Raw genomic sequence first — 89,346 nt, 5'->3', positions numbered from 1 at the left:
CGAGCCTGCGCCGGGAACCGCCACTGTCGAGGATCTGATCCGATACTCCGCCGAAGACGATCGGTTGTATGAACTCGTTGACGGAACACTGGTGGAGAAGGCGATGGGGTGGCAGGAATCGTTGCTGGGTGGATTGTTGCTGCACTGGCTGCACGACTACCTTGAGAAACATAATCTCGGGGAAGTCGTTGGCGCAGACGCTTTCATGCGGCTGTTCAGCGATACCGTGCGAGCTCCGGATGTCGCATTTGTCTCGTGGGAGCGATTGCCGGGTGGAAGACTGCCGACTCAACCGGTGCCGGATATTGTTCCGGATTTCGTCATCGAAGTGCTGAGCACGGGCAACACCTACGGCGAAATGTCTCGCAAGCGTCGCGAGTACTTTCATGCCGGAGTTCGCCTGGTGTGGATGGTCCATCCGCGGCAGCGAACGATTACGGTGTACACGTCCGCCCAGGAATTCACCGTGGTGAAAGACGACGAACGAATTACCGGAGGCGATGTTCTTCCGGGCTGGAGCTTCCACACTGCGGACTTTTTCTCCCGGCTCGACCGCGAAGCGCCGCCAAAGTCGTAAACAGAGACTCGTTCCAGGGCTCCGCCCGTTGAGGCTCGTACCGGCGCTCCGCCCTGGAACGGGATGCCAGGAGGCTCTGCCTCCGATCTCCGCTGCAGCAGCGGCACGGACCGTGGCGTCGAATGACAGAAGGCGGAGGCTTCCAGGCGGTGCGTTCCAGGGCAGAGCCCCGGATCGAGCGATCACGAAAGCGCTGTGGCGACGCTGGACGCGACTGCGACCGCGACTCAAACTTCGCGCATGACGTCGCCAGTGCTCAACATCGTTCTTCATCAGCCGGAGATTCCTCAGAATTCGGGGAACGTCGGACGCACGTGCGTGGCGATCGGCGCAAAGCTGTGGCTGATCCCGCCGCTGGGCTATTCGCTGGATGATAAGTATCTCAAGCGAGCCGGCATGGATTACTGGCAGCACCTGGACTGGGAAGTCGTGGATTCCTGGAGCGACGTGAAGCAGCGCCTGCCGGAATCCACGGTCTGGTATCTGACGAAAACCGCGACGCGGCTTGTGTGGGACGCGGACTTTTCTCGCGGTGATATCCTGCTGTTTGGCAGCGAATCGCGAGGACTGCCGTCGGCAATTCTGGGCGAACAACCATCGAACAATTTGAAGCTGCCGACGACGGATCTGGTGCGCAGTCTGAATCTTGCCAGCACTGTGAATACCGTGGCGTATGAAGCCGTACGGCAGTTCGGCGGACTGCTTTGAGCCGCAGTTGCTGAAGTGAACGGGCGTCGTTAGACTTGCCCGTTCGCACGATTTTCGCATGTCTTGACATTTTTTGATCGGGGAGAACCGCCGGAGATGGGAACGAAGAGAACAGGTAAGGGACGTCGCAAGATTGGCCGCAAGAAACGTCGCATGCGGTCCAAGATCCGCCACAAGAAATAGGCGAGTCCCCGGTTCCTGAGTTCTTCCGCCGGCGCAGGCATTATCGCGCGGCAGCCAGTCTTCAAAGCCCGATCCGATCCCGGTCGCGTCGGGCTTTCTGTGTGCGCGGGTTTTGACGAAAAGCGGAACTTCCGCGATTCCGACGTCTGCGTAGTCGGGAGAACCAGCGTTTCGTCCGGTTACGAAGTTTTGGGTGAGCTTGACACCGTCAAACTGCCGTTGAATGCTAGTGTTGTGACGGCATGTTGCGTTTTCGCCACATCCCGAATTCTCCCGCCGCACTCTGCCTCCCTGGAGTTGCCAATCGTGACCAGCAAAGCCCGCCGACAGATATTGCTGAACATCGTCGCCCTGTTTTTCGCTTCCGTGACATCACTTTCCGCCCGGGCCGACGAACCGGGTGCCGCCGATGCATTGCAACAGCAGCTTCAATCCCTGCAGGAAAAGCAGCGATCGGCGAGAAAGCAGGTGGAACTGAAGCAGGCCGCCGTCAGCGTCGCTCAGGAGCGCGCAGCGGAGCTTCAGAAGGAACTGCAAACGGCGCAGCAGCGGGTCGAAGGGGAAGTTGCCGGCCTGGCGGAAGCGGAACAGCTCGCGGCATCGGTGGCGAAGGACGTTGAGCGTCTGACGGCGGAGCTGGCCGATCACCGGCGAGCGGATGAACTTCTGAAGATCGCAGCAGCAGCGGCGGACGAACTGAATTCCGTCCGCCAGAAACAGTCGGAAGTCGAATCGCGCCGCGCGGCACTTCAGGCCACGCAGTTCGAACAGCAGCAAATCGAAATCCGGTCCAACGGCGAATTGAAGATTGCTCAGGATCAGCTTCCTGCAAAGACAAAGGAATTGACCGCCGCCCGGGAAGCACTCGATGCGGCAGCGCAGGCTCTGGAAACCGCACATGCCGCGACGCTCGCAGCGAACAGGGATCTGGACACGAAGATCGAAGCGGTCTCAGTCGAACGCCAAAGACTGAACCAGGCACAGCAGACGGCAACGCAGATTGATGCGTCGGTCAATTCGCTGGCTCAGTCACTGGCGATCATGAAGGAAGCTGCGTCGCTGACCGGTAAGAATCCTCAGGAAGCGACCGCAGGACTGGCGGCAACGCTGGACAGCATCAAGCCGCTCCAACAGCAGGCGGCCCGGTTGGTTGCACAGGCTCAGCAGCAAATTGAATCCGCTCAATCGGTCGCTGACGCATCACGAAAACCCGTCGCTGATGCATCGGCCGCCGAACAGGAACTGCGGCAAAAATATGCGGAAGCCGGACGCGCTCATTTCGCGCTGCAACTGGCGACCGCCGACCTTCAGGGCCACGAGAAAGCACTGCAACAGAGAATTGAGTCATCGAAAGCAGAACAGGCTGCGATCGCCGCGAAGCAACAGGAACTTGACGAAGAACTGAAGCAGGCGGCTGCGGAAGTTGCGAAGTATGAAGCCGTTTACGTCGCCAGACGCAGAGAAGCGGAGGCCGCAATGGAACCCATCGGCCGCTTCGTGTCGTTTTCCAAAGACGTCGCGCCGATCTTCGCGAAGCGATGTGTCGCCTGTCACAATACTCGATCGGCGGGCGGGCGACTGAACATGGATTCGTTCGCCGGACTTGCCAAGGGCGGTGAATCCGGAATATCGATTGCTCCACACGACGCTGAGAATTCGCTGCTGTGGACCATGATCAGTTCGGAACTCATGCCGAAAGACGCCGATCCGCTGTCGTCGGATGAAATCGCCACGCTGAAGAAATGGATCGACGTCGGGGCACCGCTGGACGCAGGCATCGAGCCCACGGCCGAGCTGTTCCGAGTCATGCCGGAAGTCGCTCAGCCGCTGCCGCCCACGAACTACCGGGTTCCGATTCCCGTCACCGCCACAGCCTTCAGCCCTGATGGTTCGCTGCTGGCGTCGTCTGGTTACCACGAAGTCCTGCTTTGGAAAACCGACGATGGCTCGCTGGTGCGGCGCATCACGAATGTTGCGGAACGAGTCTATGATCTGCAGTTCAGCAATGACGGCACTCAACTGGCGGTCGCTGCCGGAACACCCGGACAACTCGGTGAAGTGAAGCTGTTTTCCGTCGCGGATGGTTCTCACCTGAAGACGCTGGTTCGCACAAAGGACGCGATCTACGCGGTGCGCTTTAGTCCGGACGGCAAACGCATCGCCGCGGGCGGCGCGGATCGAACGATCTCTGTCGCCGACGCCGCCACGGGAGCAACGATTCACCAGATTGAAGACCACGCCGACTGGGTCATGGACGTGAACTGGTCTCCGGATGGAAGGCAGCTGGTGACGGCCAGTCGCGATAAGACTTCGAAGGTGTTTGACGTCGAGTCCGGCCGGTCAGTCATCACGTTCAGCGGACACGGCGACGCAGTCTATTCAGCCGCGTTCCTGCCGGACGGCACAAGCGTGGTCAGCGGCGGAAGTGACCGTCAGGCCCGAGTGTGGACGGTCGCGGACGCGAAGGAAGTCCGGAAGATCGGGGGATTCGGCAGCGATATTTTCAAGGTCTTCGTCACCCCGGAAGGCCACCTGTTGACAGCCAGCGCAGACCGCAACGCTCGCGAACACAATCTGGCTGACGGCGCAAGTATTCGCGATTTCTCCGGCCACAAAGACTGGGTCTACACGCTGGCTTGGAATGCAGCCCGCAACCTGATCGCCACAGGCAGCTACGACGGCGAAATCCGCGTCTGGAATTCCCAGGACGGCAGCGTGGCCACGTCATTCATCGCCATTCCGAAAGGCAGCGGCGGGAGTACGGTGGCAGACGTCAAGTAATCTGGTTCGTTGTCAGCCGATTCGCAGTCCCGTCACGTTGACACCGCTGCCGATGAGCAGGTTGTGGTTGTAGGTCCAGTCGTAGAAGCGACCGGATTTTTCGGGCGGCAGCACTCGCAACTCGGTGAAGCCTGCCGCTTCGAACCAGCTCATGAGTTCCGTTGCGGTGTGGTGATGCTGAAATTCAGGGGCCCACCAGTCGAACGTATCGCAAACGCGGTTTTCGTAATCTGGGTGAGCACTGAAGTTGACGACCTTGTTCAGCGTGCGGTTGACGAGCGGGATGCCTCCGAGAATTCCGCCGACATGACAGAACGGACGAAGCACCGCCGTCGGCACGCGAGTTGTCACGGCGCGGAGGCCGCTGTTGATCGCTTCCTGCCACCACTGGTTGCGACGGTACAGCCAGACGGAATATCGCCCGCCGGGTTTGACGAACCGGGACACAGCATCGAACACCGCGCGAGTGTCAGCGTCGTGGTGCATCACGCCGATCGAAAAGACGAAGTCGAATGACGCACGTTCCAGCGGCAATCGTTTCAGGTCGGCCTGCACGAAACGCACGCCGGGAAGGTGACGGCACAACATGGCCGCCTTATCGACGGCGCGCGTGTGGTCTGCGCCGATGACGGTGGCTCCCGCTTCGCCGCAAATCTTCGAATAGCGTCCTCCGCCACAGCCAGCGTCGAGTACTCGCAGGCCGTTCAGGTCATTCAGCGGCACACCGGTCTTTGCGACAAACGTGGCGCGGTCTTCGTCGTCGTGCGCGACGTCGTATCGCGTCCACTGGTCGCCGAAACTTTCCAGGTGTTCGTCGGCGGAAAAACGCGGGATGCCATCGAGTACCTTCCAGCGGTCGTTCGACGTGGTGGCTGTCAGTTCCTGCGCGTTATCGTCGAACGCCAGCGGCGAGCCGTCGATGAGGCTGCGAAGCTCTGACAGCAGAGTTGGATCGATCGCCGAATTCATCAGGTGCGCTTCATCAGGGATTGTTCGAACGCCTTACTTTGCGAACGAGTTGTACAATGGCTCCGCCGCGAACGAACCCGATTTCGTTTCAGGCGAACACCGCAGCTGCCGAGTGACTGGCAAAAGTCCGAACTTCGTCGGCATGATAGTGCGAATCGCATACGATGCATTTCCACTGAGTCAGCCTGGTCCCTCAACAAGAAAGAGTCTACTCATGACGACATCCCGCCGCCTCTTCCTGGCATCGTCGGCCGCTGGAATCGCGGCTACGGCATGCAACATTGCCCCCGTCGCATTCGGTGCCGTGCGAACAGCCACAAAACTGAAACTCGGGCTGGTGACGTACAACTGGGGGAAGGACTGGGACGTGCCGACGGTCATCCGCAACTGCGAAGAGACAGGCTTCGCCGGTGTGGAACTGCGCAGCACTCACAAACACGGGGTAGAAATCACGCTCGACGCAAAACAGCGAGAGGCGGTGCGGAAGCAGTTCGAAGACAGTGCCGTCGAACTGGTGGGACTCGGAAGCGCCTGCGAATACCACTCACCCGATCCAGCCGTCGTGAAGAAGAACATCGAGGAAACGAAGCAGTTCATTCTGCTGTCGCAGGAGGTCGGTGGTTCCGGAGTCAAGGTACGGCCCAATGGCCTGCCGAAAGATGTTCCGGTCGAGAAGACTCTGGAACAGATCGGTCGCTCGTTGAACGTAGTCGGGAAGTTCGCTGCGGAACACGGCCAGCAGATTCGTGTGGAAGTCCACGGGCAGGGAACCAGCGAGATTCCTCACATGAAGACGATCATGGATTTCGCCGATCACCCAGCCGTAGCCGTGTGCTGGAACTGCAACTCCGCTGATCTGAAGGGAGAAGGACTGCAGCACAACTACCAGCTGCTGAAAAACCGCATGGGCACAATTCACATCCACGACCTGACGAACGACGCGTATCCGTGGACGGAACTGTTTCCGCTGCTGAAACAGACGGACGCGGATTCATTCACCGGCTGGACCCTGCTGGAAGACGGCGCCGTTCCACAAGACATCGTCGCCGCGATGAAGGCCAATCGCCAGCGGTGGGACGAACTGGTTGGCTGATTCGCGTTCCTAATAGGATCGGCCTGATGGTGATCTACTCGCTCGTACGAAAAAGGCCTTTTCGGGCTTTTGCGAGCAGAGACAAAATGAGTCAGATCTCGATTCAGTAATTTTCAAGAAAACTGAGGCAGGACTTGCCCCCCAGATTATAGTCATGCTGCATGGTGGAGCGACACTTCCATCGAGATGAAGAAGAACCCTTTGGCAGGAGAACGGTGATGTCTGGACGTTGGCTTACACTGGCATCTCTAATCGCGGCAGCAATCGTGTTTGATGTTCCGACGGGTCTGGTTGTCGGGCGCACTTTGACCGATGCTGAAGCAAGCTCTCTGTATGGCGGTGAAATCCGCCACAAGTGCTACACAGGCACCGCACCGCCTCATGCGAGTCCATGCTACGGTCCGCTGAAAAAGTGCATGGGTGACCCCAGTTGCGTTGGTCCCGGTCGAGAGGAAGAGCTGATCCAGGGGACGTACTATGGGTGCTTTTATCTATTCTTTGAGCACTTTGACTGCACGTTGTTGGATCAGAGCCCATTGCACAGGGGCGAGCCTGCAAGTGGAATGAAATGGCAATGTGTGTGGTCGATCCCAACGCACCGTTCCAGAACATGAAGGCTGGAAACAAAGCCTGCGTCGACTAGTGAGCGGTGTGCTGCGAATGGCTGCCGTCAAGGTGACGGGTAGCCATTCGCTCTGCTATCGAAATTCGTCACGTGGTGGGAATGAGCCGCCAGGAAGTACTTGCATGCGACAAAGTAGAATACTCGTGATTATATTCGCTGCGTCGGCGTCAGCCGCGGCTGACGATGGCAATGATCTGATGCTGGATGTCGTTCGTGCTGCCTATCACCAGCACGTAGCCGCGTAGTAACCAGGAAAATGTCATTTTCTACACTTTGAACATCACGACGAGTAGTGACTTCGTCGAAGTCGAAGGGGAGCTTGAGTGGATGTCGCTGCTACTGCTTTGAAGGTGCCCGGCATGAGAATCTCCGCACGAGGGCGGGCGATTAGTTTATGAGGAACAGGTTCAGATCCTCGTGTCGAAGGGCGATGCTTGCGAATCATCCAGCCTCTCCAGAGAAGCGAACCTATATCCATGTTGTCAGGGAAGACGACGAAGACCGGATGGGAGTTGACACGAATTAAGCCCCTGCCAATGGTGATGCTGGCGTCCTCGATGCAAATGCAGGTAAATTCGACACCATGCCGTTACCTGGCATGCCTGCGTTCGCTGGTTGTGGAGGAACATGGGGCAATACGTCGGACCGTCACAGTGGATGGGTCGCAGATTGTGATTGACATGAGTTCTTAGTGGCATTCGCGACATTCTGGAGGTCTCACTCGACAAAGGTGCCTTTGCCACCATCTGCGCGTGGCACGCCCGAGCAGGGACGAACTATATTGCGAAGATACGACATGGGATTGGACGCAGGCCCGCGACGGCCGCTGGTATCCCGCGAAATGTCGTAGGTCGCATCGCGAAGCGACTGGGGAAAAGATCGTTCGTGGTCTATGAGTGCAAGATGACTCGTTCGAGCCATTGCTGAAGAAGAAGTACCCGGCACGCCTGTGGCAGAGACGTTCGGACCGATTCCGGAAGGTGCCTTCGTCCTTGCGACTGGATGGCAACAATGAAATTGAATTCGAGGAATACCGCCCGCGAAGGAAGGGAGACACGCAGGGAATCCGATTTCCGCGAACTGGCCGAAAATCTCCCGTCAGCGGTTCGCGAACAGTAGGTCGGGAGCACCGTGATGGGGATGTTCGCTGCCGAATCATGCTGTTGTGCCTCACCGGACTCCAGGTTACAGAGGACACACCGTTGTGGCGTCAACTGTCTTTTCGTGGCCGTGCTGTCCCAGGACCCATCGTCTGAAGTCAAGCTGGACGAGCTTCGCAAGATGCTTCGACCTGGTCCGGATGGTAACAGCCTCAAAGAGCTGGAAGTCGCGGCAGGTGCAGCTGGAATGAACACGCAACCTGTCAGGACGACTCTGGATTCACTGGTCGAGCGGAAGCCCCCATTCGCAGCGTTTATCGCTCATTTGAAGCAGGGACACTTTGTCCTGTTCACAGACGTGACGGAGACAACGGTCTCGATTGCTGATCCTCAAAGCTGAGTGATGTGAACCGTGTCAGCATTGCGACTGAATGGGATGGAACCGGACTGTTGATCTCGGCAGGTGACACGGAATCCGAGAAGCCATCACAAATCGGCTTTGGTGGCGACACACGGGCATGAAGAGCCTGATATACGGGACAGGAGTCTCATCCTTGTTGCGTCGCTCGGAATTGCGCAAGATCCCGAGGAATCGCCGGAAGACAAGCTAAGACGAGGTCGCGCCGTGACGCACCATTGGCTCGGAAACGCTCGCAGCGTCGTCGGTGCCTTCACAAGGTTCGGGTGTCGGCATCGCTGCTGGTTTCCGGCTGCGGCGTCCCGCCAACGAGCCGCACGTCGCAGAAGCGGAAGGGCTGGCCATAGTACGGTCGTCAGTTGAAGTGCCGCCGACCGTCGGGGCGTGCTGCGGCTGGTGGAGCTTCAGCCGTCAGTGATCGATCTGGGAACCACATTGATTCCGCTTCCACGGGAGGCCACTTTTCGCCTCGTAAACCACTCGGACAAACCGCTGAAAGTTACCAGCGTAACAACGTCCTGCAGTTGTTTGTTACTCCAGGCCCGGCTGAATGCACTCGCACCAGGACAAACGCAGACTTTCACGTGACCGTGAACCCCAAGGTGCCAGGCCAGACAGCATTTCTGTGGCCATCGTGTTTGACGGTGGAGCAGCTTCTGCGGTAGGTGGTGTAACTGGCGGTGTCAGCCGGAATCACTGCTCAACCGGCCAGCCTGGACTTTGGCACGGTGCCGTGCCGCCTGGTACTGCGTCCAGTGATAACGACAACGAAACCGGTGCGAACATCAGAACTGGTGGATGCCGTTTCGGCCAGGCCTGATCGCGTGCTGAGTGTCAAACGCGAAGACAATGGCAAGGCCTCACGACTAACGGTGACGCTGGTAACTGATAATCACGAATTTCAGGGCACGGTTCAATAGACCTGTCCTGTCGACAACCGAAAGGGGTAATTAGCGTACCAGTCCGCTGGAATGTGGTTGAATCAGTGACTTTGGTCCCAGGAGTGTTTATCTGGGCCGAGTTGAATCCGCCCAGGCAGTGATCATAAAGATTCTGATTCGATCCGTGCGGCAGGACATCGACGAGGTACGTATCAGAATCGCGATTCCCAGAGCCGTGTGGAAGACATGGAGGTAACGACGACTGCTGTGAGTGACAAGGTGTGGCAGTGAACTGAAAGAAACGGCCAATCACGAGCGGACCATTCCGACGGACTGCGGAGCTTGACGTTCTGCTGGAGGATGGAAGTCATTGAGACGTTGTCGCTCGTTGTCACAGGAATCGTCGCTGACACAGCAGCGGCGGACAAAACCAACCATGAGCAGCCACTGACTCCTGAGTCTCATCGGCTGCTTCTGCTGGCCATTCCAGATACTTTTCCGACAGGTGCTTCAGATGCGAGTGCCGGAAGATCGACAGGTCGCAACCTGCAAATGCAGCGCGCGGCGTTTATGGTCGAACTCACGGTCGTCATGGCGATCATCGGAGTATTGATTCGCCATCACGATTCCCGCAGTCATGTCCGCGCGGATGCATCACGGCGGGTTGAATGCTAAATCGCCTCCGGCAGTTCGGCCTTGCACTGCACGAGTACGAAAACACGCACGGGCACCTTCCACTCAGACAACGAACCGTTACCAGGAATGCCTGGCTACGCATTCCGGAGAGCCAGCTCCGGGTCAAGCTTCTGCCATATCTTGAGCAGGCACCGCTGTATCAGTCGATCGTCTCTGAAGGCGATCACGTGGCAATCGACCAGCGGCTTCCCGTATTTCACTGCCCAAGTGATGACGTCGCAGTTGGCATCAATTACCGAACCTGTTCAGGTCGTAATGCCACGTACGGACAGCGACACAGTCCGACCGACAGTGACGCAGGATCCGGACATTCACATTCGCTGACATCGGCACGCCAACACGACTCGCTGAAATCACAGATGGACTTTCGATGACCGCCGCGATGAGTGAACGGGTAATTTGCAGGGGCAGGGCAGGCGTACGACCCAGCCCGCGATATCTGGCTGGGCGACGCTGTTGCACTCGGGTTCGATACGAATGTGCGATCCGCTGATGATGCCGTCACCGCATGCCAGGTAGCCAATGGGAATCGGGACGTTTTACACCAATCGTGCCGGCGAATTTCGCGTTCGAAGGGCTCAGCGATTCGTCCGCAACCACGTGCTGGCTCCCAACTCCAGGCTGGTGGACTGCTCGCTGCATCGGTGCCCCGCCGCAGGATCGAACTTACCGTTTGAATTTCTCATCCATGATGAGTCGTTGGTGCGCGAAGCCAGCACAGGACCGGACTGTCGTATCCTGCTGGATGGTTCGGCGCGGACTGTTCCCCAGAGCGTCGATATCGAACTCTGGCGTGGGCTGGCATCGCGCAGCGACAGTGATCAGGCAGCGCAGTGGTAAATTCTGCCGGGTTCGGATCTGAGCAGGTCCGCTCTCTTTCTCGGGACATTGTGCCAGGCTGGACGAACGGGCGTCCGTTGGGACTGAATTACACGGCATTCCGGCATGTGGCGTTGCGGAATGGACGCGGTCGATGCGTTCGGGCCGAGCGCGATGCGATTCCGGCCAACGGGCCAGCCGCTTCTCCAGCCTGGGGCATCGCCCCAGGAACACAGTCCACAAAACAGAAGGTCTCCAACGGGACGACCGTTCGAAACCATTGACGCATCGCGTTCGCACACGATGTCGTGTTGGAAAAACAACTACCGTCCGTTGGGACTCCGTCGCACGGCAGCAGCCCGTTACAGCACGCTGTGCGGGCTGATTCGACAGCCGTCCGTTGGGACTGAATCGCGTTTGCGGATCGTTTCCTGGGACGTTGTCCAGGCTGGGAGAATGGGCGGCCCGTTGGGACTCTTGCCGTTACGTCCCGTTTCCTGGGACGGTGTCCCAGGCTAGGCGAATGAGCGTCCCGTTGGGACTGAATCGCATGTTGGCTGGGAACCTGGACGCGGTCGTTGCGATTCCGGCCCAACGGGCCAGCCGTTCCTCCAGCCTGGGGCATCGCCCCAGGAATGCGGCCACACGAAATGAAAAGTCCCAACGGGACGACCGTTCGAAAACGATGACATTCATCACACCCGCACGTCATGTGGTGTCGAAGAAAACCAAACGATCGTCCCGTTGGGACTGAATCACTTGTGGGCCGTTTCCTGGGACGTTGTCCCAGGCTGGAAATGTCGTCCCGTTGGGACTGAATCACACGGCATTCCGGCACGATGAGGTTGCGGAACGTGGCGTTGCGGAATCTGGGCGCGGTCGTTGCAATTCCGGCCGAGCGCGATGCGTTTCCGGCCCAACGGGCCAACCGTTCGCCCAGCCTGGGGCATCGCCTTGAGGAGTATGCGGCCCACAAACATAAAGTCCCAACGGGACGACCGTTCAGGCAATGACACGCACCGGGCTCGTACGTCATTCGGTGTCGGAGCCATGTCGCGCGGCGCCGGTTGCGCAGCAATGCGGTGCGATTCCTTCGATCGGGTGCCAGTCGATGACTGGTGTGATGGCGTGGTTTCGGAATCCCAAAACGAACTTTACCGTCCCGTTGGGACTGAATCGCGTTTGCGGATCGTTTCCTGGGACGTTGTCCCAGGCTGGGAAATGGGCGTCCCGTTGGGACTGAATTACACGGCATTCCGGCACGTGGTGTTGCGGAATGTGGCGTTGCGGAATGTGGACGCGGTCGTTGCGTTCGGGCAGAGCGCATGCGATTCCAGCAACGAGCCAGCCGTTCCTCCAGCCTGGGGCATCGCCCCAGGTATGTACGGCAGAACGCCCAGAGTCCCAGCGGGACGACCGTTCGAACCGATGACACCATCGCGTTCGCGTCATTCGGTGTCGGAATTATGCGCGTCCGTCCGCGGTTGCGGCAATGCGATTTGCGATTCAGCTTCGATCAGGTGACGATCCGCGATGACTGGTGTGATGGCGTGGTTTCGGAATCCCAGAACGAACTGCCGTCCCCGTTGGGACTCCGTCGCGTGTGGGCCGGTACCTGGCACGCTGTGCCAGGCTGGATGAACGGCCGTCCCGTTGGGACTGAATCGCGTTTGCGGATCGTTTCCTGGGACGTTGTCCCAGGCTGGGAGAATGGGCGTCCCGTTGGGACTGAATTACACGGCATTCCGGCACGTGGTGTTGCGGAATGTGGCGTTGCGGAATGTGGACGCGGTCGTTGCGTTCGGGCGGAGCGCATTGCGATTCCGGCCCAACGGGCCAGCCGTTCCTCCAGCCTGGGGCATCGCCCCAGGTATGCGGCCGAGAACGCCCAGAGTCCCAACGGGACGGCCGTTCGAACCGATGACACGCATCGCGTTCGCACGTCATTCGGTGTCGGAATTATGCGCGACCCGTCCGCGCGGTTGCGCGGCAATGCGATTGCGATTCCTTCGATCGGGTGACGATCCGCGATGACTGGTGTGATGGCGTGGTTTCGGAATCCCAGAACGAACTGCCGTCCCGTTGGGACTCCGTCGCGTGTGCGGGCCGGTACCTGGCACGGTGTGCCAGGCTGGATGAACGGCCGTCCCGTTGGGACTGAATCGCGATTGTGGGCCGTTTCCTGGGACGTTGTCCCAGGCTGGGAGAATGGACGTCCCGTTGGGACTGAATCGCATGGCGTTCCGGCACGTGGCGTTGCGGAATGTGGCGTTGCGGAATGTGGAGGCGGTCGTTGCGTTCGGGCGGAGCGCATTGCGATTGCGGCCCAACGGGCCAGATGTTCCTCCGGCCTGGGGCAGCGCCCCAGGTATGCTGAACCGGACGTCGAGACGGTTGATCGCCGTCACGTGGCCGCATTGAGCATCCGGACACGGTGGCACTGGCGTCCACGCGAGGCTTCAGTCAAACAGCCCCTGCAGTTCGTCTCGCAACCTGCGCAGAATCTTGTATTTCGCCTGGCGAACGGTTCCGGGATTAAGATTCAGTTCCTCGGCAACCTGAACCGCTGGCTGGTCATCGACTGCGGTCCTCCAGAACGCCTGCCACGTGGTGAATTCGAAATCGTCGCGGATCGCATCGAGTGCCCGACGAACGACAAGTTCCGTGGAGCCGTCACTGACCGAAAATGTGGCCTCGTCATCCAGAAAGTCGCCTTCGCGGCCGAACCAGCCGGCAAGCGTGTTGGGCCCCAGAAGTGCCGGATCCTGAGCACGAAATCTCAGCAGATCGACGATGGCGTTTCGTGTGATGGTTCTCAGCCATCTTCGAAAGCTGTACCCCGGCCTGTCGCGACGGAACTGGGAAATCGAGTGATGGACTCGAATAAACACGTTTTGAAGTACATCGGCGGAATCGTCGGGCGACAGGTTTCGCGACCGGCACCTCGAATAGATCAGTGCACTGTAGATGCCGACAAACTCCTTCCAGGCCTGCTGGTCACCGCGGGCAACCCGACACAGAAGGCTGGTCGACGTCGATTCGGAAATTTCTTGCCCCGGCGGATTCATCAAAAAGTCCGTGTGCAGCAGGATGTCTGTGTCAACGGGAGCGTGACCAGCCGCGAACAGGCAAGCGGCCCTGAATGCGGTCCGCCGTGATTATGCCGAACCGTTTCCGTCGCATCCGGAAAAACACCTCGGCCCGAAATCGGGGTCCTGCGGAAAATATGTGCGACGCATCCGCAGTGGAAGAATTGCAGCCCGGCGTGCGTCGCTTGCCACTGGCAGACGGACGCCGATTTGTACTTGCGGGACCGCGCCGAAATTCGTGACATCACTCGAGACGCTCCAGCAGCCGCGTGAGCCAGTCGCCTTCAGCAGGTGCAGGGCCTGGCGGCACGGCTCCTGCCGCCATCAGACTGACTGACGCCGGGCCGTCCGCCGGACCGGCCACAAGGTCGTTTCGCAGGCGGGCGAAGTTGCGGTCGGTCAAGTCCGTTGAAAGAAACACGGAAGTGCCGTTCGCGGGCAATTCGGTTTCCCCATCACTCATTGGTGCCCCAACGTTGTCCTGACCGAACAGGTAAAGATTGTTTGTGCGTGTCCAGCCGTTGAAAGCCGCGGTGCGGACGGCGAAGTCAGGGGCTCCAAACCACAGGTTCCAGCCGAATAGATTGTCGGCGATGACAACGTCGGGACCTGGAATTCCCTGATCAAAGCCGGCACGGGTACCGAGAATTGTGAAGGTATTATTCGTAATTCTGACGGGAATGTCGGTCTCGGCGAACTGCTGCATCAGGATGTGAACGCCGGTACTGCCGTGGAGCACATTGTGCGTAATGACAACGGACCGAAAGGACTTCGCCGACTTACCAATGGAAATCGATTCCGGCAGCGGACTTCCGGACACCAGAACGTTTCGCGCGACAATGACGGGGCCAGCGGATTCCGCAGCGATGCGAATGCACACGTGCCCGATGTTTTCCCGCACACAAATCGGTCGGCCGGTCCCGGACTCACCATACATTGAAACTCGCGGTGCCGGCGCGGGCGGTCCTTCGCTGATGAATACGCAGTTTTCCAGCACCACGCCGTCGCACCAGTCCAGCAACAGGAAGTCGGCCGAATCCCGGCGTGAGCCTTCAGGCGAAACGATCACAAATCCGCTGAGCCGAAAGGATACCGATCCGGCACCGTGTACGCGCAGCGGCTGGTCTGACTGTGGACTCAGCCGCAGCACGGTTGAACGACGTGTGATGAGCCCTGTCTCCGACGGACCGGCAAGATTGATCGGCAGCGCTTCGTCGTATGGTCCCGTGTCCGTGACCTCGACCACTTGTCCGTCGCGAATGTGTTCGAAAGCCTCCCGAATCGCGTCGTAGTCGCCGCTTCCATCCTTTGCGACCGTGATGATTTCGCGGTCAGTGAGCCAGTCGTCAAGCGTTGGCGGCTCGGCGGTCAACGGGGATACCGGTTCACCTGCATTGTCTGCCACCTGTGTTCGTTGGTCCGGGATCTGAGGATCGGCGGTGGTTTCCGCCGGCAGCGGGGCAAACTGCACTTCGAGAACCTTCCTGCCGCCACGTTCGATTGCCAGGCGGTCGGTTCGGAAGACATGGCCAGTGGACAGTTCGGTAACGACGATCCGATAATCGTCTCCGGAATCAAGCGTATATTTCCGATCCGTGGCGCGGTCACGGATGACGATCGGCCGGGTCTCGTCGCCGCGGAGAATCGTGACTTCGAGGGCACTGGCGTCGGCATCGATCAGCAGCAGGCCTCGGTCGGTCGCGATCCGCAGCAGTTGGCCACCGAACAGGATTGCCAACAATCCGGAAACTCCGGCACAGACAGTAAGAAAGCAAACTCGCATCCGGCGGCGTTGGCGGGCGGAGGTTGAAGTTGAGTCAGCGTTTTCCGCAGCGCATGCGCCGATTTTGCTGACGCCGTCTGATGCGGCAGCAGGGGATTCGGCCCGTGAATGGGCCGGGGCCGCTGTATCGATGACCGTTTGCGCGGAAACGTGAGCGGCGCTGGCCGTGGAGAATTCCATCGGCGCGGGACGGACTTCCTGCGGGGTGGCAGCCAAAATACTCACAAGGTCTGCGCAGTTGTGGCCGGCACAGAATGGAACCAGAGCGGATGCGAGTTCCCGAGGAATCTGGAACCGTTGTTCCGGATCCCGGTGCAGCGCCCTTGCGACGATTTCTGTGAGTTCCGGCGGAATCTCTGATCGAAGCGCGTCGACGCGACTCGCGGCTTCAGTACTGAGTGCGACAACTTTCTTCATCATGGAATCGTATTGAGGCCCGGCAAACGGTGCCCGGCCCGTCAGCAGCGCGAACAGTGTTGCTCCCAGGCTGTAGATGTCGGCGCGGACATCGACGTCGCGTGTGTTGTCGGCCTGTTCGGGCGACATATAGTCGAGTGTCCCCATGAGCTGCCCCGTCAGGGTCAGGCCGGAATGGTGCTCCGGTGGCGTTGTCTGCAGCCGAGCAAGTCCAAGATCAAGAATTTTCACCTGGCCATCGCGCGTCAGCATCAGGTTCGCGGGCTTCAGGTCACGATGGACAAGGCTGTTTTCGTAAGCGTGCTGCAGCCCGACAGCCGCCTGGCGAATCAGTTCGCAGGCGTCTGCGCTGGCGAGAGGACCGAGATGCCGCAGCAGGGCCGCAAGATCGCAGCCGTCGACCAGTTCCATCGCGAGATAATGCAGTCCGTCGGCCTGACCGGCGTCGTAGGCTCGCACGATGTTCGGATGATCCACGCGACCGACCGCCTGCATTTCCCGATTGAAGCGTTCCACCATCTGAGGGATCGTGAGTTCAGCCGGCGACAGCAGCTTGATCGCGACGATGCGTCCCAGCCTCATGTGTCTGGCTCGGAAGACAACACCCATTCCGCCGCGGCCCAGCACGTCCAGGATTTCGTAGTCCCGGATCTGGGCACCGACCTGCACCGGCAACGGGGCCGAATCCGCTGCAGTCCGAGCCGCCGCGTGTTCGATGACACCGGGATGGACGGGAAGGGCCGACACGGCATCGACGGCCGCCGTGAACGCCGCTTCGCCGGTGAACTGTCTGTCCTCGTCTGAAAGTGGCCGCTTGAGTGCTTCGATAAGCCAGTCGGTGGCGGTGTCCAGCCGTTCGACGGCCAGACTGCATTCTGCACAGGATTCCAGGTGAGCGGCCACCTGCTCGGCGTCGTCTGCAGGCAATGCGCCACTCGAGTAGTCCAGCATTTGCTGTTCTGTCAGACAATTGCGGCGAGTCATCGTGCGTCTCGACAGCCAGGTGTTGTGGTTCCCGCTTCACGCCGGGCCGGGAACAAAACTCTGTGAACAAAACGTGGCAGCGTCATTCTTCTGTCCCACACTGCTCCCGGAATTGCGAGCTTAGCGGAAATATGCCTTTCGGACCGTTCCAAAATTCGGCGTGCCTGGTTGCGCGAATCACGGCAGGCGGGACATCCGGGACAGGGACAGCAAGCCGGCTTCGGTTTCCAGGCCCCTGCGTGCAAGAGAAGGCTGACGTCCTGCGGAGGCGATTGTCGTCCGGGGCAAACGGCAGCCGAAATCCCCTGCGGAAAACGCACTCCGTCCCGGCGGAGAAAACGACAGAGAAAAAACGAATGACGGGACCACGTTTTGGTTTGCAGGACCATTCAACATCCGCGCTCGACGGGCGGGGATGCAGCATCAGACACCGGAAAGGCGTCAAGTATGCATTTGACTCGCTGGCTGAACAGCCTTTGCGGCGCCGCGAACGGGCCGGGCAAGAAACGCAGGAATCTGCGGCGAAGTTTGCCGCATTCCGCGATGGCAGAGTCGCTTGAACTGCGCACATTGCTCGCAGCGAACCTTTCATTCGTCAGTGCGAAGCTGGTGGACGGCAATTTCGTCGATGCACCGTCTCCCACCGTCGGGGAACAACTGGGAGTTATGGTGACGTGGCAGACGGAAGATCTGCCCGCCGACACCAACTACCGCATCGACGTGTCAGTCGCAGGAGTTCCCGTCACGCGCACGGTCAACTTTGGTCATGGCCAGCCGGGAACAGGACTGTACTTCGCGACGTTTGTGGGCAACTTTGCCCGCAGCGGTACTCATACGGTCGACATCGCAATCGACGTCGACCACGCGATTGCCGAGACCGATGAAGGCGACAACACGGGATCCTTCACGTTCACGACGAATCCGGTTCCCGATCTGCCACAGCCGTTTGTGTTTCCGCTGGCCGGAACCTCCGGCGTCGACTGGGCGATCGGGAATTACCTGGACCTGGACCCGCGTGCGGGAACAGGCGCGGATTTCCGGGGCGGTCCGTTTCATTATGACGGACACCCTGGTGTCGATATCAGCCCGGCGAATTTCGCGGGCATTGATCGTGGAATCGCCGTGCTGGCGGCTGCGGATGGCGTTGTGACTGCCGTTCAGGACGGCAACCCGGACCGCGAATCCGGTTTCAGTCCGGTCAATCTGCCATCGAACTTTATCACCATCGACCATGGGAACGGCTGGCAGAGCCGCTACTTCCACGTGAGCCGCGACTCGATCACCGTTCAACCGGGCGATGTTGTTTCCCGCGGGCAGACAATTGCGCTGATGGGAAGTTCCGGTGCCAGCGCCGGGCTCGCGGGCGGACCACATCTGCACTTCGACGTATCACATTTCGGGCGGCTGATTGAAACGTTTCTTGCTCCTGTCCAGTACTACGTTGCGTCACTGCCCTACCAGGCGGACGCACCCCCGAGCATCCTGGACATCGCCGTCTCGAACTACAACGCGTTTGCCTCGCCGGATCCGGCGGAACGCATGTCGGCCGTGTCCGAATTTTCGCTGCTGGAAAATGACACGGCGGCACTGACGTACAACCTGTCGCACCTGCGGGACGGCGACACGGTCAGCGTGCGGTGGATCGCGCCGGACGGCAGTATTGCTCAGACGAACGGCTACACGCAGTCCGGCATTCGGCGGAATGGACTCGATCAGTGGGTCCTGGACGACCTTGTCTGGAAGACCAGGACGGGAACCTGGACCGTCGAGGTCGCTCTGGCCGGAGTCGTCAATGCAACAACTACGTTTGATGTCGTCGCTGGCCGCTCAGCACCGGAACTCCGTGTGCGTCAGAACGGTGAATTGATTCTGGACGGCCGCACGAGCGCCATTCCTTTTCCCGATGTGGCGGCCGGTGCAGTCGAACCAACACTGGACTTCGTCCTGGAAAACCACGGAGGCAGCAACCTGACGCTCAGCGGGCTGGAACTTCCGGCGGGGTTCTCGCTTGTCGGCGAGTTCCCGGCTGTTGTCGCTGCGGACGCTGCGGCCACGTTTACGGTGCAACTCGATTCTGCCGAGATCGGATACAAGCTGGGAGATATTCGATTCACGACGAATGATTCCAGCGAAGCGGACTACAACTTTCCCCTGGAAGGTTTCGTCACCGGAACGCGCCCCGCGGGTTCTCCGGACCTGACGTTCACGGGGCCGGCGGCCGTTGACTACGCGGCAGGAGGAACTCCCGTTGCCGTACTGCCAGAGGCGACGCTTGTCGACGCAGGAGCCACCACGTTTGGGGGCTCTCAACTGATTGCGCAACGAGTATCGCTGGCGAATTCACTCGACGGTCTCGCTATTCGCCATGAAGGCACGGGCAGCGGCCAGGTCGGAGTGTCGGGCAGTGACATTTCCTTTTCAGGTACGGTCGTCGGTTCCGTCGCTGCAGATACGGATAGATTGCTGGTGACCTTCAACGCGGTCGCGGATCTCACCGCCATTCAGGCTGTCGCGCGTGCCGTTGTGTACTCATCGGCAGACCTCTTATCGACAGCTCCGCGGACAGTGAGTCTCGAATTTGTGGATACCGACAACCTGTCCAGCGGACGCCTCTACCGCGAAATCGTCCCGGGAACGCCATCACTGTCACTTAGCATCTCAGACGCTTCCATCAGTGAGTCTGGTGGAGCATCCCACGCAACGGTCGTCCGCACCGGCAACACAGATCGGGAATTGGTCGTGACGCTGTCTTCGAACGACCTGTCGGAAGCGACAGTGCCGACCGCGGTCACAATTCCGGCCGGTCAATCGAGTGTCGAATTCACGATCACGGGAGTTGACGACCCGGATCTGGACGGAATTCAGACGGTAACAATTACGGCGTCTGCTGCCGGGTTCGAAGACGTGGCCAGTTCGATCGTCATTACCGACGATGAGATCGCAACTCCCTTTAAGGTCACCAACACAAGCGACTCCGGCCCGGGTTCTCTGCGTCAGGCGATTCTGGACGCGAATACAGCGAACGAACCGGCAATCATCACGTTTGCGATCCCCGATACGGATGGCGGTCTGATCGACATCGACGGCGGCAGCGGACTGGTCGGTGAAGATGCCGACGCAGACACGTTTCGGATCATGCCGACAACTGTGCTGCCGGCGATTAATAATGTGAACGGGCATCCGATCACGATCGACGCCACCAGCCAGCGAGCACTGACAGGCGACACCAACCCTCACGGTCCGGAAATCGAACTGGATGGCTCCGGCGTTGCCGCACCCGGGTCCATCGGAATTCTAATCACGGGCGACAACGTCCTTGTGCAGGGTATCACGGTTCACAGTTTCACGGGAACGGGCATTCTGGCGACCGCGTCAGCCGATGCGGTGCAGATCACCGGAAGCTATATCGGTACGGATTCAACAGGCCGAGCCGCCCGTGCCAACGGCCTGTTCGGAGTGGTCTTTGCGGGCGCGACGAATAGCCGGCTTGGAGGTCCGAATCCGTCTGATCGCAACGTCGTGGCAGGCAACGCAGTGCATGGCGTTGAGATCTCGTCGGGTGCATCCGGCATCACGCTGCAGAACAACTTTATCGGCGTCGACGCCGGGGGCAGCACGGGACTCGGCAACGGAGTGCTGGGAGTGTCCATCATCGACGGCGCGAACATCGCGATCGTCGGCGGCAATGTGATTTCAGGCAATGGAAGCGGCGGAATTCTGGTCACGGGCACGCACGGGGCGTACAGCCGTAATGTTCTGGTCAACGAAAATCACATCGGAACGAACGCGGCTGGCAACCTGGCGGTGCCAAATCTGGGTCCCGGCATCGACGTTGCGTCTGTCGCAGACATCACGATTGGCGGAAGTTCGGTCGTCGCCAATCTGATTTCCGGAAATGCACAGGACGGCGTTCGAATCCGCGGAACGGGAAACCGGAATGTTGAAGTCAGCGGCAACCTGATCGGCACCGATATCACGGGCACTGCAGACCTGGGGAATGGCCATAACGGCGTGCTGGCCCAGGCGACTCGCGAAGTCACAATCGGGGGAGCTCTGCCTGACAAACGGAATGTCATCTCCGGAAACGATTTTCGCGGCGTACTGATTTTCGACAACACCTATTCGTCCATCCTTCAGAACAATCTGATCGGGACAACGATCTCAGGTCACGCCCCGTTGCCCAACAGCTTCGAGGGCGTTCTTGTTGTGGTCGCCACTGATCTCGTTGTTGAGTCCAATACCATTTCAGGTAACGGGTTGCAGGGCATTCTCATTGATGAAGCCGGCTACAACCCGGTCGTTGTTGAATGGCCCGAAGCTCAGGGCGGCAATGGCCACTTTTACGTCGTTTCGCCCAAACGCACGTGGCTGGAAGCGGAGGCGGCTGCCGCGTTGCTCGGCACCCACCTGGCATCCGTGCAGGACGCCGCCGAAAACCAGTTTCTGGTGGATCAAGTTCTGGCAGTTCCGTCGTGGATCGGGTTGAGCGACCACGAGACCGCCGACTTCGAGTGGTCGTCGGGCGAAGCCGTGACATTCACAAACTGGGGTGCGACAGAACCCAACGGCGGGGGACTCGAAAACCACGCCGAGATCACGCTTTCCGGAGAATGGAACGATTTGCCTGAATTCTTCGATCGGCCGGCGATTCTGGAATTCACTGCTGCACCGGACCTGGATGCCCTGCGAGCGGCATTTGGCGACGTGACGATCTCCGATAACCTCATCGGTCTGGGAGCCGACGGAATTTCGGGCGCTGGAAACGGCGGTGCCGGTCTCGGGATTCAAAGAAGCAGCAGGGTACTGGTCCGCGGGAATACGATTGCCCACAACGTCGGTCCGGGCGCGGCCGCGTTCAACTCGGCTGAGCTGTCGTTCACAGGCAACCACATCGGTACAACTGCCGACGAAGCCGGCACCGCGGGAAACGCCAACCATGGTCTTGAGATTCGCAATTCGTCCCGAGTGACGGTCGGTGGCACAACGCAGGCCGAATCGAATCTGATCGCGGCAAACAACGGTGAAGGTATCCTGGTTTGGGACAACTCTTCCGATGTTGTCATCGCCGGCAACCGGCTGGGTTCGAATGGCAGTGCAACACCCGGGCTGGGCAATGCGGCTTCCGGAATTCGAGTCAGTGGCGCGTCGCGGGTCGTAATCGGAGGAAGTGAACTCGGTGCCGGCAATCTCATTTCCGGCAACCCGGTCGCTGGAATTCGCGTGACGGACAACAGTCAGTCGGTCACGGTGCTCGGCAATTCAATCCATGACAACGGTGGCCTGGGCATCGATCTGAACGACGACGGCCCGACGCTGAACGACCCGAGCGATGGCGACAGCGGATCCAACCAGCTTCAGAACTATCCATGGATTGATCCGTTGTTCGGCGGCGAAACATCGATCACCGGGTCACTGAACAGCACCCCCAGCGCGACTTTTCAGATTGAAGTGTTCGCGAATTTCGCCAGCGAGCTGTACGCGCAGGGTGAGTCATCGCTGGGAAAAGTCTCTGTCACCACAGATGCAAACGGAGATGCGACCTTCCAGGTGGCGGCATTGGTGGCCGGCGGCGTCCGCTACACGGCGACAGCGACGGACGCATTCGGAAATACGTCAGAATTCTCCCCGCCGGTAACGGCTGCTGAAGACGGCATTGCTCCAACCAGTCGAGCGCTGCGAACGACCACTGTCTTTCCGACGACCGCTGAGTTTCCGATCAAGATTCTGGGGTCCGACAATGTCGGCGGCAGTGGCATTGCAGAAATCGAGATCTACGTGTCTGTCAACGGCGGAGCCTGGTCGTTGTGGCAAGTCGTTTCGGCGACGGCGGGCGAGACTTCCGGCAGCTTTGAGACAACTGTCAGCTTCACCGGAACAAGCCGGTCGCTGTATCGCTTCTACACCCGAGCCGTCGACAATGCGGGCAACCGCGAACCCGACCCGAGGAGAGCCCAGGCGTTGTTCTATCTGCGGGACGTCGATGCGCCGCAGTCTCAGGTGGACAGCATTGAATTCGATGCCGACAGCGGACTGTTTACGCTCGGCTTCAGCGGCACCGACATCGGCGGCTCCATCGCCTGGTTCGATGTCTATCGGTCCATCGACGGAGCCGCGCCGGTCCGCGTTGCACGTGTCCGCGGACCTGCGTCGGGCACAGTGCAGGTTGCAGGTCTGCCGGGAACCCATACGTATCGCTTTTACACAATCGCCACGGATTCGAGCAACCTGATCGAACCGGATCCCGGTCCACTGGAGGACATCGTCACGACCGCGACCTACACTCCGACACTCGCACCCGAGATCGTCGCCTTCGATGTTCAGAATCAATCGGAGCAGCGTTCATACGTCACCACGCTGCAGCTGACATTCTCAGCGGAAGACGGCCTCGACGAACTTACCACCGCGGCAGGTACACGCATCCGGCTGGTCAGCCAGGGTCTAAACGGAACAGAAACCAGTCCGGTGGACCTGACCTCGGCCACCTTCGTCCGCAACGGCCGCACATTGACCATCCATTTCGGCTCAAGCGGTCTGCAGGTGGACGGTATCTATACGCTGCGACTCAACGTCGACAACGCCGGGACTGGTGCCGATGAATTTGAAGTGTCCCGCCGTTTCCACCGACTGCAGGGCGATGCCGACGGCGATGGTGATGTCGATCTCGACGACGTGCAACTGGTGCGGCGCGCAATGATTGCCCGCACCAACGATCGCGAAGCGGATCTGAATGGCGATGGCATTGTGTCGATTCTCGACTACTTGTTTGCGGCCAGGAACCTCGGCGCTTCACTGGATCCTATCGAACAGCGGTTCGACCTCGACGATTAGGCAACTGTCGCAGGCTCCACGTTCGTCACAGTTGCAACACCTGTCCCCGAATCAGTCCCGGGCCGGGACACTAAGGTAAATTAAGATGATGAAACGATTTCTTTCAGCAATTCTGTTCCTGGTCGTCCAATCCGCCGCGAACTCGACGCAGGCCGACCTGGTGGTGAGCCTGTTTCGGACGGGCGACATCACGAGAAGTTCGTCGTGGTCGGTAACACCCGGCGAAGTTTTTTCGATCGACGCGGAGATTCACAGCACGTCGCCATTGCCGGGCGATCTGTTGAATTCGTACTTCGCGGAATTCACATCGACACCGCTCGATGCATCTGCCGCTCTGTTTACCGATCAGTTTTCCGTCGCGCCGTATCGGAATTCTGCAGCAGACTACGTGTTTGGCGACGCAGAAGTTTTGGGCGGCGTGACTTCATCATCGTTCCTCAGCGTGTTTGACGGAGCATTGCCGGGAATCTCTGACGTGACCATCGGCTCGACGCCGCTGCTTCTTGCCCGGATGGAACTGGTTGCCGACATCACCGGGACGCCGGGGGACCGCGTCGTGATCGAACTCGATACGTCGGCCACCGCACTGACGACGTTTCTGTCCGGCTCGCTGACTCCGGTCAACATCGCGTCGGCAACTCCGGCCACGGTCACGTTTTCAGCCGTGCCGGAACCGTCCACGGTCCTGCTGCTGGTTGCCGGCACCATGTTCGTGGTCGCCGGAAAAGTCGGGCGGCGAGGAATTTTCCGATCCAGGCAGATCGCAGGATCTCAAAGTGTGCCCCCAATCTCCGAGCTGGCCGTCAGCAACCCGGAAGAGGCCGCCAACGACCTGCCAATGCCCGCATGGTCGGCAGCCGCCAGGTGAAGCCGAGGCCCATTGCCTTATCACCATGCTACTGATCTTCACCAGACGCGTCGTCACCAGAATAGGAGCTGCCTGAAGTAGTTCCGGCATCCGGATTGGATTCGGCCTCACTGTCGGCGTCGGATCGCAATTCGGCAGGTGGTGGTGGCGGGCCGGGGTATTGGTAGTACTGGCATTCCAGGCGGCCGTTGTAGAGCTTTCTTCTCCGTGGAGCCCGGCGGCCGAAGTGTTTTTCGAACCAGCGGTTGGACGTCAGCACGTAGATGCTCCAGGTATCCAGCGGTGCGAACACGCGGCCCATTTCGCGGTAGACGGCTTCGACTTCTTCGGCTTCTCCCAGGCGTTCGCCGTACGGTGGATTTGTGATGATGCAGCCGTAGTCGCGCGTCAGCCGCAGTTCGCTGACTTCCTGGCATTCCAGGCGGACATCGGTGCTGACGCCGGCTTCGGTGACGCTGTGTCTGGCGATCCGGATGGCTTTGGGATCGTGATCGCACGCCAGAATCGGAACGGGCAGTTTTGGCAGACGTTTGTCTTTGGCTTCGGCGCGAGCTTCGCGGAAGTGTTTTCGATCGAACCATGGCCAGTCTTCGCAGATGAAGGACCGGCCGAGTCCTGGAGCGATGTTGCGTCCGATCATGGCGGCTTCGATGGGGATTGTTCCGCTGCCGCAGAACGGATCAACCAGCGGACGATCGCGGTTCCAGTAGCTGATCTGGACCAGTCCGGCGGCCATGGTTTCCCGCAGAGGCGCAGCGCCGGCGACTTCGCGGTAGCCGCGTTTGTGCAGCCCGTCGCCTGTGGTGTCGATGGTCAGCGTCGCCGTGTCTTTCAGCAGCGACACTTCGATGGGAAACTCCGCCCCGGTTTCTTCAAAACGAAATCGGTTGTACTTCTTCTTCAGGCTCTCGACGATGGCCTTCTTGGTCGCTCCCTGAACCTTCGGGACGGCTCGCAACTGAGAACGCACACTACGACCGCTGACCGGAAATTTCGCGTCGACGGGCAGCAGATCGGGCCAGGGCAGGGCGATGGTCTGATCGAAGAGCTGCCCGAAGTCGCGGGCCGGGAATTCGCCGACCTGAATCAGCAGCCGATCGGCGCTGCGCAGCCACAGATTGCAGCGGGCGATGTCGATTTCATCGCCGGAAAACAGCACTCGGCCGTCAGAAACCTGAGAATCCTCGTAGCCAAGGTCTTTCAGTTCCCGTGCGACGACATTTTCCAGGCCGAAGGTGCTGGTGGCGATCAATTTGAAACGTGGCATCAGGTTAGCTCTGGCTGCGGACGCAAAGCGACGTACACTGGTGGAACGGCCCGCAGCTTCTCACGGGACCGCAAATCAGCGGTAATTCGCTGATTGATTGCCGATTCCGCGGCAGAATGCGGTCGGGTAAAACCAGCGGGACGGATTGGACGGAGGCAGTTTCCGTCTGTCAACGCACGAGCTCCGCAATACAACCTTCCTCTTTAGACTCAGCCTACCGCGATGCTGAACCGCAAGTTCCTTCAACATAGTTCGTCATTACAACCACTCAAACTGACAGCCGCCACGTTTGAAACCGGCCTGGAACTCCCGGGACTTCTGTCGAATGGGCTGCCGTCGCATGGACTTTTGGCGATTCTCGCGCTGTGCTTCTCAATTGCCGGCTGCGGATCCGGTGCCGATGTTGCCAAGGCTGACGGTGTGGCGGACGCGGCGGCCGGCGGACCACCGCCAGCGCTGGTGCGTGTGGCCGATGTCATCCAGGACCGGGTTTCTCCGCGATTGATGGTGGTCGGCACGGTACGTCCTCGCCATACGAGCATTGTGGCATCGGGTTCGGACGGTGTGGTCGAGGAGTTTTCCGTCGAAGAGGGCGACTTTGTGAAGACCGGGACGGTGCTTTCGCGGCTGAGGATGAAGTCAACCGACCTGGACCTGGACGAACAGCGAGCCATTCTTGCGGAACACGAGGCGATGTATCAGGAGAGCCAGTCTCCGCGTCCCGAAGTTGTGGAGGAGGCCATGGCGCGTCAGAAAGTCGCGGAGGCGACTCTGGCGAACGCTGATCGTCGACTGAACGAACTTCGCGAACTTCAGAAACGCAACGCGGCGATTCCATCGGAAGTGGAGGACGCCGAAGACCGGCTGGATGAAGCAAAGCAGAATCTGGCCGCGGCGAAGGCCGTGCATCAACTGGCCGCGGCGGGTGTTCGCCAGGAAGCCCGGCTGCAGGCGAAGGCTCGGCTGGAAGCGCAGCAGATGCACGTTGCGTTTCTGGAATCCGAAAAGGAAAAGCGGACCACGCTGGCTCCGTTCGACGGTTTCGTCGTGCAGGAACACACGTATGACGGTCAGTGGCTGGCAAAGGGCGCCCCTGTGGTCACGCTGGCGCAACTGGATGAAGTTGACGTACACGTTCAGGTCGACCAGGAATTCATCGGCCAGATTCACCCCGGCGATGACGTCAGTGTCCGAATTCCGGGAACGGCGCCGCGGCAGTGGACGGGCCGCGTCCGTTCGATCGTGCCGCGCACGGAATGGCAGGAAGGGTCTCGAAGTTTTCCGGTGATCGTGCGGATCGCGAACCGGTTTTCCGAAGCCGGCGGGACGCGAATCCCCGAGCTGCGTGAAGGTATGATGGCGGAAACGGAGTTCTTCGGTGACGAAGTCGATGCCGTCCTGGTTCCCAAGGACGCGCTGGTACGGACGTCTCGCGGCACGTTTGTGTTTGTCCTGAATCCCGTGAAGGACAATGAACCGCCCAGCGTCAGCATGATTGTGGTGGAAACCGGTGTCAGCCGCGAGGAACTGATTCAGGCGACGGCAGACGATCTGAAGCCGGGAATGCAGGTTGTCACGGAAGGTGCCGAACGACTGCGGCCGTTCCAGGCGGTCAGGGTGCTGGAGCAGTCCAACGCTGAGGATTCCAGTCCCGCCAAAGCGCCGGAAGGCCGTTGACTGGTTCCTGCGCCGCACAAGCTTCGCCACATCCAACAGCGATCCCCGTACACGAGAACAAATGCCGTGAACTTCATTCGTCTGTCCATTGAGAATCCGGTCAAGGTCACGGTCGGCGTGTTTCTGATCGTCCTGTTCGGCGGGATCGCTTATTTCGGCACACCGGTGCAGTTAACACCGGACGTGATCGAACCACAGATCACCGTTACAACACTGTGGCCCGGAGCCAGCGCTCAGGAGGTGGAGCGGGAGATCATCGACGAGCAGGAAGAGCAGCTGAAAAGCGTTGAAGGACTTGACGAGTTCACCAGTGAAAGCGCCGACAGCAGCGGCACGATCGTGATGAAGTTTCCGGTCGGCACCGAACTCGCCGACGCGCGGGCTCGTGTTGCCGAAAAACTGAACCAGGTGCCTCAGTATCCGCCGGACGCTCGCGAACCCACCATCACCAGTGTCGACGCGAACGCCAATGCGGTGGCATGGTTCATCCTGTCTCCCGTGCCTCCAACGCGGGAAGATCTGCAGAACCTGGCCGATCAGCACCCGGAACTGGCCGGACCGCTGGACGGCATGATTCGCGGGCAGGAGCGGATCAGTCTGGTGAAGCTGAATTCGATGGTCCCGGAATTCCCGGTGCTGGAGACATTTTCGCTGGGCCGCAACAACCCGGCCCTGATGCGGAAATTCGCAGAGGAATTCATCGAATCGGCGTTTGAACGCGTGCCCGGAATCGCAAACGCCAACGTCCTGGGAGGACAGGAACAGGAATGCCGCGTCATCGTCAGCCCGACGCGACTGGCTGCTTTCGGCGTGACATTCGATCAGCTCCGCAGCGCCCTTCAGGGCCAGAACCAAAACACGTCCGCCGGGGACATTCAGGAAGGAAAGCTGCGAAACGTCGTGCGGACGCTGGGTCAGTTCCAATCGCCTGAACAGATCGAAGAAACCATCATCGCCTACCGCGACAGTGCTCCGATCAGAGTCGGCGACGTCGCGACGGTGCGCATCGACTACAAGAAACCTTCCGGAGTCGTCCGGCAGATGGGACTGAGCGCGCTGGCGATCAATGCTCAGCAGGCACCGGGAACGAATCTGAAGGAAATCATGGGACCGCCGCGCGAACAACTGGACCGCGACGGGGATGGCGAAATTACCGCCCTGGAACTGGCTGAGTCGGAACGCATTTTCGGAAACAATCTGCGGATCGCCGCTGAGGAACTGAACCTGGGTGTCCTGAAGCAACACGGACTGCGGCTGGACCAGGTGTACGACCAGACGCTGTATCTCGATTCGGCCACGGAACTCGTGACCAACAATGTCTACCTTGGCGGATCTCTGGCGGTACTGATTCTGCTGCTGTTCCTGCGAAGTGTGCGATCCGTCCTGATTGTCGGGCTGGCCATTCCCATCAGCGTCATCGGTACCTGCCTGTTCGTTCGAATCTTCGACCGCAGCATCAACGTCATCAGTCTTGCGGGAATGGCATTCGCGGTCGGCATGGTGGTCGACAACGCCATCGTCGTGCTGGAGAACATCTACCGCCACTACCAGATGGGAAAGCCGCCGCGGGAAGCGTCGATGAAGGGAGCACAGGAAGTCTGGGGAGCGGTACTGGCCTCAACCCTGACAACGCTGGCCGTGTTTGTGCCGGTGATTTTCGTTGAGGGACAGGCCGGGCAGTTGTTTCGGGACATCGCCATCGCCATCAGTTGCGCCGTTGGACTTTCGCTGCTTGTCAGCGTGACCGTGATTCCCGCCGCGGCATGCCGCGTCCTGCGCAGCCAGCGTACGGAAGCGGAGCGAATCGAAGAAGACAACGCTCAACTGGGCTTCGGCTTAAAGGGCCTGTTCGGACTTGCAAGGTTCTTCAGTTGGGGCACCGACAGGTTCGCGGCACTGACGTACCGGCTTCTGTCACTGAAGGGAAGCTGGCTGGTGCGACTGGCGATCGTGGCAGTGTTCGTCGTCGGATCGCTGGTACTTAGCGAAGTTCTGTTGCCGGACACGGAGTATCTGCCGAACGGGAATCGCAATCTGATCATCGCGATCCTGCTGCCGCCTCCGGGGTACAACGTCGATCAGATGATCAGGCTGGGAGAAAAGATCGAAAACGACGTCGCTCCGTACTGGCTGGGCACCGCCGGCGATGATGCCCCGGCGATCGACAGCTTCTTCTTCGTCGCTCGCGGGCGAATGCTGTTCATGGGTGCCCGCGCCGTGGACGAACTGCAGGCGGAAGCACTGATCCCGATTCTGTCCAAAGCCGCGGCGGCTCAGCCCGGCGTCATTCCGATCGTCAGCCAGGCCAGTCTGTTCGAAAGCGCGATCAGCGGCGGCCGGACAATCGACCTGGAAATCACCGGGCCGGACCTGGAAGTACTGGTTACGGAAGCACAAAAGGCGTTCGGCCTGGCGATGCAGAAATTTCCCATGACGGAAGGCAATCAGATTCGGCCGATCCCGGGACTTGATCTTTCCAGCCCGGAACTGCACGTGGTCCCCAACCCCAAAAAGGCCGCGGAACTGGGTGTCACGGCGGCAAGCCTGGGATATACCGTCAACGCTCTGGTCGACGGTGCCTATGCCGGCGATTATCAGCACAACGGCAGGCGCATCGACCTGTCCATCTACGGGGAAGATGAATATGCAAGCCGAACTCAGGATGTCGCGAACCTGCCGATTCGTACGCCGCTGGGAGAAACCGTCCCGCTGTCGGCAATCGCTGACGTGCATCTGAGCCGTGGTCCGGAACAGATCAATCACACAGAACGGCTGCGATCCATCACGATTCAAATCAAGCCGGGTCCGCACATTCCACTGGAAGGGGCGCTGCGGACGGTGGAAAAGGAGATTCGCCAGACCCTGATGCAGTCGGACGTTTTTCAGTCCGGGCTTTATCAGATTCGGCTCGCGGGCACAGCGGACAAACTGGCTGACACCTGGTTCGAACTCAAATGGAATCTGGTGCTGGCGGTTGTTCTGACGTATCTGCTGATGGCCGCTCTGTTTGAAAGTTTCCTTTATCCGACCGTGATCATGACCAGCGTGGCACTGGCACTTGTCGGCGGTCTGATCGGCCTGGCGCTGCTGAACGTGTTCACGTACCAGGCGCTGGACATGCTGACGATGCTGGGCTTTGTGATCCTGATCGGAACCGTGGTCAACAATGCCATTCTGATTGTTCACCAGGCACTGATTCTGATGCGGGAAGACGGGATGGATTCCGCGGCCGCAGTTTCCGAAAGCGTCAGAACCCGAGTTCGCCCGATTTTCATGAGCACCCTGACAACGGTGCTGGGAATGCTGCCGCTTGTCGTTTCGTTTCCAACGTATGTCAATGGCAAGTGGCTGTGGATCGGTGGTGCCGGCAGCGAACTGTACCGGGGACTGGGAAGCGTCGTTCTGGGCGGATTGATCGTGTCGACGCTGTTTACGCTCGTGCTGGTGCCGATGGGTTTCAGCCTGATGGTGGACGCTCAACTGGCGATTCGAGCCCGGCTGGCGAGAGTTCGCACCCCGGCTCCGGCGGCTTCACCCCGACAGCCCACCGGCGACGCCGTTTAGACCCTGCATTGCCGGAAATTCCGCCGGTTGGCGGCGTCAGGTGTTCGGGAATTCCCTGAGCATTGTGTTTCAGAACGCGATTCCCGGAGGAAGATTCGTTGAGTGCTTTCCTTCGCGGAATCACCTCACTAGAATCGCGCCGCATTTGAACCTGTCGATGGACGCTGGCAGTGCCGGCAAATCGGGAGCGCGGTCCGCGCCGTGACGACTTTCGAAACGGCTGACCCCGCCAGACATCCTGTCTTTGCTCCCGGCGGGGAACCATTGCCCGCGTCACAAGACCTCACCGAGATGATTCCGGAAGGATAACCCAGAATGCAGGTTGCGATTACCTGTCGTCATGGAAGTGTTAAGCAGGATCTGCGTGATTACATTTCCGCCAAATCAGAAAAGCTGGTCCGGTACCTGGACCAGGTCAGCGAAATTGACGTGACGCTCGACTTTGAAGACGGCCGTGTCAACGTGGAAATGCTGGTGGAGATCGAAGGATATCACACGATCGTCGCCCACGTGGAAGGAGACGACGCCAGAGCGGCGTTTGACCGCACGCTGAACAAGATGGAGCACCAGGTTCATCGGTACAAGGAAAAGCTGCGCGACCATCGCCAGAAGAAGCCGCTGAAGGAAGTTGCTTCCGCCGAACCGGCCGAGGCAGATGAAGGTGAAGAAGAATAACACGCGGAACTGATTCTGCGGCACGGGGGTGTCGCACGCTGGTTTTCACATGGTATTGGAGTGAAAGTAACGCAATGAAGTTGACCGATTTCGTCGTCAAAGAGGCGATTGTTCCCGATCTCAAAGCCACTTCGAAAGAGGAGGCCATTCGCGAGATGATCGGCAGCCTGAAGGCTCAGGGAACGATCAGGGATGACGACGCGGAAGCCGTTGTCGCGGCCATTCTGAAGCGCGAGGAATTGGGGTCGACGGGGATTGGCAACGGCGTTGCCGTCCCGCACACGAAACATCCGTCCGTCGATCGGCTGGTGGCGACCGTCGCGATTTCGCATTCCGGCGTGGATTTTTCCAGTCTCGACGGTGAGGACGTATTTATTCTGATTCTGCTGGTGTCACCTCCTGATCGGCCTGGCGATCACCTGCGAGGACTGGAAAATATTTCGCGGCACCTCCGCAGCCAGGATTTCTGCAACTTTCTGAAGCAGTCGTCGGCCGTGAAGGATATCTGGGAACTGCTGACCGAAGCTGACGACCGCGAAGATGCGTCCTGAACCATTGCAGCGATGGGTTCATGGTCAGTTTCAGTAAGCATCTTCCCGCGAATCAGGCAGAGTTCGCGGCCTGTTGATGGCGGACGCAGAACCGCGATCAAACGGATTGGCGAACGGCAGATTCGGATTCAACGCCCGGACTTCGGTCGCAGCGGGAGGTTTCGTGATGGACGGAACGGCAACAACACGGCGCAGCGTAACGCTGGGAATCAAGAATGGACTGCATTTATCGCCGATTTCCCGGCTCGTGCAGGCGGCTTCGCAGTGCTCGTCGGCCATCCGCATTCGGTTCGACGACAAGGTCGCCGATGCGAAATCCGTGTATGATCTGATGCTGTTGGGAGCCACTCACGGAGCCCCGCTGGAAATTGAAGCGGACGGAGATGACGCCGAAATCGCGATTGCAGTTGTCGCCGCTATTCTTGACGGGACCGTTGCTGCGCCGCTGTCTGAGTAGTGGAGATTCCCAACAACGCAGGTCGGGCACGGGAGTCACCGTCCGATGTCCTGCAAGAGTCTCGGGCCAGTCAAGCGCGAAGCGGTAGTAGTGCGGTACCAGAAGTTCGCAAATCCCCTTACAAAAGGCTGAGTCAGGCCGTTGCCGTCAGCCGTGAGTGTTATGCAGGTTCGAAACGGAATTGCAGTTTCTCCGGGAGTTGTTGTCGGGCCGGCCCTGGTGCTGGGATCCGAAGATTTTCGCATCCCCAGAAAGTACGTCAGCAGCGACGCCGTCGAAGCCGAAGTCTCCCGGTTCCACAACGCCCTGAAAAATGCGTGTTCTGAGATCGAGAGCAATGAGGTTCTCGTTGCCGACCAGCTTGGTTCGCAGTATGCCGCGATCTTTTCCGCACACCTGCAGATGGCGCGTGACCCGCGCCTGACGGGGAAAGTGGAAGAACTAATCCGCGCGTCCCACAATTCTCCCGAGTTTGCCGTCAGCCGCGTGCTGGGACAGTTCGCCGAACAGATGCGAAATCTGGGAGACCCGTATCTCGCGGAACGAGCGCTGGATATCTACGACCTGGAACGCCGACTGCTGCGTCAGCTGCTTGGACAAAGCCGCGAAGAACTGCGAAGCCTGCGTGCTCCCGTCATTATCCTGGCGCACGACCTGACTCCGGGTGAGACAGCGACACTAAACACCGAATTTGTGCTGGGGTTCGGTACGGAAGTCGGCGGACGGACCAGCCACACGGCTATTCTTGCCGGGGCACTGGCGATCCCCGCGGTGGTCGGACTTGGCCGCTGCCTTGTCGGCGTTTCCGGCGGGGAAACCGTTATTCTGGACGGTGACCATGGACAAGTCATCATCGACCCGGACGAGGCGACGCTGGAAAAGTACCGCACCAGTCAGGCTAATAACCTGCGAATTCGCGAGAGGCTGGAATCGATCAGGAATACCGAAGCCAGAACACTGGACGGCGAGCCCATACGAGTCTACGGCAACATCGAGTTTCCCGAGGAAGTCGAACAGTGCATCAATCGAGGGGCCGACGGAATCGGCCTGTATCGAACGGAATTCCTGTATCTCAGCGGCTCCCAAGTGCCGACTGAAGAGGATCACTACAACGCTTATCGCCGTGTCATTCAGGCGTGTGGCAATCGTCCCGTGGTCATCCGAACTCTGGACATCGGTGCCGACAAGGTCCCCGTCAAACTGCGGGACCGGTTCGTCGGCAGCCAGAACCCAATGCTGGGGCTTCGCAGCATCCGGCTGAGCCTGCAGAGCACCGCACTTTTTAAGGTTCAGTTGCGGGCGATCCTCCGGGCCGCCGTTCATGGAAATGTTCAGGTCATGTTTCCACTCGTGGCCACACTGCTGGAGTTTCGTCAGGCGCGAATGATCCTGATGGACGTCATGGAAGATCTGGAAGACGAGGGTGTGGAATTCCAGCGCGACGTACCGGTGGGAATGATGGTGGAAGTCCCGTCGGCCGTGGTACTTGCTGAGGAATTTGCGAGAGAAGTCGACTTCTTCTCGATTGGTACCAACGACCTGATTCAATACACTCTCGCCTGTGACCGCTCCGATCCCTCAGTGGCCCACCTGTACCGATCGGGCGACCCGGCCATTCTGAGACTCCTGAAAATGGTGCTTCAGGCCGGCAGGAAACACAATAAACCCGTAAACGTCTGCGGGCAGATGAGTTCTGACCTGCGATTTGTTCCGTTGTTACTGGGGCTGGGCCTGCGACACCTGAGCGCCACGCCACAGGCAATTCCGGGACTGAAGGAAGTGATCCGAAATCTGTCGATTCCGGACGCTGAACGAATCGCACAGCACGCCTGTTCGCTGGACCTGGCACGGGACGTCGAACACTACCTGCTGGGAGAACTAAGCCGAATCTGCCCGGATCTTGTTGTCTAGAGCCCGGAGAACGAATCCATTTGACCGGCCGGTCAGTAACCGGCCATTTTTGAAACATGAGCGAACATCGCGTTCTGCAAATCCTGTCACCTGAAATCCCCTCATCAGATCCAGATGCTGTGCCAGCCAGGCCGGAGGCCGAAATGACAAAGCTTTACGGCCCCGTCAATACGCCGGTGCGCTGGCCGCGTTTGAAAATCTGTGTGAAACCTGTTCATGATATGGGGGAATCTACCTGAAACAGCATCGCTTGCCGTTGCCGGCACTCATTGCCGGCTCCGCCACCCGGATTTCCCGAAAATCGCCGATTGCACCAGGCAAACGCCGCGCGGGAAGCGTCGGACACGGATATCGGTCATTCATATTCGCTGCTTCAGTTGTCTGCAGTTCAGAAACAGGAAACCGGAGACACGCTGTTCGTTCCATCGAACGAAAGCTGTGTTATGAAAAAAGAAATGCTGATCAATGTTTTGCAGCCGGAAGAAAGCCGGATTGCAATCGTTGAAGACGGCGTGCTGGAAGAACTGTACGTCGAACGAAGTAGTGCGGAGAACTACGTCGGCAACATCTACAAGGGCCGGGTTGTCAATATTGAACCCAGCATCCAGGCCGCGTTTGTCGACTTTGGCGTCGGCCGAAACGGGTTTCTCCACGTCAGCGACGTGGAGTATCAGTACTACAAGCACCTGGTCAGGGATGAAGTTGCGGAAAGCGACGACCGCAAATCCGGACGCCCGCCAAAACATCTGAACGAGCGCAACGCACGCAATAAGCCGCCGATCCAGAGGATATTCCAGCGCGGCAGCGAGGTTCTCGTCCAGGTGATCAAGGAAGGCATCGGCAACAAAGGACCCACGCTTTCCACGTATATTTCGATTCCGGGACGGTACATTGTACTGATGCCCGCGCTGCAGCGCGTGGGAGTGAGCCGCAAGATTCCTGACGAAAAGGCGCGACGTCAGCTCCGGCAGGCAATGAAGAATATCCGGCCGCCGGAGGGCCTGGGAATCATCGTGCGAACGGCCGGCGTCGACCGCGAAGAAGAAGACCTGAAGCGCGACCTGAAGTACCTGCTGCGACTGTGGGACACAATCGTCCGCCGCATCAAGCGTTCATCAGCGCCAGTGGATATCTACGAAGAGAGCGACATGATGATCCGCACGATTCGGGATATCTACACGGGCGAAATTGATGCCGTGTGGATCGACGAAGACGCTGCCTTCGAACGTGCCCGGGAATTCATCAAGATCGTGGCCCCGCATCATCAGAGCAGAATCAAACGTTATGACGGCGCTGAGCCGATCTTTCATCGCTATGGCATCGAGGATGAGATTGCCCGAATTCAGGATCGGCACGTGCCGCTGCAGGGTGGCGGATCTCTTGTCATTGACCAAACCGAAGCCCTGGTCGCCATCGACGTCAACAGCGGAAACTTCCGTGCCGATGACGACGCGGAAAAAACGGCCTACAGGATGAACATGCGGGCTGCCGAGGCAATCGCTCGGCAAATTCGGCTGCGGGATCTGGGCGGCGTGATTGTCAACGACTTTATCGACATGCGGGAAGAACGGCATCGCCGGGGCGTCGAGCGCGCCCTGCGCGACGCCGTCAAACGCGACCGGGCTCGAACGCGTGTTTTGCGAATCAGTCCCTTCGGCCTGATCGAAATGACTCGCCAGCGAATTCGACCGTCTCTTCGCCGAAGCGTCTACGAAGACTGCCCCTGCTGCAGCGGCGTCGGGCAGGTCAAAACCTCAGAAAGCCTCACCATTGAGGTGATGCGGCTGGTGATGTCAGCGGCAAGCCACGAAGACGTGGCCCGGATTGTCATCGAAGTGCATGATCGCGTCGCGAATGACCTGAACAACCGCAAGCGGAAGGAACTGATTCGCATTGAAGACGACCGGGAGGTCACCATCAGCATCGTGTCGCGAACCGACGTTCGACTGGAACACCTGGCCCTTCGGTGCGAAGACGACGATGGCCGCCCCGTCCAGCCGGACGCCTGAACACTTTCCCGGACAATCGCGCGGCGGGTCTCCGGGACAGCAGCGGACAAACTTCAGCACGATTCCGACTCGAAGTCTCCATTCACGTCGCTATACTTCGCGATTCACCGCCCCGACGGGGCCGGCGTGAACATTTTCCAGATCAAGTTTCTGCCTTTGGGTGTTTGCTATGTTTGCCATTATCGAGGAAGGAAGCCGCCAGCATCGAGTGCAGGAAGGCGACTTGCTTTCCGTGGATTTTCGTTCGGACGCGGAAGTGGGCTCAACCGTCAGGTTCGATCAGATCCTGCTGGCAAATGCCGGCGGCAGCAGTGTGATCGGTGCTCCGGTGATCGAAGGCGCCACGGTTGAAGCGGAGGTCGTTCTCGATGAAGAAAAAGGCGAAAAGCTGGAAATCCAGAAGTTCCGCAAGCGAAAGAACAGCCGCCGGCATACCGGCCACCGTCAGAAGTACACGCGCGTAAGAATCACGTCGATCCGTGTACCAAATCTGGAAGTCGTGCAAAGCGCCGAGCAGCCGGGATCTGCCGGTGACGGCGAATCGCCGGATCATTAGAGCGTGCGCGACTCAATTCATGCACACAACCTCGGGAATGCGACCGCTGGCCGCGGAGACTCATAGCCCCGGGGCCGTTCGAAGGCGAGTCCGTGACTTTCAGTCCTGATTGGAACCCGGACGTCGCGCGAAGCCAGTTTCCGGCACTCAATCGAACAATTGGTCAACACGCGGTTGTGCATCTTGACGGTCCGGCGGGAAGCCAGGTTCCGTCCAGGGTCGCGGATGCTGTCCGCCGATATCTGCTTGAGACAAACGCCAACTGCGGCGCGCCGTTCCCGAATTCGCAGGCAACTGATGCGACCCTGACGCAGGCCCGCGAAGCTCTGGCTGATTTTCTGGGGACTCGTGACCCGGAAACGGTGTGCTTCGGCGCTAACATGACAACGATCACTTTCCAGGTCAGCCGGGCGCTGGCCCGTACCTGGAAATCAGGGGACGAAATCATTGTCAGCCGTCTCGATCATGACGCGAACTTCACGCCCTGGGTGCTGGCCGCCAGAGACTCCGGCGTCAATGTTCGCGAGATTGACCTGCGACCGGATGACTGGACGCTGGATCTGCAGGACTTTCGTTCAAAGCTCTCCTCCAGAACCAGGCTGGTTGCTGTTGGGTACGCCTCCAATGCCACCGGCACCGTGAATCCGCTGCGCGACATCATTAGGGACGCTCAAAATCACGGTGCACTGACCTATATCGACGCTGTTCATTTCGCGCCGCATGGCCGGATTCAGGTGGAGGCACTCGGATGCGACTTTCTGGTCTGCTCCGCATACAAGTTCTTTGGCCCCCATGTCGGCGTTTTGTGGGGACGCCGCGAACTGCTCCGGGAGATCCAGCCTTACAAACTGCGACCGGCTCCGGAGACTCTGCCGGGACGCTGGATGACCGGGACCCAAAACCACGAAGGCATCGCCGGTGCCGCGGCGGCTGTCGAATACATAGCCTCGCTGGATCATTCCTCCAGTGACGATGGCGCCATTGGCGATAACTCTGTGGACAATTCCCGCTCCGCCAAACTTGACCGCGTTTTCGGCCGAATCAAATATTACGAACAATCACTTTCGAAGCGGTTGATTCACGGGCTTCAGCAGATACCGGGAATTCGCGTCCATGGGATCACGGATCTCGAACGCCTTGATGACCGGGTTCCGACGATTTCAATGACGTCGGCTTCCGCTTCGCCGCGGGAACTGGCAATACGACTGGCGGAGCACGGGATCTTCGCCTGGCCTGGCAACCACTACGCGCTGCCGTTCACGGAACGTGCGAAACTTGAACCGAACGGCACGCTGCGACTCGGTGCGCTGCACTACAACACAATCGAAGAGATTGATCGGGCCGTCGAAATCCTGGCAAATATTATCGCTTCTTAGTGCTGCGCGGCAGCCTGAAATCCGGACGCCATGACCGTCAGCAGTACAAAAGTCATCGCGGTGATGCCGGCCTACAATGCGGCCGCCACACTTGAAAAGACAATTAGCGACATCCCCGACGGCAGCGTCGATGAAATCATCCTTGTCGATGACTGCAGTCGCGACAATACTGTCGAGGTGGCGGAAGGCCTGGGACTCACAGTCATCCGGCACGAAAAGAACACGGGATACGGAGGCAATCAAAAGACCTGCTATGCCAGGGCTCTGGAAATGGGAGCCGATATTGTCGTGATGATCCACCCGGACTATCAGTACGACAGCCGAGTCATACCGATCGCGGCAGAACTGATTCGCCTGGGGAACTGCGATGTCATCCTGGGTTCACGCATCCGCACTCGAGCCGAGGCACTGGCGGGAGGCATGCCGGGGTGGAAGTACATCGCAAACCGGTTTTTGACAATCACGGAAAACATTGCTCTCGGGCAGAATCTCGGCGATTTTCACAGTGGATTTCGGGCTTACCATCGCAGTGTGCTGGAGTCCATTCCGTGGCAGGAAAACTCCGACGACTTCGTCTTCGACACCCAGTTTCTGGCCCAGTCAGTAGCGTTTGGCTTTCGCCTTGGGGACATTCCGGTGCCGGTACGGTACTTTGAGGAAGCGTCGAGCATCAACTTTCGCCGCAGCACCCGCTATGGCCTGTTAACTCTATGGGTGATGGCTCAGTTCTGGCTGAACAAGCTCGGAATCTGCCGTTCGGCGATATTTCGGCGCCGGGAACACGCCGAAAGGCAGCGGCGCTGAGTGTCAGGTTCAGTTGAACTTCAGAGTGCGGCCGGTTGCCAAGTCCAGTGGACGGCGGGTCGTGGACGAGTCCGGATGATTGGTCGGTGTTTGCCGGTTTACACCAGATGAAGCGGTTGGCATACAATTTCCAGAGTACGATTGACACGAAAAAGAGTTGCATTAATACTGCTGTCAGTTAAAGTCTTGATGGCTTTTGAAAATCCGGAGTCGAACGACTCAGGAAGAAGTAGATCTTCGCGTATTTCGGGACTCGCTTAAGCAGTCCCTGTCGCTGACTGAGCCCCCTGCAGGTGCGTGCCGGTCCCACTTGACCCGGTCCCCTTTCCAGCAAGAACATCGCTGTTGCAGGCTCACCCTTCGGGAGGCTCCCAGGCCGTTATCGCATTCACGGGATGCGACTGCCCGCTTTGTCCGCTGTGGTTTGCGGCGAAGCTCTCAGGCGTTGTCAACGCGGACTGAGATGGCATGAATCCCGTTTCATCCCGCAGGGGATTCTCGACTTTCACTCACGCAACGGCGTTGCGATTTTCGTTTGGGTGAGCTTCCGGAAAGCCAGCCTTTGCGGGGCACAAGGCACGTTTGTGAAACTCAGGTTAATCCACAGTGACGCCGTGATCGGTACACGTACGCGTAGCATCCCAGCGTTGCCAGATGGATTCACAGTGCGTATCGACGCTTCCGCAGGAAGTGTCGTTTCTTTTCAACAAGCTCAGGTTTTCTTATGCCAACAAGCAGTTCGAGCAGCGCTGAAGGAACGAAGCGGCGAACACCACGGGCGTCGTCTTCGACGTCCACAAGTCGGTCGCGAACACGACAACCGAAAACAGACTCCGACGATTCTGTCGAAAGTGACGTGAAGGCTGACGAATCCTTCGGTGACGGACTCGACGACCATTCTCAGGAAGAATCCGAAGTCACCTCACCCCGCAGTTCTGCAGGGACTTCGCGTCGCCGAAAATCACGGGATGCGCCGGAAACGCCGCCCGACGATTTCGATGTCGAAGCGAAAACAGATTCGCCGTCAACGCGGCGAAAAGTCAGTGACCAGGAAGACGCCGAAGGGGCTGCTGAGGAATACGGTGATCCCGAGTTGTCGGTCGACGCTCCAGGCGCCGATGATGGCGACGAGGGAGACCGGAGACCGCGACGTCGACGGCGCAGGAGGAGACGATCGGGAGGCACCGAGCCTGGCGGTGGTGACAGTTCCCGCGCCGACAATCGCGGGTCGAATGCAGGCCGCGGCGGACGCCGTCGCCAGTCAGATCGCGGCGGCACACGAGGCGGCGGCAGAACCGGAAGTTCCTCGGATCGAGGCCGGCGAGGTGGTGCCGGTGGAAGTGCTTCACGGCGAAGCCGGCAAATCCAGAGTTCCGGCGAGGAAATCGAAGGCACTTTCGAAGGCGTTCTGGAACTGCACCCCAAGGGATACGGGTTCCTGCGGGATCCCAGAAAAAACTACGCGGCGGAAGATTCCAATCCGTTTGTTTCCAGTTCAATCGTCGAAAAATTCGCGCTTCGCGAAGGAGTACTGATCAGGGGTGACGTGGGGCCCGGAACCCGCAATCAGGGACCACGACTTAGAGAAGTGGAACTGATCGACGGTTTCACGCCGGAGGAATACACGAAGGTTAAGCATTTCGACGAACTGACACCCATCAATCCGTTCGAACAGATTCGTCTGGAAACAGGCCCAAGGCCGATCACCATGCGAGTGATGGACCTGTTGTGCCCGATCGGTAAGGGACAGAGAGCGTTGCTGGTGGCTCCGCCGCGGACCGGCAAAACTATGCTGCTGCAGGATATTGCAAACGCTGTCAGTGAAAACCATCCGGAAATCCACCTGATGGTCCTGCTGATCGATGAGCGTCCGGAAGAAGTCACCGAAATGAACCGACTGGTCAACGGTGAAGTGATTTCGTCGTCGCTTGACCAGGATGTTGAAAGCCACGTCCGAATCGCCCAGTTGATTATTGAACGAGGCAAGCGGCTGGCGGAATCCGGCAAGGATGTCTTCATTCTGCTGGACAGCATCACACGACTTGCGCGGGCGTTTAACAAATGGGTCAGCAACTCCGGCAGGACCGGAAGCGGCGGCCTGGATATTCGGGCTCTGGACATGCCCAAGAAGCTATTCGGAACCGCACGGCGCTTTGACGAAGGCGGCTCGCTGACAGTCTGTGGCACGGCTCTGATCGAAACCACAAATCGCATGGACGAAGCGATCTTTCAGGAATTCAAGGGTACGGGCAACATGGAAATGGTGCTGAGTCGTGACCTTGCGGATCGCCGGATCTGGCCGTCTATTGACATCGCAAAATCTGGAACACGTCGCGAGGAGAAGATTCTGGCTCCGGATGTTTTGGAGGGCGTCACGCTGCTGCGTCGAAGCCTGATTACTCTCAGCCCCGTGGAAGCGATGGAACAACTAACGCGCACGATGGAGAAGTTTCCGACGAACGCAGAGTTCCTCACCAAGATCCGCCACGTGCTGTAGGACAGAAACGGCGAGGAACGACTACCGGGCAGAATCGCCGGAGCGATTGGCTATCCGACAGACACGGCTGCACCGCAGCGCTGTTGGCGATCGTCATCGTTGACACGGGTGATCCGGCGGCACATGAGCCAAAGCGTCATGTTCCGCCGTCATCCAGCAGATTCCAGAACTCGTCTTCAGCCTGCTTCGCTTCCTCGGTTCTGGTTCCGTCCGGCTTCTGCGTTCCGGTGACGCGTCGCCTGCGACGGATCGCGGCTCGTTCGGCTCTGGTCAATTCACGGCCGGAGCGTCGCTTCTTTCTCGGCGTCGTCTGAGCGGGCGGGCGGGAAGCATCACATTCCGAACATTTCCCTCGGCGATTTAGAAATGCACCGCAGGTGTCGCAAAGAGCGACAGGCTGATCGGCCTGTTCCAGCGTCGGTTGCAGGAATGCAGAAAGCTCGTCCAGCGAATTGTCCGTGTCCGCTGGCGGCATTGCCGGTGTTTCATGCAACGGCGGCGAATCTTCCCCGGATGCAACTTCGGGGGCTTCAATCAACTCCAGTTCACCATCTTCACGATCCGGCGTTTCCTGCAGCTGAGCGTTCAGGTTTTCAAGCCGAATAATCTCCGCTTCCGCCGTGATTCCGCTTTGCATCTCGCGCGCGGCGACATGGACTCGCGCCTGGCGATCATAGCTGATTGACACTTCGACCCTGCTTCCTTCCGGCAGGTTGGCCGGCAGGTCGGAAATGACACAGTCGCCCAGCACAGTGGGTTCGCGGTCCGGGCCGGCACCACTTTCGACAATCCAGACATGCACTCGCGTCTGCCGGTCTGTCACCGTTCCAAAGACATGACATTTTGATGCCGGAAGCGCGCTATTCGGCGGGATCAGATAATGTGGCACCCGCTGCCCGGTGCTGGTATCACGGACCAGTATTCCAAGAGCTCGTGCGTTGACACTTTGCTGGCTGAGTTTCGACAGCCGGGACGAAGCCTGCGAACTGAAGACGGTGCGAGTGTACTGTTGATTCAACAGCAGCATTCCCGCGTAATAAGCGGCCCCGTGAGCAATGGACTGGTCCGGAGAAAGCGACGAATTCAGCGTCCGTCCGCTCAGCTTCTTCAGGCTGTTCCGAACCATGGGCATTCGTGACGCACCACCGGTCGTCAGAACAACATCGATGTGAGCCCAGCCGAAGCCCTTGTCACTGAGAATTCGTCTTGTGATACCTTCGGACCGCTGCACCAGCTTTCGGCTGAGCGATTCGAATTCCTGCTGTTCGATCTGGTAAGTGCGCCGGTTGCCGCCGTGCTGCACGGTGATGGCTGCCCGCGGGCGAACACTCAGGCTGCGTTTTGCCTGCTCCGCTTCCAGCGCCAGAAACTGGTGGCTTTCCGGGTCTCTGCGAGGATCCTCCCGGAAGTCCTGAAGGAACTTTTCCGCGGCGGCATCCACCAGTACCTGAGTCCAGTCCAGCCCGCCAAGTTCCAGGTCACCGTCGGACGCCAGCACTCGAACCTGGTCGCTGGCATATTTCACGATCGCCAGGTCCAGGGTTCCGCCGCCAAGGTCGTAGACCATCAGTGTCTGGTCGATGGCCAGTTCCGTGAACGCCAGTCCCTCCGAACCCAGTACATGACACAGCGCTGCGGCGACGGGCTCATTGATGATTTCGACGCGATCGAGCCCTGCAGCGTGCCCCGCCTGAATCGTGGCGTGCCGCTGAGCATCACTGAACTGCGCCGGTACGGTGATCACGGCGTCGGTGATTTCCCCGACTCGCTCCTGAGCAGCGGAGACAAGCTTTCGCAGGATCATTCCGGAGATATGCACCGGGCTGTAGCGGTTGTCGTTGATCTTCCAGAACTTGCCGGCATCGCCCATGAACCGTTTTGCGTTCTGTACGACCTGCTGCGGACGGGCGATCGCATTTCGCAGGGCCTCTGTACCAACCACCGGCTCATTCTGGTCAAAGAAAACGACCGACGGCGTTGCCAGTTCTCCCTCCTGATTCGGAATTGTGACCGGTTGTCCGTGCTCGTTCAGCCAGGCGATTGAGGAGTATGTCGTGCCGAGGTCAATTCCAATTGCCTGAGTCTTCTTCATCACACACCCACAACTCACGTTTCAGACGAATTAGTCGTCTCACACCGCTGATCCGGCGTCAGTACGCCACATGCTACCGGCGCCATCTTCAGGTAACTACGGGAAACGGCGGAATGTTTCCGTGTAAATCCCGGGACCAGCGTTCCCGACACGCGACTCGCTGCGCGGGATACCGCCGAACATGAGTCGCACGACAAGCGTCGCCCTGTCGGACGTGTGCTATTCTAAGCCACCATGTCCGCACACTGGCCTCTGTCTCCGGAATTCATCGTCGAGCCGTACCTTTCGGGCGTTCGCATTGATTCATTCCTTGCGAAGCATCTTCGAAATTACACATCGTGGCGGCTGCACCGAATGGTCACGGCCGGGCTGGCCAGCGTTGATGACATGCAGGCCGATCCGCTGCAGCGAGTTTTCCGACGGCAGCGAGTGCGAATTCGGCTGGTCGAACCACCTGACAAACTTCTGCCTCCAGGTCACGCGGCGCTGCCGGTGCTTTACGAAGATCCCTGGCTGCTGGTTGTGGACAAGCCCGTCGGACTCGTGGCACATCCCGTCGGTGAATTTCAGGAAGGAACGCTTTCCAGCGTCATCCAGAGTCACCTGGATCTTCAGACTCCCGTGCGCGGCCTGTTGAGACCCGGAATCGTCCATCGCCTGGACCGCATGACCAGCGGGCTGATCGTGGTCACGAAAGACCACCATGCACACCGGCTGTTGTCGATAGACTTTCAGCAGGGAAAGCTGTCGAAGTCGTATGTCGCCATCATTGAGGGAAGTCCTTCGTTCGAAACACGCACCATTGACCTTCCGATCGGACAGCGGCCGGGCGGTAACAGCGTGCTGATGTCGGCAAGACACGGGGCCAGGCATCCGCGACCCGCCAGGACTCGCGTGACAATCGTTCAGAGACTTCAGAATTGTTCGGTCGCCGATTGTGTCCTGTACACCGGCCGCAATCATCAGATTCGCGTCCATCTCGCGGAAATCGGTCATCCCGTTGTCGGTGACGAATACTACGGACCGTTCGGCAGCATCCGCAAAACGCCGCAATGCGATGATGGGGAACCCGCGGAGTGTCGTCACGCGCTGCATGCTGCCAGACTGGGATTCCTGCATCCCATTCTGAACGAATGGCTGGAATTCCGTTGTGAGCCGCCGGAAGATTTTTGGGAGCTTGCCCGCTGAATCCGGCGGAAGCGCCAAGGGAATCCCTGAAGATCATGTCCCGGTTCTGACAAGGCCGCGAACGCGCGGTCGTTCGGTGCGACGGAAAGCTTCCTGTAGCCCGCAAGTCACACAGGCTCCGAATCACAGTCGATCACGCGACGGGAAACGCACTCCAGCCACGCTTCAGAACTGCACTTTGGCATAGATTTCCGAGACATCGATTCGGCAGTCAATCGATGTCAGTTCCACCACTGCGTCGACGCTGTCGGTCTCCCAGAGTGTCCAGGGGCCGTCGCTGCGAGACCAGCGTTCCACATGCTGACGATCCTGGGCAATCAGGACGTATTCCTGCAGGGAATCGATCTGCCGGTATTGCACAAACTTGCGTCCGCGGTCGTAATCCTCCGTCGACGCCGAAAGCACTTCGACCAGCACAAGCGGACTCAGCAGCGTATCAACGAAACTGTCTTCAAACTTCGGCTCGCCACAGACCACCGCCACGTCGGGATATGTATACAGTCCGGACGCACTGACCTTAACTCGCATGTCCGTTTGGTAGACTTCGCATGGTCTGTTAACGATCTGATTGCCGATCGCACGGCTGACATTGCCGACAATCAGATTGTGAGCACGGCTCGCACCGGACATTGCGAAGACTTCACCGTCAAAATACTGATGTCGTATTTCCGACGCTCGCTCCATGGCAAGGTATTCTTCCGGCGTCAGGTAATGTGTCTGTCGGGCGGTGGACATGATTCTCTGGTCTCCTGCTGACAGTCTACCAAAATCCACTGCTGAGCGAATGGCCGGTTTGCGCTGACAGATCAGCCAGGTAAACTGTCGCCAACCGAAATCCGCCCGATTCTCCGTTTCGGATCTGCGTCATGAAGCTTTACATCCCCGCTGCCATCATTGTTCTGTTCTCCCTGGCACCGGCTCTGGCTGCCGACACTTCCGGCCCGAACATCGTTTACATCCTGCTGGATGACGCCGGGTACGGTGACCTTTCGTGCTATGGCCAGACGAAATTCATGACACCGAATGTCGATCGACTGGCGGCGGAAGGGATGAGATTTACGCAGCACTATTCCGGTTCAACCGTCTGTGCGCCGACGCGCTGCTGTCTGATGACGGGCGTTCACACCGGTCACTCGTATGTTCGCGGCAATCGGGAAATCAAGCCGGAAGGCCAGGCTCCCATGCCGGCTGATATTGTCACGGTGCCCCGACTGCTGGCGGAGGCTGGATACAAGACAGGAGCTTTCGGCAAATGGGGCCTCGGCGGACCGTCGTCGACGAGTGATCCTTCGGAGCATTTTGACCTCTTCTACGGCTACAACTGCCAACGCGAAGCCCACAACTACTACCCCGGTCACCTGTGGAAGAACAAGCAGCGGATAGAACTTGGTGGCGCCGCCTACAGCGCGACGCTGATCATGGACCAGGCGCTGCAGTTTGTGCGAGACAACCGGAATGAGAAATTCTTTCTGTTTCTGCCCGTCACGATTCCTCACGCCGCAATGCACGTACCGCGAGAATACGCAGCGCCATTTGAGGAAAAGTTTCCGCAGTTCGCCGACAAGGTGGGGCGCTATGCCGGTACAGAGATGAAGAATCCGGTCGCGGCATTTGCCGGCATGATGACTCTGCTGGACGAGCAGGTCGGTGAGCTGATGGCGCTGCTGAATGAACTGGACCTGGACGAAAACACGATCGTGATGCTCAGCAGCGACAACGGGCCTCACAGGGAAGGCGGCCACGACCCGGAATTCTTCGACAGTAACGGACCGCTGCGTGGCCACAAGCGCGACGTTTACGAAGGCGGCATTCGCGCGCCCTTCATTGCCCGCTGGCCGGGGCGCATCGCACCCGGTTCAACGTCGGAACTGATTTCCGCACACTGGGACATGCTGCCGACATTTTGCGATCTGGCCGGGATCGACGCTCCTGCTGACTGCGACGGCATCAGCCTGGTGCAGGAATTGACGGGCGGCAACCGCGGCCAGCTTCAGCATGACTACCTGTACTGGGAATTTTACGAGCAGGGCGGCAAGCGAGCCGTTCGGTTCGGTAACTGGAAAGCCGTGCAGAACAATGTGAGTTCGATCGACCAGCGTGAAGGAATCGAACTCTACGATCTGGCAACAGACGTGGGTGAAGCATCGGACGTCGCAACGTCGCACCCGCGAATCGTCGAACAGGCTTTCGTGCATTTCCATGATGCGCATACGCCGTCTGAGTTCTGGGCGTTCGGACAGCAGCGTCGGCAGGCAGCACGTTGATGCGACAATCAGAAATCTTCAACTCCCGAGAACGCCGAATCGCCACAGGCGTTTCAAGCCGAACGGTCGCCGGATGAAAGAGAATTCGGTGTAACGCCTGAAGCTGTGGACGCCAGTCCGCTCGTCACGAGGGTTGCTACTGGCTCAACTCGAAGTTCGCTTCGTTGTCGCCTTCTTTGACGCTGTATCGCTTTGAGGCGTTGCCCCACTGCTGCGGAATGCGGCTGGATGTCTCCTCGCCGATCCCACCTGCGTCGTTGTCTTCCTGGCCTTCCGGAGTCAGTTCCTGAATCGTTACGGAATGTTCGCCGATCATAGCTCCTTCACTGTCGTTGTCAGAGAACAACATCGTGAAGTTGCCGTCTCGGTCGGTCTTGCCGTACGACCCCATTCCGAGGTCCGTCTCTTTCGAACCAACCGCCCCGGCCGGCTGGAACAGCACAACGACATCCGACACTGGCGCGCCGTTGAGTGTGACCTTGCCGGTGACGGAAGCAGACTTGCGGGATTCGCCGCAGCCAATAACGAAAAACGCAGCCAGAGCAAAAGCCAGACTGGATACGGACATTGCGCGCATGACGGACTCCGTTGCAGTGATCGAAATCAGACAAGAAGCGGGCCGCCGGGCCGGACGCAACTCGACAACGTCTGGATCGCCGAGTTGCAATCCTGCTCGCGGCCCGAAGAAGGGAATCAGACGGCAGAATTCAGGAGATCAGAATTCTCCCATGACTTCGCCGCCCTGGATTGTGGCGGCCGCCAGCCAGATCCCCATGTCGATGTTCGGCGAGATTCCCCGCACAGAACCGTCCGTCAGCAGAAAGTTGATGGAACCTCCGCTGTGCAGCGATCCCCAGGCGCGCTTGCAGGGATTCGAGTCACCCTGAGATGCGCACTTGTCGTAGTCCGCGACCAGCGTGCGACTTTCCGGCGTGGCACAGGACAGCACATAAGACGTATAGGTGTATCCCCAGAATGTGCCTCGTCGCGGCGAAGTCACCGTGTGAAACTCACCGACAAAAGTCGTGTTCGACGTGCCATCGACCACGTCGCGCATCTTCACGCAGGAATACTTCCCGGAGGGATTCGAATTCAGATCGCCGCCAACCCAGTGCAGCATCCCGCGCAGGTTACCGACCGCGTTCGGATGCAGAATGTCTGAACTGTCCCACTGCCGGCGATAAATGTAACTGTCGCCGGCCGACCAGCCGACACCACCCATCCCGCGGTAGGAACTCATTGCCCACTGCTGGCCGCCGTGGGGACCGGAACCGGGCACCTCCAAACGACCGCCGTTGATATCCGAAGGGCAGTTGTAAACCACCAACGGCTGTCGCACGACGATCTGGTTGACGGGGTCTTCATTGGGCAGATTAAAGTTGTACTGGTTCTGTAGATTCGTTTGTTCCAGAAACGGCAGGATCGAGATAGCCCAGTTCAGCAGGCTCGGCGTACCGCAGCACGGTCCCATGGTGATGTTTCCGGCGGGAAACGTGTTGTGAACGTCGTGGTAGTTGTGCATTGCAATGCCAATCTGTTTCAGATTGTTTCTGCATTGCGTCCTTCGTGCTGCTTCGCGGGCCTGTTGAACGGCCGGCAGCAGCAGTGCGATCAGAATTGCGATGATGGCAATCACCACAAGCAATTCGATCAAAGTAAAACCTCGGTTCGTGAATCGTCGTTGCATCGTCAATGGTCTCCTTTGAATTGCAGAGAAGGGACACTGAAAACGGGAGAATTCCCGAAAGAACGCGATGACAGGAGTAGCCGCGGTCGGAAGAATCGACGCTGCCGGCAGAAGTGATTGCGAGACTGCAGTCCCACCATGATGTTACCCGCCATTCCTAAGGACGTCCCGCCACAGCCGTGCAATCGTTCAGCTTTTTTTTGATCTGAACATTTTCGCGGCCGAGCAGCCTTGACTTGCTGACAGGCGATGCGGGGCACAGGAAATGATCGAACGCAGCATCAGCCGATGTTTCGCGCCTTGAGATCGCTTTCCAGTTGTTCGGCCACTGACCGGAACACGCGAGCATTCGGACCGCCGATCTCAGCAAGGCTCCGGTGAGACTCCACCACCTGCCGGGCAAGTTCGACGTCGTCGTCGGGGGAATCGTCGCAGATGCTGCGCCATTGGGACGGAAACGTCACGTTCTGCGGATCGCACACCGGAATCAGTCGGTCGATGCGAGCCGACGAGAACAGGTGAGCCTTCCTGCGTTCGCTGGCACAGACGCTCATGCGCATTTCTGTCCGTCGAAACAGCGTCACCAGGCACCCCAGAAACGTACTGTCCAGATAGTCGCAATGCTCGACGTCGACGACCAGCGTCTGATCCGGAGCGTTTGCAACCGCGGCTGCCACTTCTTCGACGAAACCCGGGCTGTGCTCGCGAGTTCCGTGGCCGGTGATTCGTACGACCACCGAATCATCCGTGCTGCCGATGCTGAAGGTGGATGTGACGGTCATGGGGATTCCTCGCCTTTCCGTGCCCGCGATGTCAGTCTAAGCCGATGCGGCGAAGTTGTCACCACTTGGGGCAGCCACAAGGCACGCCTTGCCTTGCCATGTCGTATTCTCGCTGCCGACGCAGCAGGGTTGCGTGATATATCTCGGCCCGGCCTGGCAACGGTCACGGTCATACGAGGCGAATAGCGCTGGCTGATTCGCGCGGCACTCGCCTGCACGAAGCACCGACAGGAGTACAGGGGCTCTCACGACAGCAGCGATTTCAGCGTTTCCAGATTTGCGGCTTCGTCGAACACGGCCTCAACGGGAATCGCGAACCCTTCAATAACCTGGCTCTTCAAAGTACCGGACGACGATTTCATCAACAGTTCGTAGTCGCCGTCTCGCAAAAGCCGCTGTTCGACGGCGCCGTGTTCGGAATCGATGATCCAGTATTCCCGCACTCCGTTGGCCGCGTAGTCTTCCAGTTTCACGCCGCGGGCACGTGCTTCCGTCGAATCGGATAACACTTCGACAATGAAATCCGGGACGGGAAACTTCAGCGTATCGGGTTTCAGCGTCGCGGCTTTCTCAGGGCCGAAGAACACAATGTCCGGTTCGTAGTCGTTCCGCGGAAACACGCACAGGCATTTTTCGGACCTGACGGTTCCAAGCTTGTGGATATCGACGAAGGTGCTCAACAGCCTCACAAGAAACCCGGTCGCGTCCAGATGGCGATTGCGGGCCGGCGAATGCAGCACCACGTCGCCGTCGATGAACTCGACCTTCTGCTCCTCGGTCATTTCCTGGTAGAACCGCTGTCTTCGTTGCTGTTCATTCTGCACCTGACGATTCAGCAATTCGACAGCTTCCAGCAACCGCGGTGAGTGGCGGATGGGTTCGAGCAGTGCTTCCAGATTCTGCATTGTGAACGTCTCGTTTGACATCAAACAGGATCGCGTTGTGGGTGAGCCATCGTAGCACCTTCAACACCTGATTTCAGCGCCGAGCCTGCGCGCTGCCACAAACCACAGAGGCATGAACAGCAGCACGGCGATTCCGCAGCCGAGACTGTCGCGGTAACCGCCTTCGATATAGTCGTATAGCCAGTAGATTCCCATTCCCAACGGAGCCAGCGTGAGCCAGACCAGAACGTGCTTCAGCAACGCATCGAACGGCCGTGTGTAACGCTCGGGCGACTTCAGCTCCCAAACCAGAATCGCAATGGCGAACGGCCCCGACATGGCGAGACCATAAAAAGCAACTACCTCTTCTGTGCTGAATCCTCCCCCAGGCGGTAGGACGGAAACAATGAGTTGCGTCCAGACGGTCATCGCCACAAACACGCACTCGACAAGAATGCGGAACCGACGAGCGATCATCTGCGCAGTTGGTCGTGCTGTCCGGACTTCCACGGCGACTGACGGGCAATCTCGTGGTGACTGGTACGGATTGTATCGGTGCGGTTCGCTCATGGTGCGACACGTGCGGTCTGAGGCATCGTGGTACCGGCGCGCTGAGAGAAATCAGCTGGCAATATCGTCCGGCGAAGAATGCCATCGCTGAACCATACCCGAATGACACACAGACCGCAGCGTCGCCACTGCACTTCGACCGCAGTTGCACGATTGCACCTCGCGGCTACGGGACAGGAATACAAATGGGCACCGTCTGCCGAAGTTGCATTCGCCACAGCACTTCGGACAACTTCTGTGCTGCGTCCAGCGACTCGGCACGGCGTTTGAATAGTGCCGCCTGCATCACACTTCTCCATGGCACGACGGAGGATGCAGGTTATGTCTCAAACACACATCGAAACGTGGGCGAACACTTCCGAATTCATTGAACTCACCGAAGCCGACATCGTTGAAGATTCGGTCCACAATGCAGCGAAGCCGGTTCAGAGATCGTTCCTTGAACAGTTCTTCGATAGCTTCTTTCAGGAAAAGAACATCAGGTGGCTGTTGGTTGTCGGAGCGGCGATTGTCTTCGGGTCGTCACTGATGCTGGTTACTCGAGAATGGTCGAACTGGCCGGTGACGTTCAAGTTCCTGACGGTGCTGGCCTACACAGCCATCGGATTCACGTTTGCTGAGTTCGGGCGGAAGCGGCTGGGTTTGAATGCGACCGCGAATGTGCTGCACCTGCTGACGCTGCTGCTGATGCCGCTCAGCTTCCTGTCACTCAGTTGGCTGTCCGCAGGCACAGCGACGCAGAATGCTCTGGCGGCAGCTGAAGTGCTGGGGCTGATGATTCCGGCCATCGCATTTCTGTGGTTCGCCAGCAGTCGGATTCTGGATCACCTGCTGATCGGTCGGCAAACGACATTTCTGCTCAGCTACCAACTGCTGAGCATCGCCGGATTCATCCCGGCTGTCGGTTCACCGGTTCTGGCGTTCACGCTGATGGCCGTGTTGTGGGCCGTGTTCACCGTCGGAGTGGTCAAAGTCAATCGGCACACGTTCTGGCTGGCCGAAGAACACCGGCTGCCGCGAGTCTTTGGGTTTCTGCCGATCGCGATGCTGGGCCTGCAGTTTGTGATTCTGGTCGCGGCGAAGTGTCTGTCGGCGATTCCTGCGGAATGGATCGGACTCGGCTGCGTGCTGGTCGCAGCGACGGTGCTGATGACGGCTCGCACGGTGGCCGATGTGTTTCGAAAGCGAACGGGAGATCTCGTCCGTCCTCTGCCGTGGAACATCGCCGCTCCGTTATTTGCGGGGCTGGTCATCGCCGCGATCGGAGTCTTCCTGTCGTTCCACGGTTTCTCGTACGTCGGCTCGACGACCTATGCCGTGATTCCAACGACCGTGATCGCGGCAGTGCTGATGGGGCTGGCGGCTCGCGATACGAGGCATTCCGGGTTTGTGTGGGCGGCTCTGATCTGTGCGACGATTGCTTATCAGTGTTCGCCCACGCTGTTCGCGGACATTGTCGCTCAGTTGAAGCAGACGGCAGCTCACGCGATCAACGAACATCGCCTGCCGATCGCGTTCTATGGGTTGACGTATCTGCCGTTGCTGGCGGCGGTGGCTGTGGGAAGCCGCTTCTTTGCAGGACGTGGCGAGTCAAGCTCAACTGCCTTTCCCCATCGAAGGGAGAGGGCCGGAGTGAGGGGTTGAGCCGTCCGATGAAGCACTTCGCCACATTGATGGCAGTCGCACTGTTCGCGGCGGCGGTCACGCATGTGAAAGCACTGTTCTTCGTGTCGCTGGTGAATGTCGCGGTGTTCGTTGCAGCCGCGATTCTGTTTCGTGATCGACGTTACGTTGTTGGTTCACTGCTGGCTTTGGTACTGGCAACCGGCAGCGCAATTCCGTGTTTGAACAGGATGGACGTGATCGACGTCGATGTGCGCTATTCGCTGACCGCCCTTGCGGCGCTGGCTGTGGCGATGACGGCGACGGGCTTTGTGGATCGCGTGCTGAACCGTATCCCGTTGGCGGATCGGTGTTCAACCGCGACCCCCGGGGAGCGTGTGGCTCACCATGCCGGTGATCATCGCGAGACTTCCGCAGACATTGACAAGGTCGAAGCGCAGCGCTCGCCAGGGCTCGCGGTCAAACATGACGGCACCGACCGCAATCTCTGCCAAATCGCCGGCTGGATTCTGACCGCGCTGCTGTCGGTCGGCTGGACTGGTGCGGCACTGTTTCACTTCGGACAACCGCTGCAGCCATTCGCAGTGACTCAGTTCGGTTTTCTGCTGGCGGCGTTCGCAATGTTCACCGTCAGGAACCCTCACTACGTCTCCGGTAGTACCTTCTGGTTGTTTCTGTCGCTGGCTGCGGTCTCGTGGTTCGCCGGGAGCGGCGTCGGGGCGGTTCCGCTGATCGCCGGAGCTTCGATCGTCGCGGCGATTGCGTCGTTCTGCTCATACGGCTGGCTGAAGCTGTCCGGTGTGCTGGCCGATAGCTGTTCGTTGCACGCGCTGCGGGTTGCGCTGGGCGTACCTCCATCGACAACGCGCGTTGCGGACGATGCACAAACAACGCGACGGGAACCGAGCCCCGTCGTCCGTGAAAACCGCGGCGGTCGGGAGCGGCAGGTTCAGGCGTTCGTCGTGCCGATGTGTGACCTGAGCCTTTTCATTCTGTCGCTGCTGGCCGTCGCGTTTCATCTGCCGAATCTGGTGACCGCGAATCTTGCGATGAGCGGCGTAGTGACTCCGGTGGCGACGGCGGTGTCGGTGCTGTGGTTGTTTGCCGCGGGCTGGTGCTTTCGAAGTCGAACGGCTGCGGCAGCGGGCACAATCCTGTTGCCCCTGTGGGTCACTGCCGCTCTGCCTGTGCTCTTGCCAGTCGAGATTGCTCACACGTGGTATCCCGTTCTCTGGGCGGTGACTGCCGCGGTGACAAGGGGATTCACTGCAAAAGTTCCTACGGTCAATGCGACCCTTGTCGGCCGCATCGCCGAGGCATGGCTGATGGTTGTTGTGGGGCTGTCGTGTTTGGCCTTCAGTTGGCCGGCTCGGCTGGCGGCGGCGATCTCGCTGGGAGTGCTGTTTCTTGCAGATCGGCGTCGGCGCACTGCTGGCATCGCAGTGGCGAATTCAATGGGAGTCATGCAACGCAATCCGCTGCAAAGCGGATCCGCTGATGCTGGCAGCATCAGCCACGTGGCGGACGCTGCCAGCGTCCGCGCAGATCACTTGTCAACTACTTCCCGCCAGGAAGACCGAAGTCGTTCAACCCGAACCTGGCTCGCGATCGCGGCGAACATTCAACTGCTGCTGCTGGTCGCCGCAGTCGGCGGCCTGAGCGGATTCGTGCCGATCGCGCTGCTGAGCGAATCTGCGGTCGTCGTGATTCCACTGGCGTTCCTGGCGGCGGCCGTCAGCGTGCTGGCCTTTGATTGCAGTCAACAACGCCTCGACATGACTGCCGCTGCCGCGTGGACCGCGATTCTGCGAGCGGGGATGGTGGTGCTGGTTGCACGGTCGCTGGTGGCCGACGGTTACACGGCCATTCAGTTTGTGCTGATGAGTACCGGATTCGCGATCATGGCAGTGAGCGAATTTCTCCAGGCGATTCGACGGCAGCAGCAGGCCGGAGTCTGGCTGAGCTTCGCCGTGACGACGGCGGCCGTCGGATGGCTGTTCGTTCACGGCGTGATCGAATTCGGCGTTGGCGTGAGTCAGTTCGTGCTGCTGGGAACGTCCGTCGTGGCTCTGGCAGCGGCAAAGCTGAGTCGCGACAGCTCGCGCTTCAACATCGCCAGAAAACCCTTCGTGGCCGTTGGGCAGATTCTTCCCGCGATCGTCGCCGTGATGGGGTTCGGGCGAGAACTCTTCGGACGACCTTCGCCGTGGCTCGGGTGGAATTCGCTGGCGATGTTCGGAGCGGCCGGAATCTACTTTCACATGGCCCTGGTCACTCGCAAAAAACGGTACGGCCTGCTGACCGGAATGATTCTCAACGCTGCACTGATTCTGTTGTGGCGGACGCTGAACTTCACCGACCCACAGTGGTACCTCGTGCCGGTTGGTTTGTCTGTGCTGGGGTTTGTCGAACTGATGAAGAAGGAACTACCGCCCGCGTCGCATGACCCTCTGCGGTATCTCGGAGCACTGACGATTCTGGTGTCGCCGACGTTCAATCTGCTGGGATCGAGCTGGATGCCGCATCTGTCGCTGATGGTCTTCTCAGTCGCCGTGATTCTGGCTGCCATCGGCCTGCGGCTGCGAGCACTCGCGTATACCGGTTCGGCGTTCCTGCTGGCAGATCTTGTCGCGATGGTGGTGCGGTCCACGATTGACAACCCAGGGCTGCTGTGGATCTACGGTGTCGCGTTTGGAGCAACCGTGATCGCTTTGGCCGCGATCTGCGAGAACCACCGCGAAAAACTGCTGGCTCGAATTCGAATGCTGTCGGCGGAGCTGGCGACGTGGAAGTAGGGACGCGTGTTACTGTTCAAACTCTTGATTCCGAAAGGTCAATGCTCATGAAATGGCTCTCACAATTCAGTCTCGTCATGCGGTCCAGCGTTACTTCGCTGAGAGAAAAGATCGAAGACCCCGAACGTATGCTTCATCAGTTGATTCTCGACATGGAGGAAGAACTCGACCGAGTCCGCTGCAGCGTGGCGGAAGCGGTCGCCGACGAGATTCAGATGCGCAAACGCGGCGAACGAGAACGCAGCGAAGCGGACAAGTGGATGGAACGAGCAACTTCGGCGATGAAACGCGGCGACGAAGCCGCCGCCAAAGCGGCCCTGGATCAAAAGGTCTCGGCGACTCAGCGAGCCGATCGCTACGCGGATGACCACGCCAAACAGCAGAAGGAAGTGTTGAAGCTGCAGGACGCCGTGCGAGATCTGGAAGACAAGATTCGCCAGGCGAAGCAAAAGAAAACGCTGCTGACAGCTCGCATGGCGCGCGCGTCGTCGACTCAGAAGATCAATGCGGCGATGGAACGATCGTGCAGCAAGTCGGCGTTTGCACAGTTCAACCGAATGGAACAGAAGGTCGAACGCGAGGAAGCTCTCAGTGAAGCCTGGGAACGCATGGACGGCAAGGATCCGGACGCCGCCGATCTCGAACGCCAGTTCGAAGCTCAGGAACGCGACGAAAAACTGGCCGCAGAACTCGCGCAACTGAAGGCCCAGGTCAGTGCGGAGTGATTTGACCGGCACAACTCGTTCCAGGGCGGAGCCCAGGAACGAGACAAAGTCAGTCATGCGAACGGAGAGAACACCAATGACACGTCACGACGAAATCAACTGGCTGGCACAATCATTGAAATGGTCAGCGCGGCTCGTCAGTTCGGGATACCTTGCGTTCTTCCTGTTCATGCTGATCGCTCATCTGATTCCGCCGGGCGAGCCGTTCGGGACGTTGACGCTGCGCGAGTCGCTCGGATTTGTATTCGTTGGCGTTTACTTCCTTGGCAACCTGATTGCCTGGAAGGCGCAAGGCCCTGGTGCCGGGATCGGACTCGCGGGCGTCATCGGTTTCTGTTTTGCTGTCGCTCCGAAACTTCACCTCCCGCTGTGGATGGTGGTGCCGTGTTTGCTGTACCTCGCGGCGGCCGCAACCCACGTTTTCAGTCGTGCGAGACCGTGACTGCCCGCGCAGGAGTGTGACGTCATGAATCAACGCCTCCACGAGGCCTGCCAGTCGATTTGGCGGCTTCTTTCAAGCTGGTATCGCGTCGATCAGATTCGCGTGTCTTCCTCGCAGGAACGATGGCTGGATATTTCCTGTGGAACACGGCTGCTGGTTCGCGGAACTCTGTTTGCCGTCGTGTCTCGCGACACTCGCTCCGGAGAGATTTCGGTTTGTGTTGACTATCGGCTGTCCTCCGACGCTGGAAGCGCAAGGCTGCGCGTGTCGCTGACACAGCTCGGAACGAAGTGGCAGACGACCGCTGAATTGTTACAGGACGACCTCACTGAGCGACTTCTGGACGACGACGTGACGATTCTGAAGACGGCATGTGTTCGCAACAACTCCCGTACGGAGGTTGTTCCGTGAATCCATTTCAGCCACCAGCGCATCCTGAAGCTCCGCTGCCGTCGCGAGAACGTCGCCACGGCTGGCTGAGCAGTTCTCACCTGATGACGTTTCTCGCGTTGTGGGGCGTGTTTGCAGCGCTGACGTTTCTGGCTATTTCCAACGGGCTGGACAACGCGACTCAGCGGCCGGTTCGAGTGGCACTGACGACAGTGGCATCGCTGTTCGGACCGATGACCGGCGCCGTCGCGCTGGAGATGCAGGGCTGCTGCCTTGAGTGTTCCTTGTGGCTGCTCCCGTGGTGCCTGCCTCCGCTGCTGCTGGCCGTGTTCGTGCAGTGGATGTGGCGTCCGAAGCACGCGACTGCCCGCGTCATTCGCATGCTGATCTGGAGCCTTGGCTGGCTGATCTGGTTCGGCGGCGGAATTGTTTCCCTCGGGCACGCCTTGTCTTAATGCACAAAGAGCCTCCACGAGTCAGCAACCGCGAGGCTCGACTACGACGACGCGAGGACTTTCGATACGCTGCCTGTGAGGATTCGTAACTGCAACGAAGTTGTTTCATGCTCGCTCAACTGGAACTTTTCTGTCACGGGTTTGCCACTGTTGTGGAGTCGGTGTTGCTTCTGGTGATGCTGGATCGAGTCAACCGGCCGGTTGTTGCGTTGTGGATGAAATGGCTGGCTGGCGGAGCGTGGCTGTGGCATGCCGGGAACTTTGCTCACGTGCTGCTGCGACCGGTGTCGGGGATTCTGGCCGCAGCATTCGACGACGCCTCCATGATCATGATGGCCGGCGGACTGCTGCTGATGCCCTGCGCGCTGCTGCACGGAGCGGTCAGGCTGCAGTTGTCCGGAGCGGATCCGTTTCCGAAATTCGATCGCCGACTAACCGCGTTCTACACACCGGTGCTGATGCTGGTTCCTGTGGCGGCGGTCGTGATTCGTAGTGATACTCGAGACTTCATGGATGCCGTGAATGCGTTTCGCATTCCGTATCTGCTGTGGCTGAGCATGGCGAATCTTGCTGCCGCGGTGCTGTTTTTTCGGCAATACCGTCGGCTGCAGCTGCCGGGTGGAAATCACGTGCTGTGGCAGATGGCAGTCTGCCTGGTTGTGGCCACCGGGCTGGCAATCCTCTATTCGACACTTTCGAAAACATCGACCGCGGAACCTGCTCTGCGCCTGCTGACGGCCATGTCTCCGCTGGCTCCGACATTCGTGTTTGCATGGCACATCTTTCGACGCAGACTGCTTCCTTTGGTTCTGGAACGAACGCTGGTCTACGGAGCCATTGTGTTTGCTTTGCTGTGGCTGCATGCGATCACAATCGCCCCGGTTGCCCGCAGAATTGGTGGCGACCTGAATCTGAACCTGCTGCTGCTGGAAGGAATTCTGGCGGTGTTGCTGGTGCTGGCATGGCAGCCGCTTCGACTGCGAGTCGGCGAAGCATTGCGATATCTGGTCGGCCGCGACGTGACACGCGTTCGTGACGCGACTCATCATCTGTCCGTGGAGTTGTCGCGGCGCGCAACCGGTGACGCGACCGACATCGCTTCCTGGTTTGTCAGCGCACTGCAACAGGCGCTGAATGTGGAGTACGCGTGGTTGTGTCTGGCGGAGCCGTTTCCCGCCATGTGCGGTGCTCCGGAAGCGTGGCTGCGGAATCAGGTCCCGGACTGGTTGCGGGAGCAGATCTGCGGCGTGACGTTTCAGGATGAAGAGCTCTGGCATGAACGAGCTTCGTGCCGCCAGATTGATGCTGCAGCGCGATTGCGGGAGCTGGATGCTGCCGCCGTGTTTCGAATAGCGTTCCGTGACATTCAGGGCTGGCTGCTGCTGGGGCTTCCGGAAGGCCGCGACCGTATCAGCACGGAACAGCTTCACGCGCTGGCGCTGCTCGCCGACCAGTTTGCGGCGACGCTGCACAACCGGCATCTGGAAGCGGCTCGACAGACCGCCGAACGTCGCGCCATGCAGCAGGAAAAACTGTCAGTGCTGGGACTGATGTCCGGTTCGCTGGCGCATGAACTGAAAAATCCGCTGTCGTCGATGAAGACCATTGCGACGCTGCTGAATGAAGACCTCGGTCCGGACCACGAGCACACAAGAGACGTGGAAATGATCGTTACGGAGATCGATCGGCTAAATGAAATGGCTCGGCGGCTGCTCGACTATTCGCGCCCGGCCGACGACAGCGCAAAGCCGGCAAGTCCGGACCGCGTCATCGAACGGCTGCTGCATATCCTGCGGCACTTCGCCCGGCAGTACGGCGTGCAGGTCGTCACAGAATTGAACACGTCGGAGACCGTTGTAATGGCATCAGATGCCACGCTGAGCGAAATCTTCTTCAACCTGATCAAGAACGCGATCGAAGCGGCTCGCGAAGGCGACCGTCCGCGGGTGACGGTCCGGACTTTCCACGAAGAGTCGGCCGTGGTCGTTGAAATCGTCGACAACGGACCAGGCGTCGATCACCGCCTGAAAGATCAGATCTTCGAACCGTTCGTGACCGGCAAACAGGACGGAACCGGGCTGGGTCTGTATCTTGTCCGGGAACGCGTGAAGGAACTTGGCGGCAGCATCCGCTGCAAAGACGGCAGCGGACAGGGCACGGTGCTTGCCATGAAGTCACTGGTTTGCTGGCTGTTCCGGGATCAGGTAGCCATGTTTAACCGCGACCCCTGGGGAGCGCTTGACTGGTTTGCTGGCATCACGCGTTCTGGGATCAGGTAGTCAGTCGGCGTGCGTTGCACTGAACTCGGGAGTCGATCCGGTGGTTGAAACGGACAGAGCGCAGCGCTCGCCAGGGCTCGCGGTTAAACATGACAGAATGTTTAACCGCGACCCCTGGGGAGCGCTGACTGGTTTGCTGGCGTCACGCATTCTGGAATCAGGTAGTCAGTCGGCGTGCGAACCAAACTCGGGAGTCGATCCGGTGGTTGAAACGGACAGAGCTGCGCTCGAGATCGCGGGAGCGAATGTTTCGCGAAGAAGCGTTCCAGGAGTCAGTCGGCGTGCGGTGGTTGTTCGAAAACGCGGCTTGTTGCGATGGGCTTCATCCGCTGTGCACGATTTGCACCGGGAGAACGAACCGCCAAAGAGGCATTCGCTCTGGGCCAGTGGAAGCTGTTTCTCGACACGGAAACGGCATTGAGTCATCGGCGATTACGTCAGAGAACATGACAAATGTTTAATTCGAATGGCTGCCATGTTTAACCGGAGCTGCGCTTGACTGGTTTGCTGGCATCACGCATTCCGGGATCAGGTAGTCAGTCGGCGTGCGTCGCTGAACTTGCACTGAACTCGGGAGTCGATCCGGTGGTTGAAAGGGACAGAGCGCAGCGCAAGGTTAAACATGCCAGGGCTCGCGGTTAAACATGGGAGAGTGCTATTCGAAGATCCTCATCGTTGATGACGAACACACCCGCTCGCTACGGCATGGCGGTCGGCTGCGGCTGAGAGCGGCTATTCGACGGTGCGGACCGTCATCGAAGCATTCGTACGGACGGAGACAAGAAGCTGGTTCGCGGCTCAAGGCCATTTCGGAATGACGCATTCCTCGAGGCCAGTGGTGCTGCTCGATCTTGAGAACATGCCCGGAAAGGACGGGATGGTTCGGTGTTTCGCGGAACGGAACGTCGTTTGCAGCGCGAATCGGTTTCGACCCTGATCAAGACTGGTTTGGAAATCATCGGGTCAGGTCACGTGCGTTGCCAACGACGATCCGGTGGTTGCAGCAGGGCTCGCGCGGTGAAGATCCTCGACGAACAGCTACGGCATGACCGTCATCGAAGCCGCGGACGGAGACGAAGCACTCAAGGCCGGCTCCCGATTTGGTGCTGCTCGCCCGGAAAGGACGGGAATCGGTCGCTGATCAAGCCGGAAATCATCGTCGTCACTGCCAACGACACCGTGCAGCATGCGGTCGAATGCATTCGGCGTGGAGCGAATGACTTTCTGACGAAGCCATTCGACGTCGATCACCTGCGCGCCATCGCGCGCCGCTCCGAAGAGCGCGTTCGGCTGCAGCAACGAGTCGACGAGCTTCAGCATCAGGTTGAAGGCGGCGTGCGATTCGGTGGTCTGGTCGGAACAAGCCGGGCCATGCAGAGGCTGTTTCGCCAGATCGACAAAGGGGCGGCGACGTCGCTGCCAGTTCTGATCCGCGGCGAAAGTGGCACCGGCAAGGAGCTGGTCGCTCGCGAACTTCACCAGCGCAGCGCGCGCTCGAACGGGCCGTTCATCGCCCTCAACACCGCCGCGATCGCGGAATCGCTTGTGGAAAGCGAGCTGTTCGGCCACGTGAAGGGCGCGTTCACGGGAGCCAATCGCAACCGCGAAGGCGTGTTTCGACAAGCGGACGGCGGCACGCTGTTCCTGGACGAAATCGGCGATATGCCCGCATCCGTTCAGAAGCGGCTGCTGCGAGTTCTGCAGGAAGGCATTGTTCAGCCGGTAGGTGCGGAAGACTGTGTCGCAGTCAACGTGCGAGTCATCAGCGCGACTCATCAGGATCTGGACCAGGCAATCACGGACAAGGCGTTTCGTCAGGATCTCTATTTTCGACTGAAGGGAATCGAACTGCTGATTCCACCGCTGCGGAACAGGCAGGAGGATATTCTGCTGCTGGCGAACGAATTCCTCGGGGACTCAGCCGAGTTCTCCGGCGAAGCGGTAACCGCCCTGCTGCAACATCGGTGGCCTGGAAACGTGCGAGAACTACAGCAAATGGTGCGATCCGCAGCGGCACTCTGCGAAGGCGATACCATTACTTCGCAGGATCTGGGACTCATTGCTGAACGCCCGAAATCCGATTTAGACAAATTCGAAATCTACCTGGATCTGCCATTGACGGAGGCACGAAATCAGCTTGTCGAGGACTTCGAACGGCAGGCCGTCACGCGGGCGGTTGCGCTTGAAAACGGCAATGTCAGCGCAGCCGCTCGACGGCTGGGAATTCATCGGCAGAGTCTGCAGCAGAAAATGAAGCAGTTGGGCATACGGTGAGGGACGGCGTCATGAGTCGATTGTTTCGAAATCCCGCGCTGTGGGCCGGATTGGGGATTGTCGGAGTGCTGCTTGTGTTGGCCGTTCCAGCCGTTCGCAATGCTCGCTTCGCAGCCGCTCGCGATGCGACAAGAGCTGACCTGAGAAGCATCGGCCTTGCCCTTCATAACTATCACGACAGATACGAGTCTTTTCCGCCCGCATTCACGCTGGGCCCGGACGGCAGGCGGTGGCATAGCTGGCGAGCATTAATCCTGCCGTATCTTGACGAACCCGAGCTGGCAGCAGCTTATCGGCTGGACGAACCCTGGGACGGACCGAACAACTCGAAACTGCACACAAAGGCTCCGGCCGTGTTTCAATCGGACGTGATCGACCACGGCGATTCGGCGACCAACTACTTCGCGATTATCGGCAGGCGAACGGCGTGGCCTGCACACCAGGCACTCAAGGCCGACGACTTCAAAGACGGAGTTTCGAACACGATTCTACTGGTCGAGGACCCGAAAGTCGGCGTGGTCTGGTCGGAACCGCGTGACCTGCCAACAGGCGAATTCTTCAAGTCGTTTTACGGCGGCACCGAGACCTATCCCGGCGGAGGTGCAGGCGTCCTGTTGGCTGACGGCACATTCAGATTCCTGTCGCGCGACATCGACCGCTCCGTTCTCGCCGGACTGCTGACACCACAGTACCACACCGAAACGTTTCAGGGAGACGACTGGCCGGAAGATCTGGAGGACGAGATTCCGAATCAGAAATTCAGCAGCCCGCCTAACGCTGACGATTTGACACAGACCGACATCTTTCCCTCATCCGCAGTGCCACTTGAACCAACTCGCAATCAACTCTGGTGTGCAGCCTTCCAGATTTCATGGGACATGATGAACGAACAGCTTGGCGGTCCCGCGGAGTTGTCTCCATCGGCTCCGGTCGTCGATCTGCTCAACCGTCATCCATTCGACGTCTCCGCACTCTCGCCTGAGTCGTTTTCGGCAACCGCCACAGGCGTCAGCACGTCAGAAACAACGGCGCTGCTGGAAGAATTGCGGCAGAAGTTTCAGACGTCGAGCCATTTGCCGAGCCGCTGAAACTGGACGACGATATAAGACCGGGGATGCGGCTGTATGCGATGATTCGCAAGCAGATGCCGTTCAATCTCTGTTTGACCGTTTGCAATGCCGCTGTCCTTCGAAGGAATCGGCTCGACGGCCGGTGTGGCGTCGTTCGGCTATGAACCGAAGTCCGGCGTATTCAACACCGGTGTTTGAGGACCAGTTGCGGATTGTTGATGATTTGGGTGACGACAACTTCATCATTCAGCTAGCGACCATCGGCAAACAGCGAGACGAGATCATTCTGGCCATGATTCCGCCGGGAGAAACGCTGGCGGCGACGTGGGAATCGTGACGGAACGAGTCCGGAACCCGAATCCGGAACACACACGGTACTCACTGGCGGGGCTGGAAACGCTGCAGATTCCTGTGCTGGATTTTTCGATGCGGAAACGATTCGACGAACTGGAGAACCAAAGGTTTGTGGCCTTCGAATGGGACATGCGGATCATCGTTGCACGGATCGACATCATGCTGAGGCTGGACGAAACCGGTGCCGATTTCATCAGTGCAGCGGAGGCCGGGATTCTCGGCGAAAATGGGTTCGGAACCTACGACGGCGACCGCACACGCCGATTGATCTTCAACAAGCCGTTCCTCCTGGCGTTGAAGGAACCGGATGCGTCAGAGCCGTACTTTCTGGCGTGGATCGCGAACGGTGAGTTGATGGAAGCGTTCAAAGCCGAAACAGTTGCGCCGTGAATGCGGCCTTCGTACAATGCCTGCCCTGACGGTATCTGATGCCTTGCCGAAGCATTTTGCTGACGTCGGGAGCAACCGTCGCCATTGGATCGAGAACGGATATGAGTATTGACCTGACAGAAGATATGAAGGCAGCACTGAGTCGCAGTCACGGATTCCTGTCGGGCGAGGGCTTTGTACTGATGTCGGAAGCGGCGTATCGCCGGATGATGGGCGTGGAGTCTCCTGAAGAATACGCGGACTCGCTTGCAGCGGTGCGTGAGGGACTTGCAGACGTCGAGGCCGGCCGAACGATGAGCGCGGGAAGGTTCCTGAAGGAGTTCGACGCAAAGCATGGCCTTTGAAGTCGAGTTGTCCGAGCGCGCCGGGCGTGATTTTGAGAACGCCTTTCGTTACATCGCCGATCGCGCGCCGCAGAACGCGAAGCGCTGGCGGACGCGTATGGGCCAGGCGTTCTCGCAGCTCGCAAGTCTTGCCGGTTCACTGGGCGAAGCGCCGGAGAGCCGCGACACGCAAGTGCAAATCAGACAAATGCTTGTCGGTTCGTACAGAATTCTCTACACGATCCGTGGCGATGTCGCGTTCGTCCTTACAATTCGCCACGCTGCAATGCAGTTTCTGCCTGCCGACGAATTGTCCCGAATGACCGACGATGCATAGGCAATTGAGGCGTCAGCCAGAAGCGATTCAATCTGACAGCCCTGCCAGTTAATCTGCAAACTCCGTCGGCTGCACCCAGGCTTTTTCAAACTCACCGGGTTCGCTGGGGTTTGGGTGTTTGCGGGACGATGTCACGACGGCTCGCACGTAGAGTTCGTCGCCGGTGAATTCGTAGGTGGCCGAAGATCCGTCAACGGACTTCAACACAGCGCCGACGTCGTCGCTGTAGCGTCGAGTGATCCCGGCTGCTTTCTCTTCGTCGGCGACTGCGGGGGCCGTCGTGTCGTCGAAATCTCGCGGAGTACCGATGAAGTCGATGCGGTATGTCACGCCTTGCTCTTCTCTCACGTCGACAAACAGCGAGTCAGCGGTGACACGAATTTCGTCAAGGAACACGCCGCTCGAAGAATAAAACCGGCCGGCTTCCAGGGATTCGACCAGCGTGTCAGGATCGAGCCTCTCCGCCAGAACCATCACCCAGCCGCGGCCCGGCTGGCTTCCGGTGACCGCAGGCTGACGGTGATAGTGGTGACCGTCGTCGGTTGCCAGTCCGTACATCATCGGCAGTTTCAGCTTTGCGAGTCGCCAGGTGTTAATGATGTCCCACATGCGTTCGGTGGACGCGTGAGTTTCGTCGCCGGAGTTGTTCACCGAAGGATGTCCGTTGTAGACCTCAAAGAAGTCTTCGCCGACGACTTGCATCAGATCCTCAGCAGTCACGCCCCAGCCGAAATTCGGGTGATTCAGGTGCACCAGCGTCTTCACACCGGACCTCTCGCGGCGTGAACGCGCCGCATCGATATTCCGCTGCATGACCTCCGCAACGCTGTCTCCGTGCAGCGGCGGCAGCAGTTCCTTCGTATTGGTGGCGCACATGTGGACGGGCAGATTCTGAAATCGGTCGGTGATCTCTTCTCCCTGAATCAGCAGGAACTCACCCGGCACCGCCAACCGTTCGAAAACTTCATCGAACGTCTTGAGCCTGACTTCGTGGCGATCATCGGTGGTACGTGTTTTGATCCAGTCGGCCGGGAACTTCGCCTGCAGCTTTTCGAACGCCGCTCGCCCGCCGGCGTTCTTTTCGATGTCGCTCCAGCGTTCGCCCTGCAGCAGAACGTTGTGGTCCGTGAAGACCAGAAAGTCGTAGTCGCGTTCGAGGTACCACGAAGCAATCATTTCCGGATAGTCATCACCGTCGCTCCACAGCGAATGTGTGTGCATGTTGCCGCGGTACCAGTGCTGACTGTTATCGGCCTTCAGCGTAATTTCGTCGGCAAAACCCGGCACACAGACCAGGACAGTCATGACGAATGCGGACAGCGACGCGGAGAATCTCATGCCTGCCGACTTTCTGTGACCAGGGAACGGGCGAAAATGTTGTGTGTTCCGGACGCGGGGGAAACAGACATCGCGGGACGCTGTAATGGCGGGACCGGCTGCGACTGAGCGGTTGCGAATCAGGCCCACGCGAGATCGGCCAGCCTTCCTCGCCCCGTCAAGGTAACCGCGGACATCGATTCTGCAACCGTGGACGTTGCGTCAACCGGAGTCATTCACGTCGAATTCACGCTACTGCAGGCGCAGGTTGTCGATAAAGAACACCTGTTCGTCTTCGACACCCAGTGAAAACACCTCAATAAACGAGACATTCTCCATGTTCATCGTGCGGGCAGCGGGGGCGGATTCGATGTCACTCAGCGCGATCGACACCGTAAGGTCTTCGCCGGCGGGCACAACGATTTCGCGGTGAAACCGATCGCTGTGATCAAAGTTGCTGTCTTCGTGCTCCTGATCGTGAACCTTGACAATCAGCGGCAGCGGCTGCTGGCCGGGGTTGCGAAGATCAAGCTTCAGCGTCTCATAGCCGCGCCAGTTTGGTTCCGGTGAAATGAAAGCGGCTCCGGGATACCGGCCCGGTCGCAGCGTGACGCGCAGGGAGTGGGTTCCATCGGTCGCCCAGTCCGAAGTCCGCAGCATGTCCGCACTTCGCAGGTACCAGCCGTGCAGCTCGCGCGGCCGTTCGAAGGATGCCAGCAACGGCATGTCCCGACGAAGTAGTTCCAGTTCATGGATCTCCAGCAGTGGATCGACGCTGACACCAATCAGCAGCGCGAAGGCCGCCGCGATCAGGGATGCGCGAAGAACACCACGGCGATGCTGCGCGGCAATCCAGCAGACCGCGGCCGCCAGTCCCAGAGTATTTGCAGCGACGTCGTGCCAGCTTGGATTTCGGTTGGCGAACTTCTGCAGAAACTCACCCGTCAACCCGATTCCCGCCAGAACAACCGCCAGCAGTGCCACACCGGCCATCGACATTTTCAGGATGGTGAGAAACCGGCGGGACAGGCCGATTGCCGGCGGGTCCAGCACGCCGGTGATCATCAGCATCAGGATGCAGAATGCCGGCGCGTGCGCCAGATCGAAGATCGCGCCCCAGCGCCGGGAATGCAGCGGAAAGGGAAATACCAGCCCGAAGGCAACCAGGCTCAGCATCGCAGCGACGAATGACAACCGGCGCAGGACGGCGACCCGCTTCGAACGGGGGTACAGGTTGACGGGAATTGCGGCTGACTCGTTCATGCGATGGCAGTGAATCGCATCCGGTGACCGTTGTAAAGCACGAAATCGCCCGCACTTCGGGGTCGCTGCGATCATGCCCGCAGTGAATCAGATTTCTCGCGATATGCGAGCGCGGAGCCCGGACTGCTACGGCGTTCCGGCGGACTGAGAGGGAGTCTCGGGCTGGCCGGCTGCGGACGCGCCGGCTCCGACATCCTTCAGCATGCGAAACAGGTCGCTGTCGGTCGTCAGGATCAGCCGAGTGCCGTTGCCAAGTGCCGCTTCATACACTTCCAGTGTCCGCTGGAAGTTGTAGAAGTCACCGGTTGTGCGAATGGCGGTCGCGTATCGTTCAATGATCTCGGCTTCGACTTCACCGCGAAGCCGCTTGCTCTGTTCTTCACCTTCACCGCGAATCTTTTCCACTTCCGCGTTGGTCTCGTTGATGATTTCCTGTTTGCGCCGCTGACCTTCGTTCTCGTATCGAGCGGCGATGGCTTCCATGAACGCCTTCAGCCGATCGAAAGCCGCCTGGCGGACCGTCGGGGCGAAGCCGATATTGCTGACTCCCACGTCGACCAGTTCGATGCCGCGGTCGATGGAGTTCTCGGATGTCTCTCCTTCCGTGTTGCCAAGGACGGATTCAATTCGCTGACGGATCTCCGCCACGATTTTTTCGCGACCGATCCTGATTGAAGTCTGTTCCCCGGCAGGATTCAGAACGTCTGCGACGGCATCCTTACCGCCGACGGCATCCGGAACATCCGTGAGTCCGAACGAGTTGGTGAGTTCGCGATCCGTGCTGCGAACCACTTCGGAAAGGTCATACGCCGTGATGACATCGCGAACACTGGCCCGAACGCGCTGAATCACCTGTTGCTCAGCGTTCTCAACGGTTCGCATTTCCTTCACAAACTTTTCAGGGTCGGTGATCCGCCACATGGCCCAGATTGAGATCTCGACCTTCTTTCCATCCTTCGTCGGCAGAGCCTCCAGCACGTCGCTGGCGCCGCTGGCCCAGAACTGGCGCGTCTTTGGCAGTCGGCGAACTTCCTGGATGAGCGGTATCTTGAAGTACAGGCCCGGTTGCTCAACGCCGCGGACGGGCTTCCCGAATTCCACGACAACAGCCAGTTCGCGTTCATTGATTGTGAATGCTGAACTGTAGAGCACGGCAAGTCCGAACAGAGCGACAACAGCGATCGCCGGCCCTTTGACATTATTGCTGGCAGCCATTATTTGCTCCCTTCATTCAGATTCAGCAGCGGCAGCAGTTGCTGCAGATCGGAATCGATGATGGTCTTGTCGTCGACCTGTGAAAGAACCTTTTCGAGTGCTTCGAGATACAGCCGCTGCCGGGTTTCCTGCGGAGCCTTCGCAAACTGTTCGTACTGAGCCATCAGGGCATCAATTTCGCCTTTGACTTCCGAACGCCGCCGGGCGGCATAGCCCTCTGCTTCGCGGATCGCTTTGTCGCGATCGGCTTTGGCCTTCGGCAGCAGCGTGTTCTTTTCCTTATTCGATTCATTTTCCAGCTTGTCGCGTGTCTGATCGGCTTCGTTGATCGCCGCATAGGAAGCTCGCACCTGACTCGGTGGCAAGACACGCTGAAGCTGCAGATTGGTAATTCGAATGCCACAGTCGTATTTGTCCAGCATCTGTCGAGTGGCGTCGAGGGCCTTGAAGCTGATCTCTTCCCGCTTGCTGGTCAGCACCTCACCGATGGAATAGTCGCCGACCAGTCGGTTCATCACTGTGCGGCCAACGACCGTCAGGATGTACTGCAGAAAGCGATCCTGATCTTCTTCGCGTGACGACCCGGAATAGAACGTGAACAGATACCGCTGCGGATCAGAGACTTTCCACTGAACTGTCCACTCGACCACTGCGGCGTTCAGATCGCCCGTCAGCATCAGCACGTCTTCTTCCGGAACGTTTGCTGCCTGATGATCGCCGTCGACTCCAAACGGCAATCGCACATTCCGTTCGCCGACATCGACGGTCAGCACGTCGTCGACAAACGGAATCCGAAAGTGCAGACCGGGAGCCTGTGTTGAGTGATAGCGGCCAAACCGCATGACGACCGCCTGTTCGCTGGGCTCGACCTGATAGATCGACTTGTAAGCGATGACGATCACCGCGATGACTGACAGCCCGATCAGGACGGGGCGCGCGATGCGGCCAAAGTCTTCGGGCCGCATTTCAAACTGCACTTGTTTGGATGACATGAGCGATTGTCCGGTTTCAGAACTAGAGCGTACCGCACCAGCCTACCTTGCCGTCGTGATTCATCAACGACTGCGCTGGATGGATGGATCACGTTTTCCCGCGGATTTCGGCAAGCCGTGCGGATATCGGCGGTTTCATGTGTTACGTACCCATCGGTGGTTTTGACGGCACCGGAACAGGCCGGAACGTCAGCATATCCGGACCGTCCGTCGCGGACCGTCTCATACGCATATTCGCCCGTCTGCCGCACATCTTACCTGAATAACGCCGGTTCCGTTCCTGGTATGACCGTTCACCTGCCGATCAGCTTACGCAGACACCCGGATATGCGCCCCGTCGCGCACGCCGGAACCGAATCAGTCGGTGGTTGAAACGCAGGAATTGATTGGCAGGAGACAGGTCGGTGGTTTACGACATTGCAGTGATTGGAAACGACGAAGCCGCGTTTGAAATGCTGCTGGCGGCAGCGGGCTCAGGGCTGAAGACCGTAGCGGTGATTCCGGAATCGCGGCACTCATCATGGCTGGTCGGTCAGGCACTTCAGCGGCTGATCGCCGACCTGCTGGTTGACCGCACGACGGAACGCCGTCGGCTGTTTGCCGAAGCGGGGACTCCCCGGCTGCTTCAGAAGCTGATCTCCGGTGCCGTTGTTGATGAAACCGCGGAACACATTCAGACTCTGGACCGGCTGGGAATTGACGTCCTGTTGGGTGAGGCCAGGTTCCTGTCCGCAGACCGCGCGAGCGTATCGGAGGGCATTCGCTGCGGACGAAGCATGCTGCAGGCAAAGCACTTCGTGATCGGGACCGGCGTGCGTCACACGGCGATGCACCGACCGCTGGGTCTGGTACCCTTTCTTCGTCCGGAATCCCTGTTCGAGGGAGCTCGTCTGCCCGATAGCCTGTGCCTGCTGGGGGGCGACGTGTTCGGCGCCGGGCTGGCGGCATTGTTTAGTCTGTTTGGAGTCGAAGCTCGTCACGTCGCCCGCGACGACAGAAACGCCGTGATGCTGGATCTGGCACAGGCCGCGGGAGTCGCGGTGGCGTTCCATCCGTCGGAGTTTGGCCTTTCAGGAACCGGATCGCTGTGCGCCATCGACCATGCCGATGTCGTCGATTGTCGGCGAACCGTCGGATTCACCGAACATCTCGGGTTATCACAAATCGGCGTCGAACCCGACGAAAACGGGCAACTGTGGTGTGGTGGCAATCTGGAAACCTGGTGCCGAAATGTCTTCGGCGTCGGCGATGTCATTGGGTTCTCGCCGGACTTCCTGTCGAGCGCCGCGTCCCAGGCGCAGCGCGTGTTGAAGCAAATCCGCTGCGCCGTACCACGTCCGCATCTGCGGGACGTCTTTGTTCATGCAACGGTGAGTACATAAAAGCGTCAGACAAGACCGGAAGAATCTCCCTCGCGCAGCGATCGGGTTGCAGGGTGAAGGCTGTCAGGGGGTCGATTCCCCGGTCGACGACATCGCCAGACCGCCCGCACTTCGCCAATTCGCATTCCCGCGATTGACGGACACGCGTCGCGAGATGGTTGTTCAAAACCCAATCCGCGGTTCCAAATCCGTTTCCGAATCGTCGTCTTCCGGCACACCGAACTCACCGATGAGCGGTACGAACACAAAGCCACCGAGATTGTCGGAAATCAGATCGGCACCCTGTCGCGTGAACCGCATCATGGATTGTCCATAAGTGGAATCACCGATGGGAATCACCAGCCGCCCGCCCTCCGCGAGCTGATCCGCCAGCGGCTGCGGCAGGTGCGGGGCGGCAGCCGTGACGATGATTGCATCGAAGGGAGCTTGTTCCGGCAGTCCGCGGCTTCCGTCGCCGACGTGGACCGTGACATTGCTGCAGCCCGTGTCGCGCAGCCGGCAGCGCGCCGTTTCGGCCAACTCGGGCAAACGTTCGATGGTGTCCACGTGTTCGGCCAGTCGCGACAATACCGCGGCTCCGTATCCCGATCCCGTGCCGATTTCCAGCACGCGGTCACGTTCGCCCGGCAGCGCGGCCTGGCACATAAAGGCAACGGTGTACGGCTGAGAAATCGTCTGCCCCAGACCAATCTTCAGCGCGCGATCGTCGTAGGCGAGGTCTTGCAGGGCTGCGGGAACGAATTCTTCGCGAGCCACGCCGGCCATGGCCGCCAGCACACGGTCGTCCGAAATGCCGCGGGCCTTCAGATGACCGTTGATCATCCGGCGTCGCACGGCGGCGAATCGGTCCTGACGGAATGTGGAGTCATCAGACGGCAACATCGCCCGGCATTCCTCTGGCCGCGATTGCGCGGTGGGGACCGCGACAGTAGCCGCGAATCATGCGCTATCCGGCATGTTTCGGCGAGCGACTGCGCATGCCGGGCGACGGACGCAATCGCAACCGTCGAGCACATCGGTTCAGTTGAAACACGGGGATACCGGCGGTATTCCTTCGGTCATGAATGACAACGACGCAGGCATGATCGACGTCGCACTTGTGCGGGAACAGACGACTCGGGTGCGCGACCTGAGCGGATTTCGCAAAGGTCATCAGGTTCCCGCGGAAGCTTCGGACCGGGCCTCGGCATTTGTGGCGCGTATTGCGGCAGCAGATCTGAGCCGCGATCTGGACGAACACTTCGCTCAGTTTCGCCGCCAGTTTCGCTTTCGGCGCACGGAACTGCAGGTCAGCGATCCGGAAAACGGAGCGGCACGAATTTCCACGCCATGGTTCGACTACCGGGTTTCCGTGACGCTCGATTCCACCAAAACATCGCAGGCCATCTGGCGGCGCCAGGTATCGGAATTCCGCAGCCCGGAGCAATTGTTCAGCGGCGAGTTCGCGTCGGTGTTCGGTCAGTCATTTGATACCGTCGAATTCACGCCGCCGGCGATGATTGATCTGGAGGCTTTCATCGATCACGTCGAAGACCGCGATGACAATTCTCTGACGATCGAATACGACCGCCGCAGTACGTGGTGCGAACTTTCCATCGACGAAATTCCGGCTCGGATGGTCGTGCGATCCGACCTGGTATCACTGATCGCTCGTCAGCCGCAGATTCCGGCTCAATTGCTGGAATCGTTCCTTGCGATGCGCAAGCGGCTGAAGGGTATCGAGTGCTTCTGACAGCTATCGCGGATGGATGGCTGGGCGGATGGACGAGCGGCTGCGCTGACCGCTACCAGATCTTCAGCAGGTCAACCACAACATTGTCGACGCCCCGATATGTGATCTGCTCCGGACACGAAACCGGTTCCGCGTAGGCGGCGCCTTCAAAAACGTATTGCTGAACAACTTTCCTGTCAGGGTCGACAATCCAGTATTCCGGCGCGCCGTAACTTTCATACAGCCGCTTCTTCAGATTCCGGTCACGGTCGGATGTGGACGGTGACAGAATTTCAATCAGCAGATCCGGAACGCCGACGATTCTGCTTTCCGTCACGATGGGGTTGTCATTGAGAACCACGATCAGATCCGGCTCAACGACATCGTGTTCGCTGAACTGAACGTCGATCGGTGCGTGAAAAACCTGACCGAGACCAATCTCGCGAAACGCCTCACAGAGCTGGATCAGCAGTTCACGACTGAGCACCTGATGGTACGGAACCGGGGACGGACTCATGTAGTGGACCCCATCGATGATCTCGTGCCGCCTGCCGTCTTCCGGAAACTGGACCAGATCATCGTAGGTCAACCTGACCTTCACTTTTGGTTCCGAGCTTTGAAATATCGACATCAGCCACCCCCGTTGGCAGAGTTCAGCCACGTGCCAGCCACGTTTGGTTTTGACCTCATTCTAACTGTGCCGGCACCTGTGACACTGCACGAATCGAAAATCAGCCCTTCGCCAACTGCCTCAACACCGTGTGCAGAATTCCTCCGTTGCGATAGTAGACGACTTCCACTGGCGTATCGATGCGGCAGGTCGTGACGAAGTGCGTGTTTTCGCCGTCCGGGCGGCAGGCGACAACTTCGACGGCCTGACGAGGCTGCAGGTTATCGTCCAGTCGAATATCGAAGAGTTCCGTGCCGTCCAGACCCAGTGACTCGCGACTTTCGCCGTCACGGAACTGCAGCGGCAGGACTCCCATCCCGACCAGATTGCTGCGATGAATGCGTTCAAAGCTGGTGGCAATGACGGCCTTGATCCCCAGCAGAAACGTTCCCTTCGCCGCCCAGTCGCGGGACGATCCCGTACCGTATTCAGCGCCCGCAAGAGCAATCAGCGGCGTTCCTTCCTTCTGATATTTCATCGCGGCATCATAGATGGATGTCTGTTCGCCGGATGGAAAGTGGATCGTCACACTGCCTTCCGTCCCGGGAGCGAGCTTGTTTTTCAGGCGGATGTTGGCAAACGTCCCGCGCGTCATGACTCGGTCATTGCCGCGGCGGCTGCCGTAGCTGTTGAAGTCCGCGACGGCGACTCCCTGTTCCTGCAGGTATTTTCCGGCGGGACTCGATGGCTTGATCGAACCGGCCGGGCTGATGTGATCGGTCGTTGTCGAATCGCCCACGGACACCAGACACCGCGCCCCGTTGATCGACATAATCGGAGCCGGTTCGGTCGGCATGTCGACAAAAAACGGCGGTTCCTGAACGTACGTGCTGTCGGGGTTCCATTCGTAGAGATCGCCGTCGGAACTTCTGATCGCCTGCCATTCGGGAGGCCCTTCGGTGGCATGGCCATATTGTTGTTTGAACATGTCCGGCAACATGGACGAAGCGATCGTGTCGGCGATTTCCTGCTGACTCGGCCAGATGTCGCGCAGGTACACGTCATTGCCGGAGGAGTCCTGACCGAGCGCTTCGCTATCCATGTCGATATCCACCGTACCCGCAATTGCGTAGGCGACAACCAGCGGCGGACTGGCCAGATAGTTGGCTTTGACCTGCGGATTGACCCGACCTTCGAAGTTTCGGTTGCCGGACAAGACGGCGGAGACCACCAAATCGCCCTTGTCAACGGCGTCGCCAACAACCTTCGGCAAAGGACCGCTGTTTCCGATGCATGTCGTGCAGCCGTAGCCAACCGTCTGGAAACCAAGCGCGTCGAGCGAAGCGTTCAGTCCGGATTTTTCCAGGTAGTCGGTAACAACGCGACTTCCGGGAGCAAGACTGGTCTTCACCCACGGCTTCTGCCGAAGTCCTTTTTCGACCGCATTGCGGGCCAGCAGTCCGGCCCCGATCATCACGCTGGGATTGCTGGTGTTGGTGCAGCTTGTGATGGCGGCGATGACGACGTGGCCGTCTCTTATCCGGGCCTTCCCGCCGTCGACGTCAATTTCCACGCCATTCATTCCGTTTGCCGGCGATTCCGCCGTTGCCATCGCCGGTGTCGGGCCGCCTTCTGACACCATTGATTCCGTCGTTGAATCCTTTGCGGCAGTCGGACGGCCAAAGACATTTCGCAGATCCTGTTCCCACTGACTTTTCATCGCCGTCAGCATGATTCGGTCCTGGGGCCGTTTCGGACCGGCCAGTGACGGCACGACGGTATTCATGTCCAGACTCAGTGAGCTGCTGAATCGCGGTTCCGGTGAATCATCGGTACGGAACAATCCCTGTTCCTTCGTGTAGCGTTCGACCAGATCGACCAGTTCCTTCGAACGGCCGGTCCGTTCCAGATACCGAAGTGTCTCGGCATCCACAGGGAAGAAGCCCATCGTCGCGCCGTACTCCGGAGCCATATTGGCCAAAGTCGCCCGGTCGGCCAGTCCCAGCTTTGCCATGCCTTCGCCGTAGAATTCGACGAATTTGCCGACAACGCCGTGAGCACGCAGCATCTGAGTCACCGTCAGTACCAGATCGGTCGCGGTGGCTCCTTCAGGAAGCCGGCCGGTCAGTTTGAAGCCCACGACTTCCGGAGTCAGCATGTAAATCGGCTGCCCCAGCATCACAGCTTCGGCTTCAATTCCGCCAACGCCCCAGCCGACGACTCCCAGACCGTTGATCATCGTCGTATGACTGTCGGTACCGACCAGACTGTCGGGGTAAGCGACTCCGTCCGTGACCATCACAACGCTGGCCAGGTATTCCAGATTCACCTGATGCACGATTCCGGTTGCCGGCGGCACCACGCTGAAATTTCGAAACGCCTTTTGCCCCCAGCGGAGGAATTCATACCGCTCGGCGTTTCTTTCGAACTCGATCTCCACGTTGTGCTTCAGCGCAAGTCGGCTGGCGAACTCATCGACCTGCACGCTGTGGTCCACGACAAGGTCGCAGGGAACCAGCGGATTGATCTTCGTCGGATCACCTCCCATCCGAACCATGGCGCTTCGCAACGCGGCCAGATCGACGACCGCGGGCACTCCCGTGAAGTCCTGCAGAACGACTCGCCCCGGCTTGAACGGCACTTCCACTTCGGCCGGCGATTGTGCGTTCCAGTTCGCAAGGTTGTTGACGTCATCCGCGGTAACGATGAAGTCGTCCACGTGTCGCAGGCAGGCTTCCAGCAGGACTCGGATGGAATACGGCAGCGTGTCGATGTCACCAACACCATCCTCGGCAAGCTTGCGAAGTCGAAAATAACGGACGTCACCGCTGGCGGAAGAAAGTGTGGCTTCGGCGCCGAAGGGATTGGAAGAAGGCATGGGCTGAACTTGTCGTTGAGTGATTCCGGACGTTTCCGGCCGGATTGTAAGCAAGTCAGTCCAAGTCGCAATTCGCCGCGCTCGAACACAGCCTGCCAGGGCCGGGCAGTCACCCCGGATACAGCGTCCCGGCGAACGGGCGGTCGCGGCATCCGGCTGGCGTGAATCACGGCGGAAAACATGGCATGAGATTTCGGATGCCAGTAGAATCCCGCGGCCGGTTTTCGCTCGATCAGTTTTTCTGCGGCGGGTCAGCATGGACAAGTTTGAAATCTCCTGCCCCGGCTGCGCTCGACAGCTTCGGCTGGCGGAATCTCAGCGTGAAAAGCAGGTGCGATGTCCTACCTGCAAGACGGTTTTCGTCGTCCGAGCGCCTCAGCGAGCCGCCAGCGCCGAAATTGCTGCCGCCGCACCGCAAGCGGACGGTCAACAGGCACCCGCAAAGTCGCCGGCCGCCGATTTGTCACCGCAGGCAAGGCGGGCCGCCAAGATGGCCATGCGTCGCGCTTCCGCGCCGAAGGCCGGAAAGAAGCCAAAACCACAGCCAAAGAACACATCGGAACCCCGGCCGGCACGGCGAACTCGCGCTGTCGCGGCCGAAGTGTACGACGACGATGCAGACGAGATCCACAACAACCCGTACACCACAAACATCGTCGAAGACTACGACGATCCGTTCACCGGCGCCGACGACTTCGGCTACGACGCCGGTCTGCCGCCGTCAGCTCCGAAGAAGCGAACGAGCCGTTCGTCAAACAACACCGGCCAGATCGTGGCGATTGCCGTCGCGGTTGTCGTGGGAATGTTTGCGATCGGAGGCCTGGGGCTCGTTGCATGGAAGTTTCTGCCCGGAATCGGCGGGAACATCGTCGACCTTTCCTACATGCCTTCAGACACCGCGGGCTTCATGAAGATCAACGTCGCCGACGTGGCCAGTTCTGCAATCTTTCGCGAGCGAATCGCCGGTAATCCGACGTTTCAAAATGCAACCGCCGCGATGGGACAGCAGCTGGGCCTCAACCTGAGCGACATCGACAGCGTGACGTTCGGGATCAGCTCGGGAGGCATGGGCGGCAGCATGTTCGGCGGATTGCCCTCAGGTTCCGGAGGCGTGATGGTGGTCAGAACGCGGGTCCCGGTTGCCGGCTCTTTGCTGGCGGCACAGTCGGTCAGCGGCCGGTCGGAGGAAACCTACAACGGCGAAGTGATCTATTCGCTCAACGGCCGGTACGGATGGTTGCCGGATTCCCGCACGATTGTCATCGGACAGCGCAGTCAGGTGGTTGCCGCGATCGACGGGAAAGGGAAACAACATCGCTTTCGTCAGTTCGACTTTGCCAGCAGCCGTTATGACATCCTGCTTGTCGGCGAACCAGGCGCCGCCGGGTCCACGTTTCGTACTCCAATGGGATCGTCACTGCAGAGAGACGCAAAAGGCATTGCGATGGGAATCAATCTTTCCGGCAGCGCGGAACTGAACTTTCAGGTCAATTGCAACAGCCGCGCACAGGCGACTGCCAGCGTCGAGCGGGCGGACAGGGACCTGGAAGATGCGAAACGAAACCTGGATCGGCAGATGGCGATGTCACCGTTCGTGAACGACGAACTGAAAAACGCTGCGCAGAGACTGATCGACGACGTCTCCGTCACCAGCAGCGGCTCGGTGGTGACACTGAACGTGACGATCCCGAGAGACGTCATCGACAAGGTCTTCAGCATGATCCCGGGAATGTGACTCCAGATCGCGCAAAGCGTTGGCGAGCAATTCGCACCTTGGCGAGACTGCTACCTGGCGTGTCCGCAGGCCGGCACTGACGACTGCCTTGTCCATCGTATTTTTGATGTGTGCCACTGGCTGCGCCAGTGTGTTCAAGGTTGCAGAGCACTGGCACGGCCAGTGGCACACGACCTATCGAGGCCGCCTGACGCCGCACTACTGCTTCCTGCTGGCGTAAGTGCGGCCGAGCAGGTCCGCCAGAGTTGTCTTGACTTCCTGCGGATCAATCTCACCCTTCCAGCGTCGGACGATTTTTCCGCCGGGTTCGATCAGAAGGGTATACGGTAACGGCCCCTGCCATTCGGCATCGACGATCTCTGCCAGTTCGTCACGACTGCCGCCGGTGAAAATCAGATTTTCGCTCGACACCTTATTCTTCTTCAGAAACTTCAGCGCCGTGTCGCTGCGTTCCACATCGTCAGTGTTCAGCGTGAACATTTCGAAGTGCCGGCCGCGATACATGCGGTTGATCGTGACGAACTCCGGCTGTTCGGCGATGCAGGGAATGCAGGTGATCGACCAAAGGTTGACCAGCCGGTAGTTCTCCGTCCGGTTGGCAACAATTTCCTTCAGCTTCGCTGCGTCGACCGTTGTCAGTTCGACCGGTTCGGCATTCCATTTCTCCACCGCCTGCCTGGCGGAATCTCGCTTGTCGGCCCATTTGGTGGAACAGCCAAAGACCCGTGTCGTTTCCACGGGAACCGGCCTGCCCGCCAACAGTGCGTCGATTGCATTACGAGCATCGTGGGACGTCGGCGTCTTGACTTCCTCATCGTCGATCCGACCCTGGTAGCGCAGTCGGCGGTCTTTGTCAAAGACAAACACGTGCGGCGTCGCCAGCACGCCAAACGCCGTTGAAACACGCTGAGTCTCGCCATCGTACAGATACGGAAACGTGTATCCCCGGCGCCTGGCGTGGTACTTCATGTCGTCCAGAGAATCGCCGACGTCCGTGTAACCCAGTTCGTCCAGCCGGACCGCAAGCGGATCGTTCGGTGAAATCGCAATCAGCCTGACTCCCCGATCGCGATAGTCGGCGTCGAGTTTCAATACGCGATCTTCATATGCCTGCGCGGTTGGACAGTGATTGCAGGTGAAGATCACGACCAGCATTTTCGCGTCTTTGAAGTCGCTGACGGAATACGTTTTTCCGTCGACCGCAGGCAGACTGAAGTCCGGAATTTTTGAACCGATCGCCAGCGGTTCGACGTCCTTCGCCGCGGCAATCGGAACCAGTGCATACGCAAAAACAAGCAGCCCACAAGAAGTTATTGCTGTCGTTCGTAACATCAGACCGGTCCTTTCATTCGAAGTGTCGGCGGTACGCTCGCGCAGGGAACTCTATCGAATCGACGGCCGGATCGGGAACGAATGACGGTCGTTCTGTCGTTGCCACTGTCATGGGCGACGTTTCCGATCGCGGCGTGCCAACGTGCGGATTAATGATGCTGAATCCCGTTGGACACGACGCCAACGGGAGGCGACTCCACCGCGACATGTGCAGACGCTTCACGGTCGGCGGGGGCGATGCGAGCTTCAAGGCGGCAGCTTGTACCCGGGCGGTCGTGCAAGTCATCCGGCGCCTCTTAAAGCTCGCGATCGACTCAGATCTCCTTGACGATTTAAGTTGACATGCCGAAGGCGTTTATTAGAGTCTGGGGTCATTGGGGACTTGTGATAGAGAAAATCGTCGCAATGAAAAACCCTGTTTAGACTGGCTGCGAAACTTGTATCGAGGGGAGGATTGATGAAGAGGTATGTGGCATTGCTGGCGATGCTGACTGTGGCCGGCTTCGTGCTGTCCGCTGAAGCAGAAGCCGGAAAACACGGGCTGTTTGGGGGATCATTCGGCTCTGGCGGAGGATCGTTTGGTTCGGGCGGTGGATCATTCGGTTCCGGTGGCGGGTCGTTTGGCTCGGGAGGCGGGTCATTCGGTTCCGGGGGAGGCTCCTTCGGTTCCGGCGGCGGTTCATTTGGTTCGGACGGTGGATCCTTCGGTTCCGCTGGTGGGTCATATGATACCTGCACGGCCTGCGATACGTGCAACTGTCGCAAGTGCCGTCGAGCTCGGCGACGATCGCATTCTCACGGCGGATCGTTTGGCGGCTCGTTCGGTGGCTCTTCGTCGTGGGGTGGCTCTTACGGATCAACGGGCGGAAGCTGGTCTTCATACGGCTCCACCGGAGGATCCGGCTCGTACGGCGGCGGATCATACGGTGGCGGATACAGCAGCTCGTATGGGTCCGCCGGTTCCTACGGAATGAGCTACTCCGCTTACGGTTCGACGGCAGCGGGGTATGCGGCAACGTCCGGCAGCCGTCCTGCCGCTTCTCAAGTGGCTGCCACGGCCGCCAGCCCACAGCCCACAACCTACGCGCTGCTGGTGCTTGAAGTTCCGGCCGACGCAAAGATCTATTCCGGCGGCAAGCTGGTTTCAGAAACGGGGACGACGCGAAAATTCCGAGTGCCGTCACGCTACAACGGTCAGCGATGCGACTATTCCGTTCGTATCGACGTTGTTCGCAACGGTGAGGTATCCAGCGTCAATCCGTCGGGCACTATCGAACCCGGCAAGACCGCCACGGTCCGAATTCGCGAAGTCGACACGGATCGGCTTGTCGCGGTCACTTCTTTGTAGCGCGTCGCCGCACCGTTCGCTTTTCCGGCGATCGATGATAAACTCATGAGTTGCCAGACCACCGGGGTCGCGATTTCGTTATCGCGACTCCGGTTTTTCGTTTGAAGAAAGGAGCCGCGTCATGTGTTTGTCCGTAACCATTCCGGCCGTTCCGGGTCACCGGCAGTCGTCGCTCGCGGAGAGGCCTTTGCCGGCTGGTTCTTTTCAGTATTGTGGTTTCGATGACGCAACCGGAAAGTTACAGCCAGAGTTTTCAGTCACCCGAAGTACATCCCGACGGTGCCGTGACGCTGCGGCTGCAGGCGCCGTCCGCAAAGTCGGTCGACGCATCGATCGCCGGTATAACGCTCACGCTGCGGAAGGATGCCTCCGGGCTGTGGGAAGCCACAACAAAGCCGCTGGAAGCCGGCATCCACGACTATTCCTTCACTGTTGACGGAACGCGGATGATTGATCCGTCAAACCGCATGGTCAAGAAGTGGTTTACGCTCGCCAGCATGGTGGAGATTCCTGGCCAGCCGCCGCTGCAGACGGAATTTCAGGACGTACCGCACGGGATTGTTCATCGCAGCTATTATCAGTCGACAAGCGTCGGACATCTTCGGCCAGTCGTGGTTTATACGCCGCCAGGTTACTCCGAAACGTCCGATCAGTTGTATCCGCTGCTGCTGTTGATGCATGGATACGGCGACGATGAAACCGCGTGGACCGAAGTCGGCAGAGCTCACCTGATCGTCGACAACCTGATCGCAATGGGCGAGATTCAGCCCATCATCGTCGCGATGCCGTTTGGCCACCCCGTACCGGTGAAATTCGGCGAACGTCCGGATGATTATTTCGGCACGAACAACGAAGCCTTTGAAAAGGATCTGACGCGCGACCTGCTGCCATATCTGGAAAGCACCTATCGCGTCCAGCACGACGCCGACGGGCGGTTCATTGCCGGCCTGTCAATGGGCGGTGGTCACGCCATCGACACTGGACTGAAGAATACGGACACATTCAGCGCGATCGGGGCCTTCAGCGCGGCGACGCCAGGCGGATCTGAAGAGGAGCTGGTGAACGAATACCCGTCGCTCAGCGGACCGCAGCCATCCGCAAATCGGCTGAAACACTTCTGGATTCCAATCGGTACGTCCGACTTCCTGCTGGATCGAAACGACGGCTTTACAGCTCAACTTACGAAACTTGGCATCACGCACACTTACAAGAAAACTGATGGCGGCCACGAATGGAAGCTGTGGCGAAAGTACCTGCCGGAATTTCTGAAACTGGTGGTTCCGAAGTCGTAAGACGGTGACGGCGCCTCAACCATTGCACAGCACGATCGCAGCGCCGAATTTTGCAGAAATGAACTCATCCATTCCTGAGTGGACTCCCGGCGGCGGTCTGCATTTTCAGTTGCTGGCGTCCAGCGATCGAGCCCGCCGGGGCCGCTTCGTCACCGCTCACGGTGTTGTCGAAACGCCTTCCTTCATGCCGGTCGGAACTCAGGCCACCGTCAAGTGCGTCCTGCCGTCGCAGGTCGCCGAAACCGGTGCTCAGGTCGTGCTGGCGAACACGTATCACCTCGGCATTCTCGACCGCACGCAGATCGTCGAACGGCTCGGCGGCCTGCACAGCATGATGCGCTGGGACCAGACCATTCTGACCGACTCCGGCGGCTTTCAGGTCTTCAGCCTTCCCGATCGGCAGATCACCGAAGAAGGCGTCAGCTTCCGGTTTCGCAGTGGCAAAAAGGGTGGCGACGGCGAACAGGTGATGCTGTCTCCCGAAACGGCAATGGACATTCAGCGGCGACTATCCGCCGACATCGTGATGGCCTTCGACGAATGCGTCGACCACGAAGCGCCGCGACGATACATGTCCGAATCGCTGGACCGCACTCAGCGCTGGCTGAAACGCTGCAGGGAATGTCCGCTGCAGGATCATCAGCATCTGTTCGGCATAATCCAGGGAGGAATGGAACTGGATCTGCGCAGCAAGGCGGTGGAACTGGTCACATCGCTGAAACTTCCGGGTTACGCCATCGGCGGAGTTTCCGTCGGAGAAGGGCACGACGCGATGGTGCGAGTCGTCCGACACACGGCTCCGCTGATGCCCGCGGATCAGGTGCGGTACCTGATGGGAGTGGGCTTGCCGGAAGACCTGGTCGCTGCCGTCGGCTGCGGCATGGACATCTTCGACTGCATCATTCCCACGCGCTACGCTCGCGAAGGCACCGTTTTCACGTGGGACGGCAAGATGCGGATTCAGGACAAGCGATTTCGAAAAGACCGTTACGTCATCGACACGTCGTGCCAGTGCGTTGCCTGCGCCAGTGGGTTCAGCCGAGCCTACCTGCGCCATCTGCTGTTCGCGAATGAACCGCTGTACGAGACGCTCGCCACACTGCACAACCTGCACTTTTACCAGGACCTGATGCGAGCCATGCGATTGGCCATCGAAGAAAATCGCTTCACCCGCTGGGCTCGTAGTTTTGAAGACCGTTACTTCGGCCCGAATTCCGGGCGATAGCGCGGATCCGTCGGCGCGTTCGGGCTACCGCGGCCGGAATTACGATCGGCAAGCGTCACAAGTGCCTCGCGGGTTGTCGGATTCGCGGCTGAATGTTCATCGGCCCGTTGATATAATTCGGCCAGATCGTTTTCCTGCCCCCGCACCTCCTGCGACTGCCTTCCGATCATGCTCCGCTCGCTCTTGCTGACGATTGCCGCGGTGAACTGGATTTCCGTGGCTGCTGCCGATGACATCGACTTCAATCGCGACATTCGACCGATCCTGTCGAACAAATGTTTCGCCTGCCACGGACCCGACAAGGCGAAACTGCAGGCCGGACTAAGGCTCGATAAGGCGGAAATCGCCACGTCGGAACTTGATTCGGGTTGCGTCGCCGTCGTGCCCGGAAAACCGGGCGACAGCGAGTTGGTGTATCGCATCACCAGTGATGACGACTCGATCAGAATGCCGCCGGCGGAGTTCGGCAAGCCGCTGACCGAAAAGGAAATCGCGACGCTGCGGGAATGGATCGAGCAGGGAGCGAAATTTGCCGCTCACTGGTCCTACGTCAGGCCGCAGCGCCGGGAACCTCCCGCGCCGGCCGGCGAATTCGCAAGCTGGCCGAAGAATCCGCTCGACAATTTCGCTCTGCAGCGCATGCAGCAGCACGGCCTGAAGCCGTCGCCCGAAGCCGATCGGTACGCGCTGGCTCGACGCGTTTCACTCGACCTGACCGGCCTGCCGCCAACGATCGAAGAGGTCGACGCATTCGTCGCCAGTGATGATCCTCAGGCGTACGAAAAGTTTGTGGACGATCTGCTGAAGCGGCCCGCTTTCGGCGAACACTGGGCTCGAAAGTGGCTGGACCTGGCCCGCTACGCCGACAGCGCCGGCTATGCCGATGACCCGGCGCGAACAATCTGGGCCTACCGGGACTGGGTGATTCGAGCGATCAACGACAACATGCCGTTCGACCAGTTCACCGTCGAACAACTGGCCGGAGACCTGCTGCCAAACGCCACGGAAGACCAACTGATCGCCACCGCATTTCATCGCAACACGATGACCAACAGCGAAGGCGGCACCAATGACGAAGAGTTCCGCAATGTGGCGATCGTCGACCGAGTCAACACGACGATGGCCGTCTGGATGGGGACGACGATGGCGTGCGCTCAGTGCCACAGCCACAAGTACGATCCGATCACGCAGGAAGAGTACTTCCGCTTCTTCGCGATTCTAAACAACACGCAGGACGCCGACCGGCGCGATGAAGCACCGCTGCTGGAGTTGTACACCGACGAACAGAAGCTGCGGAAACGCGAGTTGCAAGCCGACATCGAACGAATGCAGAAGGAGATGTCCAACTCAACGCCGGAACTCGTCGCTTCTCAACAGAACTGGGAACAACAACTGCGGACAAGTCCGACGTGGACCGCTCGCAAGCCAGCCTCAGTCAGCAGGCTCAGCGGCCAGGCGTCACAGGTTTTGGATGACCGTTCCGTGCTCATCGCGGACGCCGCAAAGACAGACACGTACACCGTCGATGTCCCCGTGGCAGAATCGTTCGCCGCGATTCGCCTGGAAACTGTGCCGCATGAATCATTGCCCGACATGGGCAGCGGATTTGGCGGAGGAAACTTCGTCATCACCGGCGTCCGAGCTCAGTTGATTCCGGATGGCAATTCACCACCGACGGCTCGCTTCGTCCGGATCACGAATCTCGGCAAACAGCAGATTCTGTCGCTGGCCGAAGTGGAAGTCTTTAGTGCTGGAAAGAACGTGGCTGGCGAAGGCAAGGCCACGCAGCATTCCACCGCATTCAACGGTCCGGCCGAACGAGCCATCGACGGCAACACCGACGGCGACTACCAGAAGAATTCCGTCACGCATACTGAAACAGTCGACAACCCGTGGTGGGAACTGGATCTCGGACGCGACGTGTCGATCGAACGAATCGCCGTGTGGAACCGCACTGACAACAACCTGCAGTCGCGGCTGAGCAACTTCACGATTGAACTGCTGGACGCCGATCGTAAGCCCGTCACGCAGCAAACAATCGCCGAACCGCCGAATCCCTCGGCCGAGTACTCATCAGCCAACGTCCGCAACCTGACGCTTTCGCAGGCGTTCGCCGACTACCACCAGCCAGGCTTCGAACCGGCTGACGTACTGTCCGGAAAAACGGGCAACGACGACGGCTGGGCTGTCGGCGGCAGTACGAAGAACACTCACCAGTTGGTGCTGGTGGCAGACAATCGGGTCGAAGTCGAGCAACCTGCAACGCTGCGAATTTCCATCGAACAGAATTCGCCGCACGTCAATCATCTGCTCGGCCACTTTCGCATCGATACCACTCGCGACGATGCGGCCATTCAGCGTTCAAAACTGCCTCAGCCGCTGCTGGCGATTTTGGACACCGCCGCGGATCAGCGATCACAGGAACAGTCCGATCAGCTTGCCGCACACTACCGGCAGCACATCGCGGCGGAACTCGCTTCGCAGCGACAACAACTGGCACAGGCACACGCGGAACTTGCGGCTCTCAAGCCCGCGACGTCCGTTCCCGTGCTTCGCGAAGTCACCGACCAGCGCCGTGAGACGCACCTTCAGTATCGAGGCAACTACCTGGATCAGGGCTCGGTTGTGAAGGAGGGCGTTCCTGTCGTATTCAATCCGCCGCCCGAAAACCGGCCAATGGACCGGCTGGCTCTGGCCGAATGGCTGACCGACGAGGCCAATCCGCTGACGGCTCGCGTGCTGGCCAACCGCTACTGGGAAACGCTGTTCGGCCGCGGCATCGTGCTGACCAGCGAAGAATTCGGATCGCAGGGCGAACTGTCGACGCATCCCGAACTGCTCGACTGGCTGGCCGTCGAACTCATGGAATCCGGCTGGAACAGCAAGGCCCTGATCCGCACGATCGTTACGTCGGCGACATACCGGCAATCGGCGAAAGTGACTGCCGAAGCTGCCGCAGCCGATCCGGACGATCGCTGGCTGGCTCGCGGCCCGCGAATTCGTCTCAGCGCCGAAATGGTGCGAGACCAGGCTTTGGCAGTCAGCGGACTGCTCAGCGACAGAATGTACGGTCCGCCGGTGAAGCCGCCGCAGCCGAACCTCGGTCTGTCCGCCGCATTCGGCAGTTCCACTGACTGGCAGACAAGTGAAGGAACGGATCGCTACCGCCGAGGACTTTACACAACCTGGCGGCGCAGCAATCCGTATCCGTCGATGGCAACGTTCGACGCGCCGAACCGCGAAGTCTGTACCGTCCGACGAAATCGCACCAACACGCCGTTGCAGTCATTGGTGACGCTGAATGACCCGGCCTACGTCGAAGCCGCTCAGTCGCTGGCACGCCTCGCATTGCAGCATTCAACCGTTCGGTCCGAACAGATCACACACGCGTTCCGACGTTGCCTGTTGCGTCATCCGACTGACGCAGAAGTCGCGTCACTGGTCGCATTGTTCGAAGATACAAAGGCCCGGTTATCCCAAACGCCGGAAGACGCCGCCAAGCTGGCCACCGATCCGCTCGGCCCGGTCCCCGCAGGCCTCGACCCCCTCGACGCCGCCACAATGACCGTCGTTGGCAACGTGCTGCTGAATTTGGATGAGATGTTCTTGAAACGATGAGACAGGGAAATCCCTTGACGGCGAGAGTTGAGAATCCATACCGCCCGCCGGAGGCACGGGATCTGCAACCTGTGCTGCCAGACATCGATCTGGGCACTGTCCCGGGCGGCTATGTGGTTGTGGGAAGAAATATTCTGTGCGGGCAAAACTGCGCGTTGCCGAGAATCTGTCTCCGAACTGGCCGCACCGACGGCTTGCAGCGCCTTACGTTGACCATCAATGTCCTGCCAGCGTGGTTAACTCTGTCAAGAGTTCTGGGTTTGCTACTTTGGCCTGGAATGATGCTACCGCTCGTAATCGCCTGCATTTCGATGTGGATTGACGTAATCAACGGAACAGTTGCTGCTGACCCGGATGACTATTTACGTACCGGGGTAATATTTAGCGTCGTGTTTGCGGCATTATGGGCAATGCTAATCGGCGCCGTAGTCCATCGAGTACGAAAACGCATCGATTTGGAGTGTTCGATCAGCAGGTTCCCGTTGCTCCAAAGAAAACTCTTCTGGGGGTGGGTCGCCATCGGCATTTTGTGCTTGTTTGGGTTGAATCATGCAGATGAACACGGTGTGCTAAATCTGGTTCTGCTCCAATCTTCTTTGATGGTCTCTGCTACGATAATCCTTCTGGGGTATTTCGGACCGCACATTCGGCACGGGCTCTACCTCTCTGCGGTTGACCATCAACCTGGTGTGGCAAAGCTCGAAGGATTGTCGCCAAAGGTTCTCGCCGCTCTGGAACAGTGGAAGCCAACCGAACAGCAATGCGCACCGGGCTGACGCCCGGTGCTAACCGAGGACCGCCCCGCCGAGGCTTTCAACCAATGGCCAGTCCATCAATCTTTCGTTCAGCAGGACACCTGGCTCACAACCGCCAAAGGCTACGCAGTCCCAGGACGACTTTCCATTAGCACCGGGCGTCAGCCCGGTGACAGCGTTTCCACACCAAAGCTCCGGAGGAGCGACATTGGCATTCAGTCCGTAATATGACACGCCCGCCTCCGGAACTTTGTCCTCATCTGATCCATGCATGTTTGAGGTAATCTCGATATGAACCCATTCCTCGCCAACCTTCAATACAACACTCGTCGCCACGCTTGTCCACATCCGGAGTCGGACTTGGGGCCATCGCACTGCCGTCCGGTGGTTCGGTCAGTGCGGACATTCCCATTGATTCCATGCAGCCGCTGGCCGAGCGTCAGCCGCACTTCGAACCGAAGGCCAAACGAGTCATCTATCTGCACCTGACCGGGTCGCCGCCGAACCTGGACATCTACGACCACAAGCCGGAACTCGTGAAACGCAGCGGGCAAGACTGTCCGGACGAATTTCTGGAAGGTCGCACGTTTGCCTTCACGTCCGGTGTCCCGAAGCTGATGGGAACGCCACGTACGTTTGCTCAGTACGGCGAAGCGAGGACTCACAATGGACGCCGTCCCAAACTTCCACGCCGGATGTTGTCGACGAAATGTGTTTCATCCATTCGATGAACACCGAACAGTTCAACCACGCTCCGGCCGAACTGCTGATCTACACCGGTTCACCGCGTTCCGGCCGGCCGTCGCTCGGTTCCTGGGTGACGTACGGCCTGGGAACGGAGAATCAGGATCTGCTGGCTTCGTGGTGCTCATCAGCAGCGGAGTCCAGCCGAACGGCGGAGCGAACTCCCTACGGCAGCGCGGCTTCCCTGCCGTCGGTGTTCCGTGGAGTCCAATGCCGGTCCAAGGGCGATCCTGTGCTTTACGTCTCCAGATCCGGCGGGAATGGACCGCACCTGCGTCAGTGACGATCGCTGGATGCTCTGAAGCAGCTCAACGAACTTCAGGCTCAGGAACTGGGACAACCCGAAACGCTGACACGGATCGCTCAGTACGAACTGGCGTTCTGCATGCAGGCACGGCCTGACGATGGACATCACTTCCAGGAAACTCAGGCCACTCAGGAAGCCTACGGGCGCGAAACCCGGCGAAAGCAGCTTCGCCAACAACTGCCTGCTGGCTCGCCGACTGGTGGAACAGGGAGTCCGCTATGTGCAGCTGTTCGACTGGGGCTGGGACTTCCCACGGCACCGGACCACAGGAAGGACTCATTGACGGGCTGACGAACAAGTTCGCCAAGACCGACAAACCCATTGTCGGCCTATCTGGGATCTGAAACAACGTGACATGCTGAAAGACACACTAATCATCTGCGGAGGCGAAATTCCGGCCGCACGCCGTTCCGCGAAGGCCGCACCGCCAACAGCAAGGTGCTCGGACGAGATCACCAACTGGACTGCTTCACCACGTGGCTGGCCGGTGGAGGCGTAGCGGATTCAAATCCACAGACTGGACGAGCTGGGCTTC

Annotated in this window: 65 protein-coding genes and 1 pseudogene (1 of these 66 cut by a window edge); 47 read left to right on the top strand and 19 right to left on the bottom strand. The window is 59.2% G+C overall.

Annotated elements, in window-relative coordinates; translation table 11 throughout:
* The 3 genes from R3C19_07040 to R3C19_07030 all read left to right on the top strand — a co-directional run.
* A partial coding sequence (locus R3C19_07040) for a Uma2 family endonuclease (GenBank protein ID MEZ6060099.1) occupies positions 1–577 on the top strand: 577 nt, incomplete at its 5' end.
* 240 nt (positions 578–817) lie between these two features.
* Positions 818–1,285 (top strand): tRNA (cytidine(34)-2'-O)-methyltransferase, encoded by a 468-nt coding sequence (locus R3C19_07035; GenBank protein ID MEZ6060098.1) that lies wholly within the window; start codon positions 818–820, stop codon positions 1,283–1,285.
* A 489-nt stretch (positions 1,286–1,774) separates the two neighbouring features.
* Complete coding sequence (locus R3C19_07030) at positions 1,775–4,249, top strand: c-type cytochrome domain-containing protein (protein ID MEZ6060097.1); 2,475 nt, start codon at positions 1,775–1,777, stop codon at positions 4,247–4,249.
* 12 nt (positions 4,250–4,261) lie between these two features.
* On the opposite strand, the gene R3C19_07025 is transcribed toward R3C19_07030, so the two are convergent.
* Entirely contained in the window at positions 4,262–5,218 is a 957-nt protein-coding gene (locus R3C19_07025; protein ID MEZ6060096.1) for a methyltransferase domain-containing protein, read from the bottom strand.
* Positions 5,219–5,432: 214 nt separating this feature from the next.
* Here R3C19_07025 and R3C19_07020 point away from each other — a divergent pair, with 214 nt between their 5' ends.
* The 4 genes from R3C19_07020 to R3C19_07005 all read left to right on the top strand — a co-directional run bounded on the left by R3C19_07020 (position 5,433) and on the right by R3C19_07005 (position 10,010).
* Positions 5,433–6,311, top strand: coding sequence for a TIM barrel protein (locus R3C19_07020; GenBank protein ID MEZ6060095.1), 879 nt, complete (start codon positions 5,433–5,435; stop codon positions 6,309–6,311).
* Between the two features lie 1,759 nt (positions 6,312–8,070).
* Complete coding sequence (locus R3C19_07015; protein MEZ6060094.1) at positions 8,071–8,436, top strand: cysteine peptidase family C39 domain-containing protein; 366 nt, start codon at positions 8,071–8,073, stop codon at positions 8,434–8,436.
* A 773-nt stretch (positions 8,437–9,209) separates the two neighbouring features.
* A complete protein-coding gene (locus tag R3C19_07010; protein ID MEZ6060093.1) occupies positions 9,210–9,374 on the top strand; it encodes a hypothetical protein in 165 nt (54 codons plus the stop codon).
* A gap of 303 nt (positions 9,375–9,677) precedes the next feature.
* Positions 9,678–10,010 carry a hypothetical protein gene (locus R3C19_07005; protein MEZ6060092.1) on the top strand — a complete coding sequence of 111 codons (333 nt, stop codon included), beginning with the start codon at positions 9,678–9,680 and terminating at the stop codon, positions 10,008–10,010.
* Positions 10,011–13,309: 3,299 nt separating this feature from the next.
* Here the strand turns inward: R3C19_07005 and R3C19_07000 are convergent.
* Positions 13,310–13,918 carry a sigma-70 family RNA polymerase sigma factor gene (locus R3C19_07000; GenBank protein MEZ6060091.1) on the bottom strand — a complete coding sequence of 203 codons (609 nt, stop codon included), beginning with the start codon at positions 13,916–13,918 and terminating at the stop codon, positions 13,310–13,312.
* Between the two features lie 265 nt (positions 13,919–14,183).
* Entirely contained in the window at positions 14,184–17,123 is a 2,940-nt protein-coding gene (locus R3C19_06995; GenBank protein ID MEZ6060090.1) for a protein kinase, read from the bottom strand.
* 543 nt (positions 17,124–17,666) lie between these two features.
* On the opposite strand from R3C19_06995, the gene R3C19_06990 reads away from it, so the two are divergent.
* Together R3C19_06990 and R3C19_06985 are read left to right on the top strand one after the other, a co-directional pair.
* Positions 17,667–23,951 carry a right-handed parallel beta-helix repeat-containing protein gene (locus R3C19_06990; protein ID MEZ6060089.1) on the top strand — a complete coding sequence of 2,095 codons (6,285 nt, stop codon included), beginning with the start codon at positions 17,667–17,669 and terminating at the stop codon, positions 23,949–23,951.
* A gap of 85 nt (positions 23,952–24,036) precedes the next feature.
* A complete protein-coding gene (locus R3C19_06985; protein MEZ6060088.1) occupies positions 24,037–24,819 on the top strand; it encodes a PEP-CTERM sorting domain-containing protein in 783 nt (260 codons plus the stop codon).
* Positions 24,820–24,847: 28 nt separating this feature from the next.
* Here the strand turns inward: R3C19_06985 and R3C19_06980 are convergent, their stop codons facing one another.
* A complete protein-coding gene (locus R3C19_06980; protein ID MEZ6060087.1) occupies positions 24,848–26,086 on the bottom strand; it encodes a class I SAM-dependent RNA methyltransferase in 1,239 nt (412 codons plus the stop codon).
* 222 nt (positions 26,087–26,308) lie between these two features.
* On the opposite strand from R3C19_06980, the gene R3C19_06975 reads away from it, so the two are divergent.
* From R3C19_06975 to rho, 11 genes are all read left to right on the top strand, one after another.
* A complete protein-coding gene (locus tag R3C19_06975) occupies positions 26,309–27,763 on the top strand; it encodes an efflux RND transporter periplasmic adaptor subunit (protein MEZ6060086.1) in 1,455 nt (484 codons plus the stop codon).
* 66 nt (positions 27,764–27,829) lie between these two features.
* Positions 27,830–31,327, top strand: coding sequence for an efflux RND transporter permease subunit (locus R3C19_06970; GenBank protein MEZ6060085.1), 3,498 nt, complete (start codon positions 27,830–27,832; stop codon positions 31,325–31,327).
* A 315-nt stretch (positions 31,328–31,642) separates the two neighbouring features.
* A complete protein-coding gene (gene raiA, locus R3C19_06965; protein ID MEZ6060084.1) occupies positions 31,643–32,002 on the top strand; it encodes a ribosome-associated translation inhibitor RaiA in 360 nt (119 codons plus the stop codon).
* Between the two features lie 74 nt (positions 32,003–32,076).
* Entirely contained in the window at positions 32,077–32,553 is a 477-nt protein-coding gene (locus R3C19_06960) for a PTS sugar transporter subunit IIA (GenBank protein MEZ6060083.1), read from the top strand.
* Positions 32,554–32,719: 166 nt separating this feature from the next.
* Positions 32,720–33,010, top strand: a complete 291-nt coding sequence (locus R3C19_06955; GenBank protein ID MEZ6060082.1) for an HPr family phosphocarrier protein — start codon at positions 32,720–32,722, stop codon at positions 33,008–33,010.
* A gap of 162 nt (positions 33,011–33,172) precedes the next feature.
* Complete coding sequence (ptsP, locus tag R3C19_06950) at positions 33,173–34,921, top strand: phosphoenolpyruvate--protein phosphotransferase (protein MEZ6060081.1); 1,749 nt, start codon at positions 33,173–33,175, stop codon at positions 34,919–34,921.
* A gap of 443 nt (positions 34,922–35,364) precedes the next feature.
* Complete coding sequence (locus R3C19_06945) at positions 35,365–36,930, top strand: Rne/Rng family ribonuclease (GenBank protein ID MEZ6060080.1); 1,566 nt, start codon at positions 35,365–35,367, stop codon at positions 36,928–36,930.
* Between the two features lie 169 nt (positions 36,931–37,099).
* Positions 37,100–37,486, top strand: coding sequence for a 50S ribosomal protein L21 (gene rplU, locus R3C19_06940; protein ID MEZ6060079.1), 387 nt, complete (start codon positions 37,100–37,102; stop codon positions 37,484–37,486).
* A gap of 92 nt (positions 37,487–37,578) precedes the next feature.
* Positions 37,579–38,862 carry a cysteine desulfurase-like protein gene (locus tag R3C19_06935; protein MEZ6060078.1) on the top strand — a complete coding sequence of 428 codons (1,284 nt, stop codon included), beginning with the start codon at positions 37,579–37,581 and terminating at the stop codon, positions 38,860–38,862.
* Between the two features lie 30 nt (positions 38,863–38,892).
* Positions 38,893–39,666 (top strand): glycosyltransferase family 2 protein, encoded by a 774-nt coding sequence (locus R3C19_06930; GenBank protein MEZ6060077.1) that lies wholly within the window; start codon positions 38,893–38,895, stop codon positions 39,664–39,666.
* 856 nt (positions 39,667–40,522) lie between these two features.
* Complete coding sequence (gene rho / locus R3C19_06925) at positions 40,523–42,163, top strand: transcription termination factor Rho (GenBank protein MEZ6060076.1); 1,641 nt, start codon at positions 40,523–40,525, stop codon at positions 42,161–42,163.
* Positions 42,164–42,299: 136 nt separating this feature from the next.
* Here the strand turns inward: rho and R3C19_06920 are convergent, their stop codons facing one another.
* Positions 42,300–44,255: an Hsp70 family protein gene (locus R3C19_06920; protein MEZ6060075.1), complete on the bottom strand. Its 1,956-nt coding sequence runs from the start codon at positions 44,253–44,255 to the stop codon at positions 42,300–42,302.
* Between the two features lie 234 nt (positions 44,256–44,489).
* Between R3C19_06920 and R3C19_06915 the strand changes: the two genes are divergently transcribed.
* On the top strand, positions 44,490–45,443 hold the full coding sequence (locus R3C19_06915; GenBank protein MEZ6060074.1) for an RluA family pseudouridine synthase: 954 nt from the start codon (positions 44,490–44,492) through the stop codon (positions 45,441–45,443).
* A gap of 165 nt (positions 45,444–45,608) precedes the next feature.
* On the opposite strand, the gene R3C19_06910 is transcribed toward R3C19_06915, so the two are convergent.
* Positions 45,609–46,178: a Uma2 family endonuclease gene (locus R3C19_06910; protein ID MEZ6060073.1), complete on the bottom strand. Its 570-nt coding sequence runs from the start codon at positions 46,176–46,178 to the stop codon at positions 45,609–45,611.
* A 131-nt stretch (positions 46,179–46,309) separates the two neighbouring features.
* Between R3C19_06910 and R3C19_06905 the strand changes: the two genes are divergently transcribed.
* On the top strand, positions 46,310–47,707 hold the full coding sequence (locus R3C19_06905; protein ID MEZ6060072.1) for an arylsulfatase: 1,398 nt from the start codon (positions 46,310–46,312) through the stop codon (positions 47,705–47,707).
* A gap of 136 nt (positions 47,708–47,843) precedes the next feature.
* Here R3C19_06905 and R3C19_06900 read toward each other — a convergent pair whose 3' ends face one another.
* The 5 genes from R3C19_06900 to R3C19_06880 form a co-directional block, all read right to left on the bottom strand.
* Positions 47,844–48,284 (bottom strand): hypothetical protein, encoded by a 441-nt coding sequence (locus R3C19_06900; GenBank protein MEZ6060071.1) that lies wholly within the window; start codon positions 48,282–48,284, stop codon positions 47,844–47,846.
* A gap of 138 nt (positions 48,285–48,422) precedes the next feature.
* The gene (locus tag R3C19_06895; GenBank protein ID MEZ6060070.1) at positions 48,423–49,394 is read right to left on the bottom strand and encodes a DUF1559 domain-containing protein; all 972 of its coding nucleotides are present in this window, start codon (positions 49,392–49,394) and stop codon (positions 48,423–48,425) included.
* 281 nt (positions 49,395–49,675) lie between these two features.
* Positions 49,676–50,176, bottom strand: coding sequence for an STAS domain-containing protein (locus R3C19_06890; protein MEZ6060069.1), 501 nt, complete (start codon positions 50,174–50,176; stop codon positions 49,676–49,678).
* 245 nt (positions 50,177–50,421) lie between these two features.
* Entirely contained in the window at positions 50,422–51,102 is a 681-nt protein-coding gene (locus tag R3C19_06885; GenBank protein ID MEZ6060068.1) for a Uma2 family endonuclease, read from the bottom strand.
* Between the two features lie 39 nt (positions 51,103–51,141).
* Positions 51,142–51,399, bottom strand: a complete 258-nt coding sequence (locus tag R3C19_06880; GenBank protein MEZ6060067.1) for a hypothetical protein — start codon at positions 51,397–51,399, stop codon at positions 51,142–51,144.
* Positions 51,400–51,951: 552 nt separating this feature from the next.
* On the opposite strand from R3C19_06880, the gene R3C19_06875 reads away from it, so the two are divergent.
* From R3C19_06875 to R3C19_06815, 13 genes are all read left to right on the top strand, one after another.
* On the top strand, positions 51,952–53,274 hold the full coding sequence (locus tag R3C19_06875; protein ID MEZ6060066.1) for a hypothetical protein: 1,323 nt from the start codon (positions 51,952–51,954) through the stop codon (positions 53,272–53,274).
* A gap of 29 nt (positions 53,275–53,303) precedes the next feature.
* Positions 53,304–56,048, top strand: a complete 2,745-nt coding sequence (locus tag R3C19_06870) for a hypothetical protein (protein MEZ6060065.1) — start codon at positions 53,304–53,306, stop codon at positions 56,046–56,048.
* Between the two features lie 47 nt (positions 56,049–56,095).
* Complete coding sequence (locus R3C19_06865; GenBank protein ID MEZ6060064.1) at positions 56,096–56,773, top strand: PspA/IM30 family protein; 678 nt, start codon at positions 56,096–56,098, stop codon at positions 56,771–56,773.
* 76 nt (positions 56,774–56,849) lie between these two features.
* Positions 56,850–57,215 carry a hypothetical protein gene (locus R3C19_06860; GenBank protein MEZ6060063.1) on the top strand — a complete coding sequence of 122 codons (366 nt, stop codon included), beginning with the start codon at positions 56,850–56,852 and terminating at the stop codon, positions 57,213–57,215.
* Positions 57,216–57,239: 24 nt separating this feature from the next.
* Positions 57,240–57,626, top strand: coding sequence for a hypothetical protein (locus R3C19_06855; protein ID MEZ6060062.1), 387 nt, complete (start codon positions 57,240–57,242; stop codon positions 57,624–57,626).
* Positions 57,623–58,060, top strand: a complete 438-nt coding sequence (locus R3C19_06850; protein MEZ6060061.1) for a hypothetical protein — start codon at positions 57,623–57,625, stop codon at positions 58,058–58,060. The genes R3C19_06855 and R3C19_06850 overlap by 4 nt, the downstream gene beginning before the upstream one ends.
* Before the next feature lie 107 nt (positions 58,061–58,167).
* Positions 58,168–60,339, top strand: a complete 2,172-nt coding sequence (locus R3C19_06845; protein ID MEZ6060060.1) for an ATP-binding protein — start codon at positions 58,168–58,170, stop codon at positions 60,337–60,339.
* A gap of 885 nt (positions 60,340–61,224) precedes the next feature.
* On the top strand, positions 61,225–62,613 hold the full coding sequence (locus R3C19_06840; GenBank protein ID MEZ6060059.1) for a sigma-54 dependent transcriptional regulator: 1,389 nt from the start codon (positions 61,225–61,227) through the stop codon (positions 62,611–62,613).
* 11 nt (positions 62,614–62,624) lie between these two features.
* Positions 62,625–63,701: a DUF1559 domain-containing protein gene (locus R3C19_06835; GenBank protein ID MEZ6060058.1), complete on the top strand. Its 1,077-nt coding sequence runs from the start codon at positions 62,625–62,627 to the stop codon at positions 63,699–63,701.
* Between the two features lie 142 nt (positions 63,702–63,843).
* The gene (locus tag R3C19_06830; GenBank protein ID MEZ6060057.1) at positions 63,844–64,020 is read left to right on the top strand and encodes a hypothetical protein; all 177 of its coding nucleotides are present in this window, start codon (positions 63,844–63,846) and stop codon (positions 64,018–64,020) included.
* On the top strand, positions 64,017–64,427 hold the full coding sequence (locus R3C19_06825; protein MEZ6060056.1) for a hypothetical protein: 411 nt from the start codon (positions 64,017–64,019) through the stop codon (positions 64,425–64,427). Before R3C19_06830 ends, R3C19_06825 begins: the two co-directional genes overlap by 4 nt.
* 101 nt (positions 64,428–64,528) lie before the next feature.
* A complete protein-coding gene (locus R3C19_06820; GenBank protein MEZ6060055.1) occupies positions 64,529–64,771 on the top strand; it encodes a hypothetical protein in 243 nt (80 codons plus the stop codon).
* Entirely contained in the window at positions 64,761–65,087 is a 327-nt protein-coding gene (locus R3C19_06815; GenBank protein ID MEZ6060054.1) for a type II toxin-antitoxin system RelE/ParE family toxin, read from the top strand. The genes R3C19_06820 and R3C19_06815 overlap by 11 nt, the downstream gene beginning before the upstream one ends.
* A gap of 48 nt (positions 65,088–65,135) precedes the next feature.
* Here the strand turns inward: R3C19_06815 and R3C19_06810 are convergent, their stop codons facing one another.
* The 4 genes from R3C19_06810 to hflK all read right to left on the bottom strand — a co-directional run bounded on the left by R3C19_06810 (position 65,136) and on the right by hflK (position 69,874).
* Complete coding sequence (locus R3C19_06810; GenBank protein MEZ6060053.1) at positions 65,136–66,425, bottom strand: hypothetical protein; 1,290 nt, start codon at positions 66,423–66,425, stop codon at positions 65,136–65,138.
* Between the two features lie 231 nt (positions 66,426–66,656).
* Positions 66,657–67,667, bottom strand: coding sequence for a hypothetical protein (locus R3C19_06805; GenBank protein MEZ6060052.1), 1,011 nt, complete (start codon positions 67,665–67,667; stop codon positions 66,657–66,659).
* A 126-nt stretch (positions 67,668–67,793) separates the two neighbouring features.
* On the bottom strand, positions 67,794–68,882 hold the full coding sequence (gene hflC, locus R3C19_06800; protein ID MEZ6060051.1) for a protease modulator HflC: 1,089 nt from the start codon (positions 68,880–68,882) through the stop codon (positions 67,794–67,796).
* The gene (gene hflK, locus R3C19_06795) at positions 68,882–69,874 is read right to left on the bottom strand and encodes an FtsH protease activity modulator HflK (GenBank protein MEZ6060050.1); all 993 of its coding nucleotides are present in this window, start codon (positions 69,872–69,874) and stop codon (positions 68,882–68,884) included. Before hflK ends, hflC begins: the two co-directional genes overlap by 1 nt.
* Before the next feature lie 404 nt (positions 69,875–70,278).
* Between hflK and R3C19_06790 the strand changes: the two genes are divergently transcribed.
* Positions 70,279–71,256: an FAD-dependent oxidoreductase gene (locus tag R3C19_06790; protein MEZ6060049.1), complete on the top strand. Its 978-nt coding sequence runs from the start codon at positions 70,279–70,281 to the stop codon at positions 71,254–71,256.
* Between the two features lie 162 nt (positions 71,257–71,418).
* Here the strand turns inward: R3C19_06790 and R3C19_06785 are convergent, their stop codons facing one another.
* Complete coding sequence (locus R3C19_06785; protein ID MEZ6060048.1) at positions 71,419–72,138, bottom strand: protein-L-isoaspartate(D-aspartate) O-methyltransferase; 720 nt, start codon at positions 72,136–72,138, stop codon at positions 71,419–71,421.
* Between the two features lie 178 nt (positions 72,139–72,316).
* Here R3C19_06785 and R3C19_06780 point away from each other — a divergent pair, with 178 nt between their 5' ends.
* On the top strand, positions 72,317–72,988 hold the full coding sequence (locus tag R3C19_06780; protein ID MEZ6060047.1) for a hypothetical protein: 672 nt from the start codon (positions 72,317–72,319) through the stop codon (positions 72,986–72,988).
* Positions 72,989–73,040: 52 nt separating this feature from the next.
* Here R3C19_06780 and R3C19_06775 read toward each other — a convergent pair whose 3' ends face one another.
* Positions 73,041–73,598: a Uma2 family endonuclease gene (locus R3C19_06775; GenBank protein ID MEZ6060046.1), complete on the bottom strand. Its 558-nt coding sequence runs from the start codon at positions 73,596–73,598 to the stop codon at positions 73,041–73,043.
* Positions 73,599–73,698: 100 nt separating this feature from the next.
* Entirely contained in the window at positions 73,699–76,455 is a 2,757-nt protein-coding gene (gene acnA / locus R3C19_06770; protein MEZ6060045.1) for an aconitate hydratase AcnA, read from the bottom strand.
* 256 nt (positions 76,456–76,711) lie between these two features.
* On the opposite strand from acnA, the gene R3C19_06765 reads away from it, so the two are divergent.
* The gene (locus R3C19_06765; protein MEZ6060044.1) at positions 76,712–78,190 is read left to right on the top strand and encodes a hypothetical protein; all 1,479 of its coding nucleotides are present in this window, start codon (positions 76,712–76,714) and stop codon (positions 78,188–78,190) included.
* 198 nt (positions 78,191–78,388) lie between these two features.
* On the opposite strand, the gene R3C19_06760 is transcribed toward R3C19_06765, so the two are convergent.
* A complete protein-coding gene (locus tag R3C19_06760; protein ID MEZ6060043.1) occupies positions 78,389–79,522 on the bottom strand; it encodes a redoxin domain-containing protein in 1,134 nt (377 codons plus the stop codon).
* Positions 79,523–80,492: 970 nt separating this feature from the next.
* Here R3C19_06760 and R3C19_06755 point away from each other — a divergent pair.
* From R3C19_06755 to R3C19_06715, 9 genes and pseudogenes are all read left to right on the top strand, one after another.
* On the top strand, positions 80,493–80,870 hold the full coding sequence (locus R3C19_06755) for a hypothetical protein (GenBank protein ID MEZ6060042.1): 378 nt from the start codon (positions 80,493–80,495) through the stop codon (positions 80,868–80,870).
* Between the two features lie 221 nt (positions 80,871–81,091).
* Positions 81,092–82,162 (top strand): alpha/beta hydrolase-fold protein, encoded by a 1,071-nt coding sequence (locus R3C19_06750; GenBank protein ID MEZ6060041.1) that lies wholly within the window; start codon positions 81,092–81,094, stop codon positions 82,160–82,162.
* Positions 82,163–82,220: 58 nt separating this feature from the next.
* Positions 82,221–83,387 carry a tRNA guanosine(34) transglycosylase Tgt gene (gene tgt, locus R3C19_06745; protein ID MEZ6060040.1) on the top strand — a complete coding sequence of 389 codons (1,167 nt, stop codon included), beginning with the start codon at positions 82,221–82,223 and terminating at the stop codon, positions 83,385–83,387.
* A gap of 168 nt (positions 83,388–83,555) precedes the next feature.
* Entirely contained in the window at positions 83,556–87,005 is a 3,450-nt protein-coding gene (locus tag R3C19_06740; GenBank protein MEZ6060039.1) for a DUF1553 domain-containing protein, read from the top strand.
* On the top strand, positions 87,002–87,781 hold the full coding sequence (locus tag R3C19_06735; protein ID MEZ6060038.1) for a hypothetical protein: 780 nt from the start codon (positions 87,002–87,004) through the stop codon (positions 87,779–87,781). Before R3C19_06740 ends, R3C19_06735 begins: the two co-directional genes overlap by 4 nt.
* Positions 87,782–88,098: 317 nt before the next feature.
* Positions 88,099–88,491, top strand: coding sequence for a hypothetical protein (locus R3C19_06730; GenBank protein ID MEZ6060037.1), 393 nt, complete (start codon positions 88,099–88,101; stop codon positions 88,489–88,491).
* Positions 88,470–88,916: pseudogene (locus R3C19_06725) on the top strand (DUF1501 domain-containing protein). Before R3C19_06730 ends, R3C19_06725 begins: the two are co-directional and overlap by 22 nt.
* Complete coding sequence (locus R3C19_06720) at positions 88,909–89,094, top strand: DUF1501 domain-containing protein (GenBank protein MEZ6060036.1); 186 nt, start codon at positions 88,909–88,911, stop codon at positions 89,092–89,094. The pseudogene R3C19_06725 and the gene R3C19_06720 overlap by 8 nt, the downstream one beginning before the upstream one ends.
* Before the next feature lie 155 nt (positions 89,095–89,249).
* Positions 89,250–89,346, top strand: the 5' portion of a protein-coding gene (locus tag R3C19_06715) for a hypothetical protein (GenBank protein ID MEZ6060035.1). Its footprint extends 158 nt past the window's final position; 97 of the gene's 255 nt are visible here — the first part of the coding sequence; its start codon is at positions 89,250–89,252; the stop codon falls past the right edge of the window.

It is taken from the genome of Planctomycetaceae bacterium (assembly GCA_041398785.1).
Taxonomy (GTDB): Bacteria; Planctomycetota; Planctomycetia; order Planctomycetales; family Planctomycetaceae; genus JAWKUA01.
The sequence above is the reverse complement of the archived record's forward strand: the minus strand, read 5'-3'. Positions and strand labels throughout refer to the sequence as shown.

What these genes read in the sequence shown, in the direction of transcription:
- R3C19_07035 (MEZ6060098.1), top strand. Translation starts at nt 818, where the DNA reads ATGACGTCGCCAGTGCTCAACATCGTTCTTCATCAGCCGGAGATTCCT.
- R3C19_07025 (MEZ6060096.1), bottom strand. Translation starts at nt 5,218, where the DNA reads ATGAATTCGGCGATCGATCCAACTCTGCTGTCAGAGCTTCGCAGCCTC.
- R3C19_07020 (MEZ6060095.1), top strand. Translation starts at nt 5,433, where the DNA reads ATGACGACATCCCGCCGCCTCTTCCTGGCATCGTCGGCCGCTGGAATC.
- R3C19_07015 (MEZ6060094.1), top strand. Translation starts at nt 8,071, where the DNA reads ATGGGGATGTTCGCTGCCGAATCATGCTGTTGTGCCTCACCGGACTCC.
- R3C19_07000 (MEZ6060091.1), bottom strand. Translation starts at nt 13,918, where the DNA reads ATGAATCCGCCGGGGCAAGAAATTTCCGAATCGACGTCGACCAGCCTT.
- R3C19_06995 (MEZ6060090.1), bottom strand. Translation starts at nt 17,123, where the DNA reads ATGACTCGCCGCAATTGTCTGACAGAACAGCAAATGCTGGACTACTCG.
- R3C19_06990 (MEZ6060089.1), top strand. Translation starts at nt 17,667, where the DNA reads ATGGCAGAGTCGCTTGAACTGCGCACATTGCTCGCAGCGAACCTTTCA.
- R3C19_06985 (MEZ6060088.1), top strand. Translation starts at nt 24,037, where the DNA reads ATGATGAAACGATTTCTTTCAGCAATTCTGTTCCTGGTCGTCCAATCC.
- R3C19_06980 (MEZ6060087.1), bottom strand. Translation starts at nt 26,086, where the DNA reads ATGCCACGTTTCAAATTGATCGCCACCAGCACCTTCGGCCTGGAAAAT.
- R3C19_06975 (MEZ6060086.1), top strand. Translation starts at nt 26,309, where the DNA reads ATGCTGAACCGCAAGTTCCTTCAACATAGTTCGTCATTACAACCACTC.
- raiA (MEZ6060084.1), top strand. Translation starts at nt 31,643, where the DNA reads ATGCAGGTTGCGATTACCTGTCGTCATGGAAGTGTTAAGCAGGATCTG.
- R3C19_06960 (MEZ6060083.1), top strand. Translation starts at nt 32,077, where the DNA reads ATGAAGTTGACCGATTTCGTCGTCAAAGAGGCGATTGTTCCCGATCTC.
- R3C19_06955 (MEZ6060082.1), top strand. Translation starts at nt 32,720, where the DNA reads ATGGACGGAACGGCAACAACACGGCGCAGCGTAACGCTGGGAATCAAG.
- ptsP (MEZ6060081.1), top strand. Translation starts at nt 33,173, where the DNA reads ATGCAGGTTCGAAACGGAATTGCAGTTTCTCCGGGAGTTGTTGTCGGG.
- R3C19_06945 (MEZ6060080.1), top strand. Translation starts at nt 35,365, where the DNA reads ATGAAAAAAGAAATGCTGATCAATGTTTTGCAGCCGGAAGAAAGCCGG.
- rplU (MEZ6060079.1), top strand. Translation starts at nt 37,100, where the DNA reads ATGTTTGCCATTATCGAGGAAGGAAGCCGCCAGCATCGAGTGCAGGAA.
- R3C19_06930 (MEZ6060077.1), top strand. Translation starts at nt 38,893, where the DNA reads ATGACCGTCAGCAGTACAAAAGTCATCGCGGTGATGCCGGCCTACAAT.
- R3C19_06920 (MEZ6060075.1), bottom strand. Translation starts at nt 44,255, where the DNA reads ATGAAGAAGACTCAGGCAATTGGAATTGACCTCGGCACGACATACTCC.
- R3C19_06915 (MEZ6060074.1), top strand. Translation starts at nt 44,490, where the DNA reads ATGTCCGCACACTGGCCTCTGTCTCCGGAATTCATCGTCGAGCCGTAC.
- R3C19_06910 (MEZ6060073.1), bottom strand. Translation starts at nt 46,178, where the DNA reads ATGTCCACCGCCCGACAGACACATTACCTGACGCCGGAAGAATACCTT.
- R3C19_06905 (MEZ6060072.1), top strand. Translation starts at nt 46,310, where the DNA reads ATGAAGCTTTACATCCCCGCTGCCATCATTGTTCTGTTCTCCCTGGCA.
- R3C19_06900 (MEZ6060071.1), bottom strand. Translation starts at nt 48,284, where the DNA reads ATGCGCGCAATGTCCGTATCCAGTCTGGCTTTTGCTCTGGCTGCGTTT.
- R3C19_06895 (MEZ6060070.1), bottom strand. Translation starts at nt 49,394, where the DNA reads ATGCAACGACGATTCACGAACCGAGGTTTTACTTTGATCGAATTGCTT.
- R3C19_06890 (MEZ6060069.1), bottom strand. Translation starts at nt 50,176, where the DNA reads ATGACCGTCACATCCACCTTCAGCATCGGCAGCACGGATGATTCGGTG.
- R3C19_06885 (MEZ6060068.1), bottom strand. Translation starts at nt 51,102, where the DNA reads ATGTCAAACGAGACGTTCACAATGCAGAATCTGGAAGCACTGCTCGAA.
- R3C19_06880 (MEZ6060067.1), bottom strand. Translation starts at nt 51,399, where the DNA reads ATGTCGGGGCCGTTCGCCATTGCGATTCTGGTTTGGGAGCTGAAGTCG.
- R3C19_06875 (MEZ6060066.1), top strand. Translation starts at nt 51,952, where the DNA reads ATGTCTCAAACACACATCGAAACGTGGGCGAACACTTCCGAATTCATT.
- R3C19_06870 (MEZ6060065.1), top strand. Translation starts at nt 53,304, where the DNA reads ATGGCAGTCGCACTGTTCGCGGCGGCGGTCACGCATGTGAAAGCACTG.
- R3C19_06865 (MEZ6060064.1), top strand. Translation starts at nt 56,096, where the DNA reads ATGAAATGGCTCTCACAATTCAGTCTCGTCATGCGGTCCAGCGTTACT.
- R3C19_06860 (MEZ6060063.1), top strand. Translation starts at nt 56,850, where the DNA reads ATGACACGTCACGACGAAATCAACTGGCTGGCACAATCATTGAAATGG.
- R3C19_06855 (MEZ6060062.1), top strand. Translation starts at nt 57,240, where the DNA reads ATGAATCAACGCCTCCACGAGGCCTGCCAGTCGATTTGGCGGCTTCTT.
- R3C19_06845 (MEZ6060060.1), top strand. Translation starts at nt 58,168, where the DNA reads ATGCTCGCTCAACTGGAACTTTTCTGTCACGGGTTTGCCACTGTTGTG.
- R3C19_06835 (MEZ6060058.1), top strand. Translation starts at nt 62,625, where the DNA reads ATGAGTCGATTGTTTCGAAATCCCGCGCTGTGGGCCGGATTGGGGATT.
- R3C19_06830 (MEZ6060057.1), top strand. Translation starts at nt 63,844, where the DNA reads ATGAACCGAAGTCCGGCGTATTCAACACCGGTGTTTGAGGACCAGTTG.
- R3C19_06820 (MEZ6060055.1), top strand. Translation starts at nt 64,529, where the DNA reads ATGAGTATTGACCTGACAGAAGATATGAAGGCAGCACTGAGTCGCAGT.
- R3C19_06815 (MEZ6060054.1), top strand. Translation starts at nt 64,761, where the DNA reads ATGGCCTTTGAAGTCGAGTTGTCCGAGCGCGCCGGGCGTGATTTTGAG.
- R3C19_06810 (MEZ6060053.1), bottom strand. Translation starts at nt 66,425, where the DNA reads ATGAGATTCTCCGCGTCGCTGTCCGCATTCGTCATGACTGTCCTGGTC.
- R3C19_06805 (MEZ6060052.1), bottom strand. Translation starts at nt 67,667, where the DNA reads ATGAACGAGTCAGCCGCAATTCCCGTCAACCTGTACCCCCGTTCGAAG.
- hflC (MEZ6060051.1), bottom strand. Translation starts at nt 68,882, where the DNA reads ATGGCTGCCAGCAATAATGTCAAAGGGCCGGCGATCGCTGTTGTCGCT.
- hflK (MEZ6060050.1), bottom strand. Translation starts at nt 69,874, where the DNA reads ATGTCATCCAAACAAGTGCAGTTTGAAATGCGGCCCGAAGACTTTGGC.
- R3C19_06785 (MEZ6060048.1), bottom strand. Translation starts at nt 72,138, where the DNA reads ATGTTGCCGTCTGATGACTCCACATTCCGTCAGGACCGATTCGCCGCC.
- R3C19_06780 (MEZ6060047.1), top strand. Translation starts at nt 72,317, where the DNA reads ATGAATGACAACGACGCAGGCATGATCGACGTCGCACTTGTGCGGGAA.
- R3C19_06775 (MEZ6060046.1), bottom strand. Translation starts at nt 73,598, where the DNA reads ATGTCGATATTTCAAAGCTCGGAACCAAAAGTGAAGGTCAGGTTGACC.
- acnA (MEZ6060045.1), bottom strand. Translation starts at nt 76,455, where the DNA reads ATGCCTTCTTCCAATCCCTTCGGCGCCGAAGCCACACTTTCTTCCGCC.
- R3C19_06765 (MEZ6060044.1), top strand. Translation starts at nt 76,712, where the DNA reads ATGGACAAGTTTGAAATCTCCTGCCCCGGCTGCGCTCGACAGCTTCGG.
- R3C19_06760 (MEZ6060043.1), bottom strand. Translation starts at nt 79,522, where the DNA reads ATGTTACGAACGACAGCAATAACTTCTTGTGGGCTGCTTGTTTTTGCG.
- R3C19_06755 (MEZ6060042.1), top strand. Translation starts at nt 80,493, where the DNA reads ATGAGCTACTCCGCTTACGGTTCGACGGCAGCGGGGTATGCGGCAACG.
- R3C19_06750 (MEZ6060041.1), top strand. Translation starts at nt 81,092, where the DNA reads ATGACGCAACCGGAAAGTTACAGCCAGAGTTTTCAGTCACCCGAAGTA.
- tgt (MEZ6060040.1), top strand. Translation starts at nt 82,221, where the DNA reads ATGAACTCATCCATTCCTGAGTGGACTCCCGGCGGCGGTCTGCATTTT.
- R3C19_06740 (MEZ6060039.1), top strand. Translation starts at nt 83,556, where the DNA reads ATGCTCCGCTCGCTCTTGCTGACGATTGCCGCGGTGAACTGGATTTCC.
- R3C19_06735 (MEZ6060038.1), top strand. Translation starts at nt 87,002, where the DNA reads ATGAGACAGGGAAATCCCTTGACGGCGAGAGTTGAGAATCCATACCGC.
- R3C19_06720 (MEZ6060036.1), top strand. Translation starts at nt 88,909, where the DNA reads ATGGACATCACTTCCAGGAAACTCAGGCCACTCAGGAAGCCTACGGGC.